The organism is Wolbachia endosymbiont (group B) of Philonthus cognatus (assembly GCF_947179345.1).
Taxonomy (GTDB): Bacteria; Pseudomonadota; Alphaproteobacteria; order Rickettsiales; family Anaplasmataceae; genus Wolbachia.
On the sequence record NZ_CAMXBG010000002.1, the window covers coordinates 1,095,758 to 1,211,100 of the forward strand.

The 115,343-nt window shown below is 34.3% G+C and carries 100 protein-coding genes, 2 tRNA genes and 10 pseudogenes (2 of these 112 running past the window's edge); 62 read left to right on the forward strand and 50 right to left on the reverse strand.

What is annotated here, in order from left to right; genetic code table 11:
- Positions 1-1,787 carry the 3' portion of a translation elongation factor 4 gene (gene lepA, locus ONG78_RS06985; protein WP_213863771.1) on the forward strand. 10 nt of this gene lie to the left of the window's left edge, so 1,787 of the gene's 1,797 nt are visible here — the last part of the coding sequence; its start codon lies beyond the left edge, outside the window; its stop codon occupies positions 1,785-1,787.
- 239 nt (positions 1,788-2,026) lie between these two features.
- Here lepA and ONG78_RS06990 read toward each other — a convergent pair whose 3' ends face one another.
- Both ONG78_RS06990 and ONG78_RS06995 read right to left on the reverse strand, forming a co-directional pair.
- Complete coding sequence (locus ONG78_RS06990) at positions 2,027-2,899, reverse strand: hypothetical protein (protein ID WP_007301937.1); 873 nt, start codon at positions 2,897-2,899, stop codon at positions 2,027-2,029.
- 95 nt (positions 2,900-2,994) lie between these two features.
- Entirely contained in the window at positions 2,995-3,366 is a 372-nt protein-coding gene (locus tag ONG78_RS06995) for a glutaredoxin (RefSeq protein ID WP_006015443.1), read from the reverse strand.
- A gap of 68 nt (positions 3,367-3,434) precedes the next feature.
- Between ONG78_RS06995 and ribF the strand changes: the two genes are divergently transcribed.
- Genes ribF through ONG78_RS07015 form a run of 4 tightly spaced genes read left to right on the forward strand, consistent with a single transcriptional unit; the run spans position 3,435 to position 7,482 of the window.
- On the forward strand, positions 3,435-4,367 hold the full coding sequence (gene ribF, locus ONG78_RS07000; protein WP_264378003.1) for a riboflavin biosynthesis protein RibF: 933 nt from the start codon (positions 3,435-3,437) through the stop codon (positions 4,365-4,367).
- A complete protein-coding gene (gene lspA, locus ONG78_RS07005) occupies positions 4,364-4,840 on the forward strand; it encodes a signal peptidase II (protein ID WP_007301940.1) in 477 nt (158 codons plus the stop codon). The genes ribF and lspA overlap by 4 nt, the downstream gene beginning before the upstream one ends.
- Positions 4,841-4,844: 4 nt before the next feature.
- The gene (locus ONG78_RS07010) at positions 4,845-6,173 is read left to right on the forward strand and encodes a M16 family metallopeptidase (protein ID WP_264378078.1); all 1,329 of its coding nucleotides are present in this window, start codon (positions 4,845-4,847) and stop codon (positions 6,171-6,173) included.
- Positions 6,160-7,482: a M16 family metallopeptidase gene (locus ONG78_RS07015; protein ID WP_264378004.1), complete on the forward strand. Its 1,323-nt coding sequence runs from the start codon at positions 6,160-6,162 to the stop codon at positions 7,480-7,482. The genes ONG78_RS07010 and ONG78_RS07015 overlap by 14 nt, the downstream gene beginning before the upstream one ends.
- Here ONG78_RS07015 and purN read toward each other — a convergent pair.
- Positions 7,476-8,042: a phosphoribosylglycinamide formyltransferase gene (gene purN, locus ONG78_RS07020; RefSeq protein WP_264374943.1), complete on the reverse strand. Its 567-nt coding sequence runs from the start codon at positions 8,040-8,042 to the stop codon at positions 7,476-7,478. The genes ONG78_RS07015 and purN overlap by 7 nt on opposite strands.
- 266 nt (positions 8,043-8,308) lie before the next feature.
- On the opposite strand from purN, the gene ONG78_RS07025 reads away from it, so the two are divergent.
- The gene (locus ONG78_RS07025) at positions 8,309-8,725 is read left to right on the forward strand and encodes a hypothetical protein (RefSeq protein WP_007301944.1); all 417 of its coding nucleotides are present in this window, start codon (positions 8,309-8,311) and stop codon (positions 8,723-8,725) included.
- Here ONG78_RS07025 and ONG78_RS07030 read toward each other — a convergent pair.
- Positions 8,718-9,239 carry a Na+/H+ antiporter subunit E gene (locus tag ONG78_RS07030; RefSeq protein WP_006015458.1) on the reverse strand — a complete coding sequence of 174 codons (522 nt, stop codon included), beginning with the start codon at positions 9,237-9,239 and terminating at the stop codon, positions 8,718-8,720. The genes ONG78_RS07025 and ONG78_RS07030 overlap by 8 nt on opposite strands.
- Before the next feature lie 103 nt (positions 9,240-9,342).
- On the opposite strand from ONG78_RS07030, the gene ONG78_RS07035 reads away from it, so the two are divergent.
- From ONG78_RS07035 to lgt, 3 genes are all read left to right on the forward strand, one after another.
- Entirely contained in the window at positions 9,343-10,155 is an 813-nt protein-coding gene (locus ONG78_RS07035; RefSeq protein WP_264378005.1) for an ankyrin repeat domain-containing protein, read from the forward strand.
- A gap of 88 nt (positions 10,156-10,243) precedes the next feature.
- Positions 10,244-10,693 carry an SsrA-binding protein SmpB gene (smpB, locus tag ONG78_RS07040; protein WP_015587785.1) on the forward strand — a complete coding sequence of 150 codons (450 nt, stop codon included), beginning with the start codon at positions 10,244-10,246 and terminating at the stop codon, positions 10,691-10,693.
- A 6-nt stretch (positions 10,694-10,699) separates the two neighbouring features.
- Positions 10,700-11,491 (forward strand): prolipoprotein diacylglyceryl transferase, encoded by a 792-nt coding sequence (gene lgt / locus ONG78_RS07045; protein ID WP_264378006.1) that lies wholly within the window; start codon positions 10,700-10,702, stop codon positions 11,489-11,491.
- A 214-nt stretch (positions 11,492-11,705) separates the two neighbouring features.
- Here lgt and ONG78_RS07050 read toward each other — a convergent pair whose 3' ends face one another.
- Positions 11,706-12,248, reverse strand: coding sequence for a hypothetical protein (locus ONG78_RS07050; protein WP_264378007.1), 543 nt, complete (start codon positions 12,246-12,248; stop codon positions 11,706-11,708).
- Between the two features lie 84 nt (positions 12,249-12,332).
- A pseudogene (locus ONG78_RS07055) lies at positions 12,333-12,605 on the reverse strand (phospholipase D-like domain-containing protein); the annotation flags it as partial.
- Between the two features lie 510 nt (positions 12,606-13,115).
- Between ONG78_RS07055 and ltrA (ONG78_RS07060) the strand changes: the two are divergent.
- Positions 13,116-14,525, forward strand: coding sequence for a group II intron reverse transcriptase/maturase (ltrA, locus tag ONG78_RS07060; protein ID WP_264377598.1), 1,410 nt, complete (start codon positions 13,116-13,118; stop codon positions 14,523-14,525).
- A 65-nt stretch (positions 14,526-14,590) separates the two neighbouring features.
- On the opposite strand, the pseudogene ONG78_RS07065 reads toward ltrA (ONG78_RS07060), so the two are convergent.
- From ONG78_RS07065 to ONG78_RS07075, 3 genes and pseudogenes are all read right to left on the reverse strand, one after another.
- Positions 14,591-14,845 (reverse strand): annotated as a pseudogene (locus tag ONG78_RS07065) (phospholipase D-like domain-containing protein); the annotation flags it as partial.
- Between the two features lie 40 nt (positions 14,846-14,885).
- Positions 14,886-16,373, reverse strand: coding sequence for a UbiD family decarboxylase (locus ONG78_RS07070; protein ID WP_264374949.1), 1,488 nt, complete (start codon positions 16,371-16,373; stop codon positions 14,886-14,888).
- A 47-nt stretch (positions 16,374-16,420) separates the two neighbouring features.
- Entirely contained in the window at positions 16,421-18,304 is a 1,884-nt protein-coding gene (locus ONG78_RS07075) for a DUF3857 domain-containing protein (protein ID WP_264378008.1), read from the reverse strand.
- A gap of 339 nt (positions 18,305-18,643) precedes the next feature.
- On the opposite strand from ONG78_RS07075, the gene ONG78_RS07080 reads away from it, so the two are divergent.
- From ONG78_RS07080 to ONG78_RS07090, 3 genes are all read left to right on the forward strand, one after another.
- Positions 18,644-19,384 carry a DsbA family protein gene (locus ONG78_RS07080; protein WP_052264650.1) on the forward strand — a complete coding sequence of 247 codons (741 nt, stop codon included), beginning with the start codon at positions 18,644-18,646 and terminating at the stop codon, positions 19,382-19,384.
- A 191-nt stretch (positions 19,385-19,575) separates the two neighbouring features.
- Entirely contained in the window at positions 19,576-21,177 is a 1,602-nt protein-coding gene (locus ONG78_RS07085; protein WP_264378009.1) for an OTU domain-containing protein, read from the forward strand.
- 53 nt (positions 21,178-21,230) lie between these two features.
- Positions 21,231-21,824: a TIGR02217 family protein gene (locus ONG78_RS07090; protein ID WP_264378010.1), complete on the forward strand. Its 594-nt coding sequence runs from the start codon at positions 21,231-21,233 to the stop codon at positions 21,822-21,824.
- A gap of 74 nt (positions 21,825-21,898) precedes the next feature.
- On the opposite strand, the gene ONG78_RS07095 is transcribed toward ONG78_RS07090, so the two are convergent.
- Positions 21,899-22,672, reverse strand: a complete 774-nt coding sequence (locus ONG78_RS07095) for a hypothetical protein (protein ID WP_213863778.1) — start codon at positions 22,670-22,672, stop codon at positions 21,899-21,901.
- Between the two features lie 188 nt (positions 22,673-22,860).
- Positions 22,861-25,530, reverse strand: a complete 2,670-nt coding sequence (locus ONG78_RS07100) for a 2-oxoglutarate dehydrogenase E1 component (RefSeq protein WP_264374954.1) — start codon at positions 25,528-25,530, stop codon at positions 22,861-22,863.
- A 385-nt stretch (positions 25,531-25,915) separates the two neighbouring features.
- Between ONG78_RS07100 and ONG78_RS07105 the strand changes: the two genes are divergently transcribed.
- Positions 25,916-27,283: a hypothetical protein gene (locus ONG78_RS07105; protein ID WP_264376293.1), complete on the forward strand. Its 1,368-nt coding sequence runs from the start codon at positions 25,916-25,918 to the stop codon at positions 27,281-27,283.
- A gap of 7 nt (positions 27,284-27,290) precedes the next feature.
- Here the strand turns inward: ONG78_RS07105 and trpS are convergent, their stop codons facing one another.
- The 5 genes from trpS to ONG78_RS07130 form a co-directional block, all read right to left on the reverse strand.
- Positions 27,291-28,289: a tryptophan--tRNA ligase gene (gene trpS, locus ONG78_RS07110; RefSeq protein ID WP_064085384.1), complete on the reverse strand. Its 999-nt coding sequence runs from the start codon at positions 28,287-28,289 to the stop codon at positions 27,291-27,293.
- A gap of 15 nt (positions 28,290-28,304) precedes the next feature.
- On the reverse strand, positions 28,305-28,865 hold the full coding sequence (locus tag ONG78_RS07115; protein WP_010402249.1) for a nucleotide exchange factor GrpE: 561 nt from the start codon (positions 28,863-28,865) through the stop codon (positions 28,305-28,307).
- A 62-nt stretch (positions 28,866-28,927) separates the two neighbouring features.
- Positions 28,928-29,914, reverse strand: coding sequence for a polyprenyl synthetase family protein (locus ONG78_RS07120; RefSeq protein WP_264378011.1), 987 nt, complete (start codon positions 29,912-29,914; stop codon positions 28,928-28,930).
- 10 nt (positions 29,915-29,924) lie between these two features.
- The gene (rpsP, locus tag ONG78_RS07125) at positions 29,925-30,239 is read right to left on the reverse strand and encodes a 30S ribosomal protein S16 (protein ID WP_006015540.1); all 315 of its coding nucleotides are present in this window, start codon (positions 30,237-30,239) and stop codon (positions 29,925-29,927) included.
- A 134-nt stretch (positions 30,240-30,373) separates the two neighbouring features.
- Entirely contained in the window at positions 30,374-32,173 is a 1,800-nt protein-coding gene (locus ONG78_RS07130; protein WP_264378012.1) for a peptidylprolyl isomerase, read from the reverse strand.
- Positions 32,174-32,362: 189 nt separating this feature from the next.
- Here ONG78_RS07130 and ONG78_RS07135 point away from each other — a divergent pair.
- The 3 genes and pseudogenes from ONG78_RS07135 to nth all read left to right on the forward strand — a co-directional run.
- Positions 32,363-33,098: pseudogene (locus ONG78_RS07135) on the forward strand (IS5 family transposase); the annotation flags it as partial.
- Positions 33,099-33,140: 42 nt separating this feature from the next.
- Positions 33,141-33,512 (forward strand): annotated as a pseudogene (locus ONG78_RS07140) (molecular chaperone DnaJ); the annotation flags it as partial.
- Positions 33,513-33,533: 21 nt separating this feature from the next.
- Positions 33,534-34,181, forward strand: coding sequence for an endonuclease III (gene nth / locus ONG78_RS07145; protein WP_264374981.1), 648 nt, complete (start codon positions 33,534-33,536; stop codon positions 34,179-34,181).
- Between the two features lie 258 nt (positions 34,182-34,439).
- On the opposite strand, the gene alaS is transcribed toward nth, so the two are convergent.
- The gene (gene alaS / locus ONG78_RS07150; protein ID WP_264374980.1) at positions 34,440-37,022 is read right to left on the reverse strand and encodes an alanine--tRNA ligase; all 2,583 of its coding nucleotides are present in this window, start codon (positions 37,020-37,022) and stop codon (positions 34,440-34,442) included.
- A gap of 218 nt (positions 37,023-37,240) precedes the next feature.
- On the opposite strand from alaS, the gene ONG78_RS07155 reads away from it, so the two are divergent.
- From ONG78_RS07155 to fmt, 6 genes are all read left to right on the forward strand, one after another.
- On the forward strand, positions 37,241-38,194 hold the full coding sequence (locus ONG78_RS07155) for a hypothetical protein (protein ID WP_264378014.1): 954 nt from the start codon (positions 37,241-37,243) through the stop codon (positions 38,192-38,194).
- Positions 38,195-38,485: 291 nt separating this feature from the next.
- The gene (locus ONG78_RS07160) at positions 38,486-39,247 is read left to right on the forward strand and encodes a hypothetical protein (protein WP_264378015.1); all 762 of its coding nucleotides are present in this window, start codon (positions 38,486-38,488) and stop codon (positions 39,245-39,247) included.
- A 211-nt stretch (positions 39,248-39,458) separates the two neighbouring features.
- Positions 39,459-39,902, forward strand: coding sequence for a PAS domain-containing protein (locus ONG78_RS07165; protein ID WP_007302082.1), 444 nt, complete (start codon positions 39,459-39,461; stop codon positions 39,900-39,902).
- A gap of 98 nt (positions 39,903-40,000) precedes the next feature.
- Complete coding sequence (gene rpmI / locus ONG78_RS07170) at positions 40,001-40,207, forward strand: 50S ribosomal protein L35 (protein WP_264378016.1); 207 nt, start codon at positions 40,001-40,003, stop codon at positions 40,205-40,207.
- A gap of 21 nt (positions 40,208-40,228) precedes the next feature.
- Positions 40,229-40,585, forward strand: coding sequence for a 50S ribosomal protein L20 (gene rplT, locus ONG78_RS07175; RefSeq protein ID WP_063630562.1), 357 nt, complete (start codon positions 40,229-40,231; stop codon positions 40,583-40,585).
- 12 nt (positions 40,586-40,597) lie between these two features.
- The gene (gene fmt / locus ONG78_RS07180) at positions 40,598-41,497 is read left to right on the forward strand and encodes a methionyl-tRNA formyltransferase (protein WP_064085375.1); all 900 of its coding nucleotides are present in this window, start codon (positions 40,598-40,600) and stop codon (positions 41,495-41,497) included.
- Between the two features lie 87 nt (positions 41,498-41,584).
- Here the strand turns inward: fmt and ONG78_RS08060 are convergent.
- Positions 41,585-41,740: pseudogene (locus ONG78_RS08060) on the reverse strand (WPE palindromic element domain-containing protein); the annotation flags it as partial.
- A gap of 152 nt (positions 41,741-41,892) precedes the next feature.
- Between ONG78_RS08060 and purH the strand changes: the two are divergent.
- Positions 41,893-43,413: a bifunctional phosphoribosylaminoimidazolecarboxamide formyltransferase/IMP cyclohydrolase gene (gene purH, locus ONG78_RS07190; RefSeq protein ID WP_264378018.1), complete on the forward strand. Its 1,521-nt coding sequence runs from the start codon at positions 41,893-41,895 to the stop codon at positions 43,411-43,413.
- 476 nt (positions 43,414-43,889) lie between these two features.
- Positions 43,890-43,961 (forward strand) — tRNA-Asn (locus tag ONG78_RS07195).
- 87 nt (positions 43,962-44,048) lie between these two features.
- On the opposite strand, the gene ONG78_RS07200 is transcribed toward ONG78_RS07195, so the two are convergent.
- On the reverse strand, positions 44,049-44,786 hold the full coding sequence (locus tag ONG78_RS07200) for a leucine-rich repeat domain-containing protein (RefSeq protein WP_264374976.1): 738 nt from the start codon (positions 44,784-44,786) through the stop codon (positions 44,049-44,051).
- Between the two features lie 196 nt (positions 44,787-44,982).
- Between ONG78_RS07200 and gpmI the strand changes: the two genes are divergently transcribed.
- Complete coding sequence (gpmI, locus tag ONG78_RS07205) at positions 44,983-46,491, forward strand: 2,3-bisphosphoglycerate-independent phosphoglycerate mutase (RefSeq protein WP_264374975.1); 1,509 nt, start codon at positions 44,983-44,985, stop codon at positions 46,489-46,491.
- On the opposite strand, the gene ONG78_RS07210 is transcribed toward gpmI, so the two are convergent.
- Positions 46,486-47,232: a hypothetical protein gene (locus tag ONG78_RS07210; RefSeq protein WP_007302088.1), complete on the reverse strand. Its 747-nt coding sequence runs from the start codon at positions 47,230-47,232 to the stop codon at positions 46,486-46,488. The two genes, gpmI and ONG78_RS07210, sit on opposite strands and share 6 nt — an antisense overlap.
- Before the next feature lie 51 nt (positions 47,233-47,283).
- On the reverse strand, positions 47,284-48,252 hold the full coding sequence (gene fabD / locus ONG78_RS07215; RefSeq protein ID WP_264378079.1) for an ACP S-malonyltransferase: 969 nt from the start codon (positions 48,250-48,252) through the stop codon (positions 47,284-47,286).
- Between the two features lie 125 nt (positions 48,253-48,377).
- Between fabD and rpmE the strand changes: the two genes are divergently transcribed.
- The 9 genes from rpmE (at position 48,378) to ONG78_RS07260 (ending at position 59,452) form a co-directional block, all read left to right on the forward strand.
- The gene (gene rpmE, locus ONG78_RS07220) at positions 48,378-48,590 is read left to right on the forward strand and encodes a 50S ribosomal protein L31 (RefSeq protein WP_006013575.1); all 213 of its coding nucleotides are present in this window, start codon (positions 48,378-48,380) and stop codon (positions 48,588-48,590) included.
- A 21-nt stretch (positions 48,591-48,611) separates the two neighbouring features.
- On the forward strand, positions 48,612-49,397 hold the full coding sequence (locus ONG78_RS07225; RefSeq protein WP_149168667.1) for an NAD kinase: 786 nt from the start codon (positions 48,612-48,614) through the stop codon (positions 49,395-49,397).
- Between the two features lie 83 nt (positions 49,398-49,480).
- On the forward strand, positions 49,481-50,734 hold the full coding sequence (locus tag ONG78_RS07230; protein ID WP_264378019.1) for a hypothetical protein: 1,254 nt from the start codon (positions 49,481-49,483) through the stop codon (positions 50,732-50,734).
- Positions 50,735-50,857: 123 nt separating this feature from the next.
- On the forward strand, positions 50,858-51,874 hold the full coding sequence (locus ONG78_RS07235; protein WP_149168669.1) for an extracellular solute-binding protein: 1,017 nt from the start codon (positions 50,858-50,860) through the stop codon (positions 51,872-51,874).
- Between the two features lie 80 nt (positions 51,875-51,954).
- The gene (locus ONG78_RS07240; protein ID WP_264378020.1) at positions 51,955-52,842 is read left to right on the forward strand and encodes an aspartate carbamoyltransferase catalytic subunit; all 888 of its coding nucleotides are present in this window, start codon (positions 51,955-51,957) and stop codon (positions 52,840-52,842) included.
- Positions 52,843-53,503: 661 nt separating this feature from the next.
- Complete coding sequence (locus ONG78_RS07245; protein WP_264378021.1) at positions 53,504-54,478, forward strand: ankyrin repeat domain-containing protein; 975 nt, start codon at positions 53,504-53,506, stop codon at positions 54,476-54,478.
- Positions 54,462-56,228 carry a pentapeptide repeat-containing protein gene (locus tag ONG78_RS07250; protein ID WP_264374970.1) on the forward strand — a complete coding sequence of 589 codons (1,767 nt, stop codon included), beginning with the start codon at positions 54,462-54,464 and terminating at the stop codon, positions 56,226-56,228. The genes ONG78_RS07245 and ONG78_RS07250 overlap by 17 nt, the downstream gene beginning before the upstream one ends.
- 35 nt (positions 56,229-56,263) lie before the next feature.
- The gene (gmk, locus tag ONG78_RS07255; RefSeq protein WP_010406904.1) at positions 56,264-56,872 is read left to right on the forward strand and encodes a guanylate kinase; all 609 of its coding nucleotides are present in this window, start codon (positions 56,264-56,266) and stop codon (positions 56,870-56,872) included.
- A gap of 243 nt (positions 56,873-57,115) precedes the next feature.
- Positions 57,116-59,452 (forward strand): ankyrin repeat domain-containing protein, encoded by a 2,337-nt coding sequence (locus ONG78_RS07260; protein ID WP_264378022.1) that lies wholly within the window; start codon positions 57,116-57,118, stop codon positions 59,450-59,452.
- On the opposite strand, the gene sdhA is transcribed toward ONG78_RS07260, so the two are convergent.
- Positions 59,424-61,223 (reverse strand): succinate dehydrogenase flavoprotein subunit, encoded by a 1,800-nt coding sequence (gene sdhA / locus ONG78_RS07265; RefSeq protein WP_264378023.1) that lies wholly within the window; start codon positions 61,221-61,223, stop codon positions 59,424-59,426. The genes ONG78_RS07260 and sdhA overlap by 29 nt on opposite strands.
- A gap of 208 nt (positions 61,224-61,431) precedes the next feature.
- Positions 61,432-61,842 (reverse strand): zinc-ribbon domain-containing protein, encoded by a 411-nt coding sequence (locus ONG78_RS07270; RefSeq protein WP_007302100.1) that lies wholly within the window; start codon positions 61,840-61,842, stop codon positions 61,432-61,434.
- 38 nt (positions 61,843-61,880) lie between these two features.
- Between ONG78_RS07270 and dapD the strand changes: the two genes are divergently transcribed.
- A complete protein-coding gene (gene dapD, locus ONG78_RS07275) occupies positions 61,881-62,714 on the forward strand; it encodes a 2,3,4,5-tetrahydropyridine-2,6-dicarboxylate N-succinyltransferase (protein ID WP_264378024.1) in 834 nt (277 codons plus the stop codon).
- Here dapD and ONG78_RS07280 read toward each other — a convergent pair whose 3' ends face one another.
- Together ONG78_RS07280 and ONG78_RS07285 are read right to left on the reverse strand one after the other, a co-directional pair.
- Entirely contained in the window at positions 62,715-62,996 is a 282-nt protein-coding gene (locus tag ONG78_RS07280) for a DUF2610 domain-containing protein (protein WP_052264858.1), read from the reverse strand.
- Entirely contained in the window at positions 62,997-63,389 is a 393-nt protein-coding gene (locus ONG78_RS07285) for a hypothetical protein (RefSeq protein WP_007302103.1), read from the reverse strand. It abuts the gene before it with no gap.
- Between the two features lie 82 nt (positions 63,390-63,471).
- Here ONG78_RS07285 and ONG78_RS07290 point away from each other — a divergent pair, with 82 nt between their 5' ends.
- Complete coding sequence (locus tag ONG78_RS07290) at positions 63,472-64,500, forward strand: class I SAM-dependent methyltransferase (RefSeq protein ID WP_026097238.1); 1,029 nt, start codon at positions 63,472-63,474, stop codon at positions 64,498-64,500.
- Between the two features lie 914 nt (positions 64,501-65,414).
- Here ONG78_RS07290 and ONG78_RS07295 read toward each other — a convergent pair.
- The 6 genes from ONG78_RS07295 to ONG78_RS07320 all read right to left on the reverse strand — a co-directional run bounded on the left by ONG78_RS07295 (position 65,415) and on the right by ONG78_RS07320 (position 70,745).
- A complete protein-coding gene (locus tag ONG78_RS07295; protein ID WP_264374963.1) occupies positions 65,415-66,755 on the reverse strand; it encodes an ankyrin repeat domain-containing protein in 1,341 nt (446 codons plus the stop codon).
- A gap of 109 nt (positions 66,756-66,864) precedes the next feature.
- Positions 66,865-67,344 (reverse strand): helix-turn-helix domain-containing protein, encoded by a 480-nt coding sequence (locus ONG78_RS07300; RefSeq protein ID WP_264374962.1) that lies wholly within the window; start codon positions 67,342-67,344, stop codon positions 66,865-66,867.
- 301 nt (positions 67,345-67,645) lie between these two features.
- Positions 67,646-68,236 carry a COQ9 family protein gene (locus ONG78_RS07305; RefSeq protein WP_052264643.1) on the reverse strand — a complete coding sequence of 197 codons (591 nt, stop codon included), beginning with the start codon at positions 68,234-68,236 and terminating at the stop codon, positions 67,646-67,648.
- 18 nt (positions 68,237-68,254) lie between these two features.
- Positions 68,255-69,787, reverse strand: a complete 1,533-nt coding sequence (locus ONG78_RS07310; RefSeq protein WP_052264644.1) for a Mur ligase family protein — start codon at positions 69,785-69,787, stop codon at positions 68,255-68,257.
- Between the two features lie 150 nt (positions 69,788-69,937).
- Complete coding sequence (locus ONG78_RS07315; protein ID WP_213863783.1) at positions 69,938-70,648, reverse strand: triosephosphate isomerase; 711 nt, start codon at positions 70,646-70,648, stop codon at positions 69,938-69,940.
- A 24-nt stretch (positions 70,649-70,672) separates the two neighbouring features.
- Positions 70,673-70,745 (reverse strand) — tRNA-Thr (locus ONG78_RS07320).
- A gap of 77 nt (positions 70,746-70,822) precedes the next feature.
- On the opposite strand from ONG78_RS07320, the gene rsmA reads away from it, so the two are divergent.
- Together rsmA and guaB are read left to right on the forward strand one after the other, a co-directional pair.
- Entirely contained in the window at positions 70,823-71,617 is a 795-nt protein-coding gene (gene rsmA / locus ONG78_RS07325) for a 16S rRNA (adenine(1518)-N(6)/adenine(1519)-N(6))-dimethyltransferase RsmA (RefSeq protein WP_264378025.1), read from the forward strand.
- A gap of 123 nt (positions 71,618-71,740) precedes the next feature.
- A complete protein-coding gene (gene guaB / locus ONG78_RS07330) occupies positions 71,741-73,228 on the forward strand; it encodes an IMP dehydrogenase (protein ID WP_264374958.1) in 1,488 nt (495 codons plus the stop codon).
- A 268-nt stretch (positions 73,229-73,496) separates the two neighbouring features.
- On the opposite strand, the gene rho is transcribed toward guaB, so the two are convergent.
- The 3 genes and pseudogenes from rho to ONG78_RS07345 form a co-directional block, all read right to left on the reverse strand.
- Positions 73,497-74,903, reverse strand: coding sequence for a transcription termination factor Rho (gene rho / locus ONG78_RS07335; RefSeq protein ID WP_264378026.1), 1,407 nt, complete (start codon positions 74,901-74,903; stop codon positions 73,497-73,499).
- Positions 74,904-75,097: 194 nt separating this feature from the next.
- Positions 75,098-75,703, reverse strand: coding sequence for a cell cycle transcriptional regulator TrcR (locus ONG78_RS07340; RefSeq protein ID WP_064086031.1), 606 nt, complete (start codon positions 75,701-75,703; stop codon positions 75,098-75,100).
- Between the two features lie 114 nt (positions 75,704-75,817).
- Positions 75,818-75,932: pseudogene (locus ONG78_RS07345) on the reverse strand (IS5/IS1182 family transposase); the annotation flags it as partial.
- Between the two features lie 562 nt (positions 75,933-76,494).
- Between ONG78_RS07345 and ONG78_RS07350 the strand changes: the two are divergent.
- From ONG78_RS07350 to ONG78_RS07375, 6 genes and pseudogenes are all read left to right on the forward strand, one after another.
- Positions 76,495-80,982, forward strand: coding sequence for a hypothetical protein (locus ONG78_RS07350; protein ID WP_264378027.1), 4,488 nt, complete (start codon positions 76,495-76,497; stop codon positions 80,980-80,982).
- A gap of 9 nt (positions 80,983-80,991) precedes the next feature.
- The gene (locus tag ONG78_RS07355) at positions 80,992-83,214 is read left to right on the forward strand and encodes a hypothetical protein (protein WP_264378028.1); all 2,223 of its coding nucleotides are present in this window, start codon (positions 80,992-80,994) and stop codon (positions 83,212-83,214) included.
- Positions 83,215-83,219: 5 nt separating this feature from the next.
- Positions 83,220-83,498 (forward strand): hypothetical protein, encoded by a 279-nt coding sequence (locus tag ONG78_RS07360; protein WP_264378029.1) that lies wholly within the window; start codon positions 83,220-83,222, stop codon positions 83,496-83,498.
- Between the two features lie 204 nt (positions 83,499-83,702).
- A complete protein-coding gene (locus ONG78_RS07365; protein WP_264377456.1) occupies positions 83,703-84,647 on the forward strand; it encodes an IS110 family RNA-guided transposase in 945 nt (314 codons plus the stop codon).
- 220 nt (positions 84,648-84,867) lie between these two features.
- Positions 84,868-85,728: pseudogene (locus ONG78_RS07370) on the forward strand (helix-turn-helix domain-containing protein); the annotation flags it as partial.
- A 111-nt stretch (positions 85,729-85,839) separates the two neighbouring features.
- Positions 85,840-86,928 (forward strand): IS481 family transposase, encoded by a 1,089-nt coding sequence (locus ONG78_RS07375; RefSeq protein WP_019236582.1) that lies wholly within the window; start codon positions 85,840-85,842, stop codon positions 86,926-86,928.
- Between the two features lie 95 nt (positions 86,929-87,023).
- On the opposite strand, the gene ONG78_RS07380 is transcribed toward ONG78_RS07375, so the two are convergent.
- Entirely contained in the window at positions 87,024-87,953 is a 930-nt protein-coding gene (locus ONG78_RS07380; protein WP_141456711.1) for a patatin-like phospholipase family protein, read from the reverse strand.
- On the opposite strand from ONG78_RS07380, the gene ONG78_RS07385 reads away from it, so the two are divergent.
- Positions 87,940-88,464 (forward strand): phospholipase D family nuclease, encoded by a 525-nt coding sequence (locus ONG78_RS07385; protein WP_038197876.1) that lies wholly within the window; start codon positions 87,940-87,942, stop codon positions 88,462-88,464. The two genes, ONG78_RS07380 and ONG78_RS07385, sit on opposite strands and share 14 nt — an antisense overlap.
- Here ONG78_RS07385 and ONG78_RS07390 read toward each other — a convergent pair whose 3' ends face one another.
- The 15 genes from ONG78_RS07390 to ltrA (ONG78_RS07460) all read right to left on the reverse strand — a co-directional run bounded on the left by ONG78_RS07390 (position 88,465) and on the right by ltrA (ONG78_RS07460) (position 100,826).
- Positions 88,465-88,680: a hypothetical protein gene (locus tag ONG78_RS07390; protein ID WP_019236477.1), complete on the reverse strand. Its 216-nt coding sequence runs from the start codon at positions 88,678-88,680 to the stop codon at positions 88,465-88,467.
- Positions 88,681-88,725: 45 nt separating this feature from the next.
- Complete coding sequence (locus tag ONG78_RS07395) at positions 88,726-89,247, reverse strand: ankyrin repeat domain-containing protein (RefSeq protein WP_019236476.1); 522 nt, start codon at positions 89,245-89,247, stop codon at positions 88,726-88,728.
- A gap of 52 nt (positions 89,248-89,299) precedes the next feature.
- The gene (locus ONG78_RS07400; RefSeq protein WP_019236475.1) at positions 89,300-90,235 is read right to left on the reverse strand and encodes a contractile injection system protein, VgrG/Pvc8 family; all 936 of its coding nucleotides are present in this window, start codon (positions 90,233-90,235) and stop codon (positions 89,300-89,302) included.
- Complete coding sequence (locus ONG78_RS07405; protein ID WP_019236474.1) at positions 90,236-90,445, reverse strand: tail protein X; 210 nt, start codon at positions 90,443-90,445, stop codon at positions 90,236-90,238.
- Positions 90,442-90,798, reverse strand: a complete 357-nt coding sequence (locus ONG78_RS07410; protein WP_019236473.1) for a phage tail protein — start codon at positions 90,796-90,798, stop codon at positions 90,442-90,444. Before ONG78_RS07410 ends, ONG78_RS07405 begins: the two co-directional genes overlap by 4 nt.
- Positions 90,798-93,077: a phage tail tape measure protein gene (locus ONG78_RS07415; protein ID WP_019236472.1), complete on the reverse strand. Its 2,280-nt coding sequence runs from the start codon at positions 93,075-93,077 to the stop codon at positions 90,798-90,800. The genes ONG78_RS07410 and ONG78_RS07415 overlap by 1 nt, the downstream gene beginning before the upstream one ends.
- Before the next feature lie 115 nt (positions 93,078-93,192).
- The gene (locus ONG78_RS07420; protein WP_019236471.1) at positions 93,193-93,447 is read right to left on the reverse strand and encodes a phage tail assembly protein; all 255 of its coding nucleotides are present in this window, start codon (positions 93,445-93,447) and stop codon (positions 93,193-93,195) included.
- Positions 93,448-93,580: 133 nt separating this feature from the next.
- Positions 93,581-94,444: an Rpn family recombination-promoting nuclease/putative transposase gene (locus ONG78_RS07425; protein WP_019236470.1), complete on the reverse strand. Its 864-nt coding sequence runs from the start codon at positions 94,442-94,444 to the stop codon at positions 93,581-93,583.
- A gap of 87 nt (positions 94,445-94,531) precedes the next feature.
- Positions 94,532-95,038 (reverse strand): phage major tail tube protein, encoded by a 507-nt coding sequence (locus ONG78_RS07430; RefSeq protein ID WP_019236469.1) that lies wholly within the window; start codon positions 95,036-95,038, stop codon positions 94,532-94,534.
- Between the two features lie 11 nt (positions 95,039-95,049).
- Positions 95,050-96,237: a phage tail sheath subtilisin-like domain-containing protein gene (locus tag ONG78_RS07435; RefSeq protein WP_264378030.1), complete on the reverse strand. Its 1,188-nt coding sequence runs from the start codon at positions 96,235-96,237 to the stop codon at positions 95,050-95,052.
- Complete coding sequence (locus ONG78_RS07440; RefSeq protein WP_017532577.1) at positions 96,230-96,781, reverse strand: hypothetical protein; 552 nt, start codon at positions 96,779-96,781, stop codon at positions 96,230-96,232. The genes ONG78_RS07435 and ONG78_RS07440 overlap by 8 nt, the downstream gene beginning before the upstream one ends.
- A gap of 10 nt (positions 96,782-96,791) precedes the next feature.
- On the reverse strand, positions 96,792-98,225 hold the full coding sequence (locus ONG78_RS07445) for a hypothetical protein (protein WP_264377709.1): 1,434 nt from the start codon (positions 98,223-98,225) through the stop codon (positions 96,792-96,794).
- A complete protein-coding gene (locus ONG78_RS07450) occupies positions 98,222-98,416 on the reverse strand; it encodes a hypothetical protein (protein ID WP_264376462.1) in 195 nt (64 codons plus the stop codon). The genes ONG78_RS07445 and ONG78_RS07450 overlap by 4 nt, the downstream gene beginning before the upstream one ends.
- Positions 98,416-99,408, reverse strand: a complete 993-nt coding sequence (locus ONG78_RS07455; protein ID WP_264377710.1) for a hypothetical protein — start codon at positions 99,406-99,408, stop codon at positions 98,416-98,418. Before ONG78_RS07455 ends, ONG78_RS07450 begins: the two co-directional genes overlap by 1 nt.
- A gap of 8 nt (positions 99,409-99,416) precedes the next feature.
- Positions 99,417-100,826 carry a group II intron reverse transcriptase/maturase gene (ltrA, locus tag ONG78_RS07460; protein WP_264377598.1) on the reverse strand — a complete coding sequence of 470 codons (1,410 nt, stop codon included), beginning with the start codon at positions 100,824-100,826 and terminating at the stop codon, positions 99,417-99,419.
- Between the two features lie 511 nt (positions 100,827-101,337).
- Between ltrA (ONG78_RS07460) and ONG78_RS07465 the strand changes: the two are divergent.
- The 16 genes and pseudogenes from ONG78_RS07465 to ONG78_RS07540 form a co-directional block, all read left to right on the forward strand.
- Positions 101,338-102,324 (forward strand): annotated as a pseudogene (locus ONG78_RS07465) (DNA-methyltransferase); the annotation flags it as partial.
- A gap of 133 nt (positions 102,325-102,457) precedes the next feature.
- Complete coding sequence (locus tag ONG78_RS07470; protein ID WP_141456759.1) at positions 102,458-104,350, forward strand: hypothetical protein; 1,893 nt, start codon at positions 102,458-102,460, stop codon at positions 104,348-104,350.
- 183 nt (positions 104,351-104,533) lie between these two features.
- Positions 104,534-105,016: a hypothetical protein gene (locus ONG78_RS07475; protein WP_264377566.1), complete on the forward strand. Its 483-nt coding sequence runs from the start codon at positions 104,534-104,536 to the stop codon at positions 105,014-105,016.
- Positions 105,017-105,034: 18 nt separating this feature from the next.
- Positions 105,035-106,519, forward strand: coding sequence for an ankyrin repeat domain-containing protein (locus ONG78_RS07480; protein ID WP_015588999.1), 1,485 nt, complete (start codon positions 105,035-105,037; stop codon positions 106,517-106,519).
- A complete protein-coding gene (locus tag ONG78_RS07485; RefSeq protein ID WP_015588998.1) occupies positions 106,516-108,342 on the forward strand; it encodes a phage terminase large subunit family protein in 1,827 nt (608 codons plus the stop codon). The genes ONG78_RS07480 and ONG78_RS07485 overlap by 4 nt, the downstream gene beginning before the upstream one ends.
- Positions 108,343-108,345: 3 nt before the next feature.
- Positions 108,346-108,570, forward strand: a complete 225-nt coding sequence (locus ONG78_RS07490; protein WP_019236402.1) for a gpW family head-tail joining protein — start codon at positions 108,346-108,348, stop codon at positions 108,568-108,570.
- On the forward strand, positions 108,571-109,977 hold the full coding sequence (locus ONG78_RS07495) for a phage portal protein (protein WP_141456763.1): 1,407 nt from the start codon (positions 108,571-108,573) through the stop codon (positions 109,975-109,977).
- Complete coding sequence (locus tag ONG78_RS07500) at positions 109,977-111,011, forward strand: S49 family peptidase (protein ID WP_019236400.1); 1,035 nt, start codon at positions 109,977-109,979, stop codon at positions 111,009-111,011. The genes ONG78_RS07495 and ONG78_RS07500 overlap by 1 nt, the downstream gene beginning before the upstream one ends.
- Positions 111,012-111,078: 67 nt before the next feature.
- Positions 111,079-111,447 carry a head decoration protein gene (locus ONG78_RS07505; RefSeq protein WP_047759659.1) on the forward strand — a complete coding sequence of 123 codons (369 nt, stop codon included), beginning with the start codon at positions 111,079-111,081 and terminating at the stop codon, positions 111,445-111,447.
- Between the two features lie 32 nt (positions 111,448-111,479).
- Positions 111,480-112,142, forward strand: a pseudogene (locus ONG78_RS07510) (major capsid protein); the annotation flags it as partial.
- Positions 112,143-112,365: 223 nt separating this feature from the next.
- Positions 112,366-113,310: an IS110 family RNA-guided transposase gene (locus tag ONG78_RS07515; RefSeq protein ID WP_264377456.1), complete on the forward strand. Its 945-nt coding sequence runs from the start codon at positions 112,366-112,368 to the stop codon at positions 113,308-113,310.
- A gap of 222 nt (positions 113,311-113,532) precedes the next feature.
- Positions 113,533-113,874 (forward strand): annotated as a pseudogene (locus ONG78_RS07520) (major capsid protein); the annotation flags it as partial.
- 97 nt (positions 113,875-113,971) lie between these two features.
- On the forward strand, positions 113,972-114,277 hold the full coding sequence (locus ONG78_RS07525; protein WP_108784462.1) for a head-tail joining protein: 306 nt from the start codon (positions 113,972-113,974) through the stop codon (positions 114,275-114,277).
- The gene (locus ONG78_RS07530; RefSeq protein ID WP_019236396.1) at positions 114,278-114,766 is read left to right on the forward strand and encodes a phage tail protein; all 489 of its coding nucleotides are present in this window, start codon (positions 114,278-114,280) and stop codon (positions 114,764-114,766) included. It begins immediately after the preceding gene.
- Positions 114,767-114,775: 9 nt separating this feature from the next.
- Complete coding sequence (locus tag ONG78_RS07535) at positions 114,776-115,258, forward strand: hypothetical protein (RefSeq protein ID WP_015588266.1); 483 nt, start codon at positions 114,776-114,778, stop codon at positions 115,256-115,258.
- Positions 115,245-115,343, forward strand: partial view of a phage baseplate assembly protein V gene (locus ONG78_RS07540; protein ID WP_019236395.1) — the 5' end (the start) only. Its footprint extends 366 nt past the window's final position; 99 of the gene's 465 nt are visible here — the first part of the coding sequence; it begins with the start codon at positions 115,245-115,247; its stop codon lies off the right edge, out of view. Before ONG78_RS07535 ends, ONG78_RS07540 begins: the two co-directional genes overlap by 14 nt.

Consider the following 115,343-nt stretch of genomic DNA (forward strand, 5'->3'; position numbering starts at 1 on the left):
TAAGGAACTTTGCAATAATAGCACATATAGATCATGGGAAGTCAACTCTTGCTGATCGTTTAATAGAAGAATGTAACGGTCTTGAGACAAGGGAAATGACCAATCAGGTACTTGACTCAATGGATATAGAGCGTGAACGCGGAATCACAATCAAAGCACAAACGGTAAGACTCAATTACACTGCAAATAATGGTAATAAATATTGCCTCAACCTCATGGACACACCAGGTCATGTTGACTTTTCATATGAAGTCAGCCGAAGCTTAGCTGCATGTGAAGGCTCACTTTTGGTGGTGGACAGCAGCCAAGGAGTTGAAGCTCAGACTCTGGCAAATGTGTACAAGGCAATTGACAATAATCATGAGATAATAGTTGTGCTCAATAAAGTTGACCTTCCTGCTGCAGATCCAGAAAAGGTAAAGCTTCAGATTGAAGAAGTAATTGGTATTGATGCAAGTGAGTCAATTTTGATATCGGCAAAAACTGGTCTTGGGATAAAGGATGTACTTGAAGCTATAGTGACAAAACTTCCCGCTCCTCAAGGTGATACAAATGCTCCACTGCAAGCAATTTTAGTTGATAGTTGGTATGATCCTTACCTAGGAGTAGTAATTTTAGTGCGAGTTAAAAATGGAGTACTAAAAAAAGGCATGAGAATCGTTATGATGTCTAATAATGCTACATATCAGGTCGATAATATCGGTATTTTCACTCCTAAAAAAGTTATGACTGGTGAACTTTCAGCAGGTGAAGTTGGTTTTATAACTGCTTCAATGAAAGAAGTAGCAGACTGCAAAGTAGGAGACACTATTACTGAAGAGAAAAGGCCGTGCAGCAAGGCATTACCTGGCTTTAAAGAAGTACATCCTGTAGTATTTTGCAGTATTTTTCCCAATAACACAGATGATTTTAAATATTTAAGGGAAGCACTAGAAAAATTACATTTAAATGATGCTAGTTTTACATTTGATGCTGAAACGTCAAATGCCCTAGGTTATGGATTTCGTTGCGGTTTCTTAGGAATGCTACATCTTGAAGTCATTCAAGAAAGACTCGAAAGAGAATTTGATTTAGATCTAACAGCAACTGCACCGAGTGTTATATATAAAGTTGAAACACAAAATGGTAAAGTTTTAAATATCCATAACCCAAGCGATATGCCAGACCCTACAAAAATTGAAATAGTGGAAGAACCGTGGATCACTGCAACTATAATGGTACCTGATCAATATTTAGGAGAGATTCTATCTCTGTGTGAAGAGAGGAGAGGAGAACAGCAGGATTTATCTTATGTTGGTAATACGACAACAGCACTACTGAAGTATAAATTACCGCTGTCTGAGGTTGTTTTTGATTTTTACGATAGACTAAAATCAATTTCCAAGGGATATGCAAGTTTAGATTGGGAAATATCCGATTATCAGGAAAGTCAGATAGATAAATTAAGTTTTTTAGTTAATGGAGAACCTGTGGATGCGTTAGCCTGCATTGTTCATAAAAGCAGGGCAGAAAAAAGAGGCCGTGAAATATGTGCACGTTTGAAAGACTTGATACCACGCCAGCAATATAAAATCGCGATTCAAGCGGCAGTAGGCGGAAAAATTATTGCTAGAGAAACGATTAACCCGTATAGAAAAGATGTAACAGCCAAGCTCTATGGTGGAGACGTTACACGAAGGATGAAGCTGCTTGAAAAGCAGAAGAAAGGTAAGAAAAGATTGCATTCTGTAGGAAACATAAACATCCCACAAAATGCTTTTATTGAGGCTTTGAAAATAAATGATTAATATATATTCAAAAACATAAATTTAAAGAACTAAGTGATATTTTCTCAATAAATTTACTGACATTGATATGGGTAAATTTGAAATAGCTATGTGAATTTGTAAAACACTATATAAGATACCATACAACGAAATCATCCCAGTGTTAAACGCTGGGATGACAGAGAGCAGCTCAATTGCTCCACTCAATCAGTAAAAATCAGATATATGTAGACATTGGCTAAAACCATTCCAACAACATTTTAGTGAAACTTAACAAGCTTATCTATAGTTTTAGTGATGATTCTTGGAGTATTTGGAGAGACTTCTGAGCCCAGTCTATTTAACCGCTCTATAGCAAACCCGCTGTTCTCATTTATTATGAAATCACATAAAATATTTTCTATATCTTTAATAACACTTTCATGCTTTCTCAGAGGATGGTTATTCGGATATCTATGAATGGTTTTGATGCTAGAATACTCAACGAAAGCTTGATCTTTAAAAGCAAGTTGTCTCAATTTCTCTTTGAATTTTTCTTCTTCATCTCTTGCTAAAAGGCAAGACTTTATCAGTGATTTTATAATCGAGTTTATAGCCTGATGTATTTCAGAATGCACTATAACTTTGATGATATTTTCTTCCACTATGCAATCATAAGTGCTTTTTTCGCTCTTTAATGACTCTATAAGCATTTTGCTATTTTGCGAATTCAATTCCAGATTCTCTTCACTTATAGGAGTCATTATAAAGGTATTCTTATTTACCCTGATGTAAAATTGTGGCAACCCTTTAGAACAGGCAAATGCTACATCCTTAGACTCAAGTGCGTGATTGTATGAAGAAGAAAGGGTGCTTGCTATAACGCTACTTGGTACTTTCATTCCATGATTACTTAGGTGATTTAACACATTCTCAACATCATGATATGTAAAACCTGTATCTTTTATCAATTCAACAACTTCTATGCAATTGTGTTGTTTATACTCTATTGTCACTTCTTCTGTAAAAAGAGTTTTAGCTGCTATATGCTTATCAAGCACTGTGAAAATCTTGATGAAACTCTCTAAATCTTGTTTGTTAATTAATTCAATACTAATTAAGTTTTTGCTAACAATTATAATATTTTTTATCATTTTTTCCCACTAAAAAAACTCACTAGATGAATTGTATTTTTAATTCATTAAAAATTGTTTAAAGTGGGTATGCCAGCAACAGTAAGACAAAAAAATCACATAAAATCTTCATTATGTATTATATTACATCCCTCGTGTTCATCACTGCCGCTTGTGTAAGCTGTTGCATTAATGCTATCTTCATTGTTATTTAACATATTATCCAACTTTCCTTCTTTTTCAAGATCCATCAATTTGTCACATCCAGCAATATGATGTACATAATCACCATTTTCATCAGTAATAAAAATTTGTGGAACTGTCCTGACGTTATATTTTGATTTTATACCGTCAAACAAATCCGAGTTTCTAAGTACATCAATTTCTTCGTATTTCACACCTTTTTCATCCAATAACTCTTTTGCTTTCTTGCAGAATGGGCAGTACTTCTTCACATATATTACAACTTTTCCTTTAGTGTTTTTCACGATTTATCTCCATAGTTTATAAAATACAACTATTATATATAAAAAATATATATAAAATATCAAATTGTATGAAAATTATTTACAACTGTGAGCAAGGGATAAAAGATAATGTGGCACTAACTTTCGGAAATTTCGATGGCGTTCATTTAGGACATAAGTTTGCAATTTCCAATCTAAAGAATGTAGCACAAGAAAGAGGATTACCCTCTGCAGTTTTAACTTTTGAGCCTCACCCATCAACTGTTTTATTTAGTAGGAACAATTTTAGGTTAATAGATCAAGAACAAAAAAAGGAACTAATCAGCAGCTATGGTATAGATTACTTGTATATTATTAATTTTAGTAGAGGTTTTTCTGAGGTTAGCTGCGATGACTTTATTGGTAAGATTTTGGTAAAGAAGTATGGTGCTAAACATATAACTGTTGGAGAAAGTTGTACTTTTGGTCACAAACGATTGGGTAACATATTAACTCTAGAAAAATATTCTCAGATGTATGAATATTCTTTAACTAAATTAGAGCCATTGATAATCGATAGAAAAATTTGCTCTTCTTCCTCAATCAGGGAGTGTTTACAAAAAGGAGAAATAGAAATTGCTAATAAATTGCTTGGTAGGTCTTATCAAGTTTCTGGTATTGTAACAAAAGGTGCATGTAGAGGTAGAGAAATAGGGTTTCCAACCATAAACATTCCGATAGAAGATTACATGATAAAACCTAAGCTTGGTACATATTACGCCAAAGTTGCATTTTCTGAAAATAGTTCAAGTTGGCTATATGGAGTAGTCAACATTGGTATGAGACCTACATTTAAGGACTTAAAAAAACCTATAGTAGAAATGCATATATTTGACTTCAACGAAAATGTATACAATTTTAAGGTTGATATACAACTTTTAAAATTTATTAGGGCAGAAAAAAAATTCCATAGTATTAACGAGTTAACAAAACAGATAGATCGTGATATAATGAAGGCTTACCAGTTAAAGATAAATTTATGAAAAGGATATGTTTAGTTATTATATTGATTATAGTATCATTCGATCAAACAAGTAAATTGTATATAAACTCTTTGATTGATGAGGGGGAGTCAATCGAGATTACTAGTTTTATGAAATTAGTTGAAGTTTGGAATTCAGGAATTAGCTTTGGAATGTGTAGTACTCTGCCGCATGGCAGCTTCTTTTTTTCAGCATGTTCAATATTAATAATTGGTATACTTGCATACTTGATATATAAATCTAATGATAAGTCAATTTACCTTAGTTTTTCTCTGATGATTGGTGGAGCGATCGGAAATGTAATTGATAGAATCTATTGGGGAGCTGTATATGACTTCATATATTTTCATATCAATGATTGGTATTGGCCAGCCTTTAATTTAGCTGATCTATCTATAGTTTGTGGAATGTGTACATTGTTATATAAGTGGTATATATATGATAGGTCTATCTCTAAGCAAAATGAGGAATGAAATAATGCTTCGCAAATTCTTTAGTTTTTTTATACTATCTGTGTTTTTTTTCATTTGTCCGATTTCTCTGGAAGCTGAAATCATAAAGCATGCTAAGCTCAGTAACGGATTGGATGTTTATGTAGTACCTAATCACCGAATTCCAGCTGTTTTTCATGCAATAATATATAAAGTTGGGGGAATGGATGACCCAATTGGCAAAGCAGGCTTGGCTCACTACTTTGAACACTTAATGTTTGAAACTACAGGAAAATTTAAAGACATAGAATCCACTTTGGGCAGCATTGGGGCCCAATTTAATGCTTTTACCACTAAAGAATACACCTGCTACTACGAATTAGTTCTCAAAAAAGATTTACCACTAGCAATGGAAATTGAAGCAGATAGAATGGGCAATTTTGATGTTACTCAAGACAAAATAGATAGAGAAAAAAATATCGTATTAGAAGAAAGAAAGATGAGATTTGATAATAATCCTGAAGCTTTACTATGGGAGGAAATGAACAGTGCATTTTATCGTAATGGCTATGGTAGGTCTGTTATTGGTTGGGAGAGCGATATTAAAACTTACAATCAAGATGACATAACAAGGTTTCATGATAACTATTATCATCCAGGTAATGCTATACTGCTCGTTGTTGGTGATGTAGAATTTGAAGAAGTAGCGGGATTAGCAAAGGAAAAATATGGTGCAATTAAAGCTGAGCCTGTAGTTAAGCATTATCCGAACCAAGATTCAATACATAATGCAGATATATCGGTAATTTTAGAAAGCACTGAAGTAAAAGAGCCAGTTTTATACTTTCGCTATAGTGTTCCTTTATTTGAGCAAATAAGTGAAACTTTTCCTGTTGATTTGGCAGTTGATGTTTTGGGGAATGGCAAGTCTAGTAAGCTATATAAAGATTTAGTTCTAGATAAGAATGTAGCAGTAGAAGTGTTTGCTTATTATAATAGCTTAGCTTTTAGTAATGGTTACATTGAGATTCGGGTAACTCCAAAAAGCGGGGTGAATTTGGATGCTGTTGCAAGAGAGTTAGAAAATTCTATTAATCACTTTAACTCTGAAGGAATAACAAGTGAAGAGTTGCAAAGTACAAAGTCTAAATACAAAGCAGCACAGCTTGATAATCTATCTGATTTAACTAATATAGCAATGTTTTATATACCACGTCTAGCACTAGGTATTCCACTATATGAAATAGACATTTCATATAGCAAAATTAATGATGTCAATCTAGAGGATGTAAATAATAAAGTTCACGCTATCTTTTCTACTAATAAATTAGTTGGTCGTTTGCTACCAAAAGGAGGTAATAATGAAGATAAGTAAATATGTATTTCTATTTTTTTTCTGTCTAGGCTTTAATTTGCAAGCAAGCAGTCACTTAAATATAGAGGAGGTTACTACTAATAAAGGATTTAAGTTTTTATTTGTTGAAAACCATGATCTACCAAAAGTTTCACTTAATATATCATTCAAAGATGCAGGTTGTGTGTATGAAAGTGCAGAAAAGCAGGGGCTTGCTTGGTTTACTTCTCTTGTAATTCAAGAAGGAGCAGGAAAAAATGATGCCAAAGATTTTGCGAAAAAGCTTGAGGATAAAGGAATTAGTTTAAATTTTATTGCTAATTTAGAAGCATTTAGGGTTTCATTAAATACTTTATCTGAGAATCTAGAGGATGCAATTTCACTACTGAGTGATGCTATAATGCGCCCTAAAGTTGATCCTGAGGGATTAAATAGAGTATTCGAAAAAGTCAAAGTAAACTTTAATAATTTTGAAAAAGACCCTTATTTTATTGCTGCAAAAGAGTTAGATACATTGTTGTTCAAAAAACATCCTTACTCAAGAGATCCATATGGAACTCTAGACACTATAATGAACATTACTAGAGATGATGTTTTAACATACATAAAGCGTAGTTTTACTAAGGATAATATCGTTATTAGTGTTGTTGGTTGTGCAACAAAAGAAGAAGTTAGTGGATTGCTAGATAAGTATTTATCTAAATTACCATCAAAAAGATCAAAAGTTAGAAAGATACCTGTAAAAAATGAATTTGGGCCTGCAGAAAGTAAGAGCGTTTTTATGGATATACCACAGAGTGTAATATTTTTTGCTCAAAAAGGCATAGCATATGAAGACCCTAATTACTATAATGCTAGTGTTTTGATTAATGCGCTTGGTGGTATGAGTCTAAACTCAATACTGATGAAAGAGTTGAGACAAAATCTAGGTATTACTTATGGTATTAGTGCACGTAATGTTACCAATAAACATGGAAATGTTATATTTGGGTTTATGAGCACCGATAGCTCTACTGTTAGCAAAGCTATATCAGCAGTAAAAGATACATTTAGCAGAATAAAAAAGGAAGGAATTGACGAACAATTATTCAAGGATGCAAAAACCAGTTTAGTAAATAACCTTATCTTCTCTTTTCTATCCAATAATGCGAATACAGCAACGTTGCTAGATAGTATGCAGATAGAGGATCGTGATGTTAACAGTATAAATAATTATAAAAATACCATTAATAATATTAAATTAGAGGAAGTAAACGAACTGGCAAGTTCTTTACTGGAACCTGAAAATTTATTTTTTGTTGAAGTTGGAAGAAACGCTCAAGGTCAATAATTAATACTTTCTGCTATTGATTTTACTGCTTCCACATAACACTTGTGCTCTTCAGCTAGAATGCGCTCTGAGAGACTGTGAACATCATCATTTGGTAATACTGGAACAGTAGCTTGAGCGATTATGGCTCCAGCATCAATTTCAGGAGTAACATAATGCACAGTACATCCTGTAATTTTTACACCCGCTTTCAGAGCTTGCTCCTGAGCATTTAGGCCCTTAAATGACGGAAGTAAAGAGGGATGAATATTTATAACTTTGTTATGCCATTTATTCAGGAAATTGGCCTTTATAATTCTCATAAACCCTGCAAGGCAAATTAAATCAACCTTATGTTGAACAAGTATTTCATGAATTTTATCAGTATCAAGTGGCTTATCTTCAACAACAAACGCTGAAACTCCTGCTTGCTTTGCTATTTTAAGGCCTCCAGCTTCACTATTATTTGTGATAACACACACAGTTTCAGCAGGGAAATTCTGATCTTGACATGCTTCTATTAAAGCCTGCATGTTTGATCCTCTACCTGAAATTATTATTCCGAGTTTTATCTTTTTCATTTTAGTGCAGCCGTAAGAATGGATATTAATAAAATAGCTCAAAAGGAAAGTTTATTTTAGAATAAATACTATTGTGTAGCAATATTTTACACTGCTGGATAATATGGAATTAAAGAAATCATTCAGTTTGAAGTAACTTTAACATTTAATTTTAGGAATATTATACAATTTATGGTAAATAAATGCATATTTTTATGGCTGCGTTATTATTTATTTAACAAAGTATTAGTATAATTTACTACACTGAATTAAATGGAGAAAATTCAATGAATAAATTACCAAGCAATGCAAAAACAAGCAAGTCTCAGGTTACTCAGTGGGAGGTAATAAAAAATTGTGAATATTCTGATAATTGTTTATCAAAAGTAGTAACTTTATACGTCATTAAAATGGCAGAATTATCAGATATTTATACGAGTAATGAACCTGAAATTAATACTATACTTACAAGAATAAGCATAACAAGTGAAAATGCATTTTTAAATAAGGTTGTTGATATTGAAATTATGGAGGGCATTTTTCCGTACAAATTCAACAGCAAGAAAAAAAATAACATATCAAGGCTAGAAGATTTGTACAATTATTTATGTTCTACTGTTATTGATAGCCTTCCAAAAGAAATGCTTGAAAGCCTAAGAAGAGAATACAGAGACGCTGTTAACTTATTTAAAGCAATTACTTAACTAAGTGTAGCATTTTTAAGACTTTACCTTCTATTTCAGAAATGCCACTTTCAAGATCTTTATCTATCAAACATATGGTAGATAAATATGTTTTCTGCTTCTTTTCAACATTGATAGTTAAAGTTCCAGGAGTAATCGTAACCGAGTTAGCAAATAATGCAATGGTCTTATCATTATGTCCTATGCATTCTCTTACAATAACAATTGGCTCAACTGTAGATTTGAATCGTAGCACCTTTTTTGTTACATAAATACTTGAAAAAATAATTTGGTAAATTAGCCAAGGTATATAACTTATAAGCTGATAAAGTGACAGCCTACCACTATCATTTAGAATTTGACTAAGGGCACTTTCAGCATCAATTAACCTTTTAAAGATAATCAATGTGAACACAGAAGAAAATACTCCACAGAGAATAAAAAAAGGCTCAAAATAACCAGACAATGTAATCCATAGAGAAGACAAAATCACAAATGATAGAGAAAAAAACTTAATATTTTGCCTGACTTTCATGATTTGGAGTATAACTTAAATGATTTTTTAGGAAAATAAAAAGTTCTTGATTTTTGTGTCAAAGAACATAATAACCAAGTTATTTTAATAAGTGGTGGAGATTATGACGCTTGATGATTTTCTAAAAATGCTTGAAGAAATAAATGATACTTCAGGTTTAAGCAAGAACAACATAGTTGAACGAATAAAAATAAAATTAGAAAGAATTGATTTACGGAGGTGGGAAGATAGTGGATTTAATATCAATCATATATTCACTACACATAGTGATCTAGATCCTGTAGAAACTACATTGTTGCATTTTGCTGCTAAGAGTGGCTATGAGAACATAGTAATAGCTCTAATTGAATATGGAGCATATGTTGATGCATGGGACAGCGATGGATGCACTCCTTTACATTTTGCTGCTGAATGGAACCACAAAGGCATATTAGATATTTTAATTGAAAGTGAAGCAAATGTTAATGCGTGGGACAATGATGTATGTACACCTTTACATCTTGCTGCCGAAGGTGGGAATGAAAGTGTAGTAAGAGCTCTAATTGAATGTGGAGCAGATGTTAACGCGCAGAACAATGATGGACACACTCCTCTACATTTTGCTACTAAGAGTGGCTATGAGAACATAGTAATAGCTCTAATTGAACATGGAGCATGTGTTAATGTGTGGGATAGTTGTGGACGCACTCCTTTGCATTTTGCTAGCGATCATGAAAGTATAAGAGATATTTTAATTGAAAGTGGGGCATATGTTAGTAAACAGAACAATAATAGATATGCTCCTTTACACTTTGCTATTGAATGGGGCTGCAAAGATGTGATAAGTTCTTTGTCAGGTAATGCTAGTCCTAGAGCTGAAATGGCAGTAGGAAGAGTGGAACAAATTACACTTGCAGGAAGATTGGAGCTTTTTTAACCAAACTTGCATTTACTGAGATAATTGTTTTGTTATGAATTAAACCAAAAGTTCTGTAATATATTGAAGCTTAAAGATATCTTTAGATATGGAAGTTATTGCAGAAAATAGAAAAGCAAGGTTTGAATACTTTATCTTAGAAGAATTTGAAGCAGGTATGATCCTCTTAAGTAGTGAAGTGAAATCACTAAGGGAAAGAAAAGCAAACATTTCTGATGCTTACGTTACTGAAAAAAAAGGTGAAATATGGCTAAACAATATGCATATCGCAGAGTATAAAGCTGCAAACCAAAAGAATCACAAGCCAAAAAGAGAACGAAAATTGCTTTTGCATAAAAAAGAGATAAATAAGCTGATTGGTCAAATCAAAACCTCTGGAATAACTGTTGTGCCACTTTCTATCTATTTTAATGATAAAGGGTTGGCAAAAACTAAAATTGCTATTGTTAAAGGAAAAAAACTCTACGATAAGAGAGCAACCATAAAGCAGAGAGAGTGGGACCGTGAGAAAAGTAGATTGTCTAAGAATAATTTGTAGTAAAATATGTCTTTAAGTCCAATTATTTTTAGCATCGGTCCTGTTTCTATATATTGGTATTCTTTAGCATATGTTTTTGGTATAGTTTTTGCATATTGGTATTTACATAAGCTAGACAATCAAAAAATATTTACTAAGAATTTTTACGATTCGTTATTAACAACTACTATTATAGGCGTTATTCTTGGGGGCAGGCTTGGCTACGTGTTGATATATGATCCAGTTTTTTATATAAGCAGCCCTATTGAGATATTAAAGACCTGGGAAGGAGGAATGTCATTTCATGGTGGTGCTATAGGAGTTTTGCTTGCAGTAATAATCTCCTGTAGAAGACATAACATTCCTATATTTTACACACTGGATCTAATTTCTTGTGGAGTTCCGATAGGTTTGTTCCTAGGTCGCATAGGTAATTTTATAAATGGAGAGTTATTTGGCAGAGTTACAACTATGCAATGGGGTATGGTATTTCCAGAAAGTGGTGATAATTTATTGCGCCATCCAAGCCAACTTTATGAGGCATTTTTTGAAGGAGCGCTACTTTTCGTAGTTGTAAATTCACTATTTTTCTTGAACAAAATGAGATTGTATTATGGTGCAACAACTGGAGTTGCAGTTATGTTGTATGGAGTAGCACGTTTTATGGTTGAATTTTTCCGCGAGCCAGACTATCAAATTGGCTATTTATGGTTCAATTTAACTATGGGACAATTTCTTTCTATACCTATGATTTTGCTGGGAATGCTTATATATTTAGGTGCGTTGAACTTAAGATTTAACACGAAATCTGTTCAATAGAGAAAAGGTAAATTTAATAGAAAAATATAGTGGAAGTTTATTTATTCCATACTATGTACAATTATGTGAATTTTTTGTCTTGCAGAGAATAAATGTAAGACCAGCAAACCTTCGTTGTATAGCTATAAGAAAAACTTAGTAGCTACTGACCAAATTCATTACTAAGTAGATATTCATTTTCCACCAGAATATTCCTGATTGAGAAGCTACTTTATTAAAACATATTTTTAAATTTTTGCCAAAACCCTGGTTGATTATCATTAACCTTTGTGAAGGCTATGTTTAAACTGTATCTCGTATCATTTGGCATATCATATCTAATATTCAGTATTGAAAATTTGTTTTTATTATGAACAGAAACATCGTCATATGATAACTTTGTCGTGTAGTACTTTATATGTTTTTGCTTATCATATACTATATCACCTGATTCACCTTCTAGTTCTACAAATTTAGTTTTTTTCTGACATTCTTTTATTTTTATTAGATCCTCGTTTAGTGATATTGAAACCGGTAGTGTATTCCCAGCATACTCTTTAGCTAAAAGCTCACTTTGAGGATACATTTTTATTTCCCTTCCAAAATGTGAGTCTATAAAATTATTGCTCCAAAATTTGTCTCCAGAATGTACATATTCGTCAGTAGCATACGGTACACCACCATAATTGCATTGAACTTTGTAATCTCCAACACCATTATTTTGAAAAAAATCATGAATGGCAGCGTAACTATCAGCAGCATCATTTATGTAATCCATTACCTACCCCTTAAAACCTTTTAATTTATTATCTCACAAGAAATTACATCTATCAATAAAAAGACTTTTTTTGATATCAAGTATCTAGGGAGCATATTGATAGGATTGTGACATTCGTATTTCCCAGTTCTTCACATACTGCTGGACTAATTCAGGATAATTTTCAATAATTAATAAATTTTCAGCGTTTCCCTTTTCAGCTGTCTTACTGAGGTTAAACGATCCTGTGATGACTTTTTGATTATCAACAATTATTACCTTATTATGAGCAATTTTTGGCTTATTATCGATCCAAATCGGTATTCCATTTGAAAACAATTCGCTTATGACACTATATTTTGAATGGAGTTGTGATTTAGTGTGTCCAGAGAAGGTGAAGATGTTCAGTGGGAGTCAGACCCACCAGGATAAAAGTCGGAGTCCTGTAGCTAGGGTAGCAATGTGGAGGGAAACCAAAATGTTGAAGCCTACCGACAACGTTATCGTAGGATAATGGCGAATTACCAGGCCGCAGTGAAAACGAACACATGGGTGGCCCCGAAAAACTCTAAGTACTAAAGGCCGAGCCCACTGAACCAGGGCGAAAGCAATATAGGAGGCTGAAACACGAATGATACAGCATACCTACTTTAGCGGGGTGATAGTGGCAGCATGGTAATAAGGACATATAAAGCAACTGGAGAAACCCTCCTCATCCCAAGGAGAAAAACCTTGGAGTGGTAGGTTCTATAACTGGAAAACAGGAAATGAACCGAAGATGAAAGGGTGGCGGATGGGTGTGTAGTAGCGAAGAAGTGGGGTAACGCCCATGGAGCAAAGGCACCCTACTAGTAGAGATCTTTTAACAAAAGGAAGGTAAAGGTAAAAATGACAAAAATGCCAATAAAATTACAAGACCTGAGAAGAAAGATATATATCAAAGCGAAAGCAGAACCGGAATGGCGATTCTGGGGAATCTATGTACACGTCTGCAAGATGGAGACACTAGAAGAAGCATATAAGCTAACAAAGAAAAGCAATGGGGCACCAGGAATTGATGGGGTAACATTCAAATCGATAGAGGCAGAAGGCTTAGAAAAGTATCTTCAGCAAATAAGACATGAACTAATAACCAAAACCTATAGCCCAAATAGGAACCGGAGAAAGGAAATACCAAAAGTTGGGGGAAAACTCAGAACGTTGAACATACCCTGCATCCGGGATAGAATAGTGCAAAGTGCACTAAAGCTAATAATTGAACCGATATATGAATCTGACTTTCAGGACGGATCATATGGATATAGACCCAAGAGAAAAGCGCATGAAGCAGTAAGCAGAGTAGCGAAAGCAGCAATCAAAGGCAATACAAAATGTATTGATGTAGACCTGAAATCCTATTTTGATAACGTACGACATCATATTCTCATGGAGAAAATTGCCAAGAGAATAAATGATAAAGAAATCATGCACTTGATCAAGCTAATCCTTAAGGTAGGAGGAAAACGAGGAATAGCGCAAGGGTCGCCGATCTCACCGTTGTTGAGCAATATATACCTCAATGAGGTAGACAAAATGCTAGAGAGAGCAAAAGAGGTGACCAGGGAAGAAAAATATCAACGTATAGAATACGCCAGATGGGCAGACGATTTAGTGATACTGATAGATGGGCACCAGAGATGGGAATGGCTCGAGAAATTAGTGTACAAAAGGTTACAAGAAGAATTAGCAAAACTAGAAGTAAGTGTAAATGAAGAAAAGACAAAAATTGCCAATCTAAAGAGAGGAGAAACATTCGGCTTTCTAGGATTTGACTTTCGAAAGAAAATTACAAAACAAGGAAAGTGGAGAGTACAGATAACACCACAGATGAAAACACGAACAAGCCTACTTCAAAAGTTGAAGAAGGTATTCAGTAACTATAAATCGCAACCAATAAGGAGAGTGATTCAGATCATCAATCCAATATTGAGAGGGTGGGTAAACTACTTTAGAATAGGAAACTCAAGTCGAAGCTTCAGCTACGTTAAACAGTGGGTAGAGAAGAAAACAAGACGCAATATGATGCAAGCCAGAAAAGCAAAAGGATTTGGTTGGGAAAGGTGGAGTAGCGAATGTATATATGAGACCCTTGGTCTATATTCGGACTATAGAATAAGATATTACGTTCCGAAAGCCTTACCAGCACAATATGTTATAAACTTTGGTAAGAATCTACTAGGAAAGCGTAGTGCGGGAAATCCGCATGCTGCGTTTGATGAGGCGGGAATTGGAAACGTAAACATGGGAATTTTGGATTGAGGACCAACATGAAAATAATGGATCAGCCACCAAACCCTAAAGAGGCGCGCCAGTTCTCGACCCTACTCTAAAATGACTTTAACATCAACACCACGCTCTTTGGCGTTAATCAAAGATTTTGCAACTGTTCCAAGAGTAAATGTATATTCTTGAACTAAGATAGATTCTTTAGATTGGTCTATCTCGCTGATTATCGGTACAGCACAGTCTTGTTCAGGTGAGAAGCAAACTGTTGCTTTTGGGCAAGGCGAGAATGTAGGACCCACATAGTAATACAGAGAAAAACATGCCGACAAAAATAAAAGATATAAAAGCCTCACAAACCACACCTAAATACACGGCGGTAGTCTACATCATAGTTTAATCATCTGTCAACCCATATTCCTTCCACTTCTCTGTAACTTTCTTTATTATTTCCTCGCTCATTTCAATTTTTCTTCCCCATTCTCGTTTGGTTTCAGGTGGAAGTTTGTTTGTTGCATCAAACCCTATTTTACCTCCGAGACCACTTTCAGGAGAAGCGAAGTCTAAATAATCAATTGGAGCATTCTCTATCATGATTGTATCACGTACAGGGTCCATTCTTGTTGAAACTGCCCACATTACTTCCTTCCAATCACGTACATTTATATCATCATCAACAACTATAATAAATTTGGTGTATAAGAACTGTTTGAGAAAAGCGAGTATGCCCATAATAATTCTTTTTGCATGCCCTGGATAAGCCTTTTTTATCGACACTACCGCTATTCTATATGAACAACCTTCTGGGGGCAGATAAAAATCTACTATCTCCGGAAACTGATTGATGAGAATCGGCACAAAGATTTCGTTGAGTGCTTCACCAAGAATTGATGGTTCATCAGGTGGTTTGCCAGTAAAAGTGCTGAGATAAATTGGATCTTTGCGCATTGTAATTGCAGTGATGTTAAACTCAGGAAACTGTTCAACAGCATTATAGTAACCGGTATGGTCTCCATATGGCCCTTCATCTTGGTAATTATCCAAACTTACATATCCTTCCAAAACAATTTCTGCATGAGCTGGAACCTGAAGAGGAATAGTTTTACAATTTACAAGCTCAAGTGTTTTTTTTCGCAGCAGCCCGGCAAATTGGTATTCTGATAAAGTCTCCGGCACCGGAGTTACCGCAGCAATAATCGTTGCAGGATCGCTACCAATCACAGCAGCCGCAGGAAACTTCATATTTTGCCCCCTCTCCTTCCACCGTTTATGGTGACCTGCACCACCACGATGTGCAAGCCAGCGCATGAGAGTCGTTTTTTTATTCACAACCTGCATACGATATATTCCAAGATTGAAATTATCTTGCTTGTCTGCTGTTGGTCCTTTTGTTACCACAAGTGGCCAAGTGATAAGCGGTGCAGGCTCGTTTGGCCAGCATGTCTGAATAGGTAGCAAACTAAGATCCACCTTATCCCCAGTTAGCACCAGCTCTTGACATGGGGCTTTGCTCACAACTTTGCTCCGCATCGACAATACAACTTTTAGTAGAGGAAACATTTTCACAGCATCTTTGAAGGTTTTTGGCGGCTCAGGTGATCGCAAAAATGCTAGAAGTTTACCCAGATCCCTTAATTCATCAGAATTTATACCAAGTCCGAATGCAATTCTCTCAATAGTACCAAATAAATTCACTAAAACGGGAATTGAATTTTTGCCATTTTCTGTGACAACATTTTCAAAGATGATAGCTGGTCCCTTGTTTGACAAAACCCTACGATGAATTTCTGTCATTTCAAGAATAGTTGAAACTTCTTTTTTAATTCTAATTAGATCTTTTTTTTCTTCTAATGCTCTGATGAAGTCGCGTAAGTTATTGTACATATTTTAAAAATTTTAAGCCTTTTAAGAAGTGCTTTTCCCAGCACAACTCATTCACTTATTATTATAGAGGCTCTAGAAAAATTATTCTCCAATTCGCTTTTTAAGTTTTTATATTCAGCAGTCTTTAATTCTTCATTGGTAATAAAGCTTTTCTTTATGGTTATTAAATTGCTAAATTCGGTTCCATCATTTTTATATTTACAGAACCTATTTACATATAACCAAGGAGAATCTATTTCAAAATTCAAATTTTCACAGTTTTTAATTTTGATATCTTTTATTATCATATGGCTTTCCTTAGTTTTAGGAACACCAATAAAAAGGTCTGACACTTGGTCAGAAGCTGTATTGACAACATCATTAAGCCAATTATCTCCTAAATTCAAAGCTGGCCCTAAATTTGTCTTAAAAATCTTATTTTTTTGCTGAAACTCATATTTAATTGTCAGATCCTCTACATTACGCAAGGTAAGGTCAGGCAATTCTAAGAACTTCTTTTCTTCTTCATCAAGATATACTCCACTAATCATACGAAAAACAGAATCTCTTAACTGCTCATCTGAATAATATAATCCAACACCTGTTAAGCCTAAGGCTGCTTCCCCTTGCACGGTAAGCTGGCCATATTCATTTACAACGTTATCTTCTATAGTTAATTCACTATGGGATATCACTTTTGAATTTTCACCTTGTACAGCAGGAATCTTTATGTAATCTGCTTCCTCAGAATCGAGTACTAGAGCGTTCCTATCAGCAATGTCTGGAAAAATACCCTGTGCCATACTGACGGTATTAGTTGGATCGATCCAATATATTTTTCCATCTCTATTTGTTACTTTGAGCATCACATGATTAAAATTACCCATATTAGGTAATGCTTCAGGATTAGAAGTGCTAGTAGTTCCTCTCATAACTAAAATAGGTTGAACTTTATAACCAAGTTTTTGCAGAATAGCAGCCGTGCTAGCAGAAAAGTCTTTGCAATCCCCGACTTGAGAATCAGCAATTTTCTCCAAATCTCTCGGAAAAAATTTTCCTGACACTGTACGCCAGTCTCCCATGTACTGAACTTTTTCATTCAATAAAGAAGTGACTGCATTAATTTTCTCCTCATCGGTACTCTCATTGTCAGCAAATTCTGCTATAGCTTCAAAAGTTGCAGGAAGCGGCTGATTGATAACGCTATGATATCCAGGAGCTAATTTTTTAGCTAAATCCTCCCATTCAGATAAGCTTGAAAGTGATACCCAAGTGTTGTGTTTTATGTTCAATATTCCATTATGTGGTTCATTTGTTGTGTTTTCATAAACTGCTTTCTTTAAAGCAATGCTTATAGAGTGTATATCATCATTTTTTTCCTCAGCGATTTCTAATACTTCTCTTGGATCATTAACTTTAATCTCCAGGGGTAATTCAGAATTGATTTTAGTATTTTCTGCTTGTAAATAATCCCCATGATAAGAAAAGCTCAAGCCATAAAAATTATCAACAGGAACCTTTTTGTTAACTTGTTTATACCTTAAATATACTTCTGTACCAATTTCTATTTTAGGAAACGATATAGTTACTTGCCTTAGCTGATCGAAGCCTTTACTAGGAATAGCTAGCGGTTTATCCTCTATCATGTCTTCAGTGACTATATATTCCTCTCCGTTATAAGCTGTTTTAGCTTCTAAAACAGTCAAATCTGCACTATCATCATTGTAGATTAAACTATACAGAGAAAATCTATCACGCCCAGACTCCTTGAGTATTTTTGCTTGTAGTTCTACTTCCGTTTCGTAGGTACCATCTCTATTAACATTAATGTTAACATTAGAAAACTTAACCTCGACAGAAGCATCTTCGTACTTACTCCACCTTGCTTCAGCTGTCGAAGCTACAAAAAATGCTAACATTGCTAAGTTAAAGACAGCTTTTAAAAACCTCATTTTTTACTTACATTTATTGAAAAATCATTCTATTATATCCGAACAACACTATCGGAAATGTAAGACTTAGTGTGTTCATATTACTTAGCGACGCGCTTACCGATATTATATGCAGCGATTACAAGATAATCAACTTTTTTGCTTACAATTTGCTAGAAATAGTGGTAAAGACTATCTAAATCTTTATAAATGCCTTACTCTGCAAAATTTTTCATCACCAAATCTTATGATGAACTTTACAAAAATATCTTAAATTTCATTTTATAAAGTTTGCATTTCTTGATAAAAATGTTTTAACATTAAGCATTTCTTTAATATTTGTATTCTTTAACTAAGTATATGTCTAAGATACCATTTTTATTGATTTTTATACTTGCAGTAGCAAGTTTACCAGTAATAAACAATTGGCTTTCACACCGCAGTCAGAACTTAAATGATGATTATATAGGTGAGAGATTGGATAATTACATCAGTAAAAATTTTGATAGAGTTCTAAAAGCTCTCCAGGAAGAGTCAGCTAAAAATAGTTATGCTAATGCAACCAAAAATAAAATTTCTCAGCATAAAAATGAAATATTCGACTCCACTTATCCTTACTCGGGAAATGAAAATAGCAATATCATAGCTGTAGGTTTTTTTGACTATTCTTGTGGATATTGCAAAGCTATAAAGAACGATGTAAAACAATTGATCAATGATGGCAAAATTAAGTATATCTTTAGAGATGCTCCAATACTTGGTAACAATTCTTTAAAGGCAGCAAAAGGTGCTTTAGCAACTTATTTTATCGATAAAGAAAAGTACTTAGATTTTCACTATGCTGCACTAGATCACAGAGGAGAATTTTCAGATAAAACTATATTAGGTATAGTGAAAAATATAGGGATTAACGAGAACGATTTTAATAACTCTATGAAAAATAATGCAGACAAAATTGAGCAAATGATAAACAACAGCAAACTTTTAGTAAGGAATTTAGGAGTAGGCGGTACACCTTTTTTGATAATTGGAGATAGTCTTTTTGTAGGAGCAACTGATTTAAATGTGCTACGCAAAAAAGTGGATGAGTTAAAAGATTAATAAATTCCCTGCTTGACAGCATAAGAGAGTTTAAGTATAGTTAAGATATACTAAGTAACAATATGTATAGGCTACATATTAGTTCAAGAAAAGTAGGTGATGTTTGCTTGCAACACAGCACGACCTTAAGTAATTAGCCTTCCTAGGCTGATTAATCTATTAAAATACAATCATTATTTTGGAGTTATAACATGAAAAATTTCAACAGAAAACCAATTGCTCTTTTTCGGCAAGTCGAAAAAAGCACAAAATTAAGTCAATTTTTATTTAAGAATCTAGACTCTTTTTATTCTCAAAGGCTAGAAAGACTAGTTTATAAATTTCGGGCACAAAAAACAAAAAGAAGTAGTTTATTGAATGAGCTAAAGAGAGCTTATCCTGAAAAGCTAAAAATAGGAGCTTCTATATCAGAAGGAGATTGCTTTTTTGACTCCTTGGCTCAAGGATTGAATGAGCTAAATATAAAACCTGGTCATCGTTTTACCGCAAAATCATTAAGAGAAGATTGTGAAAATTATGCTAGAGCAAATGCAAATTCGTGGGTTTATAAAAAAATAACAGGAGATGCTGAAGAAGGAGGATACTTTGTAGGTGAAGGAAATTTGGATAGCAAAGTAATAGCGAAGGAAAGAAATAGCGAAGATGAAAAAGGCATATCTGCACAAACAGACTGGTGTAAAGGTGAAGAAATAATAACCAAATATACAGAAGAGGAGTTTTTCAGCTGGTTACTAGAGGAATATCGTGAAGATAGAGAAGAGAAGATTTCAGAGATTTTGAAAAGTAGGTATGGCACAGATAATGATTGGTTACTAGACGACTATGACGAATATGAAACAAGTAAAGATAAAGAAGAAGAAATAAGCGAAGATGAAGAAGAAATAAGCAAAGATGGAAAAGAAAAAGGAGAAAAAGTTACTATTAAGCCAGATAATTCCAAGTCTTTTTCTAAATATCTAAACAACATTAAAAATATGTCTACAGAAACTAATTCTCTAGCTATATGGGGTCGTCCAAACATTGAAGGTAGAATGATATGCGACAAGTACAAAGTGGAACTTTATATTTATTCAATAGAGGAAGATAGTCAAAAAGTTACGGTAACTAAAATTACAGCACATGATGATGATCCAGAAGTTTTTATACAAGATATAAATCTCAATCAACTAGAGATAGATAGTAGCAAAAAAACTGTAGGAGTAGTGAATTACATGAGGCATTTTGTGCCACTCCTAAGTGAAATTTCTGAAGATATAACAGAAAGTCAACCAGTTTCTAATGAAGAAATCTTTGGTGAGGTGAAAGAAGTTCCTGCTTCTGATCAATCAGAGCAAGAAGAACAATATAATATCAGAACTAGCAAATCAGCAATTGTGCAAGATCATGAAACACAAAAAGAGAGAATTAATACCAGCGCTAGTGAGCCAATTCATACAGATACAGTAATTACTATTTCTCATCAACAAGGGCAAGAAACACAACAAGAGGAAATAGAAAAGAAATTAATCAATAGTTACAGAAGCGAAGCTATTTATAGCATAGCTACTGTAATAACAGCTATAGCATTCACAGCATTTGCTACAGTTGCTATTTTTACCCAACCAATTCCTTTAGCATGTCTTGCTGGAGTTGCTTTAGCCATTGCATGTGTTTGTGTATATCAGTTAACGCAGAGTCATCAAGACATTAACGAACTGAAAGGTAAGGTAGGAGAAAACAACACCTTTACTTTTTTAGAAGAAACGGGATTTAAAATTTATAGCCTGATTGATAAAGCAGCTTCAAAAATTTAAGATCTTTCCTACTTCATCTATATCAACTCAACTTTATTTTTACAGGAGGACATATGTCATTTACAGAAATTAGATTTCCAGAAAATATATCTTATGGCTCTACTGGAGGACCTGAATTTTCCACTGACGTTGTAACAACTCATAATGGTTGTGAGCAGCGCAATATCAATTGGTCTCGTGCACGTGCCAGGTATAACATAGCTTATGGAGTTAGGTCAAACGAGCAGCTAACAGAACTCATAACATTTTTTCAGGCACGAAAAGGTAAAGCAATAGGATTTCGTTTTAAGGATTGGTCAGACTTTACAGTTATCAATCAAGAAATTGGCATAGGAGACGATAAAAAAACGATCTTTCAAATGATGAAAACTTACATAAGTGGAAAAGACAAGCATACACGAACTATTAAAAAGCCAGTGCATGATACAATAAAAATTTACCTAGATGGTGAAAAGACAGAAAAATATTCAGTGAATTATTCAACTGGAGAAATAGCATTTATGAAACCACCAGCAAAAGGCACAATAATCACCGCAAGCTTCGAATTTGATGTACCAGTACGATTTGATACAGATTACCTAAACGCTTCTATTGATAACTATGGCAGCAATAGCTGGAACAATATTCCCTTGGTGGAAGTGAAATAAAGTTAAAGTATGCTCCATAAAAGTTAAGCGATACTGAGGCTCATATTTAAATGAGCCTCAGTATATTTTAAAGCCTATCGTCCATTACAATGTTCCACACTCGAAATTTGAGGAAATTCTAATGTAGTGTTTTCTCTTTCTTGTAAAATAGAAAGTTTTAATAATTCTTTTAGAACTAACTTTACAAGTGTTGTACCATTTTCCTTAAAGAGGTAGTCCATCCTATTGGTTTTCTGTATGTGATTGACAAAATTTCTAGCTTCCTCATTAAAAGCCTCGATTGTGTTGATACAAGATAATACTAAATCCGAGCTATTTATTGCTAAAATTCCATTTACGAAAATATCTAATTTTGTTTTATCTTCAGTCAAATCTTCAGCTAACCTATTTCTAATATCATCATTCTCAAACAAAATGTACTCTAGGTACGAAGCAGACTCAATAAGTATAAAGTCTTCTAAAGGTACTGATTCTAAACATTCGTCAATATAAGTAAGTATTCCAAACTCAGTAATACACCCTTCTTTTCTCACAACATAGCACTTAGGAAGACCACGATACATTGATAGCAAAGAAAAAAGACGTATTATACTTGTACCTCTATCTTTCATTTCCTCGAGAAGCTTTCTATCATTTATTAGTTTGTGCAAAATGTAATCCGTAGCAGGACCTGGTTTACGAAAACGAAACATATTATTTTCTGCAAAAATAGCCTCAGCTAATTCGATAGACTTTTTATCCTCATCTATAAAAGCCTTTTTGTCTCTATTTAACCGTATGATTTTAGCCTTGCTATCGCTGCGTAGTCTAGTTTGCCCTATTAGCCTCTCAAATATTTCTGTCTTCATATATATCTTAATATAGTTAATATTAACTATATTAACTATATTAAGAAAAATAAATGAAAATGTTAATAAATATTATACTTTTATAAAAAAATAAAAGTCTTTTTATATTTGTATAATTATATAAAAGGTTTGATTGTTGTAAGTTATCTAAGTGCTAGAGTCTAATTAATAAGTCTGCTTGAAGCCGCTCAGTGTTTGTACAGTTGTACCTGCGCAACTTGCTTCAAAATTTCTGCTTGTTGCTGAGCATGGATATTAGCATAACCACATGCAGGAGATGCAGCAGCAGGTCTTGCAATGCACTTAGGTCTTTTTGCTTGAGCATTGAGGCCAGACAATACCTCTTCTATCAATGGGTTGACAAAGAACCATCCTCCCATATTTTTTGGTTCCTCTTGACACCATATAATTTCAGCGTTCTTATATTTTTCGAGTTCATTGTTTAGTTTATCGGCCGGGAATGGATAAAATTGTTCTAAACGCACTACTGCTATATCGTTTATTTTTTGTGCTTCAAGCATTTCAATTATGTCGTAATAAACTTTACCACTACATATTACAACTTTACGTATTTTATCACTTGCAACTAAACCTGTTCTACACTCTGGAATTACCGTAAGAAATTTTCCTTCAAAGTCAGAAAGGTTAGAAACTGCGCTTTTATGACGCAATAGTGATTTAGGTGTAAACACCACTAAAGGCTTACGAAAATCTCGATTAATTTGTCGGCGTAAAGCATGAAAATAATTCGCAGGAGTAGAGCAATTAACCACCTGCATATTATCCTCTGCACAGAGCTGCAAAAACCTCTCTATACGAGCAGAACTATGCTCAGGCCCCTGCCCTTCATAACCATGAGGCAAAAGTAGAACTAGACCACTTGACCGCAACCACTTTGTTTCTGCAGATGAGATAAATTGGTCGATCATAATTTGCGCGCCATTTGCAAAATCACCGAACTGCCCTTCCCAGAGCACAAGTGAATAAGGAGAATCAAGGCTATATCCATATTCAAAACCCATCACAGCATACTCAGATAGTGCGCTATCTATAACTTCAAAGCGAGCTTGCTTCTCACTTATGTTGTTCAGTGGAATAAACGTTTCTTCTGTTACTTGATCAACAAGTCTTGAATGACGGTGCGAGAAGGTACCGCGACCAGAATCTTGTCCTGACAAGCGCACTCCTATTCCTTCTTTAAGCAATGACGCGAATGCAAGACTTTCAGCAGTTGCCCAGTCTATGTTGCTACCGGAATTTATACTTTCTATTCTGCCATCAAGTATTCTTCTGACTTTATTATTGAGATTAAAACTACTTGGAATATTGCTATTTATGTGTACACCTAATTTTTTTAGCTCATCTGGTGAAACACCAGAGTCCGTATAATATTCACTCAAATCGTTCAACTTTGCTCTCCTGAGTTTTAACCACACTCCATCAAACCAATCAGCTTTTTTTGGAGTATAAGTCGTTGACTCAGTAAGGCTTTTATCCAATCTTGTTCTAAATTCGCTGCGTAATTTACTTACTTCATCGCTACCTAGCACTTTCTCTGCAGTCAGCTTCTCTTCGTACAGCGTGCCTGGAGTTTTATGCTTTGATATTGCTTTATACATAAGTGGCTGAGTAAAATTTGGCTCATCGCCTTCATTATGGCCATATTTGCGGTAGCATATTATGTCAATCACCACATCCTTTTTAAATTTCTGCACATACTCCATTGCCAAATTCGCAACAAAACTCACAGCTTCTGGATTATCTCCATTAACATGAAATATTGGAGCTTCTATTGATTTTGCTACATCAGTGCAATAAAAAGATGAGCGTGCGCAGGATGGGTTGGCGGTAAAACCAACTTGGTTATTAATAACAATATGCACGATACCACCTACTGTATAACCTTCAATGTTGCTCAAAGTAAGGGTTTCGGCAACCACTCCCTGCCCGATAAAAGCTGCATCACCATGAATTGATATGCCAAGCACAGATCTCGTATTTTGTTTTGCTCTTACTCTTCCAGCTAGAACCGGATTTACCGCCTCAAGGTGAGATGGGTTAGGACATAAACTTAAGTGTATTTTTTTACCACCAGCAAGTGCTCGATCAGAAGAGTAACCAAGGTGATATTTGACATCACCAGACACCTCAAGACCACTTGGATATGCAAGGTTGCCTTGAAATTCAGACAGCATTGCCGCATAATCTTTTCCCATCACTTTGGTTAGAACATTGAGCCGTCCTCGGTGGGCCATACCAAGAACTATTTCTTCAATACCAAAAGCTGCAGAATCACTAATAACTCTTTCAATTGCAACAATGGCTGACTCCCCACCTTCGATAGAAAAACGCTTATATCCAGGAAATTTCATATGGAGAAATTGCTCGAACATCTCAGATTCAATCAAGTGCCTTAGTATTTCTTTTTTATCCTGAGGGCTTAGCGTATAGACCTGATTTTCAATTTTCTCCTGCAGCCAAACTCTTTCCTCATAAGAGGAAATATGCATAAATTCAAAACCGATATTCTTGCAGTAAATATCTCTGTAGATTCTAGTGTCACTTGTAGGAGAAAGATTCAAGTATTTTTGATAATCTATTTCCTTATTTACATGCGGTGATAATGGATTTAAGTCTGCAAAAAAGTGACCATAAAATCTGAAAAAATTTGCTAAATCATCAACATCTACCTTAGCTTCATTCTGTGCTCTGCAGGGTTCTGCTTTATTAACTTCTAAATTGCTCGAAAAAATTCTGTACCAATCTTCTCCAATTGATTTATCGCCTTGCAAGTAACGGCTATAAATTTCTTCCACAAATTCGACATTATCGCCATAAAGGCAGCTTAAATTCGACATAATCACTACAAAAGATATCAAATACTTATAAGTATAACTTAAGTTTTTTAAAAAAGAACTCCTTTAGTTTCTAATTATTAAGTTATACAAACACTGTAATCCGAGTTTTCCAGAAAGGGTGTCATTCTAGACTGACATCTAATCTTTCCATAAATGCTGTATTTCAACATAAAACAACTATACTCATCAACTTGTGCCCAATCATAATTCCTAGATTCCAGTGTTAGCTACTTGTTTTTTGGATTTCTATACTATTGCTGATTATTGAAATTTTTTGCACATTAAGGAATGCAAGCGTTTATGAGTCAGAGGATAAGTCATATAACATTTACTCGGTCTTAATACTTTGAATTTATATTTGAGTAAACGATAAACAGTAATTGGTATGAGTGATCTATTTAAAAGTGACAATTATGATAAAAATCTCAATTCTTTGATAAGAGTCATAAAGCTGAAGGATACAAAAAAAATTAATGAACAATATGATGAAACACTGAAAGATTTATCTCAAGCTCTGAAGAATTTTACAAACAACGCAAAAGATGTAGCCAAATTTGTTATATATAGCGACTTGAATAATTATGTAGAACCTTTGAGCACAAAGCCACTCGGTTTTATTGGAACATTAAAAGGGATATTAGATAGAGTCTTGGGAAAAGATATTCCAACTAATGATAATGACATAAAAAATTTTGTTGGTGATGAATTATCAGGTTTCACTATAGAAAAAGCAGCCGAATACACAAATATTTTAAGTACAATTAATCTATTCAAGAAAGGACTTAAAGAAATTTTAGATTCGAAACAGAGTGGAAAAGGCAATAAAGAACATAAATCATACGAAGTAAGCACGGAAAATAAAACGACATCAAAGCAGAAGGAAGATACTCCTAAGCTGCAAGAAGGAAAACAGCCGGTAGGAAAATTAGTTATGAAGAGAATAAAACGGCCAACAACAGCACCTCCGCCACCTCCTACTGCCTCAAAAAAGGTACACTTTAAACCAGAAATAGAGAATGTATCTCCTGAAGATTCAGGCTATGAAAGTTCATTAAGTGAAGAGTCTGGACATGAGGAAATATCAAATTATCAAGAGAAAAGTAGTAAATCTTCAACAAAAGATTCGGAAGACTCAAAGTTAGCTAAAAAGGAGCCAACTCACAAAACGAAACCTAAGAAAAATGCAGGAACAAGAAGAGGATATAAAAAGAGACAGGCTCCAGAGCCACCAGCGCTAAACGCTACCAATCAAGAAATTAGGCAAGAAACTAAAGAAGATAAATCTGAAATACTGTCAAATCCTAAAAGGCTAGATATTGTTGATCAACAAGTGAGCACGAAACCAATAATAGTAGAAGTGACTTCGCAAAAATCAGCTGAAAGTAAACCAATCCTGAAAAAATCTGCTGATAAAGCAGCATCAGAAGTAAAAGCGGTTATTATAAAAGAAAAAGTAAATAACAAGAAGGACGGTAGAGTAAAGTCAATAGTAGGAAAATTTGAGCAAAATCAAGTTGCTAAGAGCAAAGCCACCCCTGCAACACAAGCAGATATCGGTATGAAGAAAGATCCTGCACCATCGCAAGAAACTGCCTCCCAATCTCACTCATTTCCGGTAGGAAATAAAAGATCTAAAATGAACCCCATAACAGCAAAGTCCGATTCTAAACTTCCGGTTAGTAAAAAACCTCTTCTCACTCATGTTAGTGTAAAGAAAATAGCTGCACGATTTGAAAGCCATGGGAAGAAATAGTTGTAACCTATTGAACAAACCCTATAATATCCTTGATCTTTTTTATATTGTTATTTGCAATCTCTGCTGCTTTTTCTGTACCTTCTTTTAATATTTTATGTAAATGGAGCTGATCCTTCAAAAGACCGTTCAACTTCTCACGTATGGGTGATATAACACTGATGATTAAGTCAGCTAACTCTTTTTTAAAGTGTTTCATATCATGTTTATTCACTTCTTCACACACTTTTTCCACATTTAAATCACTAAGCACTGAATAAATGTTTACCAAATTGTTTACTTCTGGACGGCACTTTAAAGTAGCAAAATCAAAGCCTAGAATTGAATCTGTTTTTGCTTTTTCTATTTTCTTGACAATCAAGTCATCTGTATCGTCAAGGTTAATGCATGAGTATTCTGAAGAATCAGATTTGCTCATCTTGCTTGCTCCATCTCTTAAGCTCATTATCCTTGATGTACAATCCAAAGTTAAGATTTCAGGTATGATGAAATGACTACATTTATAATGATTGTTAAAAGCTGATGCAATATCACGTGCAAGTTCTAAATGCTGTTTTTGATCATCGCCAACAGGAACATATTTAGTTTGATACAGCAATATATCCGCAGCCATAAGTACTGGGTAGCTATATAACCCAAGAGAAGCTTTTTGTCTATCGCTTCCAGCCTTATCTTTAAATTGAGTCATACGATTAAGCCAACCAATTGGTGTATAGCACCCTAGCAGCCAGCCCAATTCTGCATGACCACTAACTGCGGATTGATTGAAAATAATCGACTTTTCCGGATCTATTCCACATGCAATATAAGTTGCTGCTGCTTTAAAAATATTATTTTTTAATTCATTTGCGGGAAGCTTATTTGCTGTGATTGCATGCAGATCAACAACACAAAAAAGAGATTTATATTTATCCTGCAAGCCTATCCACTGCTTAATTGCACCAAGATAATTGCCCAAGTGTAATACTCCACTTGGCTGAATACCTGAGAAGACAACTTCTTCCATACCTTGAGTGTTTTATTAGTTACTTTCGCAATCAGCAGATTTTTTAGAAAGAATAACCATTGCAGGACGAAGCAACCTATTTTTAATTGTATAACCAGTTTGTAATACTTCTACAATAGTACCAGGCTCTTTTTCATTATCTTCTCTTTCCACAACAGCTTGATGTAAATTGCTGTCAAAAGAGTTACCTATTGGATCTATTTCTTCTATTCCATGTTTTTTTAGATCACTCACAATCTTTTGGTGCGCCACTTTTATTCCTTCATGAATAGGATCATCATCTTTCAAGTTTTCCATTGCTTTTTTTAAATTGTCACAAGAGTCGATCATATCACGTGCAAATTTTGTGACTGCATAATCACTTGCATCGCTAATTTGCTTTTGCATTATACGTTTAACGTTTTCATTATCCGCAACAGCGCGACGTAAATGATCTTCAAGCTGAACTGCACGTTCTTTTAATATATTAAGCTCTTCACTTAAATCACCTGTTTGCTGATCTTCTTGATCATCCCCTTTTCGTTTACTGACCATATCTGCAAATTTCTTTTTTTTCTCTTTATTACTATCTGACATATCATTCACCCTTACAAACTTAATAAATATATAACAATCAATCTAAAAATATCAAGCGTTAGCTATCCTTGTCTTTCTATGCTTGCATTTAAAAAGTCAATCAAAGCAGTTTTATAAAGAGAATCAGAAAAAGTATCAATATTACTTTGCGCCATATTAATATAGTGTTTAGCTTCTTCCATAGAAACATGAATGGAATTATGATGATTAATATATTGTAATGCTTGGTCAAAATTGTGTCTAGCTGAAGAAAAAGATTTCTCCCAGAATTTTTGTTCTGATGGGCTGCCTTTTTCATATGCTATAATAGAAGGTAAAGTAACTTTACCTTCAAAGAAATCTTTTCCAAGTTGCTTTCCTAAAGTGCCTTGATTAGCAGTATAATCTAGCACGTCATCAATTATTTGGAATGCCATACCAAAATTAAACCCGAAATTCCTTAGCCTCTCTGTTTCGTCACTTGTGGCTCCAGATACTACTGATGCAGCCTCGCAGCATGCAGAAAATAAAGATGCTGTCTTTTCTCCAATGATATTAAAATAATTTTTCCTAATTGTGTTAGGGTCAAAACGCGTTGTCATCTGCTTTATCTCACCCTTGACAAGCAAATTAGATGCCTTAGATAAAATAGAGAGAACACTTAAATTCCCACATTCTATAAGCCATCTAAATGCTAAGGTCAATAATAGATCACCAACTAAAATGCTTGATTTATTCCCCCAAATTTTATTTGCTGTTGCAACTCCATGGCGTGCCTTACTTTCATCAAGCACATCATCATGAAGTAAAGTAGCGTTGTGTATAAATTCTACCGATGCAGCAATGTTGATCCTACTCTCTCCAGAGTAATTCAGCATTTTACAAATAATAAAAATGAGCTTAGGCCTTATCTTTTTTCCTCCTGAATTAATAAGATGAGATGTAATATCGGTAGCAAGCTTAGTACGTTCATCATTGACATTTTTGAAGATAAAGTCATTCATAGCCAATAAATCAGAAGATACAATATCATCTAATTTACTACTTTTTGTTAAATCAGTGTTTAGCATTTAATAGGACTTATGCTTCTTGCCCTTGTACTTTCTCAACTTTTTTCTTTTCTATTTTTTTCGATTCTGTTTCTAAATCTACTATGCCTTTTTTAATGAACCACATTACCCTTTCAGTTGCTTGCGCTCCTACACTTAGCCAATGTTTTAATCTATCAGCTTTTACCACAACACGATTTTTATTGTCTTTTGGCAACATTGGATCATATTGTCCTATTCTCTCAATAAAGCGCCCATCTCTTGGTGCTCGTGAATCGGCTACAACTATCCTATAAAAAGGACGTTTCTTTGCCCCAAACCTTGCTAACCTTATTTTAACTGCCATGTCAACCTTTATTCATATATTAATTACAATTTAAATACAATAAACAGCTCAAGTCAAACTAATTGTACCTCTTTTACCTAAAAATACAATATAGCCCCCTCCAATCACTCATAAAAGGAAGATAATAAACTTTTTTATATATCATCAATCATAGCATGATTAACTTCTACTCTATACTTTGATTTTAGATAGCTAATTAACTGTTCCTTTAGCGATATCATCACACGTTTTCCGGTATCAAGCATGTTTAATTTACCATTTGATGAATGCATTTCTTTTAGAACGCCTATTATAATTTCATTATTGTATTGAATAGGATCTGTTACCGAATTAGTTGTTTTCATATTGAAAATCTCTTCTATGAAAGAAAAAGGGTAGTTTTGTTCATTGCGTTGTATTTGCTGGCCTTTAACCAATTTTATACCTTGCATTTCTTCCAAATCTGTCTTTTCTCTTAGTTGAACTGCTACTTCTTGTCCCATTTTAAACATTCTTTCTTTTATAAATTCACTACGCCAAAGCTTTATGGCTGATTCCCTACTTTCTTCAAAATTTTGTAATTTAGGAGGAACGATATCACTGATTTTCACACCAACAACAGTATCTCCAACACCCTTAAAATAACTCTTCTGATCTTTCTCGCGTGAAAAAATGAAAGAAATGAAATCACTGGAATTTCCTACTTCATTACCACTTTGGTCTTTCCCACTAGCATCTACTGGACCAATGGTTTGTATAGGTAAATTGTAATTATTGGAGATTTCTTCAATCGTTGCACCATTGTATATCTTATAATTCACTTGATTTATGAAATCATTGACTTTTTCAAAAGACTTTTGATTGGTTAAAACTGACCTTATGTCTTTTTTTAAATCAACCAAGTCTTCATCAGAGATTTGATGTATGCTTTCTACCTTTATTACGTGCCATCCAAAATTGCTTGTTAAAACTTCACTTACTTCACCTGTTTTGAGAGCAAATACCTTTTCTCTCATATTTTCAGGTAAGAAATCCTTAGTTATATTATTTACTCTGGTTTCATCGAGTTTCACTTTATTAAACTCTTCTATTATTTGTTCAAAGCTTGCTTTACTTTCTTCAAGTGCTCTTCTTGCTATTTCAGCTTTTTCTTTGGTAGGAAATATCACATTGAATATGTCTCTTTGATTTTTAAGTTCCTGATGTTCTATTATACTATCAACCTCTTCATCTGAAATTCTGATTTGATCTTCAAAATATTTTTGATCCAGAGAAATGTATTGCGCAGTTCGATATTCAGGGTAATAAAAATTGGACTTATTTCTTTCATACAAATCAAGTAAGGCTTGATCATCTGGTTCAGGAACGTCTGTAATTGCATTCTCAGTTATTTTAACAATATCAACTACTCTAGTTTGGTAGCGATTTTTGTATATCTGCTCATCAACACTCTCACCAAAAGTTACCGGATAATTATCTTTAAATAACGAAGTCATGAACATCATTGCAGGCAGGATTTTCTCTAGTTTTTCTATATATTCCTTTTCTGTTATATGCAGGCTATTTAGAGTTTGATGGAATTTATTATGGTCAAATTCTCCTTTATCGTCCTGAAAGTACTTGGTATTTTTTATATGGCTTTTGATAGATTCTTCTCCAACTTTTAATCCAAGTTCGCTAATTAGGTTAAACAATAGTTTTTGCTCTATAAGTGCGTTAAGTAAATCATATTTCAGCTTTTTTACTTGTTCTTTACTTACATCAGATCCAGAAATTTGCTTTTCATAATTTTGATATAGTAATTTATATTCATCTGATGTTATAACTTCCTTTCCTACTTTAGCTAATTCTTTCCTTTCATCATCATTTGATAAAAGATTGCCAATCCCCATAAAGATTAATAAGCAAACTAAAAGGAGAACGATTGCCTTGGTAAAAAAATTTCTAATACTCATTGTAAACTCAGTTAACTAACACTTAAATTTAGAATAGCAATAATTTAATATTTGTAAATCTATTAACAAATTAGCTAATATATGTAATATTGTAGTGTATTAAATTGAGTGGAAGCTTATATTAACCTAAGAGCCTGTAAGTGATCTCTGAATATGGTAAGATGAGGTATAGTTGACATGAGGTAAAGTATGAGGAATACATATGCAAGTGACATAAGTTGTGAAAAATTCGAAAAGATTAGACTAATTTTAGAAAGCGTGCGAAAGAAAACAAAGCCAAGAAGATTAGGTTTATACGAGTTATTTTGTGGTGTGCTTTATGTACTAAAAAGTGGCTGTCAATGGCGAATGCTTCCAAAAGAGTTTCCAAGATGGCGAAATTGTTACGATTACTTCAAGAAATGGAGTAAAAAAACGAATGAAGATAGAGAAAGTGTTCTAGAAATTGTCTTAAAAAAAATTGGTTGGAGAGAACAGTGGTCGGAATACCAAAACAAGCTTCTGCATCATTGATGCCCAAAGTGTAAAAAATACCGATACTGCTGAAGAAAAAGGTTATGATGCTGGCAAGAAAATTTCAGTAATAAAGCGTCATATCGCAGTTGATACACAAGGTTTGACACACATATAACAACGGCAGAAATAACTGATCGTAGCAGTGCTTTGACAATGGTTAAAAATGCTAAAGAAAGTCTCTCTGAAGTTAAAAACATACTGGTTGATGCAGGCTACACTGGAGAAAATTTTGCAACACAGATGAAAGTAACTATTGGTGCAACTGTTGAGGTGAAGCACCTTTGCTGTATTGCCAAAAAGATGGGTTGTTGAGAGATCTTCTTTTGCCTGGTTGGAAAAATGTAGGCGACTTTGGAAAAATTGCGAGCGTAAACTTAATACTAGCCTACAAATTTGCTTTTACTTCTTTCCTCCTCAAAAGATTATGAACAGGTTCTTTGATGATAGAGGGTTTATTTCTAATAGTCTTTATGTTGATGTAACAATATTTGGTACTTTGTCATTGTTAGCACTGCTAGCTACTGAGATATTTAGTCCTATATTTTCAAAAGGTTGTGAAATATATGCTGAAAAGCACACAAAAGATTTACTAGAAGAGGATCCAAGAGATAGGGTACAAAAGGAAACTGACCTGTTAGGATGGTATGATCCACGAAAACTGTTAATGCCAATTGTTATGCCTCTTATTAAAAAGTGTTTTGCGGAAGTGGCAAGCGAGTTTGCTGAAAGGAATTTTGATGAGGTAAAAACTGATATGTCTGATGTTAATATTGAAGGACTATCTAATCCTCAAGCAATTGAATTTGCACAGCAAACAGTATAGTATAAGCTTTTAGCTCTATGCATGGACTCAAAAAAAGTAGAACTGATATTTGAAAAATTCAAGCAATCAAATCCTGCGCCAAAAATAGAGCTAAATTATACCAATCATTTTACGTTATTAGTTGCAATAGTTCTGTCAGCGCGGACGACCGATATAAGTGTTAATAAAATTACAAAGGAGCTATTTAGTATCGCTGATACGCCAGAAAAAATGTTGAATCTTGGGCAAAGTGAGCTGAGAAAATGCATAAGCAGTATTGGTTTATATAATTCTAAAGCAAAAAATATAATCGGGCTCAGTAAAATATTGATTGAGAGGTACAATAGCACAGTGCCTACTAATTTCGATGATTTGGTATCTTTACCAGGGGTTGGGAGAAAGAGCGCTAATGTGTTCTTAAATTCAGGGCTTGGTATTCCAACATTGGCAGTTGATACTCACGTTTTTAGAGTGAGCAATAGAGTTGGGCTTGTGAAAGAAAAAGATGTACTTAAAACAGAGCAGTCTCTTTTGAATGTAGTGCCAAAAAAATACCTACTTTATGCTCATCATTGGCTAGTTTTGCATGGTAGATATGTTTGCAAAGCGCAAAAACCTTCGTGTGAAACATGCATAATTCATGATTTATGTGAGTTTGAATGTAAGAGGTTAGTATCTCTTCTTTTGTAATTCAAGTAGCTGATCTCTATGATGGTGTCATCCGAGTAGCTGACACTGGGATGACAATGAAGGGCTAATTGATGACGCCTCTGTGCACTGCCGTTATAAAGCTGCTACTTTGATGAATAAAATGATGTCATTCCAGAGCATGGAGCTGTAATCCAGTTCTTATTACCTGATATGCTCATTTGACAGTTAAGTCTTCTCTACCCCTATTTGCATAATACCTTCGTTCATGGTTAAAAGATACCGAGGTAGTAGGGTGTATTAGTTTTTGCAAGCTGTTATTTTGCTATGGATTGCTGTAATGGCATCATCTATTTTATTGTTATCACAGCCTGTTTGGGCAAGTTCGGCATTTCCACCGCAATCCCTTCTGGTTACAGTAGATACTAGCTCTTTTGCATTGATCTTATTAGTTAAATCTTTACTTACTTTGACAATCAAAACTGTTTTATCCTTTTCTGTTACCATGAAGGCTATTACAGTTTTCGGTTTTTGTTGCTGTAGAGCAAATTCCCTTATTATACTTCCTGGAACGTTATTGAAAGTGTGGCTTACGAAATTTATTCCATTTATTTCGGTACTTTTTACAGTTTCTACACTGATAAGCTTTTTATAAAGATTTTTTATTTTTACTTCAAATTCTTTGCGCTCCTGGCTTAAAATACTGAGTCGACTTATTATTTCATTTACTGGTGCTTTTACGCATTCTGCAACTTTTTTTAAGCTAATTTCGTTATTGCGTACATAATTAATTGCTTCTTGACCGGTTAAAGCTTCAATTCTTCTTACTCGAGATGCAACGGAACATTCTGCTGCTATCTTAAACAAACCAATTTCTCCGGTACGCTCCACGTGTGTACCACCACATAATTCTTTTGAATCTCCAATTTTTACAACCCTAACATTATCACCATATTTTTCACCAAATAAGGCCATCGCTCCTTCGTCTATTGCCTCATCCATACCTTGAACTTTTGTGGACGTAGAAAGATTTTCTCTGATTAGAGAGTTTACTATATCTTCTACTGAAGACAGCTGATCCTGAGTGACTGGCTTATTGTGACTAAAGTCAAATCTTAGTCTATTTGGTGCGACTAGAGAACCTTTTTGAGTAACGTGATCACCTAAGATTTTTCTGAGTGCAAAGTGTAGAAGATGTGTAGCTGAATGATTTCTTCTTAAGTCTTGTCTTCTTTTTTTGTTAATACTAGCTGTAACTGTATCACCTTTACGAACTGAACCAGATTCAACTATACATCTGTGTAAATATAGGTCGTTAATCTTGTTGGTATTTTCAACTGTTAACGTACTTCCATCAGACTTTATAAAATTTCCAGTATCTCCCACCTGTCCACCTGACTCGCCATAAAAAGGTGTTTTATCAAGTATAATAGTTATCTTTTCTCCTTCTTTTGCAGAATCAATCATTTCATTTTTAGGGGAAATTATTGCGAGTACTGTTGCATCCTTTACTTCATCACGTTCATAACCAACAAATTCCGTTTTGCCAAACTGATCGATTAAATTAAACCATACTTGTTCAACAGACTTTTCACCAGATCCAGTCCAATTAGCACGTGCTCTTTCTTTTTGCTCTTTCATTGCATTATCAAAACCTTTTTGGTCAAAATTTATTTTCCTTTCTTTCAAAATATCAAGTGTGATATCCAAAGGAAATCCATAAGTGTCATATAGTTTGAATGCTGATTCTCCAGATAGAGTGTCACCTGATTTTAAATCTGCAGTGAATTTGTCCAAGAGATTAATGCCTTTCATTAAAGTGTCTTTAAAGTTTTCTTCCTCTGATTTTAACGTTGTTTCTATTAAGCTTTTAGCTCTGATTAGCTCTGGATAAGCATCTCCCATATAAGCCAAACTTGTGCCATCTATGAGTGCAGGAAAAACAAGGTTCAATAGAGAATCATTATATCCAAGTAGGTGGATATAACGTACTGCTCTCCTGATCAATCTGCGTAGTACATAATTTCTTCCTTCATTTCCAGGAAGCACTCCTTCTGCGATGAGAAATGCAGCTGCACGAAGGTGATCTGCGATAATCTTATGAGCTACTTTATTTTCCGTATTTCCACAGTACTCTTGCGATTTACTTACCAGAGCAGAAAATAGGTCAATATCATAGTTATCATGAACGTTCTGCATAACAGCTGCTATTCTTTCAAGGCCCATTCCAGTATCGATGCATTTTTTTGGTAATTTTTGTAAATTACCTTCTTCATCTTTATTAAATTCCATGAACACCAGGTTCCAAATTTCAACAATTCTGTCGTCTTCATGCAAATCCTGATTTGCATGATCGTAAAAGATTTCAGAACATGGGCCACATGGACCAGTATTGCCCATGCTCCAAAAGTTATCATCTGTTGTAATTCTTATGATTTTATCATCTGAAAAGCCACTTATCTTACGCCAAATTTCATATGCTTCATCATCAGTGTGGTAAACAGTTATGGATAGTCTGTTTTTATCAAGAGACAATTCTTCAGTAATAAATTTCCACGCAAATTCTATCGCAGTTTCTTTAAAGTAATCACCAAAGCTAAAATTTCCGAGCATTTCAAAAAATGTGTGATGCCGAGATGTATAGCCAACATTTTCAAGATCATTGTGTTTACCACCTGCTCTGAGACACTTTTGACTTGAGACGGCACGTTTCATTTCAGTTTTTTGCGTGCCGGTAAAGATGTTTTTGAACTGTACCATACCAGCATTTGTAAACATGAGTGTTGGATCATGCTCTGGAATCAAAGGAGAAGAAGGAACTTGCTCGTGATTATTATTTACAAAAAATTTTATAAATCTTTCTCTAATTTCGTTTAGCTTCATCGTTTTTACTGAGGTTATCTATGCATAATAAGTTGTAACAGAAGTAAAATCAATTTATCAATCTAAATATTAATATATACATTACTTAGTATAATAAAAGTAACTTTTACATAAAAATTTTAATAAAAAGATATAGGTTTAAATATTTTATCCACTAACATAGAGAAGTATTTGTTAATTCAAATAATATTTTTGTTAATTAATTTAAGGAGTGTGAAATGCCAAAAAAATTCCAAAACACTAAGAATAGCATACGAAAGAGAGAAATAACAAATAAGCAGGAGATGAATGGTCCAACAATTAGAATTGTATCTGACTTGGAAAGTATAGAGCAAAACAGAAGGGTAGAATTTTTAATTAAAGGAGAGAATTTAACAGTAAAAGACCTCTCTATATCTTCTAGAGCAGCTGAGATAGGCTTGGTTACAGGAATAGTAAATTCAATAGACATTCCTCAAGCAATTCGTGAATCGACAATAGATGGAATTATTTTAGGTCTTAAGAGTGGAGAAATAGAAAAAGGTAAAGAATATAATTATAGAGAATTTAAGAAAATATATCTAAAAAACCTTGTAGATGAATTGGGTAAGGATAGTTCAAAAAAGCTAAAAGAAAGAACTGATGAAAATAGCCAATTGAGAGAATCTACTACTGAAGAAATTGATTATCAGATGCAGGAAGATGTAACTATCGAATCAGCTTCTTTAACAAAACAAGAATTCGATTTTGCATCAAGCAAAGTAACTACTAAAGAGATTAATGACGTAATAAATGAAATAGAAGAATCAAATGCTAGTTATGGAATTACTCCTGAAGATATAAGTAGTGTTTCCCGTTTTGATAGTAATTCACAAGAAGTGTTAGATCATTCTATATTTAATAGCACAGATGTGGAAGGGCCTAAATTACCCGAAATAAATGGAGAACAGTATATAGGAATAGCAGGGATTGCTGGTGGTATATTGGGTGGAGTGCTAGCAGTAGCTTTTGCAGGATTAGGATACTTTGTATGGCATAGAAAAAATAGGGAAGGTAGCTACGATGTTGAAAAAGCGATGAAAAACCTTCCTGAACAAGCTCAACTTGAGCATTCCGGATCTACATCAGAAATAGAATCTTTGCTCAGCAATGCTACATCAGTAGCACATCTATCTTCTCAAATTAGCATCTAGTAAAATTCCAAAGTTGATGGCACAACAGTGCCATCAACTTAGCTCTTACAGCACTTATATGCTCTGGAACCAAAGGAGAAGAAATTTTCCTGTCTTACAAAAAATTTTATAACTCTTTCTCTAATTTTATATCGTTTTTACTAAGGTATAATAAATTGCAATGAGAAGTTCAGATATTAATATATGTATTATTTAGTATAATAAAAATATAAAAATCTTAGTGAAAAGATGTGGACTTAAATAATTTATCTTTTATACATAAGGAAATATTGGTCAGCTTGGGGGTCATATATGTCAAGAAGATTTAAAAATACTGTAGGAAAAAAAAGATCAATCAATAAAGAAAAAAGGAATAGATGGATTAGTATTGAATCAGAATTGCGAGATGTAGAACAAAACAGAACAATATATTTTCTATTGGGAGGAGGTGATTTAAAACTTAAGTATGTATGTATGCTTGACGATACATCTTATCGTATTCTTGTTGCTGAAGGAGAAATAGTGCATGCAGAAAATCCAAAAGTGATGATTGATGATATTGTTTCTGATCTCAAGAGTGGAAAAATACGAAGTTATAAAAGATATAATGCCAAAGAGTTTTATGAAAAGTATCTCAAAGAGTTTTTGAGTAATGAGAACTTGCAAAAGCTGGAAGCTGGTGATATTGAAAATACAACAGCAGAACTACCAAACTTAAAACAAGTAATGGAAGAAATGAAAAAATCAAACGCTAGCAATGAAATTACAATGCGAAATATAGAAAGTGTTCAAAATACGACGAATATTTTGGGTAATCCTATGATTCATGATACAAACTTGAGAGAGTTTAAATTATTGGAAACACCTTCAAACGAGAAAAATAATATAGTGTTCACAGTAGGTATGTTAGCAGTAACAGTAGCTTTGGTAGCAGCTATCGCAGCAGCTGTACCATTTAAATGTTGGTTTTATAATAGAAAAAATAAAAGCCATAGTAGTGCTAAGGAAGAAACTCCATCTAGTTATTTATTAAGTGCAATAACTTTAGAAAGTGGAACTAATTCTATTCGTTAGCCAAAATATTGCAAAAATAGAATTTTTTTATTATTTTTTTACAGTTTCCTCATTTAATAATTTTTATGCTCTAATTATTATACTTAATTTATCATTACCTGTTGTGTAAACAGGATGAGAATTTTCAATAATCTACATCCTTTAGTAAGAAAAAATCAATACATTCACGATAAATTTACCTCATATCTGTGTTTTATATGTGGAATTTCGAATGGAAAATTATGCAGGCAAAGAAAGAAGAATAGTGAATATAGTTACTCAACATTGGAGTGATATAAAAGGATCAGATAGAGAATGGCCAGAAAGACATGAAATAGACACTGCAGAAATCATGGAGTCATGGCAGCATTGTTTTATCATTGAAGTTAAAGATCGAGGTTATATTTGTGAAAATGCAGGAGAAAAAGCTATTGAATTCTATGGTTTTGAAAAAAAGATGTACATCGATGATAAGTATGCAATTGATGCACCATTTTTGCGGCTATATAAAATAGATGCAGTTATTGATAAACTTGAGACTGTAATAGAGAGTAAATGCTCAATTAACGAAGAGGAAGAAAGTGAAAGTGTTAAAATGAGGCAAGTATTGTTGCCAATTGGAGATAAAGAAGGTATAACACATATACTGGGTGTGATTACATTCAAGCTGCTTTAAAATACAATTTTAATTTGATTTTTTAATAAAGTTATCTATACTCATACTTAATTACTAATAAAGAACTAAATAGTGATGTTTGTAAATTTGTTTAGAATATGACGAAAATAAAATTAAAAACCAAATCTTCTGTCAAAAAGCGCTTTCACCTTACAGCTAAGGGTAAAGTCATCTCTACTCAGTCAGGTAAAAGACATGGTATGGTAAAGAGAAGTAAATCTAATATTCGTAATCAGCGTGGTACGACGATTCTTAGTAAATCTGACTCGCGTATAGTTAAGCTTTATATGCCTTATGATATTTAACAAAATGGAGGTAAAATAAAAATGGCTCGAGTAAAACGTGGAGTCACTACTCATGCTCGTCATAAAAAAATATTGAAACTAGCAAAGGGTTATAGAGGACGGGCAAAAAATTGTTATAGAATTGCATTACAAAGAGTTGAAAAAGCACTCCAATATGCTTACAGAGACAGAAGAACCTGTAAACGTGATTTTCGTGGTTTGTGGATAATACGTATTAATGCAGCAGTAAGAGAACATGGACTTACTTACGGTAGATTTATGCATGGTCTTAAACTTGCTGAAATTGATTTAAATAGGAAAATTCTTGCTGAGATGGCTGTTAATCATAAGGATGATTTTGCTAAATTAATAGAAATTGTAAATAGTAAGTTAGCTTAAAGCAAAAACACCATGAGAATTATTTTCATGGGTTCACCGGAGTTTGCTGTTGGTGCGTTAAACTTACTATTGAAATTACAGAGTGAAATAGTAGCAGTATATACCAAAGCTCCAAAACCTTCTGGACGTGGGCAGAGGTTAACAAAATCCCCAGTACACATCGTTGCTGAAAAAAGTGACATAGAGGTATGTACTCCTGCCTCTTTAAAATCTTCGATAGAGCAAGAAAAGTTTGGAAATTTTAAGCCAGACGTTGCAGTTGTTGCTGCGTATGGATTGATACTTCCAAAAGAAATTTTAAATATTCCCAAATATGGTTGTATTAATATTCATCCATCATTACTGCCTAGGTGGCGCGGTGCAGCTCCGATACAGCACACAATTTTAGCCGGAGATCAAGAAACCGGAGTTAGCATTATGCAGCTAGATGAAGGATTAGATTCTGGCCCTATTTTAAAACAGAAAAAATTTCTTATTGAAAAAAGCGATAATTATAAGACGTTGTATGATAAATTGTCTGAATTAGGTAGTGATTTACTGCTGAAAGTACTAAACGAAATTGAAAAGCAAGTTCCCTTAAAACAGAGCGATAACGATGCGTGTTATGCTGACAAAGTAAAAGACTATAAAATTTACGCAAGTGACGCCTGTGAAATTGCTTATAGAAAGGTTAAAGCATTTTATCCAAAAGCATTCATTAAGGTAGAGAACAAACGTATCAAGATACTTGATGCTGAATTTGAAGCCTTCACTTCAGGACAAGGTGAGATCATTAATGATAATATGCATATAAGTTTAAAAGGTGGTACTTTAATTCCTAAAGTTGTACAAATGGAAGGAAGAAATCCTTGCGATATTAAAGACTTTGTTCGTGGCTTAAAATCAAGTTTAACAAAAAAATTTATAGAATAGACTACTTTGAAGGGAGGGTGAGGAGAGCTAAAGCAACTTCTACAATTTGGTATTCCGCTGCTTGTTAGCGGAATCTACAACAAGATAACGCGTTTTGGTGTACGAACATTGCAATTTGCAGGTAATTTGAGTAATAGATGGTGTCATTCCAGTGCTTGACACTGGAATCCAGTTTCTATTGTACAGCCACCTGGTGTGCTCATTTAAAGTGAAGTTTTCTGGATCCCAGTGTCTGGGGACTGGGATGACATCTTTCTTGGTCTCTTGTATCACAATGTTCGTACAGCTATGTGCTTGTTAGCGGAATCTACAACGAGATACCGCAGTGGTATGACGTAGTAGCTATATATAGACAAATTTTCTTTTCTTAGATATAATCTTAAGAAACCTTCCATATGAAAATTAAAAGAGCTTTAATATCAGTATACGATAAGACAAATATAATTGAACTTGCATCGTTTTTGATGCAGCAACAAATAGAAATTCTCTCAACAGGGAATACTTATAAAGTGCTATCAGGTGCGGGAATAAAAACGCAAGAAGTTTCAGATTACACACAATTTCCAGAAATACTAGATGGCAGAGTGAAAACTTTACATCCTAAAATTCATGGAGGAATACTCTGTGATCGAAAAAGGCACGAAAAGGAAATGCAGAATCTAGAAATTAAGCCGATAGATCTGCTTATAACTAACTTATATCCATTTTGGAAAACGGTTAATAGCAACTCAAGTGAGAAGCAAATCATAGAACAAATAGATATAGGTGGAGTAGCATTAATTAGAGCTACAGCAAAAAACTTTCATTTCACTTCAGTGATTTCTAGCATTCAAGATTACGAAACACTGAAAGCTGAGATGATCAAAAATAACAATCAGACAACATTAGAATATAGAAAACATCTAGCAACTAAAGCATTTGCTCTGACTGCACAGTATGATTCTAATATTTACAATTGGTTTTTATCACAGGGTAAAAGCAATGAGTTACCAGAGTTTTTTACTTTATATGGATGTAAAGCACAAGGACTCAGATATGGTGAAAATCCTCATCAAAAAGCTGCATTTTATAGCAATCAATTTAGCAAATATCCACTGGAGAAAATACATGGAAAAGAGTTGAGCTATAATAATATAGTCGACATAGAGTCTGCACTTAACATAATTTCTGAGTTTCAAGAACCTGCAGCAGTGATAATAAAGCACAATAATCCATGTGGCGCTGCTGTTAGTGATAGTGCTTTAAAAGCATATGAAAAAGCTCTATCATGTGATGAAATAAGCAGTTTTGGTGGAATAGTTGCTTTCAATCGGGAGATAGATTTAAAGCTAGCAGAGAAATTAAACGAGATATTTTTGGAAGTGGTGATAGCACCATCGGTAAACAAAGAGGCACTAAAAATTTTACAAAAAAAGAAAAATTTAAGAGTGATTATTCATCAATCTCTTCAGCAAAATGCAAAATATCAAATCAAAAATGTTGTTGGCGGGTTCTTAGTGCAAGAAAATAATAACCATACAGTAAAAGTAGAAGAAATAAACCGAGTGACAGAATGCACTACAACAAAAAAAGAGAAGGAAGATCTTATTTTTGCTTGGAAAATATGTAAACATGTAAAATCCAATGCAATAGTGATAGCAAAAGACGGTTGTGCTATTGGCATCGGTGCAGGACAAACAAGCAGAATAGATAGTGTGAATATTGCAGTAAAAAAAGCAGGTGAAAAATGTAAAGGCGCAGCGCTTGCTTCAGATGCATTTTTTCCATTTCCAGATAGTATAGTAGAGAGTGCAAAGCATGGAATTACAGCTATAATTCAGCCAGGTGGCTCATTGAAAGATCAAAACGTGATAGCAGCTGCAAATGAGAATAAAATTGCCATGTTTTTCACTGATGTTCGTAACTTTCTCCATTAAGCTTTGTATCTTGTCAAAATTATACCCACACAGGGCTTTGTTGCATAGCAGCTTATAGGTATGAAAATTGTAGTAAATTTATGTAGTTACTTTAAACTCAACTATACCTATCTGTAATTGTAAGCTGTACTCTTGAGCTCCTGATGCGATTTATAGCAAATCCTAAAATGCCTTGCTGTTTTTCCTTATAGACATTCAGCTTACCTTGTACATTAGTCTATCTGGATGACATTTTACTTTTTCTAGAATATAATAATTCCCTAGAAATTACCCTACTCAATTCTATTGTACCTTGTTTAACATTGAAACATGAGTCTGAAATCTAGAAATTTTTTAAGAACAAAAGTTATTCTAAGTTTTTGTTGGTAAGAAAAACTGGATTACAGCTCCATGCACTGGAATGATATCTAGGTCTAAAGTCTACATAAAAATCGTTTACAATCGGCGTTCAATGTGATAAGTTGAAAGCAGTTTATTCCTCGGTAGCTCAGTGGTAGAGCAGTTGGCTGTTAACCAATTGGTCGCTGGTTCGAATCCGGCCCGGGGAGCACTATTTTATACAATCTGTACATTTCACTTTTAGCCCAAAATTCACTACTTTTTTTTTGTCTATTAAACAGACAAAACGTGTGAAGTTATATAGGTTTAAAGCCTTTACTGTCAAAATGCAAAGATGTCTGCGCTTCACTTAGCTTGCTATCTGGCTCCTCTCCTATTTTTCTTTTATTACATTTCCTTTTTAATTGAGGAAGGACATTTTTTGGCAATGTTTCATCAATACTGCAATAATTGTAAATGAGCGAAGTAAGACGCACCAAATTTCCACTCGCCAAAGTCTGTACATCTCTGTAATTAATGCTGTTATCATATACTTTAAGTGTAATAAGATTTTTAAGGTTTTCACTTGCTGCTAAAGCCTCTACACCTTCATTACTGATTTCATTCCATCCTAAACTCAGTAAAGTAAGCTTTTGAAGGTTTCCACTTGCTAAAGCTTTTGCCCCCCTATCGCCAATTTTATTATCATATAATTTAAGCTCAGTAAGACTTGTAAGATTTCCACTGGTTAAAGCCTCTACATCTTCATCACCAATTCCGTTTCCTCCTAAATCAAGCGAAGTAAGATTTATAAGATTCCCGCTTGCTAAAATCTTTACATATTCTGTAACAACATAACTGCAACTTAGATCAAGTGAAGTAAGATGAGAAAGCTGAGCTAATTCTTTTATAACCTCATAATTAATTTTTGAACATCGTAAAATAAGTCTTGTAATGTTTGTATTGCTTTTTAAAAAGTTTACTAATCTATCAACATTAATTATAGCAGCTGATGTTGCTAAAGTATTACCCTTTACATATTGACTATAACTCATTTGACCTCACTATTAAAGCTATGCAAGTGTTTTAGTAAACACTTCAGCAACTGTCAATCACTTTAATAAAATATTTTATGAAAAACTTCATATACCATTGCCTCCAAGCAGCTTTTTATATCTCTTATTTTAACACAAAAGTTGTGAGAAGAGTTTGTTTTTGGTATCATCGGAGGTTCTCGATGATAACTTTTATATGAACTTTAAATCAGTCGTTTTATGTATATTAGATGGCTGGGGTAATGGAATAGAAAATAGTAAATACAACGCTATTAGCAATTCAAATCCACCTTGTTGGCAACATATTAGCTCTAATTATCCAAAGTGCAGTTTATCTGCCTGTGGAACTGATGTTGGATTACCAGAAGGCCAAATAGGCAATTCAGAAGTTGGTCACATGAATATTGGTAGCGGTAGAGTGGTAATGCAAAGCCTTCAGCGTATTAATCAAGCAATCGAAACGATAGAAAATAATGCAAATCTACAGAATTTTATTAATGATCTAAAAAGTAAGAATGGCATATGCCATATAATGGGATTGATATCAGATGGCGGTGTTCATTCGCATCAAAAGCACATTTCAGCTTTAGCAAACAAGATATCACAGCGCGGAATTAAAGTTGTAATACACGCATTTTTAGATGGCAGAGACACACTGCTAAATTCAGGGAAAAGATGCATTCAAGAATTTACAGAAAGCATAAAGGAAAATGATATAAGAATCGCCACTGTCTCTGGGCGTTATTATGCTATGGACCGTGATAATAGGTGGGAAAGAACAATTGAAGCTTATGAAGCCATCGCATTTGCAAAGGCGCCTCGTTATGATGATGCAGTATCGCTTATTGATGAAAATTATCAAAATAATATAACCGATGAATTTATCAGGCCCGCAATAATAGGCGATTATCAAGGTATAAAACCAGAAGATGGATTGCTATTGGCTAACTTTCGTGCTGATCGAATGATACAATTGGCAAGTATTTGTCTTGGTAAAGCAGGCTATACTGAAGTGGCAAAATTCTCTTCAATTTTAAGTATGATGCAATATAAAGCGGACTTAAAAATCCCTTATCTCTTTCCTCCTGAATCTTTTGCCAACACTTTGGGACAGATAATAGAAGACAATAAACTACGGCAACTGCGCATTGCTGAAACTGAGAAATATGCGCATGTGACTTTCTTTTTTAATTGTGGAAGAGAAGAACCTTTTTCTGGTGAAGAAAGAATACTCATTCCTTCACCAAAAGTTAAAACTTATGACCTGCAGCCTGAAATGTCAGCCTTTGAGCTCACAGAAGAGCTTGTAAAAAAAATTTATTCTCAAGAATTTGCGCTGATAGTTGTAAACTACGCTAACCCTGATATGGTGGGACACACAGGTAATATAAAAGCGGCCGAGCAAGCTGTGCTCGCTGTAGATGATTGCCTTGCAAAAGTACTCAGCGTTGTCAAAGAAGTGGGTAATACTGCACTCATTGTTACAGCAGACCATGGTAATGTGGAATGTATGTTCGATGAAGAAAATAACACACCTCACACAGCGCACACTCTAAATAAAGTTCCATTTATTATATCTTGTGAAAATTTAAAACTGAGAGATGGAAAATTATCTGATATTGCTCCTACTATTTTACAGCTACTTGGACTTAAAAAGCCAAACGAGATGACAGGTAGTTCGTTAGTGCGTTCCATGTTGCTATAACTCTATTGTTAAGGGTTGAGGAAATAAAACACTGTGTATAGAAGATAGCATATCTATTTGCTGCTCTAAATGATCATGCTCAGCTTCCACATTAGAGTACCGAATATTATTCTTCCCTACATATACAGATAAAGAACCATCATCTTCAACTGCTTTGTTATTTTGCAATACTATATTAAAAATTTCTTTCTGTTTTAAAGCATCGAACCAATCTTCAACTGTCGTATAGAAAAACTCACCCGTTCCACTTTCCGGACACACTTCTGGAGAAATCTTTAGCACATCATGAGAAAGTGGTGGAGAAAAATAGCTCTTGAATGAGTAGCTGGGAGAATTGTAGTTATTGTGCAGAGCGATAACGTGATCTTGACCAGGAAGTAAAAAATCTAAAATTCTTTCTGCAAAGTTTCTAACAGCTCTCAAAGCATCTTCTGAAACACTGCCAAACTCTCTTAAGCTAGCTTCTGCACCTACATCATCAAACATGCGATTGGGATCGAATTCATACCGCTCACCATTTAAGTAAAATTCTACATTACGCGGAGTACCATCACCATGAGTAATGTATAGCATTCTTCCACCAAACTGCTGGAGTATATGCTCACCAGCCCCTTTTGAAGTTACTTCATTTTGATGCACATTAATAAAATTGATCCCACTTGTATCGCTACTTTTAATAAAAAGCTTAACCGTGGTATCACCCAACGCTAGATCATATTCTTTAGTGTCGATGTTTGACATTCCGCTGCTATCAATAATCAAAGCAAAAAATAGTACAAATTTTACTTTATGTTAGTTATAAGCTTTTATTTTTAAATTTTTTGCTGTCAACATTAATGATTCATTAAAGAAGTTATCAGCATCACTAATGCTACCTATGCTTTTTGTATTGATAGATTGGTCAATTCTTTTAACTAGATTAGATAAAACTTTGTTAGGGCCAACTTCAACAAACTTATTAGTGCCATGGCTTATCATATATAAAACCATCTCTCTCCATCTTACTCTACTTACAACTTGCTTAGCGAGCAAAGCTCTTATGATCTCTGGATCACTTTCTTCCTTAGCTGTAACGTTTGATACAAAAGGAATCGAAGGGCGAGTTATGTTGATGCTTTTTAAAAATTCCAGAAGTTTTTCATCAGCAGGTTTCATAAAAGATGAATGAAAAGGCCCACTAACTTGTAATTTTATCATTTTCTTGACACTTGAGTTTTTGAATAAATCAGGTAAGACCTCAAGAGCCTCTGCAGTACCACTCACCACTACCTGCCCACCACCATTATCGTTTGCAATTTCACAATCAATTTGAGCTGATTTTAATATACCTTCTACTTCGCTTATTTCTGCTCCAAGTAGAGCAAACATTCCACCTTTGCATTTTAGTGAAGCTTCATGCATTGCTTCGCTACGAACTTTTAGCAATTTGACTGCAGACTCAAGCGTCAATGCCCCTGCAGCACACAGCGCTGTATACTCGCCAACTGAATGCCCACAAACATACTGAACGCTGTAAAGAGATTCACCAAATACGTGCTTCATAACACGTAGCGTTGCAATTGACACCGCCATTATAGCTGGCTGAGCGTTTTCCGTGATGGTTAATTTCTCAATAGGGCCATTGAAAATCAAATGAGACAGCTTTCTACCCAATACGTCATCTACTTCATCAAATACTTGCCTTGCAACTGAAAATTCATCATATAAGCTCTTTCCCATTCCTACAAATTGAGAGCCCTGACCAGGAAAAGCAAAAATCATAAAAAATTTTTCATTCTTCATTGAGAATACTACTTTATTTATTTTTTGTCAATATTTCACAATAATGATTGACCAAATGAACCAGATTCACTAAAATCTTAGCTGATAAGAAATTTGTAAGAACAATGGCAGAAATCGATTATCACAAAGTTACTATAGTTATGACAGATGGTCAAGAGTTTGAAACTTATTCCACTTATGGAAAAGAAGGTCAAAGAATAAAGCTTGATAGAGATCCTCTTACTCATCCTGCATGGACTGGAAGTTTGACAAGCGGTTCAGGGGAGAAGGATAGTAAAATAGCTAAGTTTAATGATAAATACGGGAGTCTTTTTTAGTTCCTCCCCTCTTTATTTAACATGTATAAATATAAAAATGTAGGCTATATTGCTTCTTCGCTACCCAAGTCTCAGGAAGTATCTAAACTACTACAGAAACTCAATTTTATCAATATAGCAGAAGCAGGTAAGCATGAAGTTGATCTGCTGATAGTTGTTGGTGGCGATGGTTTTATGCTACGCACCCTACACAACTACGTCATAGGAAATAAAGATATACATGTGTATGGAATAAATACCGGTAACGTCGGATTTTTGATGAATAAATGCTTTGAAGATCTAATTGATCATATAGAACATGCAGTTCCTACTCAGCTAACTTTACTAAAAATGGAAGCCACAGACATAAGTGGCAAAAAACACCATTACATCGCAGTAAATGAAGTGTATGTCTTTAGAAATGCAAATCAAATAGTGGAGATGAATATTACCATTAATGATAAGCTAAAAGTAGAAAAATTCAGAGGAGATGGAATTATATTGTCTACCCCAACAGGTAGCACTGCATATAACTTCTCTGCCGGTGGGCCAATCTTACCACTTAATTCAAATTTACTTGCACTGACTTCCATCAATAGCTACTACCCAAGGCGTTGGAATGGAGCGTTAATCTCAAATGATACAATAGTGCAAATTGATATCAACGACGTGGAAAATCGTCCAGCACTTGTAGTATCAGATTACAAGGAATTTCACGACATATCGCAGGTAAAAATACAGAAAGATCACGAAAATACAGTCACTCTACTTTTTGACAAAGATTGCCCTTTGAATGAAAGGATCTTTGATCAGCAGTTCTTATACTAATATTTATTCTTAAATTAGTATTCACTATATCTTAATAACTATAGCGTAATCAACATAACATTGTAATTAATTTTGGAGCGAATATGCCTGGATCAGCAAACGTAGGAAACGTCAGAACAACTGAAAGAGGTGGAATAGAACAAACAATTCCACCACAACCACAACCTCGCAAAACAACGAAACAAACAAATGGTGAAAATGAAATTTTACAACATACAAGTTCGGCTAGCGAATCAAGTTCTTATGAAGAAAGGCAAGAAGGATCGAATGTGAACAGTTCAGAACCTCTTTATGCATCCATAGAGCAAAATACAGAATCTCCAAAAAAGAGTTCAGATAGTGTATCAGTTAGCAGATCACCTTCTCAAGAAACAGTATACAGCGAACCTTGGAATAGTCAAAAAACATTAGAAAATTTAAAAGAAAGAGTGAAGGCAAATCCAACTCCTCCACCATCATATCAAACAGATGGCTCTGAAAAATCTTTGCTTGGAGATAATAAAAAGACAAACAGATTTTTACAGAAAGTAAAATATACGATGCAAAAGAAGAAAGTTACAATGCCTTTTGTAGGTCTTATTACGGCATGTTGTATTACGTCAATCGTTTTAGCTGTGAAGCAAAGAGAATTCATTGGATTCATCGGCAGCATAAATCCTGTTACTATATTTGTCGGAGTATTAGCGTCTTGTTTAGCCTTGGGAATTATGTGGGAATTTATGCAAGCAGTACGTACTAAGGAGCACAAGATCACAAAAAGAGATACTCAAGAAGTTTTAGATGAGATATCAAATACACTTTCAAAAGACAAGAAATGCATCAAATCTTTGGTATTAAAATATAGCAACGGTAATCGTGTTTACTTTACGTTTCACTCTCTTCCAGAAGAAGCAAAAAGTGATCCGAACATCGTAGAACTTACAGGCCAGCCAATCTATTACAAGAGTAAAGTAAATTCATTAATCAATGATAGAATATGGCTTCCTATCTTAGGAACAGTTCTTATTACTGGAAACATAACCTTCCCTTTAGCACTTTATTCAACAGGTGGTTTGAGCAACATAGTAAGTTCATACACAAATCCTACTATTTACTGGCCAATCGTTGCAATTTCAGGCACTCTACTGCTTTTCACTTTAGCTTGCACAATTCATCATTGGAGCAAAACTGATTTTAAAGATTACTTGTTATTAGATACAAAAGATGCTAATAGTGAAAATCCTAATGAAACAGCTATTAAAACTGTAAAAAGCAGTCAAGAAAAGATTAGTTCAAAATTGTTACAAGTAGTTGCTGAACGATGTGGCCATCCAGATATTACTTATATTATTAATTAAATCTGGCTCGTACTTCTTTTTATCGCTATTCCAGTACTGTAACTGCAACGTTTTGAAGATTTACACTTGCTAAGACCTTGCTATTTTGATAGCTTGAGATGATGACAAGGAAGGGGTTTGTTTATGAAAAAAGGTTTAATATTTATATCTTTAGTAGCGGCTGTATTGATAGTCGTTAATTTTTTATATAAAAATAGCGGAATTGATGATTCACAAGTAGTAAACGTTTATTCATCTCGTAAAGAAGAATTAGTACATAGTTTGTTTGATGATTTTACAAAAACCACTGGCATCAAGGTACGTTATATCATTGACGATTATTCCCAATTGCTTTCACGTATGGAAAATGGCGGTGAAGCTGATTTGTTTTTAACTGCAGATGCAGTGAATTTGATTTTAGCCAAAAAAAGAGGGCTCTTATCTCAAGTGGATTCAGAGACTCTAAAAAATGCCATACCTGCAAAATTTAGAGATAATGAAGATTATTGGTTTGGTCTCACAAAAAGAGCTAGAATATTGGTTTACAATAAAGAATCAGTAGATCCTAAGGAATTAAGTACCTATGAAGATTTAGCGAATGAAAAATGGAAAGGGAAAATATTAGTACGCTCTTCCACAAGTCCATATAACCGATCATTGATCGCTTTTATGATTGCAAAAAATGGTTTTGAAAAAACAAAAGAATGGGTGAGTGGAATTGTAAGCAACATGGCAAGAAAACCAAGCGGTGGTGACACAGATCAAATTTATGCTGTAGCCGCTGGTGAAGGCAATGTTGCAATAGTAAATAGCTACTACTTTGCAAGAATCCTTTCATCAGAAAATAAAAAGAATATCACAGAAAAGTTAGGAGCTTTCTTCCCGAGTGATGGTGTAATGGTGAATATTAGTGGTGCAGCAGTAACAAAAAACGCAAAACACAGAGAAAATGCCATAGCTTTATTGGAGTTTTTTGTAAGCAAACAGGCTCAAGAGCTATATGCTAAAAAAAATCAAGAATATCCTATTGTTGAAGGTATTGAAACTTCTGATGTGTTAAAATCTTGGGGAAATTACCTACAAAGTACTCTGCCTATAAGTGAGCTTGAGAAGCATCTCTTTGAGGCTGTTATGATAGCAGATGAATGTAAGTGGAAATAAAATTTTATAGCTTCCTTCTACTTTACTTTAGAGTTGTGTAATTGAAATTAAGAAAGTAGAATAAGCTCAAAAAAGGAGCTATGGACAAGAGAAGGAATTTATTAAATATCTCAGACCTCACAATCGGTGATGTAGAAAATATAACTAAATTAGCCAACCAATACCTTGAAGAAAAAGTTGAAAATAGTCATGTTCTGAAAAATAAAATAGTCATAAACCTATTCTTTGAAGATTCAACACGTACGCTCGCATCTTTTGAAATAGCAGCAAAAAGCCTTGGAGCAAATGTTATAACTTTACCAATAAAATCTTCTTCTATTAACAAAGGGGAAGATCTAAAAGATATGATAAAAACACTAAATGCAATGAATCCTGACTATATGATAATCAGGCATAAAAGTAGTGGTATCATTAATACACTGGCAAAGTATGTTAACTGCTCGTTAATCAACGCAGGCGATGGAAGCAGTGAACACCCAACTCAAGCTCTTGCAGATTATCTCGTAATTATCAGTCATAAAAAGCAAATAAAAAACCTCAAAATTGTGATATGTGGAGATATTTTGCACAGTAGAGTTGCAAGATCAAATATAAGATTGCTAAAAATGTTTGGAGCAAAAATAAGCTTAGTTGCACCACCAGCTTTGATGTGTAAACATTTTCCTGAAGTAGATTCAATTCATTATTCATTAACTGAAGGTATAGAGGATGCTGACGTCATTATGCTTTTAAGATTGCAGAAAGAGCGCATGAATAATAATTCTTCAGAAAAAGAATATTTTCATTTGTATGGACTTGATTCACAAAAACTATCGCACGCAAAACCAGATGCAATTGTTATGCACCCAGGACCAATAAATAGAGGTATCGAAATTAGCAATGATATAGCAGATTGTGTTATTTTACAGCAAGTAAAGTTTGGATTAGCAACGCGTAAGGCAGTACTGCACTATTTAATAAATGTTTAAGTTAAAAATTAATGTTTAAGGAATTTTAGACATAATGACCCTCCTATAAAGAAAAGATTTAGAAAAATATAACACACCTTATGACAGAAATTAAGCGTACGTGTACGCACTGAAGTAGACTGTGCTATATTTTTTATTGAGAAATTAATTGAAAAGTCTGCAGACTTGAATAAGGTGGATTTCGAGCTCTAAAATACCCTCATTTTTACTGATAATAATCAACTTACCAAATGTGTCAAGTATTTTTTTGCATTTAATTTACAACTACGAACGTTTATTTGCAAAAAATACTATAAACATAAAATGATAGATGTCATAAAAGTAGCCAGTACTGGCATCCAATTAAATTTGTGAGTTAAAAGTTATGCTAAAATATAACGTTTCTAATGATGATGGAAAATGGATCCCAGTGTCGGAGCACTGGGATGACATTGTTTAGTACGCAAATTACCACAATGTTCATACAGCTGTATACTGATTTCTTTAATGTCCGTACAGTTGTATGTCAGCTACTCGAATGACAATTTCAGATAAAACCTAGATAAAAGAGAAAAATAAATTTTTACATAATCATACTTGTACAATAACTAAAGCACTTTTTACTGTAGATTAATCATTTGATTATAGTATCATTTTAATTAAGCCTATATTTGCAATGTTTATGAAATATAAAGCATTCTTCATACTATTAATTGTTATATCTAACCTGCTTGCTGCAGAACAGCCTGAAGAAAATAAAAATGAAAGCAGTATAAATCAAGAAGACGTATCGAAAAGCAACACTGATGCTGAAAAAACTTCTCCGCTTCTGAGCGAACTCAAAGAAATCACAGACCCAACAAATGTAATCAATGAAGAAGTACCTTCAAGTAATCAAACAAACCTACAGTCTGAAGAGGAGACTAATATAAAAGATACCAAAGCTCTAACAAGTCCTTTATCAGAAGAAAAAAAAGAAGAACCTGAAGAGAAGAAAATCAGTCACAATAATCAAACAAACCTACAGCCTGAAGAGGAGATTAGCAAAAAAGACACCGAACTTTCAACAAGCCAATTAACAGAGAAAAAGAAAGAAGAACAGCCTGACAATATAACACCTGTGAAAAAAGAAAATGAAGAAAGCGAAAAATGGACAAAGCTAAACAAAGAAATAAAAAAACATAAAAGCAAGTCTATATATAAAAGACAATATGATAGCCTAAATGAGCACCTTCCTAAAACTATATTTACTGATGATTACAGTAAGCAATTTTTTTACTGCATCAAGAAGGGCAACTTAATTTGTCTAAGAGGAGTAATAAATAAGCTAGAAAAAATTGGATTAACAATTCAAGAAATACTAAGATTTAGAAATAAATTGGGTGATACTCCTCTAATTTATGCAGTGAAACAAGGTGAAATAGACACAGTTCGCTTTCTCTTATTACAAGGTGCTGATCCTAGAGTAGTTGATAATAATTTTAAGTCCCCTATTGAAATAGCAATCGAAAGGAATCAGATCAACATAATAAACGCAATTGCCGAAATGATGCCATACCTTTTAGAGGATAAAGAAATAAACAATCAAGAAAACTCAGAGATGTATAACTTTGCTATAAAAACAAAAGAAAACACGTGTGATGCAAAAGATAATTAGACTTTTGATATTAATTTTAGTTGGTCATTTATGCTATGGAGATGATGCAATCAATGATTTTTTAAGCGCTCTGCATGATGTAAAATACGTATCTTACAATACAAAAGATTTTGCTAAATTTTTAGTACAGTGTAATAAAGCCAGCATACCACAAGATTTTAAGAAAGGTTTTGGTCCTAATTTAAATGGTGCTAATTTTAGTCAATTGTATTTAAGCAAATCTATTTTTGATGGAGTAAGTTTAATTGGTGCCGATTTTTCTAACACCGATTTATCAGATGTGTCTTTTATCGATGTTGATTTACGTGGTGCCAATTTTTCCAATGCTAATTTACATGGCGTTAAAATAAAAGGCACAAATTTAAGTTTTTCAAAATTTGCTTCTACAAATTTAACAGATATCATATTTGATCAGTCTAATATCAGTTATGCTGATTTTATCAATTCTAATCTCAACAAAGTAAGTATGCGTAATATAATTGGTTTGCATACCAAGTTTTTGAATGTAAAAATGAATTTCTCCAATTTATCAAACTCAAGTGCCAGCTACATCAATTTTAGTGATAGTGAAATAAACGACACTGTTATGCAGAAAAATAATTTCGACAACGCAAGTTTCTTTGGAGTGGATGCACATAAGCTCAAGGTACAATTTTCTTCATTAAAAAATGCTAACATATATGGTGCAGAAATAAAAAAATCGGATTTTACAGGTAGCAATCTTTCAAACGCCTATTTTAATTCTTCCATTATAGTCAACAGTAATTTCGAAAAAGCCAATTTAAGCAATTCACAAATTTCCTATGTGAAAGGGGATAATTCAAACTTCATTAAATCTATACTAAATGGTTCCAAGATAAAACATGCATATGTTTTCGAAGCAGACCTTCAGGATGCTGACTTATCTAATATTGATTTTAGTTTTAGTGAATTGTATAAAGTTAACGCCTATGATGCTAACATTTGTCACGGAAAGTTTCATAATACTAAAGTTGTGAATTCTGACATGAATGGTTCGTTCTTTGACCATTCATTGTTTACCTCTGCAAAAATAGAAGATTCAGATCTTTCCACAACTTCAATGTATAAGACAAAAATTAAAGACTCTCAAATTTATAATAGTACTCTTTCCCACCATAATATGGATTCGAGTGAGATAGAAAATTCAATATTCTTCAAATTATTAGCTGATAATTCGAGCTGGTCTAAGTCAAAAGTCACTAATTCAAACTTTATTGAAAGTGATTTCAAATCCTCCGTGTTTTATGATAATGCCTTTAGAAAGACTAGTTTTTTTCTTAGCAATTTGAGTAATTCAACAGTGAGTGATGTCTCTTTCCTCTCTTCAAGCATATATAAAAGTTCAATTGCTGATATTCATTTAACAGATTGCAAATTTGATAATTCAATTTTGATTGACAATCAAGGACAGACAAAAATTACAAATCTAGAGAATGCCATAACTTCAATTAAAGATCTGCAAGAGAAAATATCGCAGGGCAAAAAATTTGATGTAAATTATTCTTACTTTGAGTTTAAGGATATGAATTTAGAAAATGCTAATTTTTCTAATTCAATATTAAGTAGAGCAAAGTTTGTAAACGTTAATTTGAATAAGGCAAATTTTGAAAAAGCCGATTTACGTTATACTGTCTTTGATAATTCCTCTCTTATTGATGCCAATTTATCAAATTCTAATTTAGAGGGCTCTAGTCTTTTAAACTTTGATTCAAAAAATACAAAGTCTTAAAAAAGCTCTATAATGTACTTGTTAAATAAAGAAAAATGACCGTAAAAAATGAGGGCATACTACTGATTCTATCCTCTCCTTCTGGAGCTGGAAAAACTACTATATCAGAAAAATTACTTGAGCAATCAACTGATTTAGTTATGTCTGTTTCTATGACTACACGCAAACCTCGTCCCGGTGAAGTAAACGGAAAAGACTATTTTTTCGTTACTGAAGAAAAGTTTCACGAACTATGTAAGGCTGGTCAAATGCTTGAATATGCCAAAGTTTTTGAGAATTTTTACGGTATACCAAAAGATTTTATAGAACAAAACCTGAGTAGTGGAATAAGTGTTTTACTGAATATAGATTGGCAAGGAGCATTTCATTTGTTTGAAATCTTAAGAGAAAAAGTTGTAAGTGTTTTTATACTACCTCCCTCAATGGAAGAGCTTAGACTGCGTCTACAAAGGCGTAATAGTGATGATGAAATTGAAATAGAGCGTAGATTAGCCGAAGCGCAAAAAGAGATAAGTAAAAGTAATAAATATGATTACGTAATAATTAATGATGATCTTGATAAAAGCGTAGAAGAGATAAAATCAATACTAAGTAAAGGAATGCTTAAAAAATTAGAAGAAAAATCAAGTTTGAAAGATCTATAAAAACATTGGTTTGTCTCTTTCAGAGCACTCATGCTTCACAGTTTAGCCACATTTATTATTTTTTAAGATAAAATAGTTAAAATAGTAGACAAGTGCTAAAGTGGGGATTTGACTATGACAATAGATTTTCTAATAGAAACTATTTTTCTGCCTTTTCACCTATATTTCGATAACATCTAGCTCAATTTAAAAGTTTAATACAATTCGTTAACGCCAAATAGCTTTTAATATTGAGGTTTTAATATGAGTATAGATCTAAGTATATCAGTTACTAATGCAAACAAACTAGATAAACATATAAACAAAAATGAAAAACAAGATAAAAAAGACAAGCAATTGTATAATATTATAGAGAGAAAGGTAAAAAAAGAAAAACATCAGCATAAAAAACCAGGAAGTCGAGATGGAACACTCAAGGAATGTAAAAGGTTATTTAAGGAAGGCGCTAGTCCTGAAGTATTAACTAAATTAAAAGAATCGCTTAGAGAACAGGAAAAATATCACAGATATTATGTCCAATGTTTCCTTCCAGTGCTAGGTGAAGTAATAGAACGATCGAAAAGAATATCAAATGAAACAAAAAAACAAGTAATTTCTGAAGTCACTAAAAGTTGTTTTAGTAGGCACAGCGAACAAGACAGTGGCTACGGTAGCGATTTTGAAGATGAAATAAACGGAATATCAGATTCTGATAGCGATTTTGAAGATGGAATAAACAGAATATCAGATTCTGATAATGACGTTCAATTACTAAATGCAATCCAAAATGGAAACAACAGGAAATTTAGAAAATACCTAAAAGATTGCACAAATGTCAGTGGCATAACAGATGAAAAAGGAAATAATATTTTACACCTTATTGCATCGCTCAAAAAGAAACAAAAGCTTAAGTTTCTAGATACCTTGATAAAAATAGCTAACGAGAAAAATTTAGTACAACTTGTTGATAGTGAAAATCAAGAAGGAAAGACTCCTTTTCAGGTAGCACTAATTAACAAGATAATAAAAGGGAAACATGAGTCTAATACAGTTAGAAGTAGCGATAATACACTTAAGTTTCTTGCAAAATTGTTAAAGTATGGAGCCAAGCTAAGCTTACCTACAGAGGATTTAGAAAAATTATCTAAAAAGCAAAATGAATACTATCTTAAATTTTTAGAGAAATTGGCTGAGCGAAAACCAGAAATAAAAACAAAAGTTGAAGAAGTTATAGCCCATACCATAAATACTCCAGATAGTAATGATAATTATCAATTACATTTAGCAATTAAAAATAAAGATGAGAAATCCTTTAAGGAGTTATTGCAAAAAGGAGCAGATATTAGCCTGAAAGATACAGATGGTAATAATGCTTTACATCTAATAGTTTTAGAATTAAAGCAAAAACGAAAGTTTGAATTTTCAAATATAATATTAAATATAAGTAAGGAGGAAGAAAAAGAGTATCTTAAAGCACAGTTTAAAAAAGCTATAAATGCTGAAAATACAGCAAAACAAACACCTCTTTATTATTTATTCCAGCATATAAAAGAAAAAAATGAGGATCGATCATGTACAGATAAAAAATTTGAAAAAACAAATAGATATAAAGCCTTAGAGTTATTTCTCCAAAATAGTGCAGACATTACTGCTCAAGACAAAGAGGGTAATAATGCTTTGCACTATATTGCTTCGCTAAAAGGAGAACAAAAGGTTGCATGCTTGGAGTTGATTTCCAGTTTAGTAAAAGAAAAAGAAATATCTGAAGATCAGTTAGGTAAGGCCATAAAGGCCATTAACGAAGAAGGAAGAACACCGCTACAAGTATCATTAACAAAAAAAGCAGAAAAAGGCAACCACCTTTCGCAAATGAAAACAATTTTTGATCTAGGGAAAAAGTACGACAATACAACAAAGTTTTGTGCAAAGCTGCTAGAAATAGGTGCTGATTACCGTTCTCTGAAACTAAAAGATCGAGAATTTCATACTGAAAAATATTATTGCACTTTACGTAATTTAGAAAATTACTCAAAAACTCCACAAGAAGGAAAGGTAAAAGCTAAAGAACTAAGGAAAAAACTTGAAAAAAAATATAACGTTAGAACTTTTTCAAAAAAATGTCAGCATATTCTACACAAAACAGGAGATGGCCTAAAAGCTGCATGGAAATGCATTGATCCGGGCAGGAGAGCTAGTGTATTGTTAGCAATCACAGTAGCAACTACTATTATTACAATGGTAACACTTTCTTGCTTCCAAGGACAAATTGCAATTGGAGCAGCGTTACCCATCATAGCTATAACAGGAGTGGTGTGTCTGATATTCACTTTGGGACTTAGCGACATTAGGAAGTCTGTTAAGGAATTAACCAACGATAAGCAAAGCCGTAAAGATGATCACCTAGCTGCAAAACAACCTGAAAATATTACTGAACAACAAAATTTAGCTAACAACTCAGCAGAGCAAGAAGTACAAAGATCGTCAGATCAATCAGAGCATACAGAAAGTCCAGCTACTCAAATGAGCAATATATCAATATCACGTCAATTTACAAATATGCTAGATGGATTGACTAATAAATTCTCTTTTCCGGGGCGATGAAATTAATCTCATCGCTCAGAGTTTTTTTAGCAACTTTTTTATAGTCAATTTCTACACTGACTTGGCTTTTCTCTTCTTTAAGCCATGCCATAGTATGTTTCATCCAATTTTTATCATCACGCTCGGGAAAATCTTCACGAGCATGGGCACCTCTGCTTTCCTTACGATTAGCTGCGCATTCCATGGTAATAACCGCTTGTGGAATCATATTTGCAAGCTCCAGTGCTTCAACCAAATCACTATTCCATATCATACTGCGATCTTCAACTGCAATTTTAGGCATCATTTTTGCTACTTCTTTTATAGCTTTTTTACCTTCTTCTAAAACTTCAGCAACACGAAATACTGATGCATATTTCTGCATAGTGTGCTGCATTTCACTGCGTATTTTTGCTACTTTGAGCTCTCCAGAAGCAAATCGCATTTTATTAAATCTATCTACTATCCAGTCTGTGCAGTCTAAATGCAATTTTTTATGTGGTGCATCAGGTTTCAATTTTTCTTTTGCTCTGAGCGCTGCAGCTCTACCAAAAACCACAAGATCAAGAAGCGAGTTAGAGCCAAGTCGATTTGCACCATGTACAGAAACACATGCCGCTTCTCCAATTGCAAACAATCCATCCACTACTTCTTCCTTACCTTCCTTCAGTGTTATCACTTCTCCATGATAGTTGGTTGGAATACCGCCCATGTTGTAGTGAACAGTTGGAATAACAGGTATCGGATCTTTAGTAACATCAACTCCTGCAAAGGTTTTTGCTGTTTCACTAATACCTGGCAATCTGAGTTTGATCACTTCCGGATCAAGATGCGATATATTCAAGTACATATGATCTTTCTTTGGCCCAACTCCCCTTCCCTCTCTAATTTCAATTGTCATTGCTCGACTTACTACATCACGAGAAGCCAAATCTTTTGCCTTTGGCGCATAACGTTCCATAAACTTCTCACCCTGAGAATTAACGAGGTACCCACCTTCACCGCGGCATCCTTCCGTCATCAAGCACCCTGAGCCATATATTCCTGTTGGATGAAATTGCACAAACTCCATATCTTCAAGTGGCAACCCAGCTCTTACCACCATGCCATTACCATCACCTGTGCAGGTGTGTGCACTTGTTGCAGAAAAATAAACACGTCCATAACCACCTGTTGCTATTACCACAAAATGTGCACGAAATCTATGCAACGTACCATCACACAGCGACCAAGCTATCACCCCACAGCATGTCCCTTTGTCCATAATCAAATCGATTACAAAATATTCGACAAAAAATTCAGCGTTAAATTTAAGACATTGCTGATATAGAGTATGAAGAATTGCATGCCCAGTTTTATCTGCTGCTGCACAAGTACGCTGAGCCGATTTTCCTTTACCAAAGTGAGTTGTCATTCCACCAAAGGCACGCTGATATATTTTTCCATCTTCCGTACGAGAAAAGGGTACACCAAAATTTTCAAGTTCAATCACAGCTTTGGCAGCATTTTTACACATATACTCTATTGCATCTTGATCGCCAAGCCAGTCTGAACCTTTTATTGTGTCATACGCATGCCAGCGCCAATCATCTTCAGCAATGTTGCTCAAGGCTGCACTAATTCCGCCTTGTGCTGCAACTGTATGACTCCGTGTAGGGAAAATCTTAGAAATACAGGCAACTGAAAAATTAGTTGCAGCCATTCCAAGTGTTGCTCTAAGCCCTGCTCCACCTGCACCCACTATCACCACATCATACTCATGCTCTATGATTTCATACGCTGACTTATCCATATCCACTTATTTTATCATCACAGGCTTATAATATCACAGAAGTAGAAAAAATCTATACAAGTTTTCTGGATGTAAGCTTCTGAAACAAATCTATAGTAAACGATGTAATAACAACCATAGGGCGTCATGAAAGTAGCTGAAATTGGAATGACACTATCATAAAGGAATAAGTGTAGTTATTTGCATAACATTGATGACTTATGCCTATTTAATTAGATCTAAAATTAGATAGAAAAAGGTAATCTTGATAAAACTCATTTACAACAAGTTCTCTCGCACTTGAATTTTCCGTTTGCACTTTTTTGTATCCTAATTTATGGCTTATTGAATCTTTATATGAACTAACTGCTTTATATATCTTACTTACCTCTCCTGGAAAGATACCACCAACAATTATAACGCATAACCCTGCAACTGTTGCAAAAGCTAGAGTTAAACTTTGCCTCCAGTTAGCTTTTTTTTCTTGTATACCAGCAGGGCACAATTCACTTGACATTTCTTTTAGATACTCATGCCACATGTGATTGCAGTTTGTACATTTCACTTTTCTTCCAGATTCACCTATTTGCCCACGAGATACTAAGTAAGTTTTAGTACAATTATGACATTGTATTTTCATAGTGCTTACGTATAAAATAATATAAATTTGATATCAATATGTATATAATAAATGAAAAATTTGCAACTAAAAAATTACAAGATGAGATAGAAAATATTTGGAAAGATAAAGAAAAACTTAACCTAAAACACGAAGCAAGATTAATAATCAAAGAGGTAATTGAGTTACTTGACAGTGGTAAAATTAGAGTAGCAGAAAAGCTATCAAGTGGAGAATGGATAGTACATAAGTGGATAAAGCAGTCAATATTATTACATTTCCTCACTGAGGAAAGCAAAATAATAGACAACACCAATTGCTGGTTTGACAAAATCGGTAGTAAGTTTAGTGAATGGAATGAAGAAAAATTTTACCATTCAAAAATTAGAGCAGTTCCTGGATGTTTTGTCCGCCAATCTGCTTACATAGGTAAAAATGTTGTTCTAATGCCAAGCTTTATCAACGTTGGTGCATACATTGATTCTGGCACAATAATAGACACTTGGTCAACAGTTGGTAGTTGTGCACAAATAGGAAAAAATTGCCATATTTCCGGTGGAGTGGGAATAGGCGGAGTTCTTGAGCCCATTCAAGCTTCTCCAGTCATTATAGAAGATAATTGCTTCATTGGAGCGCGCAGTGAGGTAGCCGAAGGTGTTATAATAAGAGAAGGATCAGTCCTTAGTATGGGGGTGTTTATTGGAGCATCAACAAAAATTATTGACAGAGAAACAAGCAAGATATTTTATGGTGAAGTACCACCTTACTCTGTAGTTGTACCAGGATCTACTCCACCTAAAAACAACATTTCAACCTATTGCGCAGTTATAGTAAAAAAAGTGGACGAGAAGACGAGATCAAAAACTTCTATAAATGAAATATTGAGAATCTAACTACTTACCGTCACTTTTTTTATCATTATTACTAACTATAGTAATGGCATATGCGCATAATTCTGGAAAAGAGATCCCGTTTTCTTGAGACAGCTTGTATAATTTTTGCAAACTTTCTTTAACTTTATTAGGAATGTTTCCTCCACGCTCCTTTGCAAGCCATGAATCTTGATGGTGAATTGGATGAGTATCACCCTTTGGATTTCCTATATATACTGCAAAAGGTGCATTCTGTCCTTTGAAATCACACTGTACAGTAAATTTTTTTATAGACTCAACCATTTAAAGACCTCTACTTTTCTTTTTAACCGATTTTATAGAAGATACAAGAGGTGGTTTTTTGATAAAATCTTGCCTATTAAACACACTTTCTTTGCCTTCTAAAGCTCGACGAACATCGGCTCTGCTTAGCTGTGACTCTTTTGCTACCCTCATTCCATGCTTTACCATAATATTAGTATATGCTAACACTTTTTTTACTAACTCTAGATCACCATTCAACATTTGAACCAATGCTTGAAATACCTCCGCTAAAGTTAATCCATCAGCACTTACAACCTTATTTTCTACAAAATTGATAGCTTCTTTAAATTTATATTCAATACCATCATCTTGAGGTATAAGGGTAACATAATCCGTATCTTGATTGTCCATAACCAAAGGAATACTACTCATATGTTTTTAAACTTATATTATATATATAAATACTCCACTATTTTATAGTATGGCACGCTATAGTTAAATGTTTATTAATAATATGCTCACTTATATACACGAATTAATTGATAAAAGCCAAGGATCAATATCTATCAGTGATTTTATGAACGCTGCTCTATATCATAAAGAGTACGGCTATTACATGAATAAATTACCACTTGGCAAAGATGGTGACTTCATTACTGCACCTGAAATTAGTCAGCTATTTGGTGAAACAATTGCAGTGTGGATAATGAATACATGGGAAAAATTAGGAAAGCCATCAAAATTTTCTCTAGTTGAACTTGGACCAGGTAAAGGAACACTCATTCATGATGTAATAAGAGTCACCAAAAAATATAGCTGTTTTTTTAGCTCAATGGACATTCATCTAGTTGAGATAAGCCCTATTTTACAGAAAATACAAAAGGAAAAATTAAAGGGATTAGATATTAATTGGCACACAGATGTCGACAACTTACCAAATCAGCCAACTATTTTTTTTGCAAATGAGTTATTTGACGCCCTTCCAATTGACCAATTTATTTATCGTGATGGGCAGTGGTATGAAAATAGAGTAATAAAACAAGATGATGGCAGTCTTTCATTGTCACTCCAGTGCTTAACCAGACCAAAAACTGGATTCCAGACTGGAATGACAGGGGGTTTCAATGGTGCAGTAGTGGAAGTATGCCTAGCCGGAATCGAAATATTAAAGAAACTTGAGAATAAGATAGTCAATAACGGAGGAGCTGCCCTGATTATAGATTATGGTTATGTATATCCTGAATATAAGAGCACTTTGCAATCGATAAGGCAGCATCAGTATGCTAATTTTCTTGAAAATATTGGTAACAGTGATATTACTGCACTTGTAAACTTTCAAGCGTTAAAAGATTCATTAAAATACTTAAATTGTGAGATTTTAACTCAAAGAGAATTTTTATATTTGTTTGGTATAAAGGAAAGAGCGCAAGCTTTAATGGAAAATGCAAGTAATGAACAGAAGAATAAGATCTTCAGTGAATTTTTAAGGTTAACTGAAAATATGGGTACTCTCTTTAAGGTAATGCTGATTCACCATTTGTAGTCTTGTGTAGTTCTTATGTTAAACATACAAATACTAAAAAATTTACAGAATAAAAAAGGTAAAAAAAACGTATCTGTTCAGCAGAGTAGCAAAATAAGATAGACAGATAAGACTATCATAGGAACAAATAGGTGTCATGAAAGTAGCTGACACTGGCACGACAACAAAAAAGTTACTCAAATGACACCCTTTTGATGCACAATTTTTGGTGCATCACGTACTGATTTTCATCCAAGACGATGTCATGCAAGTAGCTGACACTGGCATCCAGCCTTTTCGCGCAAAAAACGTTGTAAAGTGTTTAGTTGGATCCCAGCTGGAATGACACTTGGTTATGCAAGAAATCTATTGTCAAAAAAAATTACTTCCGCATATTTTGAATCTGATTATAATGACAATTAGAGATATTTTAAGAGCTCAAAATCTATCTTTGTCTGCAGACTTTCAGTTAACTTTTCAATAAAAAACGTAGCGTATCTTTTTCAGCGGTCTGTCATATGTGCGCTGCATTTTTTTCTAATCTTTTTATACAGGAGGATTTTATGTCCAGAATTCCAGATACTTGACCTTTACTTTAGCTAATAACAGGCGCCTGTGATTTTTATAAAGAAAGTGTAGGAAAAACTGTTTCCAGGCATAAATTTGCCATGTATACCTAAAAAGTAATTATATTAGCATAATATTCATACTTATATGCCAATATTAATATTCTTTGAATGGAATACGAAATTAATGTTGAAAAAATATGTACCAAAAAATTTATGTGGGATCTATGCCGAAGCTCAAATTGCATGACACCATTTATTTTTATGGTTTTGTCTATTTTATTTTGCCACTCTGCTAAACGGATACATTTAATTCCATTTTTATCGAGCAGATAATTGTCATATATTAGCTTAGTTCTCCTGTTATACTTAAATATAAATCAGCATAGCCCTAATTTTTTTATATATTTTACTTCTTTCTCTATATTTAATAATAGGCTTGAAAATAAATGGTAAACCTATAATTGTTAAGCTTAGAGCTAGGATTGAAAGTACACAAAAGGCTTTGTGTTTACTATGTAGCTCTTTCAAGTAAAGCATCAAAAACCTACAAAATTTTTTGTAATTTTCTTCAATATTTTTTTTGCTATGAGCCTTGTCAATAAACATATCTATTGCAGTATAATCATTACTACAATTAATTGCCCCTTTTTCTATTAATAGCTGAGCTATATCAAAATAATCCTTTTGAATAGTAAGATGCAGAGGTGTAAAACCTTGTTGATCACAAATATTCATATTGGCTTTTACTGCTAACAACATTCTTACAATTTCTACATGGCCTTTTTTAGCTGCAAGTAGCAGAGGAGTTCTGTTGCATCTAGTGACGGCATTAACGTTTACCTTAAGCTCCAATAAGAACTTAACTGCTTTAGTATCACCATTATAGCTAGCTTTATGTAACCTGGTGTTACCGCTACAATCTTGGTCATCTGCTTCTATTCCCTTTGAAACAAGAAATGTTACCATTTGCCTATTATTATGCTTAATAGCGCAATCCAGTGCATCAAAACCATGTTTATTTTTTGTGCAAATAAACTCTTTTAACTTAGCTTTTGCTTGCTTTACAATAAGCTTTACCAGTTGCATTTTGTTGTTATATGCTGCTAGAAAAAGCGTAGTATTATTTTCTGCATCTTTTGCTTCTATGTTTGCACCTTTCTTTATCAGATATTCTATAATCTCTGCTCTACTTTCATAATGTGTAGTACATTGATAAATGGTCAAAAATAAAGGAGTACGAAAGTTATTATCTTCACATTCAAGATTTGCTCCGCTATCAATTAAAATCTGGACACTCTTTTTAGAACCGTATAATGAAGCTATGTGAAGAGGAGTATAGCCTTCCTCAGCATCTTTTTCATTAACTTTTGCGCCTTTTGTTATTAAAAAATCCATTAATTCTGTGTCATCTTGTAGTGTAGCAAGGTGAAGTGGAGTAAATCCATTTTTATCTCTAGAATTAATTGTCAATTGATTAACAAGAAGTTTAGCAATTTTTTTGTGTCCATGCATAATAGCATAATGCAGTGGATTTCTATTTTCATTGTCCACAACATTAAAGTCAGCTTCGTGCTCTAATAATGATTTTACTCCAACTAAATCGCCTTCTTTTGTAAACTTATGCAAGAGAGTGACTCCGCTTACATCTTTTGAGTTAATATCAAATCCACTTTCTACCAATTGATGTATGTCTTCCTCACACGCCATACCATTTTAATTAAACCCTTTTCGCATTAACAATACTCCCACTTAATTAAGTTTGAATGAATCTGTAAGAGAGATATCACAATTTATTGAAGTTACTAAATCCGATATATTAAAGTCCACAATTTCCTGAATAAAGCCCTGACGATATTTTGCACACATCCATCTGCACACGCTCTCCAGGTACTTTACAGTTATAACGCTTGACCTGTTTGCGATAATGACGTTTAACATGCAGAAGACTTACATCATGTTTTTTGAAAATTTTGTGTATAGTAGCCAATGACAAGGATAAATCATATAGACGTCTTAACTCGGTTTGAATACGCCTTGCCCCTAGCTTTCTAGTTTGTCTTAGATGAAGAATAAGCTGCTCATCTGATTCATTGATCTTTTGCAAAGGTGAAGTTTTAGGCTTACTACTGAGATCTACTAATCCTTTTTCACCTAACTCTTCATAACGTTTGTACCATTTACGTAAGGTAAAACGTGAAATACCATAATGCTGACATACCTTTCCTGCATGACCCAACTCTTTGTATAGTTTTATCCAACTCAGACGTAGTTTAACCCTAGAATTTATCCTTTGCAATTGTAATAAGGTCTATAAACTACTGCAAATCCAAATTTCTATTTGATCTTACATTCTTATTGTAATAACCTCTATGGATCACACAGCATTAGTCGTGTATCTGAACAGATACTTTTGTACATGGATCAGCTTTATGTGTATCAATTCTGTCTACTTCAAGTTTCCAGCAAAACTACTTTCTAATGTATTGCTTTCAATCAAGTTCTTTGTTAAGCTCACTGTTAGTGGATGTCAATTATCTTAACATAAAAATCAAGGCAGCTTTAGGTATAAATACGAGTAACTCGTATAAGTAAAGAGGCTATAAGAAGTTTCTTACCATTCTATTCAAACGGGTTTTAAACTTTTGAAATGTCATGACATTGTTGATACGTTTGTCAAGAAACGACAGGGTATCTGCAAAATCTTCTGAATAATCATTGATAAAAAAAAGTATCGTACTTAAGTACACTCCAGCTAATATTGCTCTTTTTGTATAGTAGTTAAAATCTGTTGATTGATCATGAATGCCATACCAAATCGCGCTAACAGTTCTGTACAAGAGTTTACTAGAAAAATATGTATTTTGGGGTAATATAGAGAATGATAAAACATTTTTTAAAAACTCTCTGTAATTTTGTAACTTAGCATAGTTTGAAAGGCGTATTTGGACAGCTAACTTTATCCGCTCTCTTACCTTCATATCTTCTAAATTGGAATTCCAAAGTTCAGTTTCCATTGAGCTATTTAAGTCCTCTGCTATGTACTCCAAAGCACTATATATTCCATTTTGAAATTTACAAAAACTATTGGCTAGGTTAAGGTTCGTGCACACTTTCAATAAGGTTGCATCACTTATTCCTTCAAATGGAACAACCTTAATCAGCTCATCTACTATTAACTTTTGTTCCATACAATATTATACTAAACATCACATATAATTATACCTGAGATTTTCAAACATTCTGCAAAATGCTTCACCGCGCTCTTCAAAATTTTTCCACTGATCAAAAGAAGAACATGCAGGAGAAAGTAATATCGCTACTTCTTCTTTGCTATTTATGGCCTCTTCAAAAGCCAGTTTAAATGCGTTTTCTAGATTATAGCACTTCATATAATCTATTTTGTTCTCCATAATGTTTGCAAAAACTTCAGTTGATTCTCCAATAAGAAAAGCTTTTCTAATCTTGGTGAAATGCTTGCTTAATGATTCTATTCCGCCTTTTTTGCTTTTTCCGCCAACAATCCAGTATATGTTTTTATAAGATAAAATTGCCTTTTCGGTCGATTCTGCATTGGTTGCTTTGCTATCGTTGATAAAAAGTACATTATGTATTTTGCCAAGAAATTCATTTCTGTGTCTTAGCCCTGGAAAGGATTTGATTTCATTGACAATAGTGCTGCTATCTACTCCAAGTAACTTGCACACAGCGTGTGCAGCTACTATATTTTCTACATTGGATACTAGGTTTACTTTCATATCACTCATTGATAAGTTGTGATTCTCTAGTTTTAGCGAGATCTCCTGAATCTCAGCACTCCTTTTGTCATCCAAGTAGCTGACACTGGGATCCAGATAATTTCGATCTATACCAGTAATCTGTTCACTATAATCAAGCAAATTGTTATCTGCCAATGATATTAGATCTCTTGCACTACCCTCTGTCATCTGGGTAGTTGGCAATGGTTTTTCTTTTCTGGTCACGCGCTGGAATGACACCAGGGAATATGTTACTGAAATTGGAATTTTGTTCCCAGTGAATTTATTGAATACATCAGCGGTAATTTTGTTATCACATCCTATCACGGCAATCTTGCTACTGTTTATCAGTTTTAATTTAGTTGCTATGTAGTTATTCATACTTCCATGTCTATCTATGTGGTCTGGTGTGATGTTTAGCAATACAGAAATGTCTACATTAATTTTATTTATTAGCTCCAATTGAAAAGAGGAGAATTCAATTACATAAATTTCTGCATCTCTTTCTAAATCCAAAATAGGCACACCTAAATTCCCGCCAATAGCTACTTTTTTCCCTGTGGATTTTAATATGTGCCCTATTAGTGACGTGGTGGTTGATTTGCCATTTGTTCCTGTAATGCCTATAACCTTCTGATTTGTAGTTTTAGTTTCAAGAAATAGCTCAATGTCTGATTTTATTTTGCAGTCAAAGCTTCTTGCAAGTTTTACTACCCAATGCGTTGGTATTGGCACTCCAGGGCTCAAAATTAGTGTGCTTATCTCATGCCAATTATACTCATTGGGATGAGTAAAGTTACACTCTTTATATATCTTTTTTGCATTTGCTATTTGCTCTTTATTATCATCCCATGCATATATTTTTGCACTGCTTTTTGTTAGAGCATTAATAACGGACAAACCAGTTTTACCAAGGCCGAAAACCGCAACACTTTGATTTTTGTATTTGTTTAGTTGCACTTCTAGATAACTTATGCGAACCATTTTATAAAGATATAATACAAATTATAATGACTTCTTCCATAGTTTTTGGCAGTGCTTAACTTTATTGTCACAACCTTAGCCAATAGAAAACTCCTTGACACATTTTGCCAACTCCCTTGCCATGACAATAAGAGTATTTATCCTTTAGAATTAATTAAGAGAAAATTTTTTCTTGACTTGTTGTATAATTTGATAAAAGTGATCAAAATCTAAGCTTGCACTACCAATTAAAACTCCCAACAGATTTGGAATACTGAGCAAGTTTCCTATATTTTCTGAGCTGACTGAGCCACCATATATAATGTGTTTTTTACCAGTACACAATTTTATTATCTCTATCACCTCAGCAATTGCGTCATTATTTGGCACATTTCCTGTTCCTATTGCCCATATCGGTTCGTATGCTATGGTATATTCACCTTGTGTTGGCAAACGGTTTTTGCATTGATATTCTATTACTTCTTTTGTTTTTTTATTTTTATAATCTTCTGAGTTTTCACCTACACAGATGATTGGGTGTAATCCTGATTCTATTGCTGTTTTCGATTTAAGTTTTATTTCACTATCTTTTTCATGAGCCCTTTCAGAATGTCCAAGTATTACGTAACTACATCCTAGTTCCTTCAACATTCCTGCACTAATTTCACCTGTGTAAGAACCGAACTCTTTATGATGGCAATTCTGTCCTCCTATTTTAATATTGTTGTTCAACTCTATATTGCTTTGAAATGATGTAAAAGGAGGGCAAATTACTAATTTAGAGGTAATTTCGTTGCTCTTGTTGTTAAGTTTGCCTATAAAGTCAACAAATGAAGAACGTGTTCCATTCATTTTCCAATTTGCTACTATTAAAAAAGACATCAATTTTTCTTATATGAATGAGAGTGCCGGCTGTCGGACTTGAACTGACAACCTACTGATTACAAGTCAGTTGCTCTACCAATTGAGCTAAGCCGGCATTAAATACACTGACAATATACAATTATTGATGAATTTTCGTCAACTAATTTTTAAAATACTGCATAATAAGATTATATGAGAAAATTTTTACTGAAGCCAAAAAAGAGTCTAGGGCAAAATTTTATTTTATCGAATGAGATAATAAAAAGAATAGTTGCCTTAGCCGGTAGCCTGAAAGATTTTAATGTTATTGAAATTGGTCCTGGGTATGGTGCGTTAACAAGAGAAATATTGGCATATAATCCAAAGTTTCTACTTTCTATAGAAAAAGATAGTAGTTTAGTGAAACATCACGAACAATTGCTAAATGAGCATCAGGGAAAATATAGAATTATAGAAGCAGATGCACTTAATGTTGTAGAAAAAGAGCTGGTAGAATGTCCAGTCAAAGTCATTGCTAACTTGCCTTACAATATCTCAGTAGCGTTATTTTTAAAGTGGTTAAATAATATAAAATTTTTTACGAATTTGACGTTAATGTTCCAAAAGGAGGTAGCAGAGCGTATTACAGCAGAACCTAATTCTAAAGATTATGGTTCCCTATCAGTGCTAAGCCAGTTACTATGCGACATAAAGAAGGAATTTGATATTGAACCTAAGGAATTTTTTCCAAGACCAAAAGTATATTCTTCAGTAATTACAGTAAAACCTTTACCCACTCCAAGATTTGCAGTAAATTTAGAAACCTTAACAAAGCTAACACGTGCTGTGTTCGCTCAAAGAAGAAAGATGCTGAGAAATAGCTTGCAAAGTATAACTAGTGATGTCTCAACTATTCTTGAGAATGCTAAACTGAGTGGAGACGAACGTCCAGAAAGCTTAACTATTGAGCAGTTCTGTTTGCTAGCAAATAATGTAATTTTGCGATAAATATATTAGGAGCTACATCCCTCTTTTATCCTATTTTGATCTAAAAATAGCTGGAGCCAGGCTAATTTTGCAAAAGCTCTATTGCAATTTCATTAATTGGCGTATAAGCTTTAAATAAAGCATATGAAAAAAATGGAAGCTTGTTATTCGTTTGACGATGTACTTCTCTTACCGGCCTATTCTGATGTATTGCCTCGTGATGCAGACACAAGAACTTATCTAACAAATAATATAGAACTAAATATCCCTCTCATATCCTCTGCAATGGACACTGTCACTGAATCAGGCTTTGCAATAGCTATTGCCCAACATGGTGGAATAGGTTGCATACATAAGAATTTATCAATAGATGAACAAGTGTTAGAAGTAAGAAGGGTGAAAAAATATGAAAGCTGGATCGTGTATAACCCAATTACAATTTCCCCAGATAAAACAGTTGCAGAAGCAGTTTCATTAATGAGAGAGTATAATTATTCCGGCATTCCTGTAGTTGATCAACGCAAGTTAGTGGGAATTTTAACTAATCGAGATGTGAGGTTTATTGAAGACCAGAACATGAATATAAAAGTTTCCGAGGTAATGACAAAAGATAAGTTAGTAACAGTTCGAGAGCAGGCAGTAAACAGCGCCTCAGCAATGAAATTGTTGCATGCAAATAGAATAGAGAAGCTTTTGGTTGTTGATGAAAATTCTTGTTGCATAGGTCTAATCACAGTTAAAGACATCGAAAAATACAATAGATATCCAAATTCATGTAAAGACAGTAAAGGTCGACTCAGAGTTGCCGCTGCAATTGGTACTGGTAAAAAAGACGGTATAGAAAGATGTGAAGCTTTGATCGGAGAGGAAGTCGATGTGGTTATTGTAGATACCGCTCACGGTCATTCCGAGAACGTTATCAGCACTATTAAGGAAATAAAAAAGATGTATCCGAATACGCAATTAATCGGCGGAAATATTACAACAAAGGAGGCTGCTGAAGCGTTAATTGATGCTGGTGTTGATGCAGTGAAAGTTGGAATAGGGCCAGGATCAATTTGTACTACCAGAATAGTTACAGGCGTTGGTATGCCACAATTCTCTGCGATCAAGAATATTGCAGAGGTTTGTAAAACAAAAAACGTCAGACTAATTGCTGATGGTGGAATAAAATATTCGGGAGATGTTGCAAAAGCTATTGCAGCTGGTGCTGATACTGTGATGATAGGTTCAATCTTTGCTGGTACTGAGGAAAGCCCAGGTGAGATTATCATGTATAAGGGTAGAGCATATAAGGAATATCGAGGAATGGGATCTATTAGTGCAATGAAACGAGGGTCAGCTAGCCGTTATTTTCAAGATTCAAAACTTGATTTAGTCCCACAAGGAGTAGAAGCAAGAGTTCCTTTTAAAGGTCCAGCTTCAGGAGTGATCTGTCAGTTAATTGGTGGGTTGCAAGCTGCAATGGGTTACACTGGCAACCGTAATATAGAAGAGATGAAAAAAAACTGCAAATTTGTCACTATTACTTCATCAGGGTTAAGAGAAAGTCATGCTCATGATATAATCATTACACAGGAAGCTCCAAATTACGCTTACCAAGCATCTAATTTATCATCTGATTCAGAGTAAATACAATCCCCTTTTGAGTGGGTCATGTCAACACTGGTACAACAATTGATATTGATATTAAGAGTCAAAAAGATGTCATCTAAGTGGCTGACACTGGAAAATCGATTGTAAATAAACTGACTACATAAAATTTTTGATCAAAATCAGTGCTATAAGTTGGAATAGCAACTTAAGGTAGATTGCCAGCTTAATATATTTTGATAAATCCAAAAATTATTTTAGCTATAAGAGAGCTTTGCTTTTTTGCTCCATCAGAATTGGCTTACTTTTAGTGATTCATGGAGTTAAAAAAGTCAGCATTGCTCTTTGTTAAAAGTAGTTTGTCACGTAAAAACTCCATTGCTTCAACAGACCCCATAGGATTAAGTATCCTACGCAATACCCATATTTTATTTAGTATGGCCTTATCAACTAATAGCTCTTCCTTCCTTGTTCCGGATTTTGTAATATCAATAGCAGGGAATATACGTTTATCAGCAAGTTTTCTATCTAGTATAATTTCAGCATTACCTGTGCCTTTAAACTCTTCAAAAATAACATCATCCATTTTTGAACCAGTTTCTATAAGGGCTGTAGCGATGATTGTCAAAGAACCACCATTTTCAATATTACGAGCTGCTCCAAAAAAGCGTTTTGGTCTTTGCAGCGCATTTGAATCTACACCGCCGGTTAGAACCTTTCCAGACGAAGGAATGACTGCATTATAAGCACGTGCAAGACGAGTTATAGAATCAAGCAAAATCACTACATCTTTTTTGTGTTCAACCATTCTTTTAGCTTTTTCTATTACTATTTCAGCAAGTTGGACATGACGGTAGGCAGGTTCATCAAATGTAGAGCTTACCACTTCACCCTTTACAGAGCGTATCATATCTGTCACCTCTTCGGGTCTTTCATCTATAAGTAATACTATTAGTTCTATTTCAGGATGATTTGTAGCTATAGAGTGAGCCATTTGCTGAAGCAATATCGTTTTTCCTGTACGAGGTGGAGCAACTATCAATGCTCTTTGTCCTTTTCCAAGAGGTGTAACTATATCTACAGCACGCATGTTTATATCTTTTTTATTATCTCCGCTACTATTGTTTTCAAGGATGAGGCTTTTTTCAGGATAAAGTGGAAGCAAATTATCAAAATGTACGTACTTTCTTAATTCACTGATTTCAGTAGAGTTTATACTGTGAACCTTAGTTAAAGTAAAATATCTTTCCTTATCACCAGGTGGCCTTATTTCTCCACATGCCATATCTCCTGTACGTAAATTAAACTTCTTTATTTGGCCATTGGAAATATAAACATCATCGGTACTTGGAGCATAATTTGCACTTGATGAACGTAAGAAACCAAAACCATCAGGCAATATTTCCACTACTCCACTTCCTGTGGTTATGCCTCCTTCTTCACTCATTTTCTTCATTAAACTGAATATCATTTCCTGTTTTAGCATCCTGCCATTGCCTTTACCACTAGTTGAAATTTTTCTTTCTTCAGCTAGCTCTAACAATTCTTCTGCTGTTTTCTCTTTCAATTCGCTCAGGTCCAACGTTTTCTTGTTTTTTTCAGCACCTTCACTGGTCATTTGTTTTACTGCGTCAGCATTATGAATTTGTTCGCTTTTTTCAGGTTGACCTACAACCTCTCCTTTTGCTAAGACATCTTCATTGATTGTTGTCATAATCCTCCAAAAATTTTAATTGATGCTTACTAACCTAAAATGTGAGTATAAAACAATAAATTAGGCTGAGCTAGTTTTTAGTGCGTATTTAGACTTAATTATTATTAAACTAGATACTTTACTTACATTATACTGATAAAAACTAACAAGTCAAGTCAATTTAATATTAACAAAGTACAAGAATTTGAGAATCATCAATAGCTATTATTTATATTTTTTAATCTTTGTTTCTTCTCTTCTTCTACTTTCGCTTTTTCTACTTCCGCTTCTAAATTTTCCTGGCTACATAAACCAAGTAGTACAGGATCTTGAGGTTTGATATTGAGTATGTTATGATGAGATCCATCTCTTACCTGCTCAACTGTGTAATTTGTTGTACTAACTAGCTTAGCTATCACATTATTGTTCAAGATAGGAAATTTTTTTACCAAATAATAAATCGCATTAGGTTTATCTCTACGCCTTGCTGTGGAAGCAAAGGCAAGAAAGCTAATCGTCTTTGCCCTTTTTTTCATATTTTTTATAATCAAATTTGGTACACGATTTGGATTTTTTTTGCAATTATCGATTTCTTTTTCAGTAATTATTTCAGAAATAATAGGGTCATACTTTTCAACTTCTATTTCCTCATCAGCTATGTCTTGTACTTTTTCAAGGGATAACTTGCAACATTGTGCTATTTGATCAAAAGTTAAGCTAGTGTTATCAACCAACCAAGCAGCTACTTGCATGAGAAATTGTTCATTTCTATCTTTATTGTCTTTAGAAGATTCCATTGACATCGAAAAAACATCTCCCATTTTAATATTCCTTTACTGTTATAGAAATAAAATATAAACCATTAAAACTAAAAAAGCATTAACTTTGTCATCCAATGGCTTTTTGGTTTATATTTCTTATCTCTTAGAACCTGTTCATAATCTTTTGAGGAGGAAAGAAGTAAAAGCAAATTTGTAGGCTAGTATTAAGTTTACGCTCGCAATTTTTCCAAAGTCGCCTACATTTTTCCAACCAGGCAAAAGATCTCTCACGTTAGCTAGTTGTTACTCTCTAATCCTGAAAATTGGCGTTCTATACTGTCTTAAACGTTTTATAAGCTCGTTTCAGCTTATGTAGGTAAAACCTAGAAATATTGTGAAGACGTAAGGTGCACATAGTGCAAAAAATTAAAAATAAGACGCCAACTGTATAATACTTTTGTCGTTTAATCTGCACAGATTGAAGATAATAAAATACCTTCAGTCTTATGATATGTATAACAATGTTACAAAAAATAATATCATAGAATTCAAGAAGATAATTCCTAGAGGGTTACTCATCTATAAAAGGCCGAATTTTGTTAGCTATTTAGATGTAAAAGGTAAGCTAAATTTTTATAAGGAAAAAACAGTAATTAACTAAAAGAGAGCGCTGGACGAGGCAACTTAATTGGTTTGCTATTTCAACCACCATAACTCAATCAACAAATTTTGAAAAAAAACACCGTGTTTTAAGAACCTTATTTATCGACATATAAAATTTTTTCTTGCCTCTTTTCAAAGAATAAAACATCTTAAATTAAGAATATTGATAATTCTTTATAGGGAGTATTATGCACGTAGGAAATTCTAATAGTCAGCAGGTAAGTCAGAATTTGCTACCTTCTTCAACTCATTCCTCTGATGAGGAGTACTGTGATGCTAGTGATAAGGTTGAGAGATCTTCTATATCTTGTGAAAGTGATTCTGACCTGGAGTCTATTCCTACTGTATCACATTTTAAGCAGCATACCTGGAAAGGTAGTCAGCATAAAGAAGTTGATAATATTCATCAAAGCAATCTTGATCAAAGCAAAGAAGGAATAAGAAAAATATTTAACCAAGATAAAAAACAATACATAAAGGAAAAGTTAGAAGATGGTAAATTAGTATGCTCAGGTAAACTTTCTTACGGTAGTATAGATATCAAAATACATGGTTCAGGAAGCTTATTTACTTCTAACCAAGATAATTTTGTTGCGAGGATAAGAGTTCACAATCAAGAAAGGTTAGATTTTACTAAATCTTTCATAGATGTTAAGAGAAAACTTTCTGAAAAGCTTGTAATAACCGAGATTTTAAAAGATGAATTGTTAGATAAAAGAAATACTGCTTATGGGCAGTTTAAACAACTTTTGCATGGTAGAAGTGATAAGACTGCAGATAATCTTGAGTATGCAGAGGATCTTTTACAGCTTTCCATCACACTAGAAAAATATAAGAAACTAAAAGATTTAGATACTTCAATATTAACTGATATAGCTAACAATAACTACATCTCAACTGAACTTAAAGATGTTATTCAAGGCTTGTTAAATATAGAAAAAGCTTTGCGTGAGAGAAACAAGAATTTTCCTAGACTCGATGATTCTGCTCAGCCCAGCATAAAGAATTTATTAGGAGAATTACAAAGAATTCGTAACGAGTTAATAGAGTGTCATAGAAAGTCCTTACGTGATAAATGTTCTTCCTACAGTTCCTCACTAGCCTATTTAATGATTTCTAATATAGATGCACTGCTTGAACAACAAGCACTTCATGTAAGTAACAAAGACATAAATTTATTTTCTGACCTTGCTAATGCAATGGATGAGCAACTTTTCTCAGAATTTTTAGATAATTTGCAGGATTCTTTTTTTAGAAAGGTAAATGAAATAATGAAGTACAATTCGTTGAAGGATTTTGCGCCTTTAACTCATCCTATTTATTTTTATCTTTGTAAGAGCTTTCAGGAGTTAATTTTAGAGATTAGTAGTAAAATAGACATTCCTGTTAATGATTTGCTTAAAAAAAATGAACAAGGAAAATGGTGCTTGATAAAAACTATAAATTGGCCATCAACTTCCTCTTTAAACCACTCTCTTGAGCAGCAATATCGCTTTATCTTTACACTAATGAAACATTTTGAGCCAGGTTATTATTCTAACGAAAGGAAATTTGAGAATGATAAAACATTATGGCAATTTATCAAGAGCTTGTTTGTTAGCAGTGACGAGTTGTCAGCTATACCTGAAGAGCGCTTAGTATGGATTTATATTCTTAACAATGCTATTGCCAATCCACTTTCCAAAGAAGAATTAAAGTTATTTGAACCTCTCATACAAGGCTATACTGATTTTATTAAAAACACAGAAAGTGATCATGATGAGTCATTTCGAATAGCAACACATAATGTTATAAGGTTTATAGCACAAACAAGTCCTTATCTCTCAAAAGAAGTTTCAGAAATTGATCGAGATATTTTAACAAAACAAATAAAATCTATTAAGAAGGCGTTTTTAGATGAACAATCTAGTGATTTTAGAGACTTGGTAGATGTATATAACGAGTATTGGAAGAATAGAAAATTTATTTTAGAAAAAATTCCTGATAAGTTTCCTTATGGGGAGTTCAAGCAAAACATGGAAGCAATACGTAACACACTACTTGATATTGCAAGTACTGCACTTGATAAAAAAGCAAAATCACAAGGGTTCATTAAGTACTTTAGATCGTTTAATGAATTTTTAGAGGATTTAAATAGTATAGAATTCAGTTGGTTTATTAAAGGAACTAATAATGACTTAACTGAAGTAGAAGTAGCCAATAAAGATAAAAATTCATATAAGGTTTTAGATCCTGAAAATTTCATCAAAAAATATAAGGATAATATCCCTAATCACTACTTAATTGAAATCACTCAAGATCTATTAAATAGTGTAAGTAATTTACTTGAGCAAAAAAAATGGTCTGATGACGATAATTTGAGTGCAGCAAGTGAGTTACTGTCAGCAATTAAGAAATCTTTTCTTTATCTAAAGGAGCAACCTAACTACGTGTCTTTCGATATATTCAAAGAAGAAAGTACAAAGCCGTTTATTTCTGTAGTAGGGAATAGCATATCTTATGAGGATTTTAAAAAACGAATTGGTATCATAGGGGAATCTTTTTGGTATTTAAGAAAACAAGATGAGATTGATATAGACAAAGCTTTAGAGCTATATAGAAAAGAAAACAATAATAGCACAGTAGAAACACTAAGAGATTGCTATAACAGATACTTAAAAGAATTTAACTCCTATATACAAGAGACTTCTGACAAAAATTACCAAGATAAAATTAAATTTATTACTGAAAAGGTACGGGAGCAATCAAAACAAATTAAAATTGATGAATGGAACACAAAATTCAAGAGAGAAACTTTACCTGATCTTCTTGCTGGATTAGCTGCTGTGTGGTCTATACAAGAATCAAAGGATATTGCAAGTACAGGAAAAAGCTTAAAGCCACATTGTATTCAAATATTATGCATTTTGCGATTGTTAAGTGTTGATAAAGACTCTAAAGGTGTTGATAAGCATCTTGCGCAAGTCTTAACAGGGCAAGGGAAATCGCTTGTACTAGGTTTACTCTCTTCACTATTAGTATTGACAGGTCATAAGGTCAGAACTGTTTGTTATAGTGAATACTTAGCAGCTCGAGATCAACAAGATTTTAACGGCTTTTTTAAGGAGTTTGGTATTGGTGACAAGATAACTTATGGTACATTTGAGAAGATGGCAAATGAAGTGATAAAGCCTGAGGTAAATGGCAAGAAACAAGATTTAAGAGAATTAGTTGAAGGTCTTATTTTAAATCACAGTGCGGAGCAATCTGAACAGATAAAGCAAGAGGATATTAGTAATACTACTCTTTTAATAGATGAAGTGGATGTTTTCTTTTCTGATCAATTCTATGGGAATAATTATGGTGCATGTAACACTATAGGTATTCCAGGACTAGCTAGTATTCAAGAAGAAATATGGGAAATGGCCAGCAAAAATTATGAAAAAAGTACTATTTTGAAAGAGGTAGAAGAATTCATTAAGAAAAAGATAGGAGAAAGAAATCAAGATTTTAAAGAATTTAATAAATTTTTATTTAAACCTGGAAAATACTATCTTTTGAAAGAAAAAGATAATGTGGTTATTAAAAAAGAATATACTAATCGGTCTCTCTATCAAGAACATCTAGAGGAAATGATTGATGCTGCAATACGTGTTACAAAAGGAAGTGATAAAGACTGGTACATTAACAACTATAAAATTAACGATAAAGGAATCATAAGTTATAGAAGAGACGATGGATTTTATTCCACTTTCACTTATTGCAGCTATTACAACGTATTTAATTACTTTAGGTTAAAGAAAAAAGACTTTGATTGTAAAAATTATGGGTATTTGAATATAGACTGTGGCAAAGTGTCTTATGCAGAATTGCCTAAGGAATATCCTCTTATCTTAGGAGTAAGTGGTACCTTGACTACGCTAGATGAGCATGAAAAAAAAGCGGTAAGAAAATCTTATAACATCAGAGAAAATTCCATCATGCCATCTTTTTTTGGTGATTCTCATTTGAAATTTAATTCAAGTGAAAATTTTACATCTCAGAATTCAGAAGAAGAATGGCTCAGTAAAATTTTTAATCGTGCAAACTCTAAGGTTGGTTCAGGACAATCAGTGTTAATATTTTTTGATACAGATGTAGAAATAAGAAAGTTTAAAGAAAAATTCTTCGGTAAATTTGATCGCTTACACATATTAACAGAAAATACGGAAGAGCATACCAAAGAAAAGTATATCGATGAGGCAGGTATTGCAAAAACAGTAACGCTAGCAACAAGAGGTATGGGTCGTGGTGTTGATTTTAAGTCTAGTGTTGCTGTAGAAAATAGCGGCGGGGTGCATGTTATACAGACATTCTTTTCACTTGATATAAAAGAAGAAACACAGATTAAGGGTAGAACTGCACGTAAAGATAATAAGGGTAGTTATGAGTTGATACTCTGTAAAGAACATTTGGTAAATGCTGGGTTTCTAAAAGAAGAAGAAAAAGAAATTACTATAAATTATGAAAGCTTGAATAAATCCAGAGAACAAAAAGTAAAAGAAAAAGGCTCAAAAAATGAGAAAAGAATTAGAGAGTCAGAAAGTAATCATAAGACAACGATGGATTTTCTTGAATCTTTTTTTCAAAAAGAATGTAGCACTAATATAGATCAGCCATCTGTGGAACCAGCAGTAAGTAGACAACAAAATAGGTAGGAGTTATATATGTTTAATGTTCAAAATCAACAGATTAGTGACAGTGGAAAAAATGTAAGCTCTTTACTGAATATTGAGCAAGCTATTGAATGTTTAAATTCTTTGGGGAGTTGGGTAGGAAATGAGCCTTGGCTAGCAAACGTGTCAGAAGAATTAAATAAACGGTATAGAGAGCTAAGGAAGGACATAAGAGAAAATACTAATTCTTGGTCTTATTCGCAGTATTGTAAACGCTTAGCTTACCACTATTTTAACCTTGCGTGCTATTATAATGATGAATTATTCAATAAGTATAAGATTGATTTAGACAGTATTCAAAGATATCTAGAAAAATGTTTAGAGAAGCTTGCTGAATTTTCTAGCGAAGACTATTCAGGCGAGACAAAAGGATTAAAGAATAATGCTGAAAAATTTTTGGCAGAAGTAAATGAAATATACAAGCAGCAGAACAATCTGCTAACAAAATATGGCACTTCTAGTAAAATCGAAAAGTACACAAAATTATGTGTTGTTTTAGGTCATATCAACCATATTTCTTTGCACCAATGCTCTAATGAGAATAAGCAGCAGGTTCAAAATATTCATCTGTTAAGAGTAATTAACATGCTAGAAGATGCAATTACTGTACCTGAGTACAAAAATACTTTCATTACTGCAGAGCAGTCTGACTATTTAGGTCAAGTGTATCAATTGGCTGGCCAACTTGCACTGAGTATACGATATAAGAGAACTAGTGACAATCTCAAAAAAACTGTAAATGCAACGAAGGAACATAGTGATAAGAAACAGGAGATAAAAGATATTATTAGCAAAGAAGTTAAAGAGTATAGAAGTAATTTAGTACAAGTTAAAGATTATATAGAAGAAAGGCTTCATAGATCGCTTAGCACTATTGACAATGCTTATATTGAGAGAAAATATATAAAATATTGCGCAAGGCTTTGGCTACAAGAAACAACAAATTTACTAAAAGAACTGACTGAAAGTAAAAGCCGTGCTGTTATTCAAGAAATTTTTAATTCACTAGATGATATAAAGGGTTTAAGCCAGATTCCTAATCCTTTAAACCAACTTGAGTGTTACATCCTTTTAATGAAGCACTATGAATTGGTTAGGAAAGAGGATGAAAAAATTTTCATAAGTCGGTTTAAAAAAGAGTGCTTGGAACAAATAGTTGCCTATAGTGATTCTGCTGAAAAAGAATTAGTTTTTCTAGAAACTTTTGTTGACTTTTTAAGTTCCTCTAAAAATCTTCAATCAATTATTGCTGAACTGGAATTAGGAGACTTTTGTCGTGGTGATTTATCGTTTGATGAATTGATCAATAATATTATGAAGCTTGAAGTAGATACTTATGGTGAAAATCTTACAGTTTTGCAAGAAGCAACAGAGGGCTTGGAGGAAGAAGCTCTTTTTTTAATAGACAAGTTTAAGGAAATTATAGGTGCTTATATAAAACCAGTAGAAATACAAAAGAGAAGAATAGATAATCGATTGGTTGTTGAAGTAAAAGGGAAGAACATTGTTGTCAGTGAAACTTTACGGCAATTAGAAAATGCACTTTTAGAAAATCCAAATATAGAGGAAGTACGTTTTGTCGGCGCTGATATTATACATATTGATACAAACCTTAAGAGTAAAGTTTGGCAGGGAAGGAATGTAGTTATTTTAACCAAAGCAATAAAAGTTTATGATCAAGTAACCTGGGATGTATCTGGAAAAGATAACGATCATACCTATTCCGATAATGCAGGTACTGGAAAAGATGGTCATGGCAAACAAGGAGCAGATGGTTATCCTGGGGAAAGTGGTGGCAATGTTTTAATTTTAACGGAAAAGATAGAAGGCCAAGAAAACTTTACCATTATTTCACATGGTGGCAAGGGTAGTAAAGGTCAAGATGGTGGAAATGGAGAAAGTGGAGAGGATGGAAAGAGCATTACGGAGGCAGAATTTAAAGAAAAATTTCCTCCGGCTGCTAAATTTACCCACGTGGACAGAGCAAATAATATATTAAAAACTGTTAATAACATTAAAAAAGATTCACAAGTCATAATATCTGAGTGGTATGAAAGCAAACGGGACGCATTCCCTTTTAAACGTGATGTGACTTTTAATGAAGAAATTATTGAAGAAGTTATAAAAGATTCTAAAGAAACAAAAGAACGTCATGGTAGAAGTTATGGAAGGGGGGCAGAGAGAAATGCCCTTTTGAGGGAAATATTTTCATAAATGCAATGACGAATCAAGAAAACGAGATTATCTTTTCTTTTGAACGTGGAGGTAAGACTACAAATTGCCAAGCTTTTCTGCTTTACAAAGGATCATTAGGGCAACCTGGAGGACATGGTGGAGAATATGGATTAGGTGGATATGCTGGAGAAATAACAGTAAAAAACCCAGAAAGCAGCCAGGAATTCAATACTATAAAAGAAGTTAAGCAAGGGAAAGAAGGAGAAAAAGGACAGGGAGGCTTATATGGTAATCATGGAGAAAATTGTAAGTTAAAAATGTGATATAAAAGAGATAAGAGGGAAAGATAACCCTACTCACTATAGGAATAGGGCTATCACGGGCGTGTGCGACCGAATGAAAATTGGTATTACAACCGTAGCCATCAAGGTACACTAGCCCTATCCCTCGATACGTTTGAATAGTTGTGTGGGACATATATGTGCACCCGTTTACAATCTTAAATTAATTAAACTATCGAGGTTATTATGATTGCATCTTATCAAAATTTTATTGGCATTGATATTGGAAAATTCAAAAATGTTGCTGCAGTGTACAACCAAAAAAACACTATCAAGTTCAATAATAATGATGCTGGTTGGCAACAATTGTTTCAAGAATTTTCAAATATTCTACCTAATTCTTTTGTAACTTTAGAAAATACAGGAAAATATGAGCTTGGTTTAGCACGTTCTCTTGTTGATATGAATGTTGCTGTGCATCGAGCTAATACTCGTAAAGTAAAAAGTTTTATCATATCACATGGAACTTTAGCAAAAACTGATCAATCAGATGCAAAAGCCCTTGCTCAATATGGTTTTGAACGCTATAGTGCTCTATCTCTATTTGTGCCTATGTCAAAAGAACAAACTGCCTTAGTTGCACTCTGTCAACGTCGTGATGACATTACGCAAATGAGAACTCAAGAGAAATGTAGGCTTGCAGCACCTGAAAACGACTATATAAAGGAAAGTTGCCAAAAAACAATAGACTTTTTTACCAATCAGATAAATGAGTTCAACGATGCCATACAAAGAATTATTGATAAAAATCCAGAGTTACAAAAGCGTCAAAAGATCCTGAGAACAGTGCCAGGAATAGGTCTCAAGCTATCTCAAGTTTTTGTGTGTCTAATGCCAGAACTTGGCTACCTAAACAAAAAAGAAGTTGCAAGTCTTGCTGGGGTTGCTCCACATCCAAAAGAAAGCGGTAAAACTATTGGTTACCGAAGGATAACAGGTGGTAGAAGCAATGTTCGTGCAAAGCTTTTTACAGCTGCTATGGCCGCTGCAAGATCTAAATCTGCACTTGGTGCTTTTTACTCTAATCTTATTGGTAGAGGTAAAAAGAAGATGGTAGCTATAACAGCTCTAATGCGAAAAATCATAGTAATTGCCAATGCAAGACTTAAAGAAGCAATTAATATGAAATAAAAAAATCTGCATAGAAAATAGGTTAACGGATATGTGCGTCTACACACATTTAAAGCACATATTCGTTAACCATAAAATCTAAGCAGTGGTTGCTGTTTGATATAAATTTCTTTCTGTATAAACTGGGATCTTTGTTGCCAAAATACATTTTTCAATTGAATAAAAATGCAAAATTATGAACAAATGAGACTAAACTCAAAAAATTTTAAAAAACATAGTTGATGGGTATAGTTCTATTCCAATTGAAGTACTATATGTAATAGCAAGAGTATTATCAGTTGATGTTGTAGATTTATTACCTGAACCAGTAATAGTAAGGGAAGACAGCTATGAAGACGAGGAAATACTCTATCTAACAAAAATATACGAGAATCAAAAGTTAGGCAAAATAGTACCTTCATTAGTCAGGTTTGTTCATATTAGCGAGAAAATCAATCAAGAGGAGGCAAGATTAGAGGTAGCAAAAAATCTAGTTAAAGAAGGAGTGTCAGTTGACATAATTTCCCAAGCAACCGGCTTATCTATTTACGAGTATAATGATACAAGAAAAGAAGTCTGCACTGATTCTATATATTACAGAGTAGGGCAAAGAATAAGAGAATGGAGATTGATAAGGAGATATACTCAAAAAGATTTGGCGGATAAAGTTGATTTAACGCTCAAGGAAATACACGAATATGAAAAAGGATATACTGCCATATCATTTGATAAATTATATGAAATAGCAAGAGAATTATCAGTGAATATTAAAGTTTTGCTACCTGAAACGAGAGAAAGTAAAGAAGAGAATAAACTATTGAGTTTAATAAAAGCTCTGTTGCCTAAAATAACAGAATGTGAAGATGAGAATAGCAAAAAGCTATTGAGTTTAATGGATGAGTACAGAGAAGATGAGAATCAAGAATCGTTAGATGCATTAGTCAAATCTCTATCTGAAGATATGAAAAGTGGCAAGGAAAAAGTTAAAAAAGCAGAAAAAATCAGGGTTGCAAAGAATCTATCAAAGGCAGATGTTTCTATTGATATTATTTTGCGAGCAAGTGGCCTAACTGTTGGTGAGTTGGGTGAGTGTGAAAATTGAATTGTGTTTAAGATATAAGTAAAAGTAGTTAATATATTTGTATTAAACAAGACTTGATCTGACACTTTAAAAAAGTAAGTTATAAAATAATAAAAGAAAGGAGTGTTAGATATGAGTACGATACAAACAAAAATACTAAAACCAAAGTTAGGGTTATTAGAACTAGCAAAGCAATTAGGTAACGTATCACAAGCGTGTAAGGTGATGGGTTATTCGCGTGATACATTTTATCGATTTAAGGAGTTATATGAAAGTGGGGGAGAAGGAGCATTACATGAAATAAGTAAGAAAAAACCCCTATTAGCAAACAGAGTTTCCGAAGATATAGAAAGGGCAATAATTGGCATAGCTACAGAATTTCCAGCATATGGACAACAAAGAGCTGCAAATGAGCTGAGAAAAAGGGGTGTAATAATTTCCGAAGGTGGCGTAAGATCTGTATGGCTAAGAAATGACATTGAAACGTTCAAAAAAAGACTTAAAGCCCTTGAAGCAAAGGTTGCACAAGACGGCATAATTTTAACTGAAGAGCAACTTGCAGCATTGGAAAAAGTTAAAGAGCAAAGAGAAGCTCACGGTGAAATTGAAACAGAACACTCAGGTTATTTAGGGTCTCAAGATACTTATTACGTAGGCAATATCAAGGGCGTTGGGCGCATTTACCAGCAGACTTTTATTGATACATATTCGAGAGTGGCTTTTGCTAAGCTTTATACAGATAAAACTGCTATTACCGCTGCCGACTTGCTGAATGATAGAGTAATACCATTTTTCGATGTACAAAACGTGCCATTATTGCGCATTTTGACTGATAGAGGTACAGAATATTGTGGTAAACCAGAAAATCACGCTTATCAGCTTTATTTGGGAATTGAAAATATTGATCATTCAAGAACTAAAGCCAATTCACCACAAACTAATGGCATATGCGAAAGGTTTCATAAAACTATGCAAGATGAGTGTTACAATATTATCTTTAGAAAGAAAATCTACAGTTCTTTAGAAGATTTGCAGATAGATGTTGATCATTGGTTACGCTCTTACAATGAGACCAGGCCTCACTCAGGTAAATATTGCTATGGTAAAACGCCTATGCAGACTTTTCTTGATAGCAAACACATTGCTTTTCAGAAAAATATTAGTAACGTTAAACAAGAGACTGATATTAGTTTTAACTACCTCAATTCTTCTGTCAGTTAATTCGTTGCTGTCAGATTAAGTTGTGTCTAGTACAATATATTATCTATTCTAAACCCTTATTTAGCTCTGCAGAATTTTTTTGGCATTTCTACGTATCAAGATAAAACATCACAGAATTTATCGATTACTTTTTGATTACCTTCTATCATTGCATTTGCCTCTTGCTGAAGAAATTTGATGTTTTTGAGTGTAATATTGTCCATCTCAGTCGATGCTACTTTCAATTGCGATTGTATTCTTATGTATTTATCATCTATTACTTGTTCTAGTTGATAATCAACGCAATCCAATCCAGAAGCAAACATCACATTCAGTAGTGGCTTGATCCACCCTATTTTGCCAAATCTCCTTGAGTTAGCATACTTTATACTTCTATTTGTTCCACCAGTACCTATTGATAGCAGTATAATCTCATCATTTGGAAATAACCTCTTACCACTTGCATATGCACAAGCTGCTGGATTATTTGCAAAAACCCCTCCATCCACTAATACTCTGTCTATCTGGTCAATTTTTAGATATTTTGGTATGAAATAAGTAGGTGCAGCCGTTGTAGCTCTGAGTGCATCTTTTAATTTGACAAAATCTCTATCTTCTCTCCAACTCTTAAAAAAGAAAGGATAGTTGTTATGAATATCATAACTTGTTATCAGTACCTTACTTAAAGTATTTTGTAGAGTATCATCACCAAAATATTTATCCAGTACAAATTCAATATTTTTATGTGGGTATTGTGCACAGTTAAACCAAGATAATATTGATCGCCTGAAGAATGAAGATTTAAAAATATATGACCCGTATTCTTGGTAAAGCTCAACTAAATCATTTGCTGAATATTGGAGATTTCCCCGTTCATCTTTTTTGCATAACCCAGCTACAACAATTCCGCCTGTTGAAGTACCAGCCATAAGATCAAAAATTTGAGAAATAGGTTTCCTTGCTCTCTTTTCTATTTCTGCTAGAATTACTGCTGGTATTATGCCCCTTATACCACCACCGTCAATTGAAAGGATGTATTTAGTCATGAGTAGATATTTATTAGTTTTATTAACTTGCTCACTTTTATCAGGGTGTGTTTCTTGTCCAAGTACTACTGTATGTTTCACTCCTAGAGAAAATTGTACCAATCTAATAATTGATTCTATGGATCATGCTAAAAAATCCGTGTTGGTTCAGGCATACCAATTTACCTCAAAGCCTATTGCACAATCTTTAATTAGAGCAAAAAAACGTGGTGTTGATATTAAGGTTATTCTCGACGAATCGCAAGTGAGCTCAAAGTATAGCGTTATCAATGAGCTGTTTCATCAAAGAATACCAATATATATAGACTATAAACCTGCAATTTCACATAGCAAAATTATGATCATTGATAATCAAAAAATCATTACGGGTTCGTTCAATTTCTCTGATGCTGCCCAGAAAAAGAATGCTGAGAATCTATTGATCATAACTGGAGATTCTCCACTAGTTGAGCAATACATCGAAAATTGGGAAGATCGCCAATCACATTCTAAGCCTTATATGCTAGAATAGTTACTTTGAGTTAGCTTTGAATTCATCCAATTCCTCAGAAAGATTTTTTACCCGCTCTTCCAGACGATATACCGTAACAGTTAATCCATTATTTTGTTCTATGAGTTTTTCATGTATATGCACTCGTAAATCCAGTTTGGCAAGCCACCAAATCGCCGCTACCGTCTGTATTAACATCGTTACAATTACTGCGATTGGGATTTTTTGATTTTTCATAATTACTTAAATGTGGATTTATTATGGATAACTACTTTATAGTAACTACTTCTCTGATTTGTACTGTTCCTCTGCTCTAGCCAGTAACTTTATTATTTCTTTATAAGGTTTGTTTTTATCGTGTCGCGATGCCATTACAGCTATTTTTCTAGCTCCTTTTCCGTCATTATCTTTTATGTTAGGATTCGCGCCTTTTTCTAATAAGAACCTTACAATTCCTAAATGCCCTTCACCTGCAGCATGATGTAAAGCTGTCCTTTTAAAAGCATTCTTATCGATTGCATTTATATTTACTTTCTCTTCTACTATTAAAAATCTAATAGTATCTAAGCATCCTTCTCTTGCTGCATAATGTAATGCAGTTTCGCTTAAGTTTGGTATTATATCTTTTACTAAAAATCTCGTTGTTTCTAAACTACAACTTACAGTAGCTACTTGTAGTATCTTTCTGTAATTCTCGTTAGCTTTGGATTTTTGGTAGCAATATGTAATAACAACACATACTATTAATGGTATAAACCATACAAAATGTATTTTATCCTTTTCATTACATTTTAGTTGACTCATATTCAGTAGTTTCTTTACATTGAATAGACTATGTACTTATTTTTCCTTAACATTACTTACTTAAAGATGCTGATAACATAGTAAGGTAACCTGAGCTATTTAGAGTATGCTCTGCTCTATTAACTATCCATTCACCATCTACTGCTTGATTAAAATCTATAAGATTAAGCTTTGCTTCTGCAAATAACTCTGGATTACCAGACATAGTTATATCTAAAGTTTCATTGTTACGCTTCAATTGTTTCAATTTGGCATTTGCTGCACTTAGCGCTGACTCTGCATTTGGGTAAATTTCTAGCATAATATAACTTGGTTCGCCGCTACCAACTATTTCTTTAATAGTTTCACCCTTTTCATAGCTGTGCCATTTTGCTACTACTGAATTGTATTTATCACGTACGGTAAAATGCACTTTCCAATTAATTGTGTCTTGAGGTCTAATAGTCGTTGTTCCTAAAGCTTTTCCTGTGGCTGATTTTGCCATGTTTTTTGAAATAAATAATATATACCCACCAGCTAATTTTACCATTGCTTCACGCTCTATTGCTATTTTCGTTAGAAGGCTTATATCACTCTCCTCAGTTTGATTGATGTGAGATATAAGTACGTCTTTAAATTTCTCATCGACTTTATGTCCATATCCATGTTTTTGAGCTATTTCTTTCACTAAGTTTTCTATGGTAATTTGATGCCATTCTTTTGATACTTTTGCTTTTAAAGATATTCTTAAATTTGTTGCATGAGCTTTTATTAGTAGAGTCTTAGGTGGGCCTTGTATCGTAACTTCGTTGACTGTATATATACCCATTGGAAAGATTCCCGTTTCCTTATAACCCAGCGCTATGTTCAATTCACTTGGAACTTCCACGTTTTCATTGCCATAATCAACGCACACCTCTGCAACATCATCTATAGTACCAGATTCATCAGTAAGATGCACCGATATTACATGATCTTTTATTCCTTCAATGCTAAATTCAGGTTTCATTTATTCCCATACTTTTAACTTCGATTTTTTTAATTGCTCTTGTATTGTAGGTAACCTGATCTTTAATCCTGCAGGCAAAAAACTTCCATACTCCGCAAGTCCAGGGTTTTCCTCCAATACTATTTCTACTGCTCCAGAGCTATATCCATAGTGTTTAAAACATATGTAATCTAACATTTCATTTTCTCGTGCTATATAATGTACTATCATATATAACGCCTTAAACTTAAGCTAAATTCTATCTTTTTTGGTAATCCACATGGAAAATACGACGTTTGCTTTTCTTCTAACCGCACAATAACAAATCTTCCCAAAACATTTCCTAAATTGTCTACTAAGATACTTGGTTCCTGATTTTCCTCAGCTTCTTTCATACTTTTTAATTGATTTAAATCATTGAGATTATGGAAATAAATTATTCCTTCTAAGTCTATATTTTCTGTACCTTGGCCAATATTTTGTAATGAAGGTATTTTACCAATACACTCAATTGTACTCCAACGGTTTTCTTTACTATACCTTAAACTTGTTGGAGAAAGCTTATGCTGACCAAGTGATAGCATTAGTAAATTGGTTCTATTGAATCAAACAGAACGTCACGCGATTTTTCTCTTATTCTTTTTATTACTGCATCAGCAAGACTACGTACATCTTGGTTAGGTTCTGCTTTTATACTTATATTAAATGTAAAAGTTTGATTAAAAATTTTTTGTTCACACTTTTCACAGTCTTTTAAAACTTTCTCTGAATTATCTGCTACAGAACTTTTTTCTGTAATCACTCTAGCACTTTCAATATTCGTTCTACTATTCGAAATTCCACTAAAAGTATTATTATTTAATAAAGGATTTCCTTTACTAAAAATACTTCTATTTTCACTGATTATCTTAGTTGTATTGCCTATTTTTGCTTCTACTGGTTTCTCAAATGCTTTTATTGGATTATCATTAAACAATTTTCCTACACCAATCCAATTTTCTATAGGTTTTGTAATTGATTTCCAGATACTTGAGAAAAAGTCCTTTACCTTCTGCCAATTAGCGATTACAAGCGCTGCACCAACTGATAGTCCAGCAACAGCAGCTCCTATAGGATTGGTTAGCGTTAAAGCTTTCAGCCCCATGATTACTGCTGGAATTACTCGTGCTGATAATGAAGTTAATACTGGTAAAAGTGTTCCGTGCAAAATAGCCTTAAAAGTTAATATTCCACCTCCAGCCAATGCAAATACATAACCAAAACCTACCACTGCAATCTTACCAATAATAAGAGCTGAAATTATACTCATTATTCCTGTAGTAATAACTGGAAACTTTTCTGCAAACCAAGCTATGGGGTTAGTTATCTCTCTTAGAATATTACTTATCCACTTTAAAGGAGGTAGCATTACTGAGCCCAGATTCATTCCCACCTCTGCTATCGCATTCCTCAGTAATCGTAAGTTATTTGCTGTAGTTGCTGCACGATTGTTAAACTCTTCTTGCATGGACTGTTTAAATTCTTCCTCATCAGCTAAATGATTTATGGCATCTTTATAATTCTTTAAGCTTCCAACTAGTAATGCAATATCATCTTGATACTCTTGACCAAACAGATCAAGAAGGATTTGCGAACGTTCCTGTTTATCTACCTTCTCTAGAGTTTCAAAAAAGTAAAGTAGTGCGTCTTGGCCATTTCTGCTAATCCTTTGTGTCATCTCTTCTGCAGTTATTCCCACATCTTCCAATGCTGCTTTAAACTTTTTCCCCTGTCCTTCAGCAGTCTGAAGTTTACTAAGTAGAGCGTTTATTGCAGTTGCTGCTTTTGCAGGTTGTTTGCCTAGGCTAATAAAGGCATTTACTAAACTACTTGTCTGTTTAATATCAAAACCAAACTGTTTTGCAGTACCACCAACTATAGCAAGTGCTTGGACCATATCCTTTGCTTTAGCAGCACTATTATCTGAAAGGTGATTTATAATATTACCTACTCTTTCCATGCCTGCTACCTCAATTCCATAAACATTGGCAAGCTTAGCTATAGAATCACCTGCTTCTTCTGCAGACATATCAAATGCTGTGGCCATTTTAGCTACTGTTGTTGTAAATCCAATTAACTTATCTTTTTGAATTCCAAGTTGTCCACCACTTGCAGCTATTTGTGCTAATTCTGTAGCTGATAGAGGTATTTCACGGGATAACTTCTTTATATTCTCACTAAACTTATTAAATTCCTCATCATTCTGAAACTTTACAACCTTCTTAACATCAGCCATAGCACTTTCAAAGTTAATCGCAACTTTAATTGGCGCTGCAAGCGAAAGACCTAGTCCTATAGTCTCCATTACTTGTGATCTATAATGCGCTTTTCTTGCTAAAGCATTTTGCTGTTTTTGTATTACAGATCCTAATTTACTGTATTTTCCTTTTAGTACTTCAATAGATGAACCAAGTTTAGTTTGATCTCTCACTAAAGATTTAACATCCTTTCCACTTTTCCTAATTTCTTCATTTAATGTGTGAAGTGCATCTCTCTTTTTAATATAAGCCTCTTTTGCCTTTGATGCCGATGCTTTCAATTTTTCGAATTCATTTCTCAGTGCTTTGCTTGGCTCTTTTTTTTCCTTCTTCTCTTTAGCAATTGCTGTAGCTGATTCTTTCGCTTTCTTCTCCGCTTCCTTCCAATTCTTCATGGCTTGAAGGGCATCATGATTTAATTGCTTAAATTTGGAAACCGATTTCATTGATGAATCAAGCTGCTTTATACTATCACCCAACTTAGAAAGCTTTGCTGCACTACCTGTCATTGCATTATTAAAACTGCCATCTAACGTTGCACCTATTTTTATTGAAAGCATTGACATTTTTTTGTTACTCCTTCACTTACTTCTAACCACTTTAGAAACTCTTTTGTACTCATATTAATAATTTGCTCAATTCCACTTCCTGTTGTTGAGCTAAGTTTTAAAATATTGAATCTTAACTCCTCTGTTCCAGCGGCGACAAAAAACCTTTTAGCACCTTCTGTATTTCTACATAATCTTTAATACATAAATCTTCAACTACTTCTTTTGGTACGGATGCTAGATTAGCAATTAAAGCTACTTCTTTTAAAGCTTCGCCTTCTATGCGTTCTATAGCAAGTAAATCTCTTACTTTAGGTTCACGTATCGATAATTCTGAGACAGAAATTCCATCAACTGTTATTGGGTTATTAAGTGTTATAGCTTGCATACTTCTCCTGAAAAAGTTAATTAAATAAAAGTCTATATCGGCTTTTACATAACTAATTTTTGTTACTATAGTTTTTGTGTTTGATTAACGATTCTTCATACTAAATTTCTCAATATAAAGATGATAATAGGGGTTATTTCCCTTCAACTTGAATTAATTCTTGAACCTCATCGACAGAAAGACCTGTACACTTGACAATAGTGTTAATATCAACATCATTAGTCAACATCGCTTTTGCAACTTCAATCTTTCCTTCTTTTTTGGCATCATCAAGTTTTTGAGCAAGGACAGCCTGTTCATCACGAATACGCTTAGTCTCCTGTTCATAGGCTATAAACTCTTTTTCTGACCAGTTAAACCTGTTTAGCTCTTCATACGCTTTTTTGATTATTACGTCACTTCCTGTTATCCTTTCCAATTCTTCTTCACTTGTTTCATCAGCGTACTTAAAAAAATACACCCACTTCTCAACTATATTTGAAAGCTGATCTTCTTTAGTTTTGGAAAATTTAGGCAGTTCAATAAATACAAAGTAAAAATCTTTTAGATCATGTTCATTAGTATCTTCATCTCGAATGGTGTGTTTTGATTTATACTCAGACTTATCCGGAAATAGTATACAATCTGCTATAGCAATAAAGATAATTTCCTTAAGGTCATGGTATTGATCGCCCTTGTCAGCTTGTCTTGAGTAAGCTTTAGCTGCGTAGTATTGGGCACGTTTTTCAAAGCCTTTGGTTTTAGCGACCTGCATCTCAATTATCCATTGCACTCCTGTGGAATCTCTACATAGCACATCAACAATACTTTGCTTTTTAGATGCAATATCAGGATCTTGAATAGTACTTAAAAACTCTATATCCTGTATTGCATTTTTGCCAGTAAAGCTCAAAATATCATTTAGAAAGTGAATGAGGATATCTTTATTCTTTTCTGTACCAAAGATACGGCGGAATGCTACATCATTCTTAGGGTCGAGAAATTTAGATAAAGCCATAGCACAAATGCCTAAAAAACATCAATAATTATACAGTATTATCAGTAATTTTTCAATAAAGAAGTGAAAAGGCATCCGTCTATTACATTAAATCCCTAGAATCGTTTGCAGCAAGGCCATTTGATCCACACCGTTAATCTTACGGATCATATTCTCAGCATCGATTTCTATTAATTCATTACCACCTATCGTAAGTTTATAGTAATGGGCAGCTACAGTGCATTTTAGAGTGGCTTTTTCAGCAGGTTTCCAGCTACCAAAATCAAATTCTTTGAATATGCCTCTGAGGTTGATAATTACTCCTTCAATATCATTACTACCACTTCCTTGCATTCCACCACGAAGAGTTAAAGATACTGAATTTCCATTTATCAACCCAAATAGCCGAAAAAGCTCTGTATCGTATTCAGAAAAAGTGAAATCTGCTTCAAGCTTTTCCATGCCCATGTCAATATTTATTGGAATATCCATACCACCAGCACGGTACTCTTCTGTTTTTATGGTAAGCTTTGGTAGCGTAATTTCATCTATTTTTCCTGCATAACCACGACCATCTACAAATACGTTAAAATTTCTCAGTATTTTGGGTAACACTTCGCTTTCTCCTAACTTATTACACTATTATTTACAAGATGGGATCTGAATATTATTTGCTCAGCTGGATATGGCGGTGTAAACTCAAAATCAAAAGACACTTTTCCGCTTGCAATATTTGCCGGTGTATTGAGTTCGGGAGTTGCATAACATTTTCCACTGATAATCGCTCCTTGTACTTTTAAATTGGCCAAATAAGAATTCACCCCCTCAATCACATCATCTATATAAGTTTTTGTGATATTGCGATCAACTGCCCAGAGATGAGCTCGAAGTAAACTATCGTTAATTAAATCTGCAGTGCGCCTTACTGATAGAAAAGCCCATTTCGAATCGTTTGAACATGTTCTATTTCCCCAAAGCCTATAGCCATTTTGATGAATTATCGTTGTTACTTCATTTTCATTTAAATGGTTTGCTCTACAATTTGTATTACCGAGCGTAAAATCAATAGGCCTGCTTGTTCCAACAATACCATTTATCTCTTTATTTGAAGGTGAGTGCCAAAATCCTTGTTCGCTATCTACTTTTGCTATTAAACCAGCTACAAATGGGCTTGCTGGCAAGGTTCCTTCTTTTCCTTCAATAAATACCTTAACCCAAGGGTCAACTACGTAAACTCTTGAGCTGCCTACACTTTTTCTCCATTTTATTGCTTCTTCATCATTAGTATTTGGTCCATCTGCAACAATAATTGCTCTTAATTTTTCTGCTATGGAAATTAAAGCACTCACTACTGGATTTACTCCATCTATTTCAGGTAACTGATGAGTAAACTGAGGAGCAATTAATATTCTTGGAGCAACATGAACTATACTTTCACTGTTGAGGAATGCCTCTATCCCTTGATACTCTCCAGTCTCTTTATCAACACCGCCAATTATATTCTTCAGCGTCTCTTCTTCTTTTAATTTTGGATCGCTGTTTTCACTCTCTTCAACTCTAATTACTATAACTGTTGCACCAATCTGGGAAAATATTCCATTTACTGCAGAAGGTAAACTTCCACTCTTTCCGAGCTTTACTGCTTCCTTTAAGCTTCCTGCAACTAACACTGGTTTATTTAGCGGAAATTTTTGCTCATCTGCTTCAGGTGCAGTACCAATTACACCTATCACTGATGATTTAGCTGTACGTACTGCTTTGGCCCCTGAGGTTACCTCAATAACATTTACTCCGTGCAAAAATTCTTCAGCCATTTCTTTGCATCTTTTGTTTAAAATCGTTTAGTAAGTTCTCTACACTTTTGGCTTCTGCAATTTTCTTCTTGGTAATGTCTTCCAACTCTTCACATTTCATTATTTCTTTTACTGCTTTTTTTACTTTTTCTTCAATGATTCTTGCCATTTCAGTAACTGTAATACCACGTACTTTTGCTAATGGCTCTATAATTTCTGCATCTTTTTCGTCTATAGATTCTGGTGCTGCTAGAATGTTTTCTGCGGCTTTTGCTTGTATTTCGTACGACTTAAGCTTCTGATGAGAATATCCTGCGTATTGGTGAGTATAGTTATTATAATAAGTACGGAGACTAGAAAGTGCAGAAAGTTTTGCATTTTCCAATAATTCCAGCTCAATATCTTCCTTATTCCTTTCAACAATTTTCTCCCCTTCTGTTAGACAATAGCTTTTTTGCCAATCAAAATCTTCTGGTGCTTCATACCAATCATTTCCAGTTGGCTTGTTTTCAAGTGTTGTTGTTTCAATCTGCTTGTGGTTTTCAAAACGTATATAAATAGTCATAAATTCCTCCTCATTGCCATATTTGATTAGTTCGTTCTAATCCTGGACATTGCCAAGCTTTTAGCGTTCTCTCCACATCTACTTCAAGTCCTGTAGTTAGAACATTGCTACGTATGTTATAAATCCCCCACTGAATAAATTGACCATAGTTATGTACATAATTTGATGCAAGCATACCTTGACTAACTTGTGTCCTGGAATACAGGTAAGATGATGTGTAAAGTAATATTGCAACTGTTTTTCCTGCTGGAATCTCCACATTACCAGATCCAGCTAACTTGCTATCAGAACTCGTGTATTGGTAAACATTTTTCCATATTATTCTTGAAATACTTGATTTATTAGAATTGGTATTATCTGGTGTTCCCACAAATAATCCTGCTCCCCCATACTCCGTACTCGAATACGATGATCCAACAAATTCTATTGTCTTATTTATGTTCACATTGGTTGTATTTTTTACAAATACTACTCCAAGTGCAGCATACGGATAATAGTATATCTCATCATAACTACCAGAAAAACTTTTTGTGCATAACTCTCCGTAAATAAATGTTCCTTTACTTCCCTCTATAAAACTGAGTTGTCTTGGCCGATAAAAACTAACGTAATCTGTATTGTACGTATGGCTACCTGCTAGTAGTTGTAACATATAGTCAGTTTTTGTTATATCACTACTCCACTTTCCAAGCTCTGTCGTAAAAGTTCCGTGGCCAAAATAATTATTTTTTCTGCCAAGTACACCAAATAAGAAAGGTAATGACCCTGGTTCAACCATGTTGCGCTTTCTTATTTCATTTATAAGAGACACTTTTAACTGTTCATCCCGAGTTTTTACCTCATTTATCAGGGATGTTTTTAATTGGTTATCACGAGTTTCTATTTCCCCAATAATTGATGAGCCAGATGGTACATTATTAACAGCACGAAAATCTTCTACTAAACCTTTAAGACCATCTTTATGACTATTACTAATGCTATTTATTGCTGCAATATTGGCATTCTTTCTCGTATCAAGTAGCGATAAATTTGTTGTTCCTTTTTCATCAATTCTCTTTAATAACTGCTTCTCTGATTCAGAGATCACTGCTAAAGAACTAGCTTTTTTATTATCCAGATCAGTTAAGTGTTTTTTTGCACTATCAAGAAGCTCTTTTAGCTTACCATCAGTCATCTGTACAATTTCAGAAACTGCACTTTTGTCGACTATTGATTCCAATGCTTTAGCAAGATATGCTAATTGATCTGGTGTACTGTTTGCTGCTAAATCCTTAAGCCTCTTTTGTAGTGCATCAATTATTCCTTTTACTTCAGTCATCTGCACAACGTTGGAAATAGCTTTTTTATCTGCTATCAATTCCAGCGATTTTGCAAGATATGCCAGTTGATCAGGTGTGCTACTTGCTGCTAAATCCTTTATCCTTTGGTATATTACTTCTTTCATTTCCAAAAATTTAAAAAAGTCTCAAAATTAAACCGCTCAAAATTACTCTTAAGTTGATTATGCTCATCTTCTCTTTCGGTAATATCTTCATCTATTTTTTCTATAGCTCTTCGAATACGTACCACATCTTGAACTGCAATATTTTCTGGATGAGGCAGTGGATATCCTCGTTTGGTTTGGTCAACAGTCATTATGTGACAATCACTCTGAGATTTTTTACCTTAGGGCGATAAACAACTGTTCCACTTAAAACTAATTTTACCCTAGTCTCATTGCCATTAAAATTTGATAGTACATGAGTTCTCTCCACCCAATTTTCCCCAATTGGTTTTCCTGATGTTAAATTTACTAATTGCCAATCCACATTTTTTTGCACATATGCTTTTACATCTGCAGTGCCAGGTATTAGCGCATCATACGTTATGGTAATTTTAGTGTTAGCTCCTGCTGTAATACTTCTTGTAACATAATCTCCAGACTCTGAAAGATTACCTAGAACTAGCTGTAACCCAGGATATAGCACTGGACTTTTTTCTTTTGACCCTTTTAAATTTGCCTTTACTGTTAACTCTCCAGATAGTCTTTCACGCAGCGCGAGCGGCAAGTTATCAGATAGAAAATTTTCTTTTCCTTCTTCATCTGTCAGAATAAATTCTACATTGGTATCAAATGCTACTTTTTCGACGTTCGTCAAAACAATTAAATCTGATACGTTATTTGCAGTAACTTTACCAAGATCAATAACGTGAGAATTTTCAGTGAACTTCGTTGCTAAAAGCCTAAAAGTTAGATCTAAATTTTGATGTGGTGTCCAAGTACTTGCGTTGCTAGATGAAAGTAATACTCCTACTTGATATGGCTGACTTGTTACCCAACGGCTATTTACTGCATCATATTTGCCAAGCTCTGCTATTTTTACTGCAGTATCTGCATCATCAGTGAGTAGAACTATTGCATACTCTTGTCCTGCATGGCAAAACACTGGTAACCAAGTAATACGTGTTGCTATGCCATCTATCTTTATATCTTTTGGCTCAATATAGCTTTCAGCAATGACAGTTTGTGAGGGCATTCCCACTGCTGTTTCTCTAATCTGCACAGCAACACGTTTTTTGCCTCTATTTAGTAGGGTCGAGAACTGGCGCGCCTCTTTAGGGTTTGGTGGCTGATCCATTATTTTCATGTTGGTCCTCAATCCAAAATTCCCATGTTTACGTTTCCAATTCCCGCCTCATCAAACGCAGCATGCGGATTTCCCGCACTACGCTTTCCTAGTAGATTCTTACCAAAGTTTATAACATATTGTGCTGGTAAGGCTTTCGGAACGTAATATCTTATTCTATAGTCCGAATATAGACCAAGGGTCTCATATATACATTCGCTACTCCACCTTTCCCAACCAAATCCTTTTGCTTTTCTGGCTTGCATCATATTGCGTCTTGTTTTCTTCTCTACCCACTGTTTAACGTAGCTGAAGCTTCGACTTGAGTTTCCTATTCTAAAGTAGTTTACCCACCCTCTCAATATTGGATTGATGATCTGAATCACTCTCCTTATTGGTTGCGATTTATAGTTACTGAATACCTTCTTCAACTTTTGAAGTAGGCTTGTTCGTGTTTTCATCTGTGGTGTTATCTGTACTCTCCACTTTCCTTGTTTTGTAATTTTCTTTCGAAAGTCAAATCCTAGAAAGCCGAATGTTTCTCCTCTCTTTAGATTGGCAATTTTTGTCTTTTCTTCATTTACACTTACTTCTAGTTTTGCTAATTCTTCTTGTAACCTTTTGTACACTAATTTCTCGAGCCATTCCCATCTCTGGTGCCCATCTATCAGTATCACTAAATCGTCTGCCCATCTGGCGTATTCTATACGTTGATATTTTTCTTCCCTGGTCACCTCTTTTGCTCTCTCTAGCATTTTGTCTACCTCATTGAGGTATATATTGCTCAACAACGGTGAGATCGGCGACCCTTGCGCTATTCCTCGTTTTCCTCCTACCTTAAGGATTAGCTTGATCAAGTGCATGATTTCTTTATCATTTATTCTCTTGGCAATTTTCTCCATGAGAATATGATGTCGTACGTTATCAAAATAGGATTTCAGGTCTACATCAATACATTTTGTATTGCCTTTGATTGCTGCTTTCGCTACTCTGCTTACTGCTTCATGCGCTTTTCTCTTGGGTCTATATCCATATGATCCGTCCTGAAAGTCAGATTCATATATCGGTTCAATTATTAGCTTTAGTGCACTTTGCACTATTCTATCCCGGATGCAGGGTATGTTCAACGTTCTGAGTTTTCCCCCAACTTTTGGTATTTCCTTTCTCCGGTTCCTATTTGGGCTATAGGTTTTGGTTATTAGTTCATGTCTTATTTGCTGAAGATACTTTTCTAAGCCTTCTGCCTCTATCGATTTGAATGTTACCCCATCAATTCCTGGTGCCCCATTGCTTTTCTTTGTTAGCTTATATGCTTCTTCTAGTGTCTCCATCTTGCAGACGTGTACATAGATTCCCCAGAATCGCCATTCCGGTTCTGCTTTCGCTTTGATATATATCTTTCTTCTCAGGTCTTGTAATTTTATTGGCATTTTTGTCATTTTTACCTTTACCTTCCTTTTGTTAAAAGATCTCTACTAGTAGGGTGCCTTTGCTCCATGGGCGTTACCCCACTTCTTCGCTACTACACACCCATCCGCCACCCTTTCATCTTCGGTTCATTTCCTGTTTTCCAGTTATAGAACCTACCACTCCAAGGTTTTTCTCCTTGGGATGAGGAGGGTTTCTCCAGTTGCTTTATATGTCCTTATTACCATGCTGCCACTATCACCCCGCTAAAGTAGGTATGCTGTATCATTCGTGTTTCAGCCTCCTATATTGCTTTCGCCCTGGTTCAGTGGGCTCGGCCTTTAGTACTTAGAGTTTTTCCGGGGCCACCCATGTGTTCGTTTTCACTGCGGCCTGGTAATTCGCCATTATCCTACGATAACGTTGTCGGTAGGCTTCAACATTTTGGTTTCCCTCCACATTGCTACCCTAGCTACAGGACTCCGACTTTTATCCTGGTGGGTCTGACTCCCACTGAACATCTTCACCTTCTCTGGACACACTGAACCACAAACTAAAGCTTTTCGATTACTGGCAAATCAATCAGCTAATTGGGCAAAGTGGGATGATGAGCTTTTGAAAGTAGAAATTCAAGAGTTAGAAGATTTACAGTTTGATCTTAAAATGACTGGATTTGAATTAGAAAAAGTTCAACATTTCCTTGATGATTTAGATAGTGAAAAAGAAGATTTTTCTGACTTGGTTGGTGATGACAAAAAGGTAGAAATAACAAAACCAGGTGATCTATGGATTTTAGGTGATCATCGAATCTATTGTGGTGATAGCTCTGTAGTTGAATCATATAAAGCGCTGTTAGATGATAAAATGGCAGACATTACTGTTTGTGATCCTCCATATAACGTTGATTATGGTAGCAGTCAAGAAAGAGAGGATAAAAAGATACTAAACGATAATCAAGGTGAAAAGTATGAGCTTTTTCTCTATGATATTTGTACTCATATTTTAGCATATACTAAAGGTGCAATTTACATCTGTGCATCATCATCAGAGTTTTCAACGTTGCAAAAAGCATTTGAGGAAGCGGGAGGAAAATGGTCAACTTTTATCATTTGGGCGAAGAATCACTTTACGCTAGGAAGATCAGATTATCAAAGACAATACGAAGCAATGCTTTATGGATGGAAAAGCGGCAATAAACGTGAGTGGCATGGCGGTAGAAATCAAAGTGATCTGTGGTTTTATGATAAGCCAATACATAACTCACTGCACCCAACAATGAAGCCAGTAGAGCTAATGGAGAGAGCAATAGTAAACAGCAGCAGATCAGGAGACATAGTACTTGATCCATTTAGCGGTTCTGGAAGTACACTGATTGCATGTGAGAGAACAGGAAGAATTTGTAGGACAATAGAGCTAGATTCAAAATTTGTAGATGTAACCATAAAACGTTGGCAAGTGTACACAGGTAGGGAAGCAATTCTTTCTGGTGCTGGTAAAACTTTTTCAGAGATTCAAGAAGAAAAACAGTAAGAAAAAAGTGGAAAAGATAACGCAAACAGAAATTTAGTAAGCCTTGGTAGTTGTAATATTAATTTACTGGTATATACCGTATTTTAATGAGTTTAGCGTAACAAATAACTTTGGATTAAATGTGGTGTACTCAATGAATCAAGAAAAGACGTCAGCTGGAGTAGTAACGTCGCAAACAAATAATGAAGCATCGTTTTCTGAAGAAGTAGAAAATAATGTTTCAAATTCTACACTATCTGTTAAGGAGAGAATTGAATTGTTTGAAAAAGGTACGAAGCAAGAACCTGACCTGAACACTGAATGCAAACTAGCTTCTTTAAATGTGATTAGCAATAGTAGCGATAGCAGTATTACAGCAAAAATAGACGAAGCAGGTGCTGATTTTTCAGTGAGTTGTTCTTCTTTAGTATTTGATGATGGTAAAGACATAGAGGACGAATTTAATGCAGTTTGTGAGGCAAATGGAATAGAATATAACCGTCCGTATTCTCTTGATCAGCTTGAGGCAGCATCCAACACATCTTCCAACCCCAAAATAGACAATACAAAAGAAATGCAAAAAGAGGAAGAGGATAAAGAATTAGGAGATAAACCAAAGCCGTTACCTAGGAATGGAATGTTGGAGAAGGACAATATTAGAAATGTAGCTCCACCTTCACCTAGAACAGCAGAAAATCATCGGTTGAGTATTATTCAGGATATTGCACCACCAAAGCTACCGCATTCTTCTTTCCAATTAAATGGAGAAAAATGTGATGAGCAAGAAGCTATAGGAGAACCTATGTATGCAACTATAGACAAAAATAAAAAATTCTCGAAAAGAGGTTTAGATGGTGAAATAAACGATCAAAGTCCGGAGATGGAAAAGTCAAATTCTGAAGAAACATCAATTAAGAAAGGATCAGAAGATATAATTGGTGAACCTGTAGATCTGAATACAAAATTTTTAAAAAAGAGTTTGGAAGGAAGTGATAGTGGAATAGACAATAGAAGTGCAGAGATGACAAGATCAAATTCTCAAGTAACAGAAATGAGTGAGTCTTGTGGCAATCAAGGATGGGAGAATATGTCATTAAATCATGATAGTCCAGTTACACTTTCAACTAGCTCATCAGAAAAAAGTGATAATGAAGAAACCCCGTTAATTAAAAAAGAAAAGAAAACAAATAGAATTTTGCCAAGAGTAAAATATGCAGTGCAGCAGAAGGAATTTATAATTTTCGGTATAGCTGCTGTTGCACTTAGCGTTTCTGCAGCTTTGGTATATTTACAGGATAAAGCACAATTTATTGCATTTTTTGCAAACAGTGTCATCTATGTAACTATACCAATTCTAGCTGTTGCATTATTGGTTGCAATTAGTCCGATATTTTGTGGAATAAAGCAATTTAGAGATACTGAAGAGTGTCAAATAGGGAGAAAGAATGCGAATGAAACTTTGAATCAGGTGCGAGAGTATCAATCAAAAGATAAAGTAATAAAATCAGTCAAACTGGAATACGGCAATGGTACTCATTCGCATTTTACACTTAACGCTTGGGAGGGTAAGAACAACTTCATTAATATTGACGACAAAGTCATTAGTAGAAGAAATAAAGTAGAATCAGTAATCAAAGATAGGCCATTATTTACAGCATTATTAAGCAGTTTGGTTGCTGCAAATATAGTATTGCCTTTATTACTGTATGTAGAAGGTGGTATTAATAGTGTACAGAAGTTTTACCAGAACGCTTTGATTAATAACGTAGGGTTATCACTACTTATAGGCTCGAGTATACTTGCACTATCAGTGATATTCCTTGGAGTACATTACTACAGAAAAACAAATTGCACAAATCTTGTATATTGTGAGGAAAGAATTGAACCAGAAAAAGTTAATGGAAAGTTCATTGAGGAAATAAAGGAAGCAAGGACAAAAGTGCTTGAAGAAAACCATAGTAAAGATGCCAAATGCAGCAGTTTAACGCTAGAGCAAGTAGTGGTTGAATCTCATAACTACAAAGATGCAATTTATAGTATTAGTTGAAAATGGCCAAATTTCACTATGTAAAAAGAAAGCAGCTATAAACCGGAGTACTTCGCTCTATATTAGTAAAATATCTCTAAGACGCCGGCAAGTATAAACAGGTAGGAAATTGCTGATACTGGCAAAACCTTTTCAGAGATTCAAGAAGAAAATTCGTAGAAACAAGAGAGAGGAGAAAAAAAAGTGAAAATCACACAAACAGAATGGGCAAGAGAGATAGGAGTATCAAAGCAATATGTCTGTTATTTAGTAAAAAAAGGAATAGTTGAGTTGGAGGATGGTTTGATCAATAGAGAACAAGCAAATAAAGCGGTGGCAGCAATAAGAGATCCAAGTCAGCCACTTAGGAGGAAAAATCCAGAAAACGAAAATACAAATAACCTTTCTACAATGTTGCTAAAAACGCGAATAAAAAATGAAATGGAGCGAGGAAGGTTGCTAGAAGCAAAGGCAAAAGCTGAAATAGGAGAACTTGTAGCAGTAGAGGAAGTAAAAAGTGAGGCATTTAACGTAGCAAGAGTTGTACGTAATAATTTGCTTAATGTTCCAAATAGAGTTTCAGCACTGCTTGCATCACTGAGTGACACTGAAAAAATTCACGAGACGCTAACTGAAGAGATTACAAACTCACTTGAAGAATTATCTAACGCTAAATTTAAAATATAAAAAGATTTTGAATACAAAATGGCTGATAACTTAAGTTTAGAGTTAATAAAGTGTTTAATCAATCAACCTGGATTAGATGTTAATGTCAGAGGGTTAAACGGAAAAACTCCACTGCATTGCGCTATAGAGTTTGATGAATTAAGCATGGTAGATTTGTTACTCACGAAGAAGAACATTAATCCTTTTGTGGAAGATAATGAAGGTAAAACATCTCTTGATTACGCCAAAGAAGGGAAAAAAGCAGAAATATTACAAGCACTAATTAATAACAAGTACGGGTCAGAACAAGATAGCTTACTTCATTTAGCTGCAATGATAGGTGAAATTAATGCAGTGAGATATTTGATCAGAAAAGGTATTGACGTTAATGTACGAAATGCTTTGCACCATACTCCATTACATCTAGCAGCAGGCATAGGACATGCAGAAGTTGTAAAGATTCTGATAAGAGAAGGAAAAGCTGAAATAGATGTCTTTGATGCACGAAATCAGACACCAATGCACTATGCAGTTAATAATAAAAAGTTGGAGATAGTAAAGTTACTGCTGAAGCTTGGAGCAGATGTGAATAGTGCACGCATGGGACAAAACTCAATGAAATTGTCACCTGTGCATATAGCTGTAAGTAATGCTAATTACGATGAAAGAGACTTATGTCTTGATATCCTCAAATCCTTAATAAAGGAGCCTAATGCTCAAGTAAATTTGCAAGACTACGAAAATAAAACACCACTACATTATGCTGAAAGACTAAAAACAATAGAAGTTTTACTAACGCGAGAAGATATAGACCCTCTGGTAAAAGACGATAGCGGTAAAACACCATTTGATTACGCTAAACCTGAGATAAAGAAGGCTTTGATGAGTAATAAATACGGTTCTGAAAAGAATAGTCTACTCCATTTAGCTGCACAAAGAGGAGAAATTGAGATTGTAGATGCAATTTTAAGAGAAGAAATCGATATTGATATTGTAAATAATAAAGGTTTATCACCGGTTTACCTTGCTGCGGAAAAAGGGCATTTACATGTAGTAAAGTTATTGCTGAAAAAAGGAGCAAATTATACACCTGTTTTACATTTAGCAATTAAATCAAACAATTTAGAGTTACTTAAAGTTTTGTTTACTGAAAAAAATGGGTCTTTGCTCTGCAGAGATACCGTTGTTAATTTTCCAACCCTTCATAATAAATATATAGCACAGAGAGAAATAGCAGATAAAAGGACGAAAAAACATAATAATATTATCTGCATCTATACTACAGTCAGCGCAATAGCAGTAGCAGTATATATAGGGTTGATAACAACAACAATAAGCAGTGCAATCATTTTTGCAACAATAACAGGGGTATTTGCACTTGTTATAGCAATAATGATAAGTGAGATGAGCAAAAGATATATAGAAAAGGAATTTCAGAAAAAGATGTTTATGGAATTGGATGAGTGTAGTTCTATTGTTAATGATGTCGAGATAGAACCAGTTATGAGTAGATGCAGACAATGATATACGCTACATCTTTTTCTGAAGGTTTAAGGCCAGATCCCCAGCTTAAAGTATCAGAGTGGGCGAATGAGTATCGAGTTTTAGCGCCAACTGCAGCATCAGAGCCAGGTAAATGGAGAACAGAAAGAACTCCTTATTTAAAAGAAATAATGGATTCACTATCACCATCTTCACCTGCAGAAAAAGTAGTATTCATGAAAGGAGCGCAGATTGGGGGAACAGAAGCTGGCAACAATTGGATTGGCTATATCATCGATCAAACACCAGGTCCAATGCTGGTAGTACAGCCAACAGTTGAAATGGGAAAACGTTGGTCGAAGGGAAGATTTGCACCGTTAATAGAGAGTACACCATGTTTAAAAAGTAAAGTAAAAGACCCAAGGTCAAGAGATTCAGGGAATACTGTACAAAGTAAGGAGTTTCCAGGTGGAATAGTAGTAATAACTGGAGCGAATAGTAGTGTAGGACTGAGATCTATGCCAGTAAAATATCTCTTTCTTGATGAAATAGATGCCTACCCAGGAGATTCAGGAGGAGAAGGAGATCCAGTACTGCTCAGTATTGCTCGAACTAATACATTTGCAAGGCGAAAGATTTTTTTAGTATCGACACCAACGATTCATGGAATAAGCAGAATTGAGAAAGAATTTGAAGCAACAGATAAGAGATATTTTTTTGTTCCCTGTCCGTATTGTAATTACTATCAAGTTCTAAAATGGTCACAAATAAAATGGGAAGATAAAAATCCAAGTACAGCACACTATATATGTATAGAATGTGGTGAAAAGATAGAAAATCATCAAAAGACAGAGATGCTTGAACGTGGAGAATGGAGAGCTACAAATCAAGTACACAATAGCAAAGTAATAGGATTTCACCTTTCAAGTCTTTATAGCCCAGTTGGGTGGTATAGTTGGCAACAAGCAGTAGAGGATTTTCTGCATGCAAAGGAAAGTGAACAATTACTGAAAGTTTGGATCAACACAACGCTTGGAGAAACCTGGGTAGATAAAGGAGAAGTACCTGATTGGAAGCAATTATTTAACAGGAGAGAATTTTTTCAGATTGGCACAGTACCAAGGAGAGAAGTGGTACTTACTGCAGGAGTAGATGTCCAAAAAGATCGTCTAGAGGTGGAAGTTGTAGCATGGGGAAAAAGTCGTGAAAGTTGGTCAATAGACTACCGAGTATTTGAAGGAGATACAGGAAGTAGAGAAGTATGGAAAAAGCTTTCGGAGCTCCTCAATCATCATTTTATTGGTGAAAATGGGCTTGAATATATGATAAGTATGATGGCGGTTGATGCAGGGTATGCAACGCAGGAAGTTTACAACTGGGTGAGAAGTCATCAAGGGTCTGGAAGAGTAATGGCAGTGAAAGGTGTAAATAAAGCACTAGTGCCGCTGAGCAGCCCAAGTAGAGTAGATATAACAGTTGGAGGGCAAAAGCTGAAAAGAGGAATAAAGCTCTGGCCAGTCGGAGTATCGATATTAAAGTCAGAGCTTTTTCAATTACTTAATATTTTAAAAGAAGGTGAAGAAACACCGCCAGGGTATTGTCATTTTCCCGAGTATGCACCTGAGTATTTTAAGCAACTAACGGCAGAGCAATTAGTCAGCAAAGTAGTAAAAGGATATACCAAACAAGAGTGGCAAAAGGTAAGAGAAAGAAATGAAGTACTAGATTGCCGAATTTATGCAAGAGCAGCATCGATAGCACTGGGAATAGACAGATGGCCAGAGAGTAAATGGAATAGTTTAAGTGAAAAACCGGAAAGTAAAAAATCAAAGAAAATAGTCAAAAGCAAATGGATCAGCAAGTAATAAATGTATAACGAAGATTATTTAATTCAAGTCGAAGAAGCGATAAAGAAGCTGCAAAACGGAGAGCGAGTAGTATCAATTGCATATGGTGATCATGTGGTAAGATATGCAGAAGTAGATATAAATGATTTACTAAACTTAAGACAACGAATTAAAGCTGAGCTAAAGATTGCTGGAGTGGAGCCAAAGAGGAAAATTATTTTTTCAACGAGTAAAGGAATTTTATAAATGCTACTAAAAACCTTCAAACAATTATTCAACAAGCCAAAAATCAAAAGTTCAGCCTGGGATGCAGCAGGCTCAGGAAGAAGATTTTTTCACTTTCAACCAGAGTTAGGAAGTATAAACAATTTGCTGTCTCAAAGCCTTGAAACTTTACGTAGTAGATCACGTGATATGGTGAGAAAAAATCCTTACGCTGCAAATATAATTGATACGATAGTAAGTAACTCTATTGGAACAGGAATAAAACCACAATCAAAAGCAAGAGATGGAGAATTTCGAAAGAAGGTGCAAGAATTATGGCTAAGATGGACAGATGAAGCAGACAGTAGTGGAGTAAGTGATTTTTATGGATTACAAGCTCTAGTATGCAGAAGTATGATAGAGGGAGGAGAATGTTTTGTACGTTTAAGAACGAGAAAGCTGGAAGATAGATTTTCTGTACCACTACAACTGCAAGTACTTGAGTCTGAACATTTAGACAATAAAACAAATCAAACTTTAGCAAATGGTAATGTAATAAGAAACGGGATTGAGTTTAACAAGCTTGGGCAAAGAGAAGCATATTACTTATTTAGAGAACATCCAGGCGAAGGCTCATTTGGAGAATCAGTAAGAGTACCAGCAAATGATGTTTTACATATTTATAGACCACTAAGACCTGGGCAAATTAGAGGAGAGCCATGGCTTTCGAGTATACTGCTAAAGCTCTATGAACTTGATCAATATGATGATGCAGAATTAGTACGAAAAAAGACTGCAGCAATGTTTGCGGGATTTATTACGAGACTTGATCCAGAAGCAAATATCATGGGAGAAGGTGAAGCAAGTGAGCAAGGAGTAGCACTATCTGGCCTGGAACCTGGAACAATGCAGCTTTTAGACCCAGGAGAGGACATAAAATTTTCAGAGCCATCAGATGTTGGAGGAAGTTATGAAGCGTTTATGAGACAGCAACTGAGGGCAATAGCAATAGGTACAGGAATAACATATGAGCAGCTAACAGGAGATTTAACAAGCGTTAATTATTCATCCATTCGGGCAGGGTTGATAGAGTTTCGCAGAAGGTGCGCAATGTTACAGCATAACGTGATAGTGTTCCAGTTTTGTAGACCTATTTGGAATAGATGGCTAGAATTAGCAGTGTTTTGTGGAGAACTGAGTATAGATGAAAAAGTAGTAAAAGCAGCGAAAGAAGAAGTAAAATGGATACCACAGGGATTTGATTGGGTGGATCCACTGAAAGACCAGCAATCGCAGCAAATGGCAGTAAGGAATGGATTTAAGAGTCGATCGGAAGTAGTATCAGAAATGGGTTACGATGTTGAAGAAATAGATCAAGAAATAGCAGAAGATCAAAAACGTGCAAATAGTCTCAACTTAATGTTTGACTCTGATTGTAAAGGATTATGATGCTCTTAGGAAAACCATTAATGCTTGAACCAAGGAGTTTTGAGCTATTGTCATTAAACAATCAAAAACATCCCACGTTTAAAAACATAAAGCACTCCATCAAAAGTAACGTAGAAAGAACTGCAATTATAGCAATACATGGAATCTTGACTAAAAAACCAGGTGCGTTTGATGAAATGCTCGGGATGACATCATATGAGCAAATAGAAGAACAAATCAAACAAGCATTAGCAGATAGTAGCATAGAGACAATTATGCTGGAAATAGATAGCCCCGGAGGAGAGGTAAACGGTATATTTGACCTAGCTGACTTTATTTATGAATCAAGAGCAAAAAAGAGGATAATAGCGATAGCAAATGATGATGCATACTCTGCTGCATATGCTATAGCTTCAAGCGCTGAGAAGGTATTTGTGAGCAGAACTTCTGGTGTTGGCAGTATTGGAGTAATAGCAAGTCATATAGATCAAAGTAGATTTGATGAAAAGCAAGGTGTTAAGTACACCACAATCTTTGCTGGTAGTCGAAAGAATGATTTAAACCCACATGAGCCAATGACGTCTGAAAGTCTGGGAAGCTTACAAAAAGAAGTAGACCGACTATATGAAATGTTTTTGCAGCTAATAGCAAGGAACAGAGGTCTTTCAATTGAAAAGATTCGATCAACAGAGGCAGGGCTATATTTTGGGGAGAAAGCAGTAGAAATAGGCCTTGCAGACGGAATGACAATTCTTTCATCTATTAATAAAAACAGGAGTATTACTATGAATGAACAAACTACAAATGACCTAGAAACTGATAATTTAACCAAGTATCGTACTGAAGTTCTTGAATTAATACGTTTATGTAATTTATCGAAGATGCCAGAAAAGATAGGAGAATTTATTGAGCAAAGTGTAAGTGTTGAGCAAGCTAGGGAAGTTTTAATGGAATTACTTGCAGAGAGAACAAAGAAGACAGAGATACTGAGTGCAATACCACAGAATTCAGGAGAAGAATTGATGATGCAGGTAGCGAAAAGTCGTAGGAGTTAAAGTATTTTTATAACCGCCGTATATAGCATTGATAAAAGCGGCGGTAAGCAGTTAAGGAGAGAAATTTATGAGTTGTATAAGCGAACAAAATAATCTGGGTGACTTATTAAAGTATGAGGCATCAAGTCTATATTCAAGAGATCAGATAACAGTAGCAAAAGGGCAGAACCTAAAGCTTGGTACAGTAGTGGCTCTCGATAAAGATAGCATGGTTAAGATAATAAATCCAACTGCCACAGATGGTACACAAACAGCGATAGGTGCAGTAGTAAGTGATGTAAATGCGACAGAAAATGCTAAAGCAGTAATTATTACTCGTTGTGCAATACTAGCAGATCATGCGGTTGTGTGGCCAGCAAATATCACTGAAGAGCAGAAAGCTGCAGCAATAAAGCAACTTGAAGCACGAGGGATCATTGTCCGCAAGGGAATTTAACTAAAATTAATAGGAAAAAAAGGAGAGAAAAAATGCAAAATCCATTTACAAATACAGCATTTAGCATGACGGCACTAACAAATGCGATAAATATATTGCCGATAAATTATGGACGAGTTGAAAATCTAAATTTGTTTCCAAGTAGGTCAGTAAGATTTAGACATATTACCATAGAAGAACACAACGGAGTATTAAGTTTATTACCAACGCAAGTACCAGGGGCGCCAGCAACAGTAGGAAAAAGAGGAAAAAGAAAGGTAAGAACATTTACGATTCCACATATTCCGCATGATGATGTAGTGTTACCAGAGGAAGTACAGGGAATAAGGGCATTTGGATCAGAAAGTGAACTTAAAGCGCTAGCAGACGTAATAACTGACCATTTACAGCTAATGAGAAACAAACATGCAATAACATTAGAGCATTTGCGAATGGGAGCGCTGAAGGGAATAATTTTAGATGCTGATGGGTCAGAATTATTAAATCTGTACAACGAATTTGAAATAACACCAAAAGTAGTAAATTTTGCCCTTGGAACAGCAACAACTGATGTAAAACGTAAGTGTCTGGAAGTATTGCGGCATATAGAAGATAACCTAAGTGGTGAATATATGACTGGAATTCATGCCTTGGTAAGCCCTGAGTTTTTTGATGCACTAACTTCTCATGCAAAAGTAAAAGAAGCATATGAAAGATTGTAAGTTAAAAATGTGATATAAAAGAGATAAGAGGGAAAGATAACCCTACTCACTATAGGAATAGGGCTATCACGGGCGTGTGCGACCGAATGAAAATTGGTATTACAACCGTAGCCATCAAGGTACACTAGCCCTATCCCTCGATACGTTTGAATAGTTGTGTGGGACATATATGTGCACCCGTTTACAATCTTAAATTAATTAAACTATCGAGGTTATTATGATTGCATCTTATCAAAATTTTATTGGCATTGATATTGGAAAATTCAAAAATGTTGCTGCAGTGTACAACCAAAAAAACACTATCAAGTTCAATAATAATGATGCTGGTTGGCAACAATTGTTTCAAGAATTTTCAAATATTCTACCTAATTCTTTTGTAACTTTAGAAAATACAGGAAAATATGAGCTTGGTTTAGCACGTTCTCTTGTTGATATGAATGTTGCTGTGCATCGAGCTAATACTCGTAAAGTAAAAAGTTTTATCATATCACATGGAACTTTAGCAAAAACTGATCAATCAGATGCAAAAGCCCTTGCTCAATATGGTTTTGAACGCTATAGTGCTCTATCTCTATTTGTGCCTATGTCAAAAGAACAAACTGCCTTAGTTGCACTCTGTCAACGTCGTGATGACATTACGCAAATGAGAACTCAAGAGAAATGTAGGCTTGCAGCACCTGAAAACGACTATATAAAGGAAAGTTGCCAAAAAACAATAGACTTTTTTACCAATCAGATAAATGAGTTCAACGATGCCATACAAAGAATTATTGATAAAAATCCAGAGTTACAAAAGCGTCAAAAGATCCTGAGAACAGTGCCAGGAATAGGTCTCAAGCTATCTCAAGTTTTTGTGTGTCTAATGCCAGAACTTGGCTACCTAAACAAAAAAGAAGTTGCAAGTCTTGCTGGGGTTGCTCCACATCCAAAAGAAAGCGGTAAAACTATTGGTTACCGAAGGATAACAGGTGGTAGAAGCAATGTTCGTGCAAAGCTTTTTACAGCTGCTATGGCCGCTGCAAGATCTAAATCTGCACTTGGTGCTTTTTACTCTAATCTTATTGGTAGAGGTAAAAAGAAGATGGTAGCTATAACAGCTCTAATGCGAAAAATCATAGTAATTGCCAATGCAAGACTTAAAGAAGCAATTAATATGAAATAAAAAAATCTGCATAGAAAATAGGTTAACGGATATGTGCGTCTACACACATTTAAAGCACATATTCGTTAACCATAAAATCTAAGCAGTGGTTGCTGTTTGATATAAATTTCTTTCTGTATAAACTGGGATCTTTGTTGCCAAAATACATTTTTCAATTGAATAAAAATGCAAAATTATGAACAAATGAGACTAAACTCAAAAAATTTTAAAAAACATAGTTGATGGCAAGAAGGAGCAGCACTTCGAAATGATATGAGGTCAGGGTTTACATTTTGTGGCATAACGTTTGAGGAATATAGAGGGCAAGCAACTGACCCTGAAGGAACGGTTAGAAGATTTATTGAGAAAGATACAGGGCACTGTTTTCCACTAGGAACAGCAAGCACGTTTACAACATATTTTGCACCAGCAGACTTTAATGAGACGGTGAATACTCTCGGACAGCCACTCTATGCAAAACAAGAGCCAAGAAGATTTGATAGAGGGACCGATTTACATACGCAGTCAAATCCTCTACCAATGTGCCACCGCCCGGCCGTTTTGGTCAAGATCGTTGCAGCATAACAATACTGGTAGAGTAACTACAAGGTGGTGAGGCACAGAACGACTCTACCGGTATGCGCTTTCTTAGCATGTAAAGGTTAGTATATCAAAAAGAAATATGCAAGAGAATATTAAGCGATTATTAGAAGATTGTTTTGCCCATTTAGGAGAAGTGGCTTTATATAAATCAAAGGATAAGTCATATATGGTACAGGTGTTAAAGCAAGAGCCAGATAAATTATACGAGATTGGTGAAGGGCAATTTGTAGGAGAAACTTTAGTGTTGGAAATAAGTGCGTTTGATCTACTGCAGCCAATTGTAGGAGATATTTTTGTTATAGGTGACCGTAAATATAAAGTATATTCTCCACCGCTGCAAGATAATTCAGGAATGGTATGGAAAATTCGAGCGTCAGGAGTATAAATGCGTATTAACACCGGTAGTATTATACAAAGTATAGATGCTGAAAGGAAAAAAGTGGAAAAAGTGACGGTGAGTGCATTAAACAAAACAGCAATATGGCTAAAATCAAAAGCAGCTAAGGAAATTAGTGAGGAAAAGAGAATAAAATTAAGTTTGATAAGAAAGAGATTAAGAATTTTTAAAGCAAAAACAAGCAGATTAGAAGTGTTAATTAGAGCAAATCTCTACGACATTAGAGCATCGACAATTGGCAAAATACAAAAAACAAGAAGAGGATCGAAAGTAGGAAAGCATGAGTTTATAGGAGGATTTGCAGCAGTTATGCCAAAAGGAAATAGCGGTATGTTTAAACGTGAAGGAAGGGCAGCATTGCCAATAAAGGAAGTTAAGTTGCCACTCGAACCTGAGGCTTCAAGGATAATAGGGAATCTTGTTAATTATGAAGTTGAAAAGGTATTTGAAAAATATTTTATACATTACATGAGTTAAATTATATGCATGACAAAGTTCTGGAAAGATTTACATAAAGCAATTTGCAGCACACTGAAGGAAGAAATACTGGCTATACAGACATGTGAAATTTATCCAGCAATAAGGAAAGAATTAGTAGCGCCAGCGGTGTTTGTAGAACTAACAAGTTTAGAACCAGGTAAAGATGCAGGTACTGATGAATTAGCATTGAAAGCCAGGTTTGAGGCGAGGATTGTAGTTGATGGAACAGTAGAGGATTCCTCGGTAGTTGTTAGAACATTAGCTGCTGAGGTTGCGAGAGTAGTAAATAAAAATACTTGGAATGTGGAAAATGTTTCACCAGGAGAATTTATCTCTGCGGAAATTGACGGATTTAGGCCAGAGCTCGATGCATATTTAGTGTGGATGGTTGATTGGAGTCATCAGCTTCATTTAGGTAAATCAGTATGGGAAGAGGGGAAAATTAAACCACATACAATAAACGTAGGAAATATAAATGTTGGATCATAGTTTTGCGATTTCAGAGCTGAATAGGAAGCTAGCAAACGTTATTCGTATAGGAATTGTAAAAGAAATAGATTATGAAAAAGCAAAA

Coding starts and splice junctions, on each gene's coding strand:
- ONG78_RS06990 (WP_007301937.1), bottom strand. CDS start 2,899: ATGATAAAAAATATTATAATTGTTAGCAAAAACTTAATTAGTATTGAA.
- ribF (WP_264378003.1), top strand. CDS start 3,435: ATGAAAATTATTTACAACTGTGAGCAAGGGATAAAAGATAATGTGGCA.
- lspA (WP_007301940.1), top strand. CDS start 4,364: ATGAAAAGGATATGTTTAGTTATTATATTGATTATAGTATCATTCGAT.
- ONG78_RS07010 (WP_264378078.1), top strand. CDS start 4,845: ATGCTTCGCAAATTCTTTAGTTTTTTTATACTATCTGTGTTTTTTTTC.
- ONG78_RS07015 (WP_264378004.1), top strand. CDS start 6,160: ATGAAGATAAGTAAATATGTATTTCTATTTTTTTTCTGTCTAGGCTTT.
- purN (WP_264374943.1), bottom strand. CDS start 8,042: ATGAAAAAGATAAAACTCGGAATAATAATTTCAGGTAGAGGATCAAAC.
- ONG78_RS07025 (WP_007301944.1), top strand. CDS start 8,309: ATGAATAAATTACCAAGCAATGCAAAAACAAGCAAGTCTCAGGTTACT.
- ONG78_RS07030 (WP_006015458.1), bottom strand. CDS start 9,239: ATGAAAGTCAGGCAAAATATTAAGTTTTTTTCTCTATCATTTGTGATT.
- ONG78_RS07035 (WP_264378005.1), top strand. CDS start 9,343: ATGACGCTTGATGATTTTCTAAAAATGCTTGAAGAAATAAATGATACT.
- smpB (WP_015587785.1), top strand. CDS start 10,244: ATGGAAGTTATTGCAGAAAATAGAAAAGCAAGGTTTGAATACTTTATC.
- lgt (WP_264378006.1), top strand. CDS start 10,700: ATGTCTTTAAGTCCAATTATTTTTAGCATCGGTCCTGTTTCTATATAT.
- ONG78_RS07050 (WP_264378007.1), bottom strand. CDS start 12,248: ATGGATTACATAAATGATGCTGCTGATAGTTACGCTGCCATTCATGAT.
- ltrA (WP_264377598.1), top strand. CDS start 13,116: ATGACAAAAATGCCAATAAAATTACAAGACCTGAGAAGAAAGATATAT.
- ONG78_RS07070 (WP_264374949.1), bottom strand. CDS start 16,373: ATGTACAATAACTTACGCGACTTCATCAGAGCATTAGAAGAAAAAAAA.
- ONG78_RS07075 (WP_264378008.1), bottom strand. CDS start 18,304: ATGAGGTTTTTAAAAGCTGTCTTTAACTTAGCAATGTTAGCATTTTTT.
- ONG78_RS07080 (WP_052264650.1), top strand. CDS start 18,644: ATGTCTAAGATACCATTTTTATTGATTTTTATACTTGCAGTAGCAAGT.
- ONG78_RS07085 (WP_264378009.1), top strand. CDS start 19,576: ATGAAAAATTTCAACAGAAAACCAATTGCTCTTTTTCGGCAAGTCGAA.
- ONG78_RS07090 (WP_264378010.1), top strand. CDS start 21,231: ATGTCATTTACAGAAATTAGATTTCCAGAAAATATATCTTATGGCTCT.
- ONG78_RS07095 (WP_213863778.1), bottom strand. CDS start 22,672: ATGAAGACAGAAATATTTGAGAGGCTAATAGGGCAAACTAGACTACGC.
- ONG78_RS07100 (WP_264374954.1), bottom strand. CDS start 25,530: ATGTCGAATTTAAGCTGCCTTTATGGCGATAATGTCGAATTTGTGGAA.
- ONG78_RS07105 (WP_264376293.1), top strand. CDS start 25,916: ATGAGTGATCTATTTAAAAGTGACAATTATGATAAAAATCTCAATTCT.
- trpS (WP_064085384.1), bottom strand. CDS start 28,289: ATGGAAGAAGTTGTCTTCTCAGGTATTCAGCCAAGTGGAGTATTACAC.
- ONG78_RS07115 (WP_010402249.1), bottom strand. CDS start 28,865: ATGTCAGATAGTAATAAAGAGAAAAAAAAGAAATTTGCAGATATGGTC.
- ONG78_RS07120 (WP_264378011.1), bottom strand. CDS start 29,914: ATGCTAAACACTGATTTAACAAAAAGTAGTAAATTAGATGATATTGTA.
- rpsP (WP_006015540.1), bottom strand. CDS start 30,239: ATGGCAGTTAAAATAAGGTTAGCAAGGTTTGGGGCAAAGAAACGTCCT.
- ONG78_RS07130 (WP_264378012.1), bottom strand. CDS start 32,173: ATGAGTATTAGAAATTTTTTTACCAAGGCAATCGTTCTCCTTTTAGTT.
- nth (WP_264374981.1), top strand. CDS start 33,534: ATGGACTCAAAAAAAGTAGAACTGATATTTGAAAAATTCAAGCAATCA.
- alaS (WP_264374980.1), bottom strand. CDS start 37,022: ATGAAGCTAAACGAAATTAGAGAAAGATTTATAAAATTTTTTGTAAAT.
- ONG78_RS07155 (WP_264378014.1), top strand. CDS start 37,241: ATGCCAAAAAAATTCCAAAACACTAAGAATAGCATACGAAAGAGAGAA.
- ONG78_RS07160 (WP_264378015.1), top strand. CDS start 38,486: ATGTCAAGAAGATTTAAAAATACTGTAGGAAAAAAAAGATCAATCAAT.
- ONG78_RS07165 (WP_007302082.1), top strand. CDS start 39,459: ATGGAAAATTATGCAGGCAAAGAAAGAAGAATAGTGAATATAGTTACT.
- rpmI (WP_264378016.1), top strand. CDS start 40,001: ATGACGAAAATAAAATTAAAAACCAAATCTTCTGTCAAAAAGCGCTTT.
- rplT (WP_063630562.1), top strand. CDS start 40,229: ATGGCTCGAGTAAAACGTGGAGTCACTACTCATGCTCGTCATAAAAAA.
- fmt (WP_064085375.1), top strand. CDS start 40,598: ATGAGAATTATTTTCATGGGTTCACCGGAGTTTGCTGTTGGTGCGTTA.
- purH (WP_264378018.1), top strand. CDS start 41,893: ATGAAAATTAAAAGAGCTTTAATATCAGTATACGATAAGACAAATATA.
- ONG78_RS07200 (WP_264374976.1), bottom strand. CDS start 44,786: ATGAGTTATAGTCAATATGTAAAGGGTAATACTTTAGCAACATCAGCT.
- gpmI (WP_264374975.1), top strand. CDS start 44,983: ATGAACTTTAAATCAGTCGTTTTATGTATATTAGATGGCTGGGGTAAT.
- ONG78_RS07210 (WP_007302088.1), bottom strand. CDS start 47,232: ATGTCAAACATCGACACTAAAGAATATGATCTAGCGTTGGGTGATACC.
- fabD (WP_264378079.1), bottom strand. CDS start 48,252: ATGATTTTTGCTTTTCCTGGTCAGGGCTCTCAATTTGTAGGAATGGGA.
- rpmE (WP_006013575.1), top strand. CDS start 48,378: ATGGCAGAAATCGATTATCACAAAGTTACTATAGTTATGACAGATGGT.
- ONG78_RS07225 (WP_149168667.1), top strand. CDS start 48,612: ATGTATAAATATAAAAATGTAGGCTATATTGCTTCTTCGCTACCCAAG.
- ONG78_RS07230 (WP_264378019.1), top strand. CDS start 49,481: ATGCCTGGATCAGCAAACGTAGGAAACGTCAGAACAACTGAAAGAGGT.
- ONG78_RS07235 (WP_149168669.1), top strand. CDS start 50,858: ATGAAAAAAGGTTTAATATTTATATCTTTAGTAGCGGCTGTATTGATA.
- ONG78_RS07240 (WP_264378020.1), top strand. CDS start 51,955: ATGGACAAGAGAAGGAATTTATTAAATATCTCAGACCTCACAATCGGT.
- ONG78_RS07245 (WP_264378021.1), top strand. CDS start 53,504: ATGAAATATAAAGCATTCTTCATACTATTAATTGTTATATCTAACCTG.
- ONG78_RS07250 (WP_264374970.1), top strand. CDS start 54,462: ATGCAAAAGATAATTAGACTTTTGATATTAATTTTAGTTGGTCATTTA.
- gmk (WP_010406904.1), top strand. CDS start 56,264: ATGACCGTAAAAAATGAGGGCATACTACTGATTCTATCCTCTCCTTCT.
- ONG78_RS07260 (WP_264378022.1), top strand. CDS start 57,116: ATGAGTATAGATCTAAGTATATCAGTTACTAATGCAAACAAACTAGAT.
- sdhA (WP_264378023.1), bottom strand. CDS start 61,223: ATGGATAAGTCAGCGTATGAAATCATAGAGCATGAGTATGATGTGGTG.
- ONG78_RS07270 (WP_007302100.1), bottom strand. CDS start 61,842: ATGAAAATACAATGTCATAATTGTACTAAAACTTACTTAGTATCTCGT.
- dapD (WP_264378024.1), top strand. CDS start 61,881: ATGTATATAATAAATGAAAAATTTGCAACTAAAAAATTACAAGATGAG.
- ONG78_RS07280 (WP_052264858.1), bottom strand. CDS start 62,996: ATGGTTGAGTCTATAAAAAAATTTACTGTACAGTGTGATTTCAAAGGA.
- ONG78_RS07285 (WP_007302103.1), bottom strand. CDS start 63,389: ATGAGTAGTATTCCTTTGGTTATGGACAATCAAGATACGGATTATGTT.
- ONG78_RS07290 (WP_026097238.1), top strand. CDS start 63,472: ATGCTCACTTATATACACGAATTAATTGATAAAAGCCAAGGATCAATA.
- ONG78_RS07295 (WP_264374963.1), bottom strand. CDS start 66,755: ATGGCGTGTGAGGAAGACATACATCAATTGGTAGAAAGTGGATTTGAT.
- ONG78_RS07305 (WP_052264643.1), bottom strand. CDS start 68,236: ATGGAACAAAAGTTAATAGTAGATGAGCTGATTAAGGTTGTTCCATTT.
- ONG78_RS07310 (WP_052264644.1), bottom strand. CDS start 69,787: ATGGTTCGCATAAGTTATCTAGAAGTGCAACTAAACAAATACAAAAAT.
- ONG78_RS07315 (WP_213863783.1), bottom strand. CDS start 70,648: ATGTCTTTTTTAATAGTAGCAAATTGGAAAATGAATGGAACACGTTCT.
- rsmA (WP_264378025.1), top strand. CDS start 70,823: ATGAGAAAATTTTTACTGAAGCCAAAAAAGAGTCTAGGGCAAAATTTT.
- guaB (WP_264374958.1), top strand. CDS start 71,741: ATGAAAAAAATGGAAGCTTGTTATTCGTTTGACGATGTACTTCTCTTA.
- rho (WP_264378026.1), bottom strand. CDS start 74,903: ATGACAACAATCAATGAAGATGTCTTAGCAAAAGGAGAGGTTGTAGGT.
- ONG78_RS07340 (WP_064086031.1), bottom strand. CDS start 75,703: ATGGGAGATGTTTTTTCGATGTCAATGGAATCTTCTAAAGACAATAAA.
- ONG78_RS07350 (WP_264378027.1), top strand. CDS start 76,495: ATGCACGTAGGAAATTCTAATAGTCAGCAGGTAAGTCAGAATTTGCTA.
- ONG78_RS07355 (WP_264378028.1), top strand. CDS start 80,992: ATGTTTAATGTTCAAAATCAACAGATTAGTGACAGTGGAAAAAATGTA.
- ONG78_RS07360 (WP_264378029.1), top strand. CDS start 83,220: ATGACGAATCAAGAAAACGAGATTATCTTTTCTTTTGAACGTGGAGGT.
- ONG78_RS07365 (WP_264377456.1), top strand. CDS start 83,703: ATGATTGCATCTTATCAAAATTTTATTGGCATTGATATTGGAAAATTC.
- ONG78_RS07375 (WP_019236582.1), top strand. CDS start 85,840: ATGAGTACGATACAAACAAAAATACTAAAACCAAAGTTAGGGTTATTA.
- ONG78_RS07385 (WP_038197876.1), top strand. CDS start 87,940: ATGTATTTAGTCATGAGTAGATATTTATTAGTTTTATTAACTTGCTCA.
- ONG78_RS07380 (WP_141456711.1), bottom strand. CDS start 87,953: ATGACTAAATACATCCTTTCAATTGACGGTGGTGGTATAAGGGGCATA.
- ONG78_RS07390 (WP_019236477.1), bottom strand. CDS start 88,680: ATGAAAAATCAAAAAATCCCAATCGCAGTAATTGTAACGATGTTAATA.
- ONG78_RS07395 (WP_019236476.1), bottom strand. CDS start 89,247: ATGAGTCAACTAAAATGTAATGAAAAGGATAAAATACATTTTGTATGG.
- ONG78_RS07400 (WP_019236475.1), bottom strand. CDS start 90,235: ATGAAACCTGAATTTAGCATTGAAGGAATAAAAGATCATGTAATATCG.
- ONG78_RS07405 (WP_019236474.1), bottom strand. CDS start 90,445: ATGATAGTACATTATATAGCACGAGAAAATGAAATGTTAGATTACATA.
- ONG78_RS07410 (WP_019236473.1), bottom strand. CDS start 90,798: ATGCTATCACTTGGTCAGCATAAGCTTTCTCCAACAAGTTTAAGGTAT.
- ONG78_RS07415 (WP_019236472.1), bottom strand. CDS start 93,077: ATGTCAATGCTTTCAATAAAAATAGGTGCAACGTTAGATGGCAGTTTT.
- ONG78_RS07420 (WP_019236471.1), bottom strand. CDS start 93,447: ATGCAAGCTATAACACTTAATAACCCAATAACAGTTGATGGAATTTCT.
- ONG78_RS07425 (WP_019236470.1), bottom strand. CDS start 94,444: ATGGCTTTATCTAAATTTCTCGACCCTAAGAATGATGTAGCATTCCGC.
- ONG78_RS07435 (WP_264378030.1), bottom strand. CDS start 96,237: ATGGCTGAAGAATTTTTGCACGGAGTAAATGTTATTGAGGTAACCTCA.
- ONG78_RS07440 (WP_017532577.1), bottom strand. CDS start 96,781: ATGACTATTTATATACGTTTTGAAAACCACAAGCAGATTGAAACAACA.
- ONG78_RS07445 (WP_264377709.1), bottom strand. CDS start 98,225: ATGAAAGAAGTAATATACCAAAGGATAAAGGATTTAGCAGCAAGTAGC.
- ONG78_RS07450 (WP_264376462.1), bottom strand. CDS start 98,416: ATGACTGTTGACCAAACCAAACGAGGATATCCACTGCCTCATCCAGAA.
- ONG78_RS07455 (WP_264377710.1), bottom strand. CDS start 99,408: ATGAAAATAATGGATCAGCCACCAAACCCTAAAGAGGCGCGCCAGTTC.
- ltrA (WP_264377598.1), bottom strand. CDS start 100,826: ATGACAAAAATGCCAATAAAATTACAAGACCTGAGAAGAAAGATATAT.
- ONG78_RS07470 (WP_141456759.1), top strand. CDS start 102,458: ATGAATCAAGAAAAGACGTCAGCTGGAGTAGTAACGTCGCAAACAAAT.
- ONG78_RS07480 (WP_015588999.1), top strand. CDS start 105,035: ATGGCTGATAACTTAAGTTTAGAGTTAATAAAGTGTTTAATCAATCAA.
- ONG78_RS07485 (WP_015588998.1), top strand. CDS start 106,516: ATGATATACGCTACATCTTTTTCTGAAGGTTTAAGGCCAGATCCCCAG.
- ONG78_RS07490 (WP_019236402.1), top strand. CDS start 108,346: ATGTATAACGAAGATTATTTAATTCAAGTCGAAGAAGCGATAAAGAAG.
- ONG78_RS07495 (WP_141456763.1), top strand. CDS start 108,571: ATGCTACTAAAAACCTTCAAACAATTATTCAACAAGCCAAAAATCAAA.
- ONG78_RS07500 (WP_019236400.1), top strand. CDS start 109,977: ATGCTCTTAGGAAAACCATTAATGCTTGAACCAAGGAGTTTTGAGCTA.
- ONG78_RS07505 (WP_047759659.1), top strand. CDS start 111,079: ATGAGTTGTATAAGCGAACAAAATAATCTGGGTGACTTATTAAAGTAT.
- ONG78_RS07515 (WP_264377456.1), top strand. CDS start 112,366: ATGATTGCATCTTATCAAAATTTTATTGGCATTGATATTGGAAAATTC.
- ONG78_RS07525 (WP_108784462.1), top strand. CDS start 113,972: ATGCAAGAGAATATTAAGCGATTATTAGAAGATTGTTTTGCCCATTTA.
- ONG78_RS07530 (WP_019236396.1), top strand. CDS start 114,278: ATGCGTATTAACACCGGTAGTATTATACAAAGTATAGATGCTGAAAGG.
- ONG78_RS07535 (WP_015588266.1), top strand. CDS start 114,776: ATGACAAAGTTCTGGAAAGATTTACATAAAGCAATTTGCAGCACACTG.